The organism is Pseudomonas synxantha (genome assembly GCF_900105675.1).
Lineage (GTDB): Bacteria > Pseudomonadota > Gammaproteobacteria > Pseudomonadales > Pseudomonadaceae > Aquipseudomonas > Aquipseudomonas synxantha.
The window spans coordinates 1,810,027-1,925,369 of the sequence record NZ_LT629786.1; the positions used below are offsets into that span (position 1 = coordinate 1,810,027).

At 60.1% G+C, this 115,343-nt stretch carries 91 protein-coding genes and 1 pseudogene (1 of these 92 running past the window's edge); 44 read left to right on the top strand and 48 right to left on the bottom strand.

Annotated elements, in window-relative coordinates:
• Positions 1-91: 91 nt before the first annotated feature.
• The 11 genes from BLU48_RS08745 (at position 92) to BLU48_RS08795 (ending at position 15,097) form a co-directional block, all read left to right on the top strand.
• Complete coding sequence (locus tag BLU48_RS08745) at positions 92-1,090, top strand: alpha/beta fold hydrolase (protein WP_057025132.1); 999 nt, start codon at positions 92-94, stop codon at positions 1,088-1,090.
• A gap of 308 nt (positions 1,091-1,398) precedes the next feature.
• Positions 1,399-2,679 carry an alkane 1-monooxygenase gene (locus BLU48_RS08750; RefSeq protein ID WP_057025133.1) on the top strand — a complete coding sequence of 427 codons (1,281 nt, stop codon included), beginning with the start codon at positions 1,399-1,401 and terminating at the stop codon, positions 2,677-2,679.
• 124 nt (positions 2,680-2,803) lie between these two features.
• On the top strand, positions 2,804-3,298 hold the full coding sequence (gene praA / locus BLU48_RS08755; RefSeq protein WP_057025134.1) for an alkane oxidation protein activator PraA: 495 nt from the start codon (positions 2,804-2,806) through the stop codon (positions 3,296-3,298).
• 134 nt (positions 3,299-3,432) lie between these two features.
• Positions 3,433-3,927 (top strand): alkane oxidation protein activator PraB, encoded by a 495-nt coding sequence (praB, locus tag BLU48_RS08760; RefSeq protein ID WP_057025135.1) that lies wholly within the window; start codon positions 3,433-3,435, stop codon positions 3,925-3,927.
• Between the two features lie 134 nt (positions 3,928-4,061).
• Complete coding sequence (locus BLU48_RS08765; protein WP_057025136.1) at positions 4,062-5,519, top strand: outer membrane protein transport protein; 1,458 nt, start codon at positions 4,062-4,064, stop codon at positions 5,517-5,519.
• Between the two features lie 254 nt (positions 5,520-5,773).
• The gene (locus BLU48_RS08770) at positions 5,774-8,299 is read left to right on the top strand and encodes an acyl-CoA dehydrogenase (RefSeq protein ID WP_057025137.1); all 2,526 of its coding nucleotides are present in this window, start codon (positions 5,774-5,776) and stop codon (positions 8,297-8,299) included.
• A gap of 95 nt (positions 8,300-8,394) precedes the next feature.
• Complete coding sequence (locus BLU48_RS08775) at positions 8,395-9,738, top strand: 3-oxoacyl-ACP reductase (RefSeq protein WP_057025138.1); 1,344 nt, start codon at positions 8,395-8,397, stop codon at positions 9,736-9,738.
• A gap of 4 nt (positions 9,739-9,742) precedes the next feature.
• Positions 9,743-10,618: a MaoC/PaaZ C-terminal domain-containing protein gene (locus BLU48_RS08780; protein WP_057025139.1), complete on the top strand. Its 876-nt coding sequence runs from the start codon at positions 9,743-9,745 to the stop codon at positions 10,616-10,618.
• Positions 10,619-10,682: 64 nt separating this feature from the next.
• Complete coding sequence (locus tag BLU48_RS08785; RefSeq protein WP_082636749.1) at positions 10,683-12,014, top strand: IS4 family transposase; 1,332 nt, start codon at positions 10,683-10,685, stop codon at positions 12,012-12,014.
• Positions 12,015-12,062: 48 nt separating this feature from the next.
• The gene (locus BLU48_RS08790; protein WP_057025252.1) at positions 12,063-13,361 is read left to right on the top strand and encodes an acetyl-CoA C-acetyltransferase; all 1,299 of its coding nucleotides are present in this window, start codon (positions 12,063-12,065) and stop codon (positions 13,359-13,361) included.
• 32 nt (positions 13,362-13,393) lie between these two features.
• A complete protein-coding gene (locus tag BLU48_RS08795) occupies positions 13,394-15,097 on the top strand; it encodes an AMP-binding protein (protein ID WP_057025253.1) in 1,704 nt (567 codons plus the stop codon).
• 24 nt (positions 15,098-15,121) lie between these two features.
• Here the strand turns inward: BLU48_RS08795 and BLU48_RS08800 are convergent, their stop codons facing one another.
• Positions 15,122-17,215 (bottom strand): M10 family metallopeptidase C-terminal domain-containing protein, encoded by a 2,094-nt coding sequence (locus BLU48_RS08800; protein ID WP_231989025.1) that lies wholly within the window; start codon positions 17,213-17,215, stop codon positions 15,122-15,124.
• A gap of 383 nt (positions 17,216-17,598) precedes the next feature.
• Complete coding sequence (locus BLU48_RS08805; protein ID WP_057025255.1) at positions 17,599-18,714, bottom strand: Gfo/Idh/MocA family protein; 1,116 nt, start codon at positions 18,712-18,714, stop codon at positions 17,599-17,601.
• Between the two features lie 331 nt (positions 18,715-19,045).
• Between BLU48_RS08805 and BLU48_RS08810 the strand changes: the two genes are divergently transcribed.
• Positions 19,046-20,086 (top strand): WD40/YVTN/BNR-like repeat-containing protein, encoded by a 1,041-nt coding sequence (locus tag BLU48_RS08810; RefSeq protein WP_057025256.1) that lies wholly within the window; start codon positions 19,046-19,048, stop codon positions 20,084-20,086.
• Positions 20,087-20,102: 16 nt separating this feature from the next.
• Positions 20,103-22,478 carry an efflux RND transporter permease subunit gene (locus BLU48_RS08815; protein ID WP_057025257.1) on the top strand — a complete coding sequence of 792 codons (2,376 nt, stop codon included), beginning with the start codon at positions 20,103-20,105 and terminating at the stop codon, positions 22,476-22,478.
• A gap of 55 nt (positions 22,479-22,533) precedes the next feature.
• Here BLU48_RS08815 and BLU48_RS08820 read toward each other — a convergent pair whose 3' ends face one another.
• Positions 22,534-27,642 carry a dermonecrotic toxin domain-containing protein gene (locus BLU48_RS08820; RefSeq protein ID WP_231989026.1) on the bottom strand — a complete coding sequence of 1,703 codons (5,109 nt, stop codon included), beginning with the start codon at positions 27,640-27,642 and terminating at the stop codon, positions 22,534-22,536.
• A gap of 290 nt (positions 27,643-27,932) precedes the next feature.
• Between BLU48_RS08820 and BLU48_RS08825 the strand changes: the two genes are divergently transcribed.
• The 3 genes from BLU48_RS08825 to BLU48_RS08835 all read left to right on the top strand — a co-directional run bounded on the left by BLU48_RS08825 (position 27,933) and on the right by BLU48_RS08835 (position 29,727).
• Positions 27,933-28,229: a DUF5629 family protein gene (locus BLU48_RS08825; RefSeq protein WP_057025259.1), complete on the top strand. Its 297-nt coding sequence runs from the start codon at positions 27,933-27,935 to the stop codon at positions 28,227-28,229.
• Positions 28,216-29,391, top strand: a complete 1,176-nt coding sequence (locus BLU48_RS08830) for a lactonase family protein (RefSeq protein ID WP_057025260.1) — start codon at positions 28,216-28,218, stop codon at positions 29,389-29,391. Before BLU48_RS08825 ends, BLU48_RS08830 begins: the two co-directional genes overlap by 14 nt.
• 156 nt (positions 29,392-29,547) lie before the next feature.
• Complete coding sequence (locus BLU48_RS08835; protein WP_043050891.1) at positions 29,548-29,727, top strand: hypothetical protein; 180 nt, start codon at positions 29,548-29,550, stop codon at positions 29,725-29,727.
• 56 nt (positions 29,728-29,783) lie between these two features.
• Here the strand turns inward: BLU48_RS08835 and BLU48_RS08840 are convergent, their stop codons facing one another.
• From BLU48_RS08840 to BLU48_RS08890, 11 genes are all read right to left on the bottom strand, one after another.
• Positions 29,784-30,377, bottom strand: coding sequence for a glutathione S-transferase (locus BLU48_RS08840; protein ID WP_057025261.1), 594 nt, complete (start codon positions 30,375-30,377; stop codon positions 29,784-29,786).
• Positions 30,374-34,012, bottom strand: coding sequence for an AAA family ATPase (locus BLU48_RS08845; protein ID WP_057025262.1), 3,639 nt, complete (start codon positions 34,010-34,012; stop codon positions 30,374-30,376). The genes BLU48_RS08840 and BLU48_RS08845 overlap by 4 nt, the downstream gene beginning before the upstream one ends.
• Entirely contained in the window at positions 34,009-35,250 is a 1,242-nt protein-coding gene (locus BLU48_RS08850) for an exonuclease SbcCD subunit D C-terminal domain-containing protein (protein ID WP_057025263.1), read from the bottom strand. The genes BLU48_RS08845 and BLU48_RS08850 overlap by 4 nt, the downstream gene beginning before the upstream one ends.
• Positions 35,251-35,592: 342 nt before the next feature.
• A complete protein-coding gene (locus BLU48_RS08855) occupies positions 35,593-37,233 on the bottom strand; it encodes a BatD family protein (RefSeq protein WP_057025264.1) in 1,641 nt (546 codons plus the stop codon).
• Positions 37,230-38,969, bottom strand: coding sequence for a tetratricopeptide repeat protein (locus tag BLU48_RS08860; RefSeq protein ID WP_057025265.1), 1,740 nt, complete (start codon positions 38,967-38,969; stop codon positions 37,230-37,232). The genes BLU48_RS08855 and BLU48_RS08860 overlap by 4 nt, the downstream gene beginning before the upstream one ends.
• Positions 38,966-40,054, bottom strand: coding sequence for a vWA domain-containing protein (locus tag BLU48_RS08865; RefSeq protein WP_057025266.1), 1,089 nt, complete (start codon positions 40,052-40,054; stop codon positions 38,966-38,968). The genes BLU48_RS08860 and BLU48_RS08865 overlap by 4 nt, the downstream gene beginning before the upstream one ends.
• Positions 40,047-40,541: a DUF4381 domain-containing protein gene (locus BLU48_RS08870; protein ID WP_057025267.1), complete on the bottom strand. Its 495-nt coding sequence runs from the start codon at positions 40,539-40,541 to the stop codon at positions 40,047-40,049. The genes BLU48_RS08865 and BLU48_RS08870 overlap by 8 nt, the downstream gene beginning before the upstream one ends.
• Positions 40,541-41,470, bottom strand: a complete 930-nt coding sequence (locus BLU48_RS08875; protein WP_057014814.1) for a DUF58 domain-containing protein — start codon at positions 41,468-41,470, stop codon at positions 40,541-40,543. The genes BLU48_RS08870 and BLU48_RS08875 overlap by 1 nt, the downstream gene beginning before the upstream one ends.
• A 5-nt stretch (positions 41,471-41,475) precedes the next feature.
• Positions 41,476-42,435: an AAA family ATPase gene (locus BLU48_RS08880; RefSeq protein ID WP_046068397.1), complete on the bottom strand. Its 960-nt coding sequence runs from the start codon at positions 42,433-42,435 to the stop codon at positions 41,476-41,478.
• A 253-nt stretch (positions 42,436-42,688) separates the two neighbouring features.
• Positions 42,689-43,039 (bottom strand): hypothetical protein, encoded by a 351-nt coding sequence (locus BLU48_RS08885; protein WP_057025268.1) that lies wholly within the window; start codon positions 43,037-43,039, stop codon positions 42,689-42,691.
• 127 nt (positions 43,040-43,166) lie between these two features.
• The gene (locus BLU48_RS08890; RefSeq protein WP_057025269.1) at positions 43,167-44,858 is read right to left on the bottom strand and encodes a dermonecrotic toxin domain-containing protein; all 1,692 of its coding nucleotides are present in this window, start codon (positions 44,856-44,858) and stop codon (positions 43,167-43,169) included.
• A gap of 479 nt (positions 44,859-45,337) precedes the next feature.
• Here BLU48_RS08890 and BLU48_RS08895 point away from each other — a divergent pair, with 479 nt between their 5' ends.
• Positions 45,338-50,197 carry an NAD-glutamate dehydrogenase gene (locus tag BLU48_RS08895; RefSeq protein WP_057025270.1) on the top strand — a complete coding sequence of 1,620 codons (4,860 nt, stop codon included), beginning with the start codon at positions 45,338-45,340 and terminating at the stop codon, positions 50,195-50,197.
• Positions 50,198-50,297: 100 nt separating this feature from the next.
• Here BLU48_RS08895 and BLU48_RS08900 read toward each other — a convergent pair whose 3' ends face one another.
• The 4 genes from BLU48_RS08900 to BLU48_RS08915 all read right to left on the bottom strand — a co-directional run bounded on the left by BLU48_RS08900 (position 50,298) and on the right by BLU48_RS08915 (position 54,248).
• The gene (locus BLU48_RS08900; protein ID WP_057025271.1) at positions 50,298-51,344 is read right to left on the bottom strand and encodes an SEL1-like repeat protein; all 1,047 of its coding nucleotides are present in this window, start codon (positions 51,342-51,344) and stop codon (positions 50,298-50,300) included.
• A 102-nt stretch (positions 51,345-51,446) separates the two neighbouring features.
• Positions 51,447-52,139, bottom strand: a complete 693-nt coding sequence (locus BLU48_RS08905; RefSeq protein ID WP_057025272.1) for a GntR family transcriptional regulator — start codon at positions 52,137-52,139, stop codon at positions 51,447-51,449.
• 16 nt (positions 52,140-52,155) lie between these two features.
• Entirely contained in the window at positions 52,156-52,857 is a 702-nt protein-coding gene (locus BLU48_RS08910) for a FadR/GntR family transcriptional regulator (RefSeq protein ID WP_057025273.1), read from the bottom strand.
• 80 nt (positions 52,858-52,937) lie between these two features.
• A complete protein-coding gene (locus BLU48_RS08915; protein WP_043051317.1) occupies positions 52,938-54,248 on the bottom strand; it encodes a C4-dicarboxylate transporter DctA in 1,311 nt (436 codons plus the stop codon).
• Positions 54,249-54,480: 232 nt separating this feature from the next.
• Here BLU48_RS08915 and BLU48_RS08920 point away from each other — a divergent pair, with 232 nt between their 5' ends.
• Complete coding sequence (locus tag BLU48_RS08920) at positions 54,481-55,110, top strand: DNA-3-methyladenine glycosylase I (RefSeq protein WP_057025274.1); 630 nt, start codon at positions 54,481-54,483, stop codon at positions 55,108-55,110.
• A 533-nt stretch (positions 55,111-55,643) separates the two neighbouring features.
• Here the strand turns inward: BLU48_RS08920 and BLU48_RS08930 are convergent.
• The 7 genes from BLU48_RS08930 to BLU48_RS08960 form a co-directional block, all read right to left on the bottom strand.
• Positions 55,644-56,045, bottom strand: a complete 402-nt coding sequence (locus BLU48_RS08930; protein ID WP_057025275.1) for a cupin domain-containing protein — start codon at positions 56,043-56,045, stop codon at positions 55,644-55,646.
• An 84-nt stretch (positions 56,046-56,129) separates the two neighbouring features.
• Complete coding sequence (gene pdxR, locus BLU48_RS08935) at positions 56,130-57,563, bottom strand: MocR-like pyridoxine biosynthesis transcription factor PdxR (RefSeq protein WP_057025276.1); 1,434 nt, start codon at positions 57,561-57,563, stop codon at positions 56,130-56,132.
• A 70-nt stretch (positions 57,564-57,633) separates the two neighbouring features.
• Entirely contained in the window at positions 57,634-58,401 is a 768-nt protein-coding gene (locus tag BLU48_RS08940; RefSeq protein WP_043050946.1) for an SDR family oxidoreductase, read from the bottom strand.
• A gap of 21 nt (positions 58,402-58,422) precedes the next feature.
• The gene (locus BLU48_RS08945; RefSeq protein WP_057025277.1) at positions 58,423-59,490 is read right to left on the bottom strand and encodes a phosphotransferase family protein; all 1,068 of its coding nucleotides are present in this window, start codon (positions 59,488-59,490) and stop codon (positions 58,423-58,425) included.
• Between the two features lie 129 nt (positions 59,491-59,619).
• Positions 59,620-60,573 (bottom strand): 2-hydroxyacid dehydrogenase, encoded by a 954-nt coding sequence (locus BLU48_RS08950; RefSeq protein ID WP_057025278.1) that lies wholly within the window; start codon positions 60,571-60,573, stop codon positions 59,620-59,622.
• A 173-nt stretch (positions 60,574-60,746) separates the two neighbouring features.
• The gene (locus BLU48_RS08955; RefSeq protein ID WP_057025279.1) at positions 60,747-61,178 is read right to left on the bottom strand and encodes a hypothetical protein; all 432 of its coding nucleotides are present in this window, start codon (positions 61,176-61,178) and stop codon (positions 60,747-60,749) included.
• Between the two features lie 73 nt (positions 61,179-61,251).
• A complete protein-coding gene (locus BLU48_RS08960; RefSeq protein ID WP_057025280.1) occupies positions 61,252-61,770 on the bottom strand; it encodes a DUF4822 domain-containing protein in 519 nt (172 codons plus the stop codon).
• Positions 61,771-62,249: 479 nt separating this feature from the next.
• On the opposite strand from BLU48_RS08960, the gene BLU48_RS08965 reads away from it, so the two are divergent.
• Positions 62,250-63,527, top strand: coding sequence for a serine/threonine transporter (locus BLU48_RS08965; protein ID WP_057025281.1), 1,278 nt, complete (start codon positions 62,250-62,252; stop codon positions 63,525-63,527).
• Between the two features lie 1,887 nt (positions 63,528-65,414).
• Here BLU48_RS08965 and acnB read toward each other — a convergent pair.
• Entirely contained in the window at positions 65,415-68,024 is a 2,610-nt protein-coding gene (gene acnB, locus BLU48_RS08970; protein ID WP_057025282.1) for a bifunctional aconitate hydratase 2/2-methylisocitrate dehydratase, read from the bottom strand.
• Between the two features lie 396 nt (positions 68,025-68,420).
• Here acnB and BLU48_RS08975 point away from each other — a divergent pair, with 396 nt between their 5' ends.
• The gene (locus BLU48_RS08975) at positions 68,421-68,891 is read left to right on the top strand and encodes a DUF1289 domain-containing protein (RefSeq protein WP_057025283.1); all 471 of its coding nucleotides are present in this window, start codon (positions 68,421-68,423) and stop codon (positions 68,889-68,891) included.
• Positions 68,892-69,014: 123 nt separating this feature from the next.
• On the opposite strand, the gene BLU48_RS08980 is transcribed toward BLU48_RS08975, so the two are convergent.
• Positions 69,015-69,878, bottom strand: coding sequence for a universal stress protein (locus BLU48_RS08980; RefSeq protein ID WP_043050938.1), 864 nt, complete (start codon positions 69,876-69,878; stop codon positions 69,015-69,017).
• 147 nt (positions 69,879-70,025) lie between these two features.
• On the opposite strand from BLU48_RS08980, the gene BLU48_RS08985 reads away from it, so the two are divergent.
• On the top strand, positions 70,026-70,628 hold the full coding sequence (locus BLU48_RS08985) for a MiaE family protein (RefSeq protein WP_056846174.1): 603 nt from the start codon (positions 70,026-70,028) through the stop codon (positions 70,626-70,628).
• On the opposite strand, the gene BLU48_RS08990 is transcribed toward BLU48_RS08985, so the two are convergent.
• The gene (locus tag BLU48_RS08990; protein ID WP_057025284.1) at positions 70,584-71,783 is read right to left on the bottom strand and encodes an MFS transporter; all 1,200 of its coding nucleotides are present in this window, start codon (positions 71,781-71,783) and stop codon (positions 70,584-70,586) included. The genes BLU48_RS08985 and BLU48_RS08990 overlap by 45 nt on opposite strands.
• Before the next feature lie 157 nt (positions 71,784-71,940).
• On the opposite strand from BLU48_RS08990, the gene BLU48_RS08995 reads away from it, so the two are divergent.
• Positions 71,941-72,648 carry a response regulator gene (locus BLU48_RS08995; protein WP_043050936.1) on the top strand — a complete coding sequence of 236 codons (708 nt, stop codon included), beginning with the start codon at positions 71,941-71,943 and terminating at the stop codon, positions 72,646-72,648.
• Complete coding sequence (locus tag BLU48_RS09000; protein WP_057025285.1) at positions 72,649-73,926, top strand: ATP-binding protein; 1,278 nt, start codon at positions 72,649-72,651, stop codon at positions 73,924-73,926. It abuts the gene before it with no gap.
• Positions 73,927-74,005: 79 nt separating this feature from the next.
• On the opposite strand, the gene BLU48_RS09005 is transcribed toward BLU48_RS09000, so the two are convergent.
• The 4 genes from BLU48_RS09005 to BLU48_RS09020 form a co-directional block, all read right to left on the bottom strand.
• Positions 74,006-74,797, bottom strand: a complete 792-nt coding sequence (locus BLU48_RS09005; protein ID WP_057025286.1) for a MipA/OmpV family protein — start codon at positions 74,795-74,797, stop codon at positions 74,006-74,008.
• A gap of 16 nt (positions 74,798-74,813) precedes the next feature.
• On the bottom strand, positions 74,814-76,637 hold the full coding sequence (locus tag BLU48_RS09010; protein ID WP_057025287.1) for a serine hydrolase domain-containing protein: 1,824 nt from the start codon (positions 76,635-76,637) through the stop codon (positions 74,814-74,816).
• A 177-nt stretch (positions 76,638-76,814) separates the two neighbouring features.
• Positions 76,815-77,303, bottom strand: a complete 489-nt coding sequence (locus BLU48_RS09015; protein ID WP_046068376.1) for a GFA family protein — start codon at positions 77,301-77,303, stop codon at positions 76,815-76,817.
• Positions 77,304-77,336: 33 nt separating this feature from the next.
• On the bottom strand, positions 77,337-78,227 hold the full coding sequence (locus tag BLU48_RS09020) for a LysR family transcriptional regulator (protein ID WP_057025288.1): 891 nt from the start codon (positions 78,225-78,227) through the stop codon (positions 77,337-77,339).
• A gap of 213 nt (positions 78,228-78,440) precedes the next feature.
• Here BLU48_RS09020 and BLU48_RS09025 point away from each other — a divergent pair, with 213 nt between their 5' ends.
• The 8 genes from BLU48_RS09025 (at position 78,441) to dctM (ending at position 87,062) form a co-directional block, all read left to right on the top strand.
• Positions 78,441-79,259, top strand: coding sequence for an HTD2 family dehydratase (locus tag BLU48_RS09025; RefSeq protein ID WP_057025289.1), 819 nt, complete (start codon positions 78,441-78,443; stop codon positions 79,257-79,259).
• Positions 79,260-79,287: 28 nt separating this feature from the next.
• Entirely contained in the window at positions 79,288-80,451 is a 1,164-nt protein-coding gene (locus tag BLU48_RS09030) for an acyl-CoA dehydrogenase family protein (RefSeq protein ID WP_057025290.1), read from the top strand.
• A gap of 10 nt (positions 80,452-80,461) precedes the next feature.
• Positions 80,462-81,811 carry an MmgE/PrpD family protein gene (locus BLU48_RS09035; RefSeq protein WP_057025291.1) on the top strand — a complete coding sequence of 450 codons (1,350 nt, stop codon included), beginning with the start codon at positions 80,462-80,464 and terminating at the stop codon, positions 81,809-81,811.
• 10 nt (positions 81,812-81,821) lie between these two features.
• Positions 81,822-83,015 (top strand): CaiB/BaiF CoA transferase family protein, encoded by a 1,194-nt coding sequence (locus tag BLU48_RS09040; protein WP_057025292.1) that lies wholly within the window; start codon positions 81,822-81,824, stop codon positions 83,013-83,015.
• A gap of 15 nt (positions 83,016-83,030) precedes the next feature.
• Complete coding sequence (locus BLU48_RS09045) at positions 83,031-83,846, top strand: HpcH/HpaI aldolase/citrate lyase family protein (RefSeq protein ID WP_057025293.1); 816 nt, start codon at positions 83,031-83,033, stop codon at positions 83,844-83,846.
• 155 nt (positions 83,847-84,001) lie between these two features.
• Positions 84,002-84,985: a TRAP transporter substrate-binding protein gene (locus tag BLU48_RS09050; protein WP_056846166.1), complete on the top strand. Its 984-nt coding sequence runs from the start codon at positions 84,002-84,004 to the stop codon at positions 84,983-84,985.
• Positions 84,986-85,149: 164 nt separating this feature from the next.
• Entirely contained in the window at positions 85,150-85,782 is a 633-nt protein-coding gene (locus tag BLU48_RS09055) for a TRAP transporter small permease (RefSeq protein WP_057025294.1), read from the top strand.
• Complete coding sequence (gene dctM, locus BLU48_RS09060; protein WP_043051820.1) at positions 85,782-87,062, top strand: C4-dicarboxylate TRAP transporter large permease protein DctM; 1,281 nt, start codon at positions 85,782-85,784, stop codon at positions 87,060-87,062. The genes BLU48_RS09055 and dctM overlap by 1 nt, the downstream gene beginning before the upstream one ends.
• A gap of 122 nt (positions 87,063-87,184) precedes the next feature.
• On the opposite strand, the gene ampC is transcribed toward dctM, so the two are convergent.
• Positions 87,185-88,327, bottom strand: coding sequence for a class C beta-lactamase (gene ampC / locus BLU48_RS09065; protein WP_057025295.1), 1,143 nt, complete (start codon positions 88,325-88,327; stop codon positions 87,185-87,187).
• A 131-nt stretch (positions 88,328-88,458) separates the two neighbouring features.
• Between ampC and BLU48_RS09070 the strand changes: the two genes are divergently transcribed.
• Complete coding sequence (locus BLU48_RS09070; RefSeq protein WP_057025296.1) at positions 88,459-89,370, top strand: LysR family transcriptional regulator; 912 nt, start codon at positions 88,459-88,461, stop codon at positions 89,368-89,370.
• Positions 89,371-89,715: 345 nt separating this feature from the next.
• On the opposite strand, the gene BLU48_RS09080 is transcribed toward BLU48_RS09070, so the two are convergent.
• Together BLU48_RS09080 and BLU48_RS09085 are read right to left on the bottom strand one after the other, a co-directional pair.
• The gene (locus BLU48_RS09080) at positions 89,716-90,210 is read right to left on the bottom strand and encodes a PaaI family thioesterase (RefSeq protein ID WP_057025297.1); all 495 of its coding nucleotides are present in this window, start codon (positions 90,208-90,210) and stop codon (positions 89,716-89,718) included.
• Positions 90,211-90,261: 51 nt separating this feature from the next.
• A complete protein-coding gene (locus tag BLU48_RS09085; RefSeq protein WP_057025298.1) occupies positions 90,262-91,152 on the bottom strand; it encodes a DMT family transporter in 891 nt (296 codons plus the stop codon).
• An 89-nt stretch (positions 91,153-91,241) separates the two neighbouring features.
• On the opposite strand from BLU48_RS09085, the gene BLU48_RS09090 reads away from it, so the two are divergent.
• On the top strand, positions 91,242-92,567 hold the full coding sequence (locus BLU48_RS09090; RefSeq protein WP_057025299.1) for an aminotransferase-like domain-containing protein: 1,326 nt from the start codon (positions 91,242-91,244) through the stop codon (positions 92,565-92,567).
• A 7-nt stretch (positions 92,568-92,574) separates the two neighbouring features.
• On the opposite strand, the gene BLU48_RS09095 is transcribed toward BLU48_RS09090, so the two are convergent.
• Positions 92,575-93,006: a nuclear transport factor 2 family protein gene (locus tag BLU48_RS09095; protein WP_046068361.1), complete on the bottom strand. Its 432-nt coding sequence runs from the start codon at positions 93,004-93,006 to the stop codon at positions 92,575-92,577.
• 157 nt (positions 93,007-93,163) lie between these two features.
• Between BLU48_RS09095 and BLU48_RS09100 the strand changes: the two genes are divergently transcribed.
• Positions 93,164-93,379, top strand: coding sequence for a DUF6434 domain-containing protein (locus BLU48_RS09100; RefSeq protein ID WP_057025300.1), 216 nt, complete (start codon positions 93,164-93,166; stop codon positions 93,377-93,379).
• Between the two features lie 134 nt (positions 93,380-93,513).
• On the opposite strand, the gene BLU48_RS09105 is transcribed toward BLU48_RS09100, so the two are convergent.
• Complete coding sequence (locus tag BLU48_RS09105) at positions 93,514-95,223, bottom strand: amidase (protein WP_057025301.1); 1,710 nt, start codon at positions 95,221-95,223, stop codon at positions 93,514-93,516.
• Between the two features lie 192 nt (positions 95,224-95,415).
• Here BLU48_RS09105 and BLU48_RS09110 point away from each other — a divergent pair, with 192 nt between their 5' ends.
• Positions 95,416-95,730 (top strand): DUF2834 domain-containing protein, encoded by a 315-nt coding sequence (locus BLU48_RS09110; protein WP_057025302.1) that lies wholly within the window; start codon positions 95,416-95,418, stop codon positions 95,728-95,730.
• 229 nt (positions 95,731-95,959) lie between these two features.
• Here the strand turns inward: BLU48_RS09110 and BLU48_RS09115 are convergent, their stop codons facing one another.
• Positions 95,960-97,084, bottom strand: a complete 1,125-nt coding sequence (locus BLU48_RS09115; protein ID WP_057025743.1) for an IS481 family transposase — start codon at positions 97,082-97,084, stop codon at positions 95,960-95,962.
• Positions 97,085-97,501: 417 nt separating this feature from the next.
• Positions 97,502-98,713 (bottom strand): MFS transporter, encoded by a 1,212-nt coding sequence (locus tag BLU48_RS09125; RefSeq protein ID WP_057024093.1) that lies wholly within the window; start codon positions 98,711-98,713, stop codon positions 97,502-97,504.
• Positions 98,714-98,856: 143 nt separating this feature from the next.
• On the opposite strand from BLU48_RS09125, the gene BLU48_RS09130 reads away from it, so the two are divergent.
• Positions 98,857-99,630, top strand: coding sequence for an AraC family transcriptional regulator (locus tag BLU48_RS09130; protein ID WP_057024106.1), 774 nt, complete (start codon positions 98,857-98,859; stop codon positions 99,628-99,630).
• 514 nt (positions 99,631-100,144) lie between these two features.
• Positions 100,145-100,498, top strand: a complete 354-nt coding sequence (locus tag BLU48_RS09135) for a hypothetical protein (RefSeq protein WP_057024092.1) — start codon at positions 100,145-100,147, stop codon at positions 100,496-100,498.
• 186 nt (positions 100,499-100,684) lie between these two features.
• Here the strand turns inward: BLU48_RS09135 and BLU48_RS09140 are convergent, their stop codons facing one another.
• Entirely contained in the window at positions 100,685-101,188 is a 504-nt protein-coding gene (locus BLU48_RS09140) for a GAF domain-containing protein (RefSeq protein WP_057024091.1), read from the bottom strand.
• A 52-nt stretch (positions 101,189-101,240) separates the two neighbouring features.
• Positions 101,241-102,743, bottom strand: a complete 1,503-nt coding sequence (proP, locus tag BLU48_RS09145) for a glycine betaine/L-proline transporter ProP (protein WP_043051797.1) — start codon at positions 102,741-102,743, stop codon at positions 101,241-101,243.
• 384 nt (positions 102,744-103,127) lie between these two features.
• On the opposite strand from proP, the gene BLU48_RS09150 reads away from it, so the two are divergent.
• Both BLU48_RS09150 and BLU48_RS09155 read left to right on the top strand, forming a co-directional pair.
• Positions 103,128-103,658, top strand: coding sequence for a GNAT family N-acetyltransferase (locus BLU48_RS09150; protein ID WP_057024090.1), 531 nt, complete (start codon positions 103,128-103,130; stop codon positions 103,656-103,658).
• 143 nt (positions 103,659-103,801) lie between these two features.
• The gene (locus BLU48_RS09155) at positions 103,802-105,205 is read left to right on the top strand and encodes an MFS transporter (RefSeq protein ID WP_057024089.1); all 1,404 of its coding nucleotides are present in this window, start codon (positions 103,802-103,804) and stop codon (positions 105,203-105,205) included.
• On the opposite strand, the pseudogene BLU48_RS09160 reads toward BLU48_RS09155, so the two are convergent.
• Together BLU48_RS09160 and BLU48_RS09165 are read right to left on the bottom strand one after the other, a co-directional pair.
• Positions 105,192-105,515: pseudogene (locus BLU48_RS09160) on the bottom strand (alpha/beta fold hydrolase); the annotation flags it as partial. The gene BLU48_RS09155 and the pseudogene BLU48_RS09160 overlap by 14 nt on opposite strands.
• Before the next feature lie 58 nt (positions 105,516-105,573).
• Positions 105,574-106,560 (bottom strand): DMT family transporter, encoded by a 987-nt coding sequence (locus tag BLU48_RS09165; RefSeq protein WP_057024088.1) that lies wholly within the window; start codon positions 106,558-106,560, stop codon positions 105,574-105,576.
• Positions 106,561-106,652: 92 nt separating this feature from the next.
• On the opposite strand from BLU48_RS09165, the gene BLU48_RS09170 reads away from it, so the two are divergent.
• Positions 106,653-107,561: a LysR substrate-binding domain-containing protein gene (locus tag BLU48_RS09170; RefSeq protein ID WP_057024087.1), complete on the top strand. Its 909-nt coding sequence runs from the start codon at positions 106,653-106,655 to the stop codon at positions 107,559-107,561.
• A 30-nt stretch (positions 107,562-107,591) separates the two neighbouring features.
• On the opposite strand, the gene BLU48_RS09175 is transcribed toward BLU48_RS09170, so the two are convergent.
• The 3 genes from BLU48_RS09175 to BLU48_RS09185 form a co-directional block, all read right to left on the bottom strand.
• The gene (locus BLU48_RS09175; RefSeq protein ID WP_057024086.1) at positions 107,592-108,884 is read right to left on the bottom strand and encodes a PQQ-dependent sugar dehydrogenase; all 1,293 of its coding nucleotides are present in this window, start codon (positions 108,882-108,884) and stop codon (positions 107,592-107,594) included.
• Positions 108,881-109,306, bottom strand: a complete 426-nt coding sequence (locus BLU48_RS09180) for a DUF2231 domain-containing protein (protein ID WP_057012677.1) — start codon at positions 109,304-109,306, stop codon at positions 108,881-108,883. Before BLU48_RS09180 ends, BLU48_RS09175 begins: the two co-directional genes overlap by 4 nt.
• A gap of 87 nt (positions 109,307-109,393) precedes the next feature.
• Complete coding sequence (locus tag BLU48_RS09185) at positions 109,394-109,717, bottom strand: hypothetical protein (RefSeq protein WP_057024085.1); 324 nt, start codon at positions 109,715-109,717, stop codon at positions 109,394-109,396.
• 223 nt (positions 109,718-109,940) lie between these two features.
• Here BLU48_RS09185 and BLU48_RS09190 point away from each other — a divergent pair, with 223 nt between their 5' ends.
• Genes BLU48_RS09190 through BLU48_RS09200 form a run of 3 tightly spaced genes read left to right on the top strand, consistent with a single transcriptional unit; the run spans position 109,941 to position 111,656 of the window.
• Positions 109,941-110,420, top strand: a complete 480-nt coding sequence (locus BLU48_RS09190; RefSeq protein WP_057024084.1) for a P-loop nucleotide/nucleoside kinase family protein — start codon at positions 109,941-109,943, stop codon at positions 110,418-110,420.
• The gene (locus BLU48_RS09195) at positions 110,417-111,214 is read left to right on the top strand and encodes a nucleotidyltransferase domain-containing protein (protein ID WP_057024083.1); all 798 of its coding nucleotides are present in this window, start codon (positions 110,417-110,419) and stop codon (positions 111,212-111,214) included. Before BLU48_RS09190 ends, BLU48_RS09195 begins: the two co-directional genes overlap by 4 nt.
• A complete protein-coding gene (locus tag BLU48_RS09200; RefSeq protein WP_057024082.1) occupies positions 111,207-111,656 on the top strand; it encodes an NUDIX hydrolase in 450 nt (149 codons plus the stop codon). Before BLU48_RS09195 ends, BLU48_RS09200 begins: the two co-directional genes overlap by 8 nt.
• Here BLU48_RS09200 and BLU48_RS09205 read toward each other — a convergent pair.
• Together BLU48_RS09205 and BLU48_RS09210 are read right to left on the bottom strand one after the other, a co-directional pair.
• Positions 111,653-112,705 carry an NAD(P)/FAD-dependent oxidoreductase gene (locus BLU48_RS09205; RefSeq protein WP_057024081.1) on the bottom strand — a complete coding sequence of 351 codons (1,053 nt, stop codon included), beginning with the start codon at positions 112,703-112,705 and terminating at the stop codon, positions 111,653-111,655. The genes BLU48_RS09200 and BLU48_RS09205 overlap by 4 nt on opposite strands.
• A 13-nt stretch (positions 112,706-112,718) precedes the next feature.
• A complete protein-coding gene (locus BLU48_RS09210; RefSeq protein ID WP_057024080.1) occupies positions 112,719-113,279 on the bottom strand; it encodes a cysteine hydrolase family protein in 561 nt (186 codons plus the stop codon).
• Positions 113,280-113,654: 375 nt separating this feature from the next.
• Here BLU48_RS09210 and BLU48_RS09215 point away from each other — a divergent pair, with 375 nt between their 5' ends.
• Positions 113,655-115,343, top strand: the beginning of a protein-coding gene (locus BLU48_RS09215) for an AAA domain-containing protein (protein ID WP_057024079.1). Its footprint extends 1,815 nt past the window's final position; only the first 1,689 of its 3,504 coding nucleotides appear in the window; the start codon lies at positions 113,655-113,657; its stop codon lies beyond the right edge, outside the window.

Consider the following 115,343-nt stretch of genomic DNA (forward strand, 5'->3'; position numbering starts at 1 on the left):
CATTAAGTCTAGGTCCAGGGTGTGGACGATGGCTGAGGCCCTGATCAATTCCGGTCGGGTCGCCAGCCGCAGGGAAGCAGAGGACCGAGCTATGGCTGTCGAATGGGTAGTGGCTGCGGGTGTGCTGGTGGGCGCCAGCGCGGCGTTATGGGGCTTGAGTGCCTGGATGACGCGGCGCATTGAAGCGGCTGTTCCGATCAACGGGCGCTTCGTCGAGGTACAGGGCGAGCGCTTTCATTATGTCGAAGAGGGCAAGGGCCCGCCGCTGGTGATGATCCACGGGCTGATGGGCAGCAGTCGCAACCTGACGTATGCATTGTCCGGCCAACTGCGTGAACATTTTCGCGTGATCACCCTCGACCGGCCGGGTTCGGGCTATTCCACCCGGCGCCGTGGCACGGCGCCAGACCTGCCGGCCCAGGCCCGACAAATTGCCGCCTTTATCAACACGCTCGACTTGGGTAAGCCGCTGGTCCTGGGGCACTCGTTGGGCGGCGCGATTGCCTTGGCGCTGGCCCTGGACCATCCCCACGCAGTGTCCGGACTGGTGCTGGTGGCGCCCTTGACCCATCCCCAACGCATGCTGCCGCTGGTATTTCTGTCTCTGGCGATCCGTCCGGCCTGGTTGCGCCGCTGGATGGCCCACACCCTGACCATGCCCGTTGGCCTGCTGACCAAGGACGCGGTGGTCAAGGGTGTGTTCGCCCCCGATGCTGCGCCTTCGGACTTCGCCACCCGTGGCGGCGGGTTGCTGGGCATGCGCCCCGACAATTTCTACGCGGCCTCTACCGAGATCAACCGCGTCAACGATCACCTGCCGGACATGGTCAAGCGCTACCCGCAACTGACCCTGCCCATCGGGCTGATCTATGGCGCGCAAGACAAGGTGCTCGACTTCCAGAAACACGGCCAGGCCCTGGCGAGCAAGGTGCCAGGGTTGAAAATGCAGGTCGTGGAAGGCCGTGGACACATGTTGCCGATCACCGCGACGCAGCGAGTGGCGGCGCTGGTAGAGCAGGTTGCCAAGCGCGTTCGACCCGGCGAAAGCGTCACGCAGTTACATCCACCTGTGGCCCTGACGAGCAAATAAATGTGCGACCCGACTCGCGGTTCAACGGCGTTGATGCCTGCCCTAGACACCTGACCAGGCGGCTGAAAAGAGACTGTACGGTCACGGAAAAAAGGGCTGGAGAAACTAGTTGACGACCTAACGATTCCGCGCTATTTATTTAAAAAAATTATTTCAATGTGTAATTTGAAATTATTTTTGAAATGCCTAAGAGCGAATAAAATAATGAAAAAAACGCCTTTTATCGCATGGTCAATGCCTCGGAGCTGTCAGCGCTTCGAGAACCTCTCAGCTGCCCAAGCGTGCAGTGCATGTGTGTGGAGGTTGCCATGAATCAGACCCTGGCAACCTCGCAAGTCTGGACCGACGGCAAGCGCCACCTGTGGTGGCTGGGCATCATGCCCCTCGCAACTCCGTTACTTTCCGGCGCCCTGGCGATCGGCACCGGTGTGCAGCAACTCTGGTGGGTCGGCGTGCTGGTGATCTTCGGCTTGATCCCCTTGATCGACGGCCTGCTCGGCGAAGACGTCAGCAACCCGCCTGAATCGGCCGTCAGCAACCTCGAATCCCAAAGTTACTACCGCTGGATCGTCTACACCGGCGTGCTGTTTGTGATCGCCTCAGTGGTCATCACCGGCTGGCTGGCCGCTGGCGGCATCGACTGGATCATCAACGGCGGCCTGCTGCACGCTACTGCTGCGCTGGAACCGTCAAGCTGGCTTGCAAGGACCGCTGCATTTATCACCGCGCGCATCGAGTTGCACGGCGAAATCAGTGTGTTCACCTACCTGGGTATGGCGATGTCCACCGGCGCCGCCACCGGCATCGCAATCAACACCGCCCATGAACTGGGGCACAAGCCCAAGCCCCTGGAAGTGTTCCTGGCCAAGGTTACCCTGGCGCCGACGTTCTACGGGCACTTCTACACCGAACACAACCGCGGCCATCACGTCCGTGTGGCCACCCCGGAAGACCCCGCCAGCTCGCGGCTGGGCGAGAGTTTCTGGGCATTCCTGCCGCGCTCGGTATGGTTCAGCGCCATGTCGGCCTGGAACCTGGAACGCGAACGCCTGCGCAAACTCGGCCTGCCGGCCCTGCACTGGAAAAACGCCGTACTCAGCGCCTGGATGTACAGCGTGGTGTTGTGGGGCGCGATGATTGCCTGGCTGGGCGCGGCGGTGATTCCGTTCCTGATCATCCAGGGCATCTACGGGTTCTCGTTGCTGGAAGTGGTGAACTACGTCGAGCACTACGGCCTCAAGCGCCAGAAGTTGCCCAACGGTCGTTATGAGCGCTGCTCGCCGCGCCACTCGTGGAACAGTAATCGGATTGTAACCAATATCTTTCTGTTTCAACTTCAACGGCACTCCGATCACCATGCCAACCCGACGCGCAGTTATCAGTCGTTGCGCCACTTCGATGAATCACCGCAACTTCCCTATGGTTACGCGAGCATGATTGTCTGGGCCTATGTGCCGTACTTGTGGCGGCGGCGCATGGATCATCGTGTACTCAATCATTATGCCGGGGATATCACCTTGACCAATCTTCAACCGTCACAACGCTTGAAGTACCTGGAAAAATACAGCGGCAATGCCAAGCCGTTTTGATATGAATTAAACAGTATCGGCGTACTCGGGATCTGTGTATCGCGCAGGTTCTTATTGCCCAGGTATTTAGCGAAACAACGTGGTTTGACCCTACAACAATAATTTAAAGGGAAGGACGTACACCATGCAAAGCACTGCCAAGTTCACCACACATATCCTGTTGGCTGCGATAGGCCTGATTGTCTATCACCAGGCCCAGGCAGCCCGGATCGAACCCGCCGGCAGTGCCTTCACTGCCCAGGGGCCTATCAGTTTTTCCAAGGGCAAGCTGATCAGCGCCGACTGCACCATCAAGGTGGCCGGCAAGGTCGCGGCCGATGGTTCATCGGTGAATGTCGACAAAGTTGAATTCGACGGTGGCCTCAAGTGCAGCCGCGTTGAAGCAATCAACCTGCCCTGGGTGCTGGTCGCCAAAGATACCAAAAGTGGCTCGATGTCGAAGATCAGCGTGGACGTGCATGCCTTTGGCCTGGGCGGTAAGTGCGGGCCTTCGACGGCCGATGGTACTTGGGATAACGCCACCGGCAAGTTGGAAGCTGCCGATGTTCCTATTGGCGAAGACTGCAAGATCAAGACGGTGTCGATCAAGATGCCGGCCAACTTCAAAGTTGTCGAATAAAGCGTTTCGACTGTTGTAGCGGTAGATGCATTGAAATTTGGCTGGAAAGGGAAGTTCTGCAGTTTCACCGTGACCTCTCGATCATGGCCATTACCCCTGGCGAAATGAATCGCCATAACATGTGAGGAAAAACAATGAAAAGCTTGAAAACTCTCGTGTCGCTCTCTGCCTTGGCTGTTTGCATGGGTGCTGCTTCCATGGCCAATGCCTATAGCATCAGTCCGGTTAACTCGAGCTTCACTGCACCAGGCACCATTTCAGTCAAGTCTCCATCCTCCTTCCAGGCCACCGTTAACTGCGGCGCGACCTTTACCGGGAACGTCGATGCTAGCGGCGTGGCGCAAATCACCGGCGTATCGGTGACCGGCGGCGGTCTGTGCGCCTTGCCAAAAATCAGCGGCTTGCCATGGGCATTGAGTGCAACCGGCCCGGCCACAGGGTCGGTCACCAACGTCGGCTACAACATCGCTGCTTCGGTTCTGTACCCAGCCTCCAACTGCGGCCCTTCGACCATTGCGGTGGGCTACAGCGGCGGTGTACTGACGGCGACCAACCAGACCCTCAGCGGCAACTGCACCGTCGTGAGCCTGAGTGTGACCCCAAGCCCTACCTTCACCATCGTGCCTTGATGGCAGGTCGGAGCACCGCGTTGATCACCTGCTGAAAGACTGGCGCCTGTGTACCAGGCGCCAGTTCATGCAGTGCCAGGCAGCAAGACGAACTGGCGGGGCCGGTTCACAGGGATAACAAAAAGGAGTGCCGCATGAATAATAAGAAACCACATGTGCAGGTTTTGCTGGGGCTGGCGTTGATGGGGGGCATGACCGGCGTCATAGCGCCTGTGCAGGCTGGCGGTTTTTCTACCCCTACCTACGGTGCGCCCGGTTGGGGCCGGGCCTTTGCCGGTGGTTCGTTGTTCAAGAACGACCCGAGTTCGGCGTATAACAACCCGGCGGCCATGGCGTTTGTCGAACACAATGTCGCGCAATTCACCGTCGACTATGCGCGGATCAAGATCAAGTACAAGGGCAACGCCTCCGATTATGCAGGCAACCCGATTTCCAGTACGCCATTGGACGAGAATGGTTTTCCCGATGGTGCCGCGACCACTGTCAATAACAACGATGGTGGCCAGGGTGGCTTCACCGCCTGGCTACCGACCGGCTTCATGGTAATGCCATTGGGCGACCGGTTCGCCTTCGGCTTGAGCCAGGTGGTTCCCCAGGGCATGCGCTCCACCTGGGATGAAGACTCTAAAGTGCGCGACTTTGCCGTGGATACGAAAATCGAAACTGTCGGCTTGACGGGCTCGTTGTCTTTCAAAGTCAACGACCAGTTCTCCGTCGGTGGCGGCTTGATCGTGCAACACAGCAAAGGCTTCGTCAGCCAGAACGTTGACTTGCTGTCCGCGGCGGCGGTGTCCGATTCCGAACTGGGCGGTATCAATTTCCCATCCGATGTGGGGCACGCCTTGATGCGCGTCAAGGTCGACAATATTTCCACCGGCTGGTTTGCCGGCGTGGTGTGGAAGCCCACTGAACGAGACACCTTGGGCCTGAATTACCACGCCAAGATCAAAAACAAGATGACCGGTAAATACAACCTGTATGCCGATCAGTTTTCCTACAACCTCATGACGCAACCAAGCCCATTCGGCGGCAATGGTACGCTGGTCAACACGGCCTATCCTGGCCTGAATCTGGCCCCGGACGGCGCCCATGCCAGTGTTCAGCTGGACATTCCCGCCACCGCCGGCCTGGATTGGGTGCATCAGTTCAATGATCGTTTCACCATGGGCGCAAGCGTGACCTGGACCGAATGGTCATCGTTCAAGGACCTGACGCTCGATTCCGGAGACATGCGCATTGTCTCCATTCCCTACAACTACAAGAACACCTGGATGTACTCCCTCGGCGGTGATTACCGGGCGACCGATGAGCTGACCCTGCGTGCAGGTGTCGCGATTGACCAGACACCGACGCGCAACTCCACCCGCGATCCACGGATCCCGGACGGTGACCGCACGTTCCTTTCCCTGGGGGCTGGCTACGACGTGAAAGCGGTCAAGGGCTTGAGCCTGGATGTGGCCTATTCCCACCAGTTTGTGCAGAAGGTCAATCTCAAGACCAAGAACGTCGATCGCCTGGGCGGCGCGAGCCTGGATGGCAAGGCCGAGTCTTCAGGGGACGTGGTGAGTGTGTCGGCGACCTATGCGTTCTAACGAGGCATAGGGAGGAGGGTGGCAAGCGCATCTTGCTGCCTTCCCCAGATTCGTCCCGCAACAGTGCTGTGATTGATCTGACAGGTGAACGAACAGGCTGATTTAGTCAGCCGTTTTTTTCGCCTAGAGATTAAATAAAAATTTCAAAACAAAATTTGAATTTAGTCTTTCAAGTTTGTAGTGTGGCTTTACGCCGCAGCTCATTTCGACCTGCCTGTGTTTTGGCCACACCCGAATAAAGTAGAGGTATCCCCATGCTTATCTGGTTATTGGTGGGTTTCGCCGCAGCGATTGCCCTGGCGTATCGACAAGCCGCCGCCACCCTGTGGCTCGGAGCTGGGCTAATCTGGCTGGCGGTTGGCTACCTGTTCAATGCAGTGGCCGGCCTGGGCACTGCTGTTGCAGCCGTGCTGGTGGTGTTGCCGGCCTTGCTGTTGTCGATCAAGCCCCTGCGCCGCGCCCTGCTGACCAGCAGGGCACTGGGCCTGTTTCGTACAATCATGCCGGCGATGTCTGATACAGAGCGTGCGGCCATCGAGTCGGGCACTGTGTGGTGGGATGCCGAGCTGTTCAGCGGCAAGCCCAACTGGCAACGCCTGCTGCAAGCCGCCCCGGCCAGCCTGAGTGCCGAGGAGCAAGCCTTCCTCGACAACGAGGTGGAAAACCTGTGCGACATTGCCAATGACTGGGAAACCACCCAGGTCTGGCAAGACATGTCCCCTGAATGCTGGCAGTACACCAAGGATGCCGGGTTCCTTGGCATGATCATCCCCAAGCAGTACGGCGGTAAAGGTTTCTCCCACTACGCCCACTCCCAGGTGGTGATGAAGCTGTCGACCCGCTGCTCGGCGGCGGCGATTTCGGTAATGGTGCCCAACTCCCTGGGCCCGGCCGAGCTGTTGCTGCATTACGGCACCGACGCCCAGCGCAATTACTACCTGCCGCGCCTGGCCCGGGGCGAAGACATCCCGTGTTTTGCCCTCACCAGCCCGTATGCCGGCTCCGATGCGGGCGCGATCCCAGACCTGGGCATCGTCTGCAAAGGCTCGCACGAAGGCGAGCAAGTGCTGGGTTTCAAAGTGACCTGGGACAAGCGCTACATCACCCTCGGCCCGATTGCCACGGTGCTGGGCCTGGCGTTCCGCGCCGAAGACCCGGACGGCCTGCTCGGCGCGCCCGGTTCACTGGGCATTACCTGCGCGCTGATCCCCACGTCCCACCCAGGTGTGAACAGCGGTCGCCGCCACTGGCCGTTGAACGCGGTGTTCCAGAACGGTCCTACCACCGGCAAGGATGTTTTCATTCCGTTGGAATGGGTGATCGGCGGTCGCGAGCAAATTGGCAACGGCTGGCGCATGTTGATGGAATGCCTGGCGGCGGGACGGGCGATTTCCCTGCCATCGGCTAACGTCGGCCTGGGTAAAGTCGCGGTGCGTGGTACCACCGCCTATGCGGCGATGCGCAAGCAGTTCGGCTTGCCCATCGGCAAGTTCGAAGGGGTGCAGGCACCGTTGGCGCGCATGGCCGGGCATTTGTATGCCTGCGATGCGGTGCGCAAGGTGTCGGTGGCGTCCCTGGACGCCGGCGAGAAACCGTCGGTAATCTCGGCCATCGCCAAGTACCACGTCACTGAGCGTGCGCGGATCATCGTCAACGACGGTATGGATATCGTCGCCGGCAAAGGCATCTGCATGGGGCCCAATAACTTCCTTGCCCGTGCCTACCAGCAAAGCCCCATCGCCATTACAGTGGAAGGTGCAAACATCATGACCCGCTGCCTGATCATCTTTGGCCAGGGTCTGATTCGTTGCCATCCTTATGTGTTCCGCGAGATGGAAGCGGCGCGCAACCCGGATCGGCGCAAGGCGCTGGAAGACTTCGACAGCGCGATGTTCGGCCATGTGAGTTTTGTACTGGCCAACACGGTGCGCGCAGCGGTGCATGCCCTGACCGGCGGGCGGCTGATTTCGGCACCGGCCAAGACCGACCCGGCGCTGGCGTCCTACTACCGTCAGGCCAATCGGCTGTCGGTGGTGCTGGCGTTGATCTCGGACATTTCCATGGGCGTGTTGGGCGGTGCCCTCAAGCGTAAGGAAAGTATCACCGGGCGCCTGGGAGATATCCTCTCGCAGCTGTACATCCTGTCCTGCGTGCTCAAGCGTTTCGAGGACGATGGCCAGCCCCAGGCCGACTTGCCGCTGGTGCATTGGGCGGCCCAGGATGCATTGCTGCGCGCCCATGAAGCCTTGGCCGAAGTGCTCGATAACTACCCTTCAAAACCCGCTGCGGCGGTGATGCGGGGCTTGAGTTTCCCGTTGGGCATTCCACTGCGCAAACCCTCGGATCGGCTGTTGGCCCAGGTGGCGGATGTGGTGCAGACCCCAGGGGAAACCCGCGATCGTTTGCTGGCCAATTCCTACATCCCGCGCCCGGAAATCGACAAGCTGGCCTATGGCGAACTGGGTTTCCGTCTGTTGCCCCAAGTGGAATTGATCGAGGCTCGGCTCAAGCCCGCCATCAAGCAAGGCCTGCTCGAGCCGCTGCCGATCTCGGCCATGGCTTTCACCGTCTGGCGCGTCAAGGCGCGGGCACTGGACTTGATCAGCGATGACGAAGACACCTTGCTGGCGCGCTATGTGGAGTACGCCGACCACGGCATCCAGGTGGACGACTTCCCCCAGGACTTTGGCTTGTTGGAGGCCTTGCAGCAGCGTAAGCAGGCGTTGGAGCCGACCGCCAAGCGTCGCAGCAACCAAAGCGAAAACGCCCCGGTCAACTAAGAAAAACGCGGTGCAAATGTGGGAGGGGGCTTGCCCCCTCCCACATGTTTGACCGGGTTTACAAGGCAGGATTTGTGTTGTGAGTGGAACCCTCTATGAGTGACAACTACCTTTCATTCGTCAATTCACCTTGGGGCCGTCGCCTGGCCCAGGCTGTCGGCCTGCCGCAGCCTTTGCCGCTGCAACGCCATCGCAGTGGCCAGGCCGGGCTGGCCAACCCGGTGATCATTGCCGGGGCAGGGCGCCTGGTGGCATCGGTGCAGCGCATCTTCAGCGCCACCGACACCGTTGCCGCCACCCCGGCGACCCTCAAGGCGCCGTCCACCGTCAAGGTGCAAGGCGCGGTGTTCGATGCCAGTGGCATCGCCGATCTGCAGCAGCTGGACGAGCTCTACGTGTTCTTCCATGCCAACGCCAAGCGCCTCGGCCAACATGGCCGGGTGGTGGTGCTCGGCACCGCGCCGGAACACTGCAAGGACTTGCCCCAGGCCGTCGCCCAGCGGGCCCTCGAGGGCTTGGTGCGCTCGCTGGCCAAGGAACTGCGCCGGGCGATCACCGTGCAGTTGCTCTATGTGGCGCCAGGTGCCGAGGAGGCATTGGACAGCAGCCTGCGCTTCTTCCTGTCGCGCCGTTCGGCCTATGTATCGGGGCAGGTGGTGCGCCTGCAAACACCGGTCGATGGCAACACTGCCGTCAATTGGGACAAACCCTTCGCCGGTCGACGTGCCTTGGTCACCGGCGCCTCCCGGGGCATTGGCCTGGCCATCGCCCAAGTGCTGGCGCGGGACGGCGCCCATGTGGTGTGCGTGGATGTGCCCCAGGCCCAGGATGCGTTGCAGCAGGCCGCCGCCAGTGTCGCAGGTTCGGCCTTGCCCCTGGACATCACTGCCGCCGACACCGCTGCGCTGTTGCAAGCCCACGTCAGCCAGTACGGTGCCTTCGATGTGGTGGTACACAATGCCGGTATCACCCGTGACAAGACCATCGCCAAGATGACCGAAGCCGCTTGGCGCAGTGTATTGGCAGTCAATCTCGAGGCACCGTTGCAGCTCAGTGAGGCCTTGCTCGACAGCCAGGGCCTGAACCCGGGTGGGCGCATCGTGTGCGTGTCGTCGATTTCCGGTATCGCCGGCAACCTCGGGCAAAGCAACTACGCCACCTCCAAGGCCGGGGTGATCGGCCTGGTGCAGGGCCTGGCGCCGCGTGCAGCGGCTCGCCAGGTCACGGTGAATGCGGTGGCCCCCGGGTTTATCGAAACCCAGATGACCGCAAAAATCCCGCTGATGATCCGCGAAGCGGGGCGACGCATGAACTCGTTGTCCCAGGGCGGGCAGCCGATTGACGTGGCCGAGACCATCGCCTGGCTGGCCCATCCCGCGTCCGGCGGGGTCAATGGCCAGGTTGTGCGGGTGTGTGGCCAAAGCCTGTTGGGAGCCTGAGTCGATGGATTACGTCACGCAGATTATCGACCCAGCGCCCTCGCGCACCCAGTTGTTGCTCGATGGCATGCGCGCCTTGCGCAAGCCCAAGCTCGACGGCGCACCGCCGTTGCCTACGGCGCGACTTGTGCGCTCGGCGGTGGAGCTGTCGCCCGCAGGCATCGCCGCTTACGCCCGAGCCTGTGGCTTTCGGCGTGAACAGGGCGTGCCAATGTCCTACCCCCATGTGTTGGCATTCCCACTGCATTTGATGCTGCTGACCCGGCCAAGCTTCCCGTACCCGGCCAGCGGCATGGTGCACCTGGCCAATCGCATTCGCCAGCACCAACGCCTGCACGAGGGCCAGGCGCTGCGCCTGGAGGTGTATTGCGAGCGTTGGGTCGCCCATCCAAAGGGGCAGGCGCTGAGTATCGCCACCCGCGCCTACGGTGCTGAGGCCCTGGTGTGGGAAAGCGACAGCCTGTACCTGCGTCGTGACGTCGACAACCCCGTGGGTGAACCCTGGAGTGACCCTTTGCCCCTTCAGGAAGATGGTTTGTTGCGCACCCAGCGCTGGGTATTGCCGGCTGATCTGGGGCGACGCTTTGCCAAGGTCTCGGGGGACTTCAATCCGATTCACACCTCGGTCATCGGCGCCAGGCTCTTCGGTTTCCGGCGTGCCATCGCCCATGGCATGTGGACCCTCGGGCGCGCATTGGCGGCGCAACAACCACCCGGTGGCCTGGACCAGGCCCAGGCCCATTGCGACTTCAAGTTGCCGATCTTCCTGCCCGGCCAGGTCGCCCTGTGGAACCACCCGGTGACCGGCCCACGGCGTGAGTTCGAAGTGCGCAATTTTGCTGGGGACAAACCCCATATGCGCGTAATGCTGTTCACTTAAGCATTTGAGCTCACGCTGGGCTTCCTAGAAAATCCGATGCCAGACTCCTGGCATCGGATTTTTTATGTCTGTTCAACAAGAACTGCTCGACCTTGGCGATCTTTTTAACTTCTCAGACCTGAGCACCTTCACCCAGAACATCCCCGTCGAGTGGGTCGCATCGGCACTCGGGCTCTCCTCCCAAGCCACCATCCGTAGGCGCCGCTTGCCAGCCGATCAGGTGCTTTGGCTCGTTCTGGGCATGGCGTTGTTTCGTGACGAACCCGTTCATGAAGTGGCTAGACGTTTGAATATTTGTGCTCAGGGGCTTGCTAGCGATCATTTGCTGGCCAGAAGCGGCGTGACTGAAGCTCGCAAACGATTAGGCTCTGATCCAGTCGAATGGCTGTTCCGCAAGACCGGTAGTCAATGGGGCGGCGAGCGTTACAACGGAGATACCTGGCAGGATTTACAAGTGTTTGCAGTAGACGGAGCGCTTCTGCGAACTCCCGATAATCAGGAGCTACGAGATCATTTTGGCTCAGGAAACACCGGCACTGATCGTCAGACACCGTTTCCAATGCTGCGTCTTGTCGCCTTGATGAATGTGCGTTCGCACCTGCTTCTGGATGCTCAGCTGAGTCCCTATCGGCGCAGTGAAATGCGCTTGGCTGACGAGTTTCTTCAACAAATCCCTGACCACTCAGTGACGCTGTTCGACAAGGGTTTCTGGAGCGCGAATTTGTTACTGAGCTTGAGCGGTGCCGGCATCAATCGCCACTGGCTGATCCCGGAGCGCAAAGGGGTGGTAAGCGAAGAGGTTGCTCGTTACGGCAAGCACGACCGATTGTTACGCATGAAAGTGTCCCAACAAGCTAGAAAGCAAAACCCCAATTTACCCCGTCACTGGGAGGTGCGCGCGGTCAGCTATGAAGTCCAAGGGAAGCTCAAAACGGTGATGACTTCACTGCCCGTCGAAACTTATAGCGCCAAGATGATTGCCAAGTTGTATCAGGAGCGATGGGAGATAGAGCTGGGCTTCAGAGACATCAAAAGCTCAATGCAGCAGAACGCAGTGACTCTGCGTAGCAAGAAGATCGACCTGATATACCAAGAAGTATGGGGGCTTTTACTGGCTTACAACGTGATCCGGCGGGAGGCCAGTCTAGCTGCCGTAGCGTTCGGTCGCACACCATCAGATATTCGTTTCAAGCCGGCGTGCCAATACATTGCGGTGCAATTGATTGTGATGGCTGCGGCTAATCCTATTTCGGCGACAGGAAGGCGCTTGTCAGAACTGAGGGCGGGAGTCGGAGGGCTGTTTTTGGATCACCGCCCAAGGCCATCAAGACCAAGGACGGTGAAGATCTCAAAAACCAGGTTTCCAGTAAACCGTAAGGCTGCTCCGCTTAAGTGAACAGCATTACCATATGCGCGGGCTATTCATTTGGAAAGAGAGCCAGGCATGAGTGACTACAGCTTCAACCCGGCCCCGACCCGCCGCGTGGCGATCATCGGCGGCAACCGCATCCCGTTTGCGCGCTCCAACACGGTGTACGCCCACGACAGCAACCAAGATCTTTTGGTCGCCGCCCTGCAAGGTCTGGTAGACCGCTACAACCTGCACGGCCAGCGCCTGGGCGAGTTTGCCGCCGGGGCGGTGGTCAAGCATTCACGGGATTTCAACCTGGCCCGTGAGTCTTTATTGTCCACCACGCTGTCGCCACAGACCCCGGCCTATGATGTACAACAAGCCTGCGGCACCGGGCTTGAAGCCGCGCTGTTGGTGGCGAATAAAATCGCCCTCGGCCAGATCGAGGTCGGCATTGCCGGCGGCGCCGACACCACCTCCGATGCGCCCATAGGTATCAACGAAACGTTGCGCCACACTTTGCTCGCCGCCAATCGGGCCAAGGGCATGGGCGACAAGCTCAAGACCTTGCTGAAAGTGCGTCCGTCGATGTTCTTCAAACCATTATTGCCGCGCAATGGCGAGCCGCGCACCGGGCTGTCCATGGGCGAGCACTGCGAAGCAATGGCCAAGCGCTGGCAGATCAAGCGCCTGGCCCAGGACGAACTGACCCTCACCAGCCACCAGCGCCTGGATGCGGCCTATAACCGCGGCTTCTTCGACGACCTGATCAGCCCCCATCGCGGCCTGGCCCGGGACAACAACCTGCGCGCCGATATCAGCCTTGAAAGACTCGCAGGTCTATCGCCGGCATTCGACCGGCAGGACGGCACGCTCACTGCCGGTAATTCCACGCCGCTGACCGACGGCGCCTCGGTGGTGCTGCTCGCCAGTGAAGAATGGGCCAGCGCCAACGGCTGGCCGGTGCTGGCTTATTTGCGCACGGGTGAGACGGCGGCGGTGAATTTTGTCGACGGCACCGAGGGCCTGCTGATGGCGCCAGCGTACGCCGTACCGCGCATGCTTGAGCGCGAGGGCTTGAGTTTTGCCGACTTCGATTTGTTCGAGATCCACGAAGCCTTTGCCGCCCAGGTGCTGTGTACGCTCAAGGCCTGGGAAGACCCCGAGTATTGCCGCGAGCGCCTGGGCTTGGACGCGCCCTTGGGGGCCATTGACCGCAGCAAGATGAATGTCAACGGCGGCTCACTGGGCTGTGGCCACCCCTTTGCCGCCACCGGTGGCCGGCAACTGGCGGCACTGGCCAAGGCGATCCATGAACGCGGTGGTGGTCGCGGCCTGATCTCGATCTGTGCAGCGGGCGGGTTGGGCATCACCGCCATCGTCGAAAAATAATGCTGTCAAAAAACAACAATAAGGACACTGCCATGAACGCTATCAGCCTGGAACACAGCGAACGTATCTGGTTGAACGCTTACCTGCCCGGCGTTCCGGCCGACATCGATGCCGGGATCGAGGACTACCCGTCATTGCGCGAAGTGTTCCTGGAACACCTGGAAAAATTCCGCGAGCGGGTCGCCTACGTCAGCATCGGCACCGAAATGACTTACGCCGACTGGCAGGTCCAGGGCATTGCGTTTGCGGCCTGGCTGCAGGGCCAGGGTGTGAAGAAGGGCGACCGCGTGGCGCTGATGATGCCCAACTGCTTGCAGTACCCGATCTGCCTGTTGGGTACGATCCTGGCCGGGGCAGTGGTGGTCAACGTCAACCCGTTGTACACCGCCCATGAACTCAAGCATTTGCTCAAGGACAGCGGCGCAGAGACCGTGGTGATCTTCGAGAATTTTGCCCGCACCCTGGAAAAAGCCATGGCAGGCAGCAGCGTCAAGCGCGTGATAGTCGCGGCGATCGGTGATTTGTTGGGCACCTTCAAGGGCGCGGCGATGAACTTCATCCTGCGCCGTGTGCAGAAGCAGGTACCAGCCTTCAAGCTGCCCGGCGCGCTGCGTTTCAATCAGGTGATGAAACAGGGCAGGGCGCTGAATCATCTGCCGGTCACCCTGGATCGCGACGAACTCGCCTTTTTGCAATATACCGGCGGCACCACCGGCGATGCCAAGGGAGTGATGCTCAGCCATCGCAATATCATCGCCAACCTATTGCAAGCCAAGGCCTGGGTCGGCGACCAACTGGACCAGCACAAGCAGGAAACCAACGTGACCCTGTTGCCGCTGTATCACATCTTTTCCCTGACGGTGAACTGCCTGATGTTCATGTGCCTGGGCGGGCGCAATATCCTGATCGCCAACCCGCGGGACGTGAAGCGCGTGCAGATGATCCTGCGCAAAGAGCGCTTCAACGGGATTGCCGGGGTGAACACGTTGTTCAACGGCTTGCTGGAGAACAAGGAGTTCTGCGCAAGGGACTTTTCTGACCTGCGCCTGGTGATCGCCGGTGGCATGGCCACCCACACCGCCGTGGCCAAGCGCTGGAAAGAAGTCACTGGGCTGCCGATCGTCGAAGGTTACGGGCTGACCGAATGTTCGCCGGTGGTGAGCATCAGCCCCATCGATATTTCCCGCATGCGCGAGATGGAATTCACCGGCAGCATTGGCGTGCCGTTGCCATCGACCTGGGTGCGCTTTGTTCGCGAAGATGGCGAGCTGGCGGATATCGGCGAGCAAGGCGAACTGCAAGTACGCGGCCCGCAAGTGATGCAGGGCTACTGGCAGCGCCCTAAGGAAACCGCCGAGGTGCTGGACGCCGAGGGCTGGCTGTCCACCGGTGATATCGGGGTGATGGACGCCCGCGGCTATATCCGCCTGGTGGACCGCAAGAAGGACATGATCCTGGTCTCGGGTTTCAACGTGTACCCCAATGAAATCGAGGATGTGGTGGCGATGCACCCGGGTGTCGGTGAAGTGGCGGCCATTGGTGTGGAAGATGCGGTGACGGGGGAGAAGGTCAAGATCATCGTGGTGCGCAAGGACCCGGACCTGACCCAGGAGCAGATCCTCGCGCATTGCCGGGAATACCTGACGGGGTACAAGGTGCCGCGGTATGTAGAGTTTCGCAGTACCGAACTGCCCAAGACGACGGTCGGCAAGGTACTGCGGCGGGCGTTGCGCTGACACTCTGGACGTTGTCAGCAACGGTCAGAGGTAACCATCATCCTGAATGTTGAGGCCAATGACATCCTCGCTGTAGATCGGCCGAGTGCTTTTGATCAGAAAGTCAGTCTTGCGATCACCCGTCAGATCAACGGCGAGGAAGTACCGCTGGGTGTTCGGGTTGAAGGTCAGGAGGGTATCGCCCGGTCGTCCGCTGTATTGACTGACGTGGTTGAGCGTGACCTGTGTGTTTCTACTCAGGCTGCTCAAGTCGATCTTGTCCTGGCCTGTGGTGAAGTCCGTGAGCAAGTCCGGGTTGTTGCGCGTGGAGTCACTGGCGGCCTGGTAGGTGAACGTGTTGAAGCCACCATTACCGGCCAGGTGGTCGGCTCCGCCCCCGCCGGTCAACACGTTATCGCCGCTGTTTCCGACAATACGGTCGTTGCCTTGGCCGCCGACGGCATTTTCGATGAGGGTGTCGGGTGCGATGTACACGTTGTCAGCCAAACCACCGACGCTGGAGCGCGAATTCGGCGCCAGGTTGATTCGCTGGGCTTGCGCGAAACCGGAAAAGTCCAGCGTGTCATTACCCTTTAGGTCATGCACGCTGAAACCGGGTTTGTCAGTGGGAGACGAAAGGCTCGTTTCACGCTGGCCGGTATTGGCATTGAAACCGTAGACGGTGTCGGTCGCATCGCATTCTGAGCGTGCAGGCGTGACCGGAAGCGGCGGAGCGGGGGCCGGCTTGGGTACGGGAATGGGCGTACGTTCTGGTTCTGGTTCTGGTTCTGGTTCTGGATTTGGTTTTGGCGGCACGACAGGTGTAACCGGCACATCTGGCACATCTGGCGTAACGGGTGTGTCAGGCGTAGCCCCCGTCAAGATATCTCCAGGTTTTATCGGGCCTTTGCTCAGGATCACCAGCGCGGATGCAGGGTCGCCATTCACATTCAGGACCAGCCTGTGCAGTTTGATGTTTGCATCGTAGTCCAGCGTCAGTTCACCTTTGCGCCCCGTGTGTTGATCAACGAATTCGAGATTCTGGAGGCCCGCCTCTTTCAATAGTCCAGATAGATCGATCTTGTCGATACCGCTCGTGAAGTCCGCGAGCGTATCCGGGTTTTTAGCCGGTGAGTCGCTGGCCCGGTTATAGACAAAGGTATCTGCGCCTGCACCCCCGGTCAGCGTGTCGCCTCCTGCCCCTCCCGTCATGCGGTTGTTGACGTGATTGCCAATCAACACATCGTGCCCGGAGCCGCCGATAGCATTTTCCATGACAACGCCCTTGGCGATGGATACGTTGCCCATGCGGCCGCCCACATCCGAGAGTGTCTCGGCACCCAGGTTGATCTTTTGATTCTGCCTGAAGCCGGAAAAATCCAAGGTGTCTTCGCCGCCGCCGTCCCAGACACAAAAGTTGGTCAACTCGTCGGCGGAAGTCAACGTATAGTGGTCACGCTCAGTATTGGAGTTGAAACCATAAGTTGTATTACCTTTTCGAGTTTCGTAATTGGGTTCGTATAAAAGGTGGGCGGCTGCGATATCGTGCATGGCCGGGGTCAAGTTGCTATCCGAAACACTCACGCCGCGCTCATCGGCTGGGCGCCACCACTTGTTGTTGTAACTCATGGCTGTATGCGTGTGGCTGTTTTCCGGATAGTTCCCGTTTGGATGTTGTAATCCCAAGCTATGGCCAAGTTCATGAATCATCGATGAATGGGGTGGGAAATTCTTGTCACCCACGCCGATGCCTATATTGGCTTCTCCCTGATCATTGGGCATGACTGCATACCCGCCGACCCCATTGTTGGCATGAAGTACAAAAAATGCGTCTGCATGCTTGGCGTTTTCGGTGAACTTGACCTTGACCACATCCTCCCAAGCCTTGATTGCGCTTCTGAACGCTTTCTTTCTGGCCTGGCTGAATTCAAGCGCACCACCGCCCTTGAGCCAGGCTGTGTCCGGGTCCGCGGGATTGAAGAACTTGTAAGAAACCGATACTTGGCCATCGCCATTCTTATCCTTTAGTTTCAAGTTTTCGCGAGTAAGTTGCTGGGCGACTTTGTCCGATAGAGAGGAGGAAGCGGCGGGTGATGGCGTGTCGACAGTGGGGGATTGGATTTGCTGGCGCAGGTGCATTGGCGCGTGAGTTCCAGTACTTAGCATGATTGTATTCCGCAAATGTTGATTTTTATGAGGCGCAAAGATATTTGAGTGTCTGGCGTGCGTAAGGTGGCTTGTTTTTTAACAGAAGGGTAGTGGGGTATTTATGTCGGTGTGTGATAACAAGTTGGAAGTGCTTTAAAGTGTTGCGTATTTGCGTAGCGGTGTATGAAGTGTGTTTTTTTCAGAGCGCAGATATAGCGATTTTAAGTTAGGAAAAGTTACTCGTTGCAGTGCGATCAAACATTTTTTTACTGAGTTGAATGATGGTTACATACTGATGGATAAGCAGGACGGTGCACGCCGACCCCGTAGGCAAGGGCGGCGTTGGACCGTCTGATCGGATAGACCTGTGTGCTCTATAGTTCGCTGACCTTGACCCAGCGTTCTTCGCGAGCCGCCACGCGAATCGCCGCCGCTAACCGCTCAACTTCCCACGCGGCCTCGAAGTCCGTTCCATCGGCGCCCTGGCCGGCCAGGGCCATGATCAACTCCTGCACCTCCAGCGTCTTCAGCTCGTTGTAGCCCAACTGGTGCCCCGCCGCCGGGCTGAATGCGGCATAGCCGGGCAGGGCGGGGCCTGCCAGTACGCGTTGAAAACCATCCTGGCCGATGCGATACAGGCGCAGTTCATTCAAACGTTCCTGGTCGAACGCCAAGGTTCCCTGGGTCCCGCTGATCTCAAAGCCCAGGTGATTTTTGTAGCCGTGCTTGAGCCAGCTGCTGCTTATCGTGCCGCTGGCACCGTTGGCAAAGCGCAGCAGGGCATGCACCTGGTCATCCACGGCAATCGGTTTCAAAGCGCTGCTGCCCTGGGTGACGGGCCGTTGAGCGTGGACGGTCTGGGTATCGGCACACACACTGACTACATCACCGACCAAATAGCGCGCCATTGACAGCAGATGACTACCCAGGTCGGCCAGGGCACCACCGGCGTGTTCGACTTCACAACGCCACGACCAGGGGGAGCTCGGGTCGGCCATGAAGTCCTCGCTGAATTCACCCTGGAAGCTGATGATCTCGCCGAGGTCGCCGTTGGCAATCATCTGCTTTGCCAGCACGATCATCGGGTTGTGCTGGTAGTTGTAGCCGACCCGTGTCACCACCCCGGCAGCACTGGCGGCGCGGCGCATGGCGTCGGCCTGCTCGAGGCTGACGGCCAGGGGTTTCTCGCAATACACCGCCTTGCCTGCCGCGATTGCGGCCATGGCCATGGGATAGTGCAGATGATTGGGCGTCGTGATGGCAACAACGTCGACCTTGGGGTCGTCGATCAGTGTTTGCCAGTTGCCATGAGCCTGGGCAAAGCCCCAAGTCGAGGCACAGCGCTGGGCGCGCTCGGTGTCGGCATCGGCCAAGGCGGCCAGCTTGAGGTGCACCGGCAGTTCAAACACCGCCCGCGCGTTATTGAACGCCAGCGCGTGGGCGCGGCCCATGAAGCCTGTGCCGATCAAGCCGATTCCGAGTTCACGCATAGCCGTGGTCCTTTGGATTATTGTTTTCAGGAAGGCTATTAATGGAATAAATATTCGTTTAATTCAATAGGTGGAATAAAAATTCATTGCTCTTCAGCAAGTGCGCTACGCGCCATAGGCTCATCATTTCTGCTGATAAAGCCATATTCACCCCTGGCCAAATGCCGCCAGTTAACAAAAGATAACGCAGCGCCGATTGTCAGACGATTCCAAAGCCCGATAGGATGGCCCCTGCTTACTCCAGGCGCTCTAGATTGCAGGTTTCACGGCCCTGGAAGATGAGACGACCTAACAATAATAAATGGGAGAAAGGTCTATGAGTGAGCCTGTCATGGGTTGGGTTGTTTGCCGCCCACGTGCCGCACGCAGGGTTGCGTTGCTGGCCACAGCGCTCTCGCTGCTTGCCGGGGCCGTGTTGTCGACGCCGGTACTGGCTGCCAGCGATTCCACCGCCGCCGCGGTGTTTGCGATTGAATCGCCCAAGGCTGCCAAAGGCCTGATGATCGATGTAGTCCACGCAGGCAAGCGCCTGGTGGCGGTCGGCGATCGCGGGCATATCCTCTATTCCGATGATCAGGGCAACACCTGGACCCAAGCCAAGGTACCTACCCGGCAACTGCTCACGGCGGTGTTTTTCGCCGATGACAAGCACGGTTGGGCCGTCGGCCATGATGCGCAAATCCTTGCCAGTGCCGATGGCGGCGCTACCTGGACCCAGCAATATCAAGACCTCAAGCGCGAAGCCCCGTTGCTCGATGTATGGTTCAACGATGCCAACCATGGCCTCGCCGTGGGCGCCTATGGTGCGCTGATCGAAACCACCGACGGCGGCACGTCCTGGAACGACGTCAGCGACCGCCTCGACAATGAAGACCAGTTCCACCTCAACGCCATCGCCTCGATCAAGGGCGCCGGCCTGTTTATCGTCGGTGAGCAAGGCAGCATGTTCCGCTCCAGCGACGACGGCCAGAGCTGGGAAAAACTCGAAGGCCCCTATGAAGGCTCGCTGTTTGGCGTGATCAGCACGGCGCAGCCGCAGACCCTGTTGGCCTACGGTTTGCGCGGCAACCTGTATCGCTCCACCGATTTTGGCAGCACCTGGGATCAGGTCGAGCTCAATGCCACACGCGGTGCGTTGGAGTTCGGCTTGTCTGGGGCGACGTTGCTCGATGATGGCTCCATCGTCGTCGTCGGCAATGGCGGCAGCGTGGTGGTCAGTCATGACGACGGCCAGACGTTCAGCGTATTCAATCGCCCGGACCGGATTTCACTCTCGGCGGTCACGGCCGCAGGCAATGGCAACTTGATTCTGGTCGGGCAGGGCGGCGTTCGTGTCGCCACGCCCGCTGGCGCCGAACTCGTAAAACAATAATAAGGGCGGGGAAAGCATGAGCAGTCATCACAACGATAAAGCGACCTTTCTTGAGCGCCTGATCTTCAACAATCGCCCGGCGGTGATCATCATCTGCCTGCTGGTGAGCGTGTTCCTGTTCTGGCAGGCGACCTTGATTCGCCCGTCCACCAGCTTTGAAAAGATGATCCCCCTCAAGCACCCCTTCATCGAAAAGATGATGGAGCACCGCAACGACCTGGCCAACCTGGGCAATACCGTGCGTATCTCGGTGGAGGCCAAGGACGGCGACATCTTCACGAAGGAGTACATGGAGACCCTGCGGCAGATCAACGACGAGGTGTTCTACATCTCCGGCGTCGATCGCTCGGGCCTCAAATCATTGTGGAGCCCCAGCGTACGCTGGACCGAAGTGACCGAAGAAGGCTTTGCCGGTGGCGAAGTCATCCCGCAGAGCTACAACGGCTCGCCGCAAAGCCTCGACCAGCTGCGTAACAACGTGCTCAAGTCCGGCCAGGTCGGGCGTCTGGTGGCCAATGACTTCAAGTCGAGTATCGTCGATATCCCGCTGCTGGAGTCCTATCCAGACCCGCAGGACCAGGGCAAATTGCTGGCCTTGGACTACCAGAAGTTTTCCCATGAACTTGAGGACAAGATCCGCAACAAGTTCGAGGCGCAAAACCCTAATGTGAAAATCCACATCGTCGGTTTCGCCAAGAAAGTCGGCGACCTGATCGATGGCTTGATCATGGTGGTACTGTTCTTTGGCATCGCCTTCATGATCACCCTGGTGCTGCTCTACTGGTTCACTTGGTGCATCCGCAGCACCATCGCCGTATTGATCACCACCCTGGTGGCGGTGGTCTGGCAGTTGGGCTTGATGCACGCGGTCGGCTTCGGGTTGGACCCATACTCAATGCTGGTGCCGTTCCTGATCTTCGCCATCGGTATTTCCCATGGCGTACAGAAGATCAACGGCATCGCCCTGCAATCCAGTGACGCCGATAACGCCCTGACCGCCGCACGGCGTACCTTCCGCCAGTTGTTCCTGCCGGGGATGATCGCGATCCTCGCCGACGCGGTGGGTTTTATCACGCTGCTGATCATCGACATCGGCGTGATCCGCGAGCTGGCCATCGGTGCTTCCATCGGTGTGGCAGTGATCGTGTTTACCAACCTGATCCTGCTGCCGGTGGCGATCTCCTACGTGGGTATCAGCAAGCGCGCGATTGAGCGCAGTAAAAAGGATGCGCATCGCGAACACCGTTTCTGGCGGCTGCTGTCCAAATTTGCCAGTCCGAAGGTCGCGCCGGTTTCGATTTTCCTGGCGCTGATCGCCTTTGGCGGCGGTCTCTGGTACAGCCAGAACCTGAAGATCGGCGACCTTGACCAAGGCGCCCCGGAACTACGCCCGGACTCGCGCTACAACAAAGACAACAACTTCATCATCAGCAATTATTCCACCAGTTCCGACGTACTGGTGGTGATGGTCAAGACCAAGTCCGAAGGCTGCTCGCGCTACGAAGCCATGGCGCCTATCGACCAGTTGATGTGGAAGATGCAGAACACCGAGGGCGTGCAGTCGGCAATCTCGTTGGTGACCGTGTCCAAGCAGATGATCAAGGGCATGAACGAAGGCAACCTGAAGTGGGAAACCCTGTCACGTAACCCGGACGTGCTCAATAACTCCATCGCCCGCGCCGATGGTCTGTACAACAACAATTGCTCCCTGGCGCCGGTGCTGGTGTTCCTCAACGATCACAAGGCCGAAACCCTCGACCGCGCCGTGCATGCGGTGCAGGACTTCGCCAAGGAGAACAACAAGGACGGCCTTGAATTCATCCTCGCCGCCGGCAATGCCGGGATCGAAGCGGCCACCAATGAGGTGATCAAGGAGTCGGAGCTGATCATCCTGATCCTGGTGTACCTGTGCGTAGCGACCATGTGCATGATCACCTTCCGTTCCTGGGCGGCGACCCTGTGCATCGTGCTGCCGCTGGTATTGACCTCGGTACTGGGCAACGCACTGATGGCGTTCATGGGGATCGGCGTCAAGGTTGCGACCTTGCCGGTAGTGGCCCTGGGCGTGGGGATTGGCGTGGACTACGGCATCTACATCTACAGCCGCCTGGAAAGCTTCCTGCGCGCCGGCCTGCCGCTGCAGGAGGCGTACTACCAGACGTTGAAATCCACCGGCAAGGCCGTGCTGTTCACCGGCCTGTGCCTGGCCATCGGCGTGTGCACCTGGATCTTCTCGGCCATCAAGTTCCAGGCCGACATGGGCCTGATGCTGACCTTTATGTTGCTGTGGAACATGTTTGGCGCACTGTGGCTGCTGCCGGCCCTGGCGCGGTTCCTGATCAAGCCGGAGAAGCTGGCGGGGCAGAAGGGTAATTCGTTGTTTGCCCACTGAGCCAACGAAAAAAGCCGCACTGAGTGCGGCTTTTTACTGCGCCTAAGGCTTAGGCTCACAATCTCAGGAACAACTTCTCATCCAGAGGCGCTGTGATCCTGGCTCTGATTATTTTCTCCACGGTGCCATTTTTTCCTGCTTCGCGAATCAAGTCCTTTTGGGTTTTGAGCTGCTGGGATGCGATTTTCAGATGCGCAGCTGTGTAATCGGCGTGTGGCCAGTTTGCCTTTGGGTAGTGAAAGTGGGCATACCATATCGGTTTTTCTTGGCCTTTTTGGCGAACGGAGTATTCGGTGAAGAAATCACCACTCTCTGTAGGCGTGTCCCGCTTCACCAAGTTGATATCGACAAAACCATTGCGCCACAAGAAGTCTACATTTTCCGCAGTCGGCGGCTGAACCAGATAGCCGTCCGCCGCATGTTGGCGGGCTTTGTGCAGCAACTCTTCAGCGGTGGCTCGCCATCGTGCAACCAATTCGGCCGTTTCAGGCTTGGCGTGATGGCTGGCTTCGGCTTGCTCCGCCATTACCTTGAGTTGGCTGGCCGGTGCCTGCAGCATGTCGTACCAATCCTTGGGGGAAAGGTTGTCGCGTCGCAGCGGATCGGCAAGCTTCGTCTTCTGGAAGCGAATTGAACGTTCGATATTGACTGTGCCATCTATCAGCGCTTGTACCTCTCTCTTGTAGCTCGCCAAGGACTTCGTGGGGGAAGACTCATGGGTCGTTTGTACGGGCTCAGCAGGGATGATTCTTACCCATCCACGACCATCCACATCCGAGTGGTCGCTGTAGCTCGCCACGGGTTGGCCGCTTTGTGGGTCGAGCACATCGACAATATCAAAAGTCTGACCGGGTTCCGGGGCGCGTAGGGTGCCGAGCAAGGTCTCCTTGTGTTCGGTCTTGAACACGCGTTGATTACGCGGTCTGGTCTGTTGGTCGCTGCGTGCGGGCGCTGCTGGAATCAGAAACTGCTCTTCTTCGACGACCTGGACCAACTCGGCCTCCGCTTCGGCGATGAGCTCATTGAGCACCTCGGTGAAACGCTGGTGGTATTGCGCCCGAAAGAGCTCCGGATACTCCTCCTGCATAAGAACGCTATCGCTTAATACCTGTTTGTATTTAGTGATAATGGTAGTCAGTGTGGCATTGCGCTCGCTTAAGGTGTAGCCGGTGTATTGGCGCAGATCGTTAAAAGCGGCCATTTCGCTTTTCAGGGATTCTGTCAGGAAACGTTTCATTTGCAGGCGATTGGTTGCCTCTGCGCTGCGGGCTGGCCATGTTGTGGTCATTAGCTTGAGGAACGACATCCTGTTCAGTTTTGATGTCAGTATTCTGGCGGCGGGAGGGGCGGTGTAGCGCTCTTTGATGTACTCCTCGGCCTTTTTATTACCAAAGGGGGAGTCTTTCTTCCACTGATCAAATGCATCACTGACCGCCTGCCTCGACGCCAATAGATTCTCAGTAGCGTGATAGGCCACTTCGGACACCTCCATTGACTCATCGTAAGCGATCCTGGAGCCGTTATTGGACTGCTGCATCAACTCCTCCAGCGAGGCGCCGTCCACTCCAATGTAGCGGGCGTCGTTGAACAGAGCCGTGTAAATATTATCTATTTCAATCAGGGCGTGCAGGATGCCTTGGTATATGGCAGAGCGGTCCTGTTTGAATTGGGACGAGTCGTCGATCCCGCCGATTTTTTTTGGCGCAATAATTTCAATGGTTTTTTCGCTGGCCGCCTTGAGGGCTTGTGTCAGCGGCTTGAGCGCCTGGAGTTGCTGGTCCAGATTACTCTTGAGCGCCTTGGTGACCTGGCACTGTTCCAGATAGGGCGCAAGAAATCGCTGTGCTGCATCCTCACTACTGGATAGGTTGCGAAGCGTCTTGAGCTTTTTTCGAGCGGTCTCGTACTCGGAGAGGCTGGTTTTGATCTTATCGATTTTGGTTGCATGGGACTCTGCCAATTTGGTCGCTTCCCGGAAGCTGCGCTTGTAGGTCGTTTTTACTTGTTTCTGCGCTTGCAGGTCTGCTATGACCGTCTCCTGCGGGCTCTTGTTTTTCAGCATTCCGCCCTTGAGCTTGGGGGCGACGTCAAAATACCAACGACCCTGGGCATCGCGTTGTATGGGCGGCGCCGTACGTGCCTTGTTCTGTTCATCAATAACGAAAGGGCCGTCCAGGTCGATCGCTACGCGATACCAGTGATTGTCGATATTGGCGTACAACTTGTCGTTCACTTGGTACAGGCCTTTCTTGATACCTTCGGCGATGGGCGAGCCAGGGGCGGTCGGTGCCGTTACTTTGAACGAGTCGATGTGCGCAAGCAGGCTTGGCGTCAAGCCTCGCGGGCTGGATAAGCGGATATCGATGGCCGTACCGTCGCCGCCAAAATTGCCGGAGGAGGGAGGCGTTGGGTCCTGATGGATCACAGCCTGGCGTGTTATTGGCTGATTGCTGTCGCGAGGGCGCGGACCGAGGCTGTCGGAATGGGCGTCCTGCTTGAAGTGTTCAAAGGACCGCGCTGGCTTGCCAGGCTCGCCGGTCGGAGCATGGGTCAGCGTCATGCCCAAATTGATCAGCAGGTCGATCACCGCTGAAGTCGGGTCCGGGTCGTTTGGTGTGGAGAGCCGCTTGATGTCTTCTTCGCTGTTGGCCAATTGCAATAACCAACCTGCCATCGCCCCGGGCCCACGCAATACCGGCAGCAATGTGTTGAACAACAGCCAGCCGAGTTCCTTGTGCGAGGCCCAGCGGCTTTCAGCGTCGGAGGAAGATTGGCCTTCTGCCAGGGTGATCAGGCTATTCGCGTTGGAGTGGAACCAATGCTTCATCAGGTCGCCGTTGAGCAGGTCTTGGCGTAGCGCGGTGGCGCCCGCATAACCGTCGACCGCAAGGGTCGTGGGCTTGGGCGTGGTGGGCGGGTCGAACTCATTGAATACGGAGTAGCGTGAAATATTCGGCGTGCGAAAACCGCCATTGCCATAGACCGCTCGGACCCGGTCATCCTTCAACCAGGCCAGAACGCTTTCTTGCAACGGGCCAGGCTTGCGGATGGCCTCCAGCAGTGCCTCGCGGCTGGCAAATTCGAGCAAGGCAGGCTTCATCTGCGGACGATAGAGCAGATGCGGGCCGCTGGTGGCGTTCAGCGGTTCGATCAAAAACATATTGTCGACCTGGTCCGGTGTGGCCCCCTGCTTGCGTACAAATGCCAGGGGGCGCACGGTGATCTCTTGTCCGTCTACCTGTTTGCTGCCCGCGCCAGGCTGGATGATCGCTTCAATAAAACGATAACCCTGGGTGCTGATGCCGGCCTCGCCCTTGAGTTTGAGTTCCAGCGCCTGCATGGCGAGCTGGATCGGCACCTGTTCGACAAAACGCGCGGTCCGATCCCGAGATAGCTCGGTGTCGCTGAGAAGTTCGCGCTTCAACAGTTGTGGGTAGTGCTGACCGATATCAACGCGGTTGATCAGGTTCTTGAGCATTTGCGGCATTTGCGGGTCGCTGACCGGTTGCCCTCGCAGATGAACCTCCATCTGCCCTTTGGGCAAGCCTGCTAGGTTTTCCAGGGCCATGTCGACCAGGCTCATCTTCACCCGTTCGATGTAGCCGCTGCCCAGGTTACCTACGGCAACCTTGAACACCACTTCCACATCCTTCGCCGTGTAGCCCTTGCCGGACAATTGCTCGTCCAGCTGTTGCTCGGTATAGCTGCGGATATCGGGGATACCGTCGAGGAATGTACGGCCGTCGTTGCGCTTGACGCTACTGGCCAGTGCCAGTGAATGATGCCGATAGGTGTCGCGCTCCGCTTCGTTGGCGTTTTTGAGCCAGGCTGGCAAATTATCAAGCAGTCGCCCAACCTCGGCAGCATTCGCAGCATAGGCGCCGGTAAACCAGGGGCTCGGGTCGCTTGCCTGGGAAAATGCCTGTTCCAGCTGATCAAGCGTACCCGACGTCGGAAGATCAATGGACGCCACGTTTTCCACCATGGCATTGAGGATGAGTGCCGCTTGTGTATCAAAAATGTTCGCGTCGGGCTCCTGGCGCTTCCAGTCAAGGCTATCGAAGACAAATGCTTTCTCCTGGTTTCGCCCCCAGGCTTGGCCGAATGCCTGTAATGAGTCATACGGTGTCACGACCCCAGCAGGGGTTGTATGCAACACCTGCGTACGACCGGCGACCTCTCGTGTGATTAACAGGTCAGGGCTGAACTGAGCGTATTGAGTGGCGCCGTGGCTTATGGTGGTATCGAGGATAAACACCTTGGCCGCAGCGTTTCCATGTGCAGCTTGGCGTTGCGCACGATCCGGGTAGGTTGCGACCTGATCGAGGGTTTGGCGTTGCAATTCAGTGAGCCCTGGCTGTTTCAACGCAGCGGTTCTGAGGGTGTCCCTGAGTGTGTCACTGAGCCATAGCCAACGGCTTGTCTCAGCGCCGAGGGTGTTTTGGGCGGAATACGCGTTGCCGGTGAAATGGCGAACCAGCGCTTGTTCGAACCCGCTCTTGAGCGTAGTTCGCAGGCTGCGGATGATCAGTTCAACGGCCTGCATATCGATGCCTGGCACCAGCGCTCCCGCCAAGGGCCCCGGCTTGAGCGTATGGCCCGTGGCTTGATCAATCAGCGTGCAAGCCAGTGAGTGTCTATCGGTAAAGTCCAGCTCGCCGTCGCGGGTCAGGTATTCCAGGGCCAGGTCCAGCAAAGGGGTCAAGCAGTATTGGGGGGGGTTGTTGGAAATGGGTTCGGCCAGCGCTGTGTATTCAGGGTCAAACGCCAAGGTGGGGTACAGGTTTGTGATGGCGTCGCTGAGTAAGTTCGACACCACTGAGCGAAGCGTGGGCCGGCCAGCGAATTGGTGTGCGACCGTGTTGGCAGTGACGTCGGTAGCGGGCTGCGGTGTTGAAATCGTAACGGCAGGCGACGGGTTCAGCGGCACAAAGGTCAAGCCGGACCTGAGCGATGACGACCCCGCCGATACATCGTAATGAACGGTGGTATCGCGCCGGCGTCTGCGCAGTGATTGGTCGTGGCCTGTTTGGGGTGAGGCGTCGGAGTGGCTGCCAAGGGTTGTTTCGGACACTTCACCCGGCTTACGGGTAACGGGCGCAAGCGGTAAAGGGCTCAAGGTGTGGTCAAAAAGGCGGTTAGGGTGATTTCCATGGATCATCATATAGCTTCCTTGTCGTTGAGATCGTGCTCGGCGTAGCGATTTAACCCTGGGCGCATTGAGGCAACAGGTGAGCGGAAACTACCGACCAGCGCTTAACCATGAAATGGACAGCGGATAATCAACTGTTTCCGAAAGTGATGTATCGCCGGCAAATGCCGATGCTGCGCGGGCTCAAGCGGGGTGCGGCAATTATCGCAGCATGTAAATGGCCTGAAGGGTTGAAAGCAGGGTTTTAGGTTGATGCAACAATTTGACCTATCATGAGGTCTTTCCTCTGAACGACTGATGTTATGACTGCCGAAACTGCGACCCTCACGACCGTCCTTGCCACCTGCGACATGCTTGAAATCGATGGCCTGCACGCCTTTGACTTCACGCTTGACGCCGCAAAGCTGCTGATCACCGCCATGGACGGCCGTGCTGAAAAACGCTGGGCATTCAACCTGGCCCAGGTCCAGGCGGCCAGGTTTGACGACACCCTGCAAAGCTGGACCCTGACCGGTGATTCAGGCGAGCACCGCCTGATCTGCATGAGCGCCTTCACCGGCAACAATAACGATGAGGATCAAGCCGATGTTGATGCGTAAATTCTGGCCCCTGTTGATGGCGGGCAGCGTCGGTGCCATGTCGGTGCAGGCTGCACCGGCTGACACCTATGAACTGTTGGTGGGCAGCTACACCGCCGGTACCAGCGAAGGGATCTACCGGCTGCAGTTTGACAGCCGAACCGGCCAGTTCAGCGGCCAGCCCGTACTGGCTGCCAAGACGGCCAACCCCTCGTGGTTGACGGTTTCCCAGGACCAGAAGTACCTGTTTGTGGTCAACGAGAACGGCCCGGGCCAGAAAGACCCGGTCGGCCGTGTCAGCAGCTACCGCATCGACCCAAAGAACTATCAGCTCACCCTGATCAACCAGGTTCAGAGCCTGGGCAATGAGCCTACCCATTCCAGCGTCGCCGCCGATGGCCGCCACCTGTTCGTCGCCAATTATTCGGTGCTGGAAGACCCGGGCGGCAGCCTGGCGATCCTGCCGGTAGACGGCGAGGGCAAGCTCTCGGCCCCGGTGCAGTTGAGCGGGCACCCGGCCAGCCGGGTGAACCCTGAGCGCCAGGCCTCCAACCATGTGCATTCGGTGGTGTCGTCGCCGGATGGCAAGTATGTATTCGTACAGGACCTGGGGGCGGACAAGGTGTTTGTCTACCAATACGACCCCAAGGCCAATCACGAACTGCCGCTGACCCCCGCGAACCCGCCTTCGGTGCAGTTGCCGCCGGGCAGTGGCCCGCGCCACTTGCTGTTCAGCGCTGACGGCAAACACGCCTGGTTGACTACCGAGATGAGCGCCCAAGTCGCCGTGTTCGACTATAACGACGGCAAGCTGACGCAAACCCAGTTGCTGGACTATGCCGCCGGCCAACCGGTATCCGACAAGGCCGGTGCTGCGTTGCATGCTTCAAGCGATGGCAAGTTCCTCTATGTAAGCAACCGTGGCACGGCCAATCAGTTGCTGGTGTTCAGCATCGATCCGGCCACCGCGCACCTCAAGGAAGTCCAGCGCCGCTCCGTCGAAGGTGATCACCCACGCGAGTTCAGCCTCGACCCCAGCGGCAAGTTCCTGCTGACCGCCAACCAGAAAAGCAATGAAATCGTGGTGATAGAACGCGACCCCAAGACTGGCCTGCTGGGTAAAACCGTGCAGAAGTTGCCGATCGATGCGCCCAGCGACATCAAGTTCCTGGTGCGTCAATAAGCCACAGGCCCCGCATTGCGGGGCCTGAGCCTTTGTATTAATTGCATTGATAGCAGCTACTGTTTCAAAGCATTTCTAAGGTCAAACCCTCGGGCGTAAGTTGAGTTCCAAGGCCTCCACCGGCCACTCAACCAAACGAACACAAGGGTTACCGCCATGAACTTGAATCTCTTCTCCATCATCGCTGCTTCCGCTGTTTCCGCCACCGTAGCATTGCCAGCCGCTGCCAGCGTGGAAGTCACCGGCAAAAAATCCAGCGTTACCGCCTATACCCAGAAATACCTGCAACAGAGCGCCAACTTCTACGCGGCGCTGGATCATAAAACCCAGGCTTAATGAAGATCAAACTGTGGGAGGGGTAAGCCCCCTCCCACAGTTTGATTGTGTTGGTTTTAAGATTTTGCCATTACTGCAACAAATAGCGGCGACTCAAGAAACCGCTGCAACCAAGCCTGCAATCGCCGATAGGGCGTAGCCGCAAACCACTCTCGATCCACATGAGCAAACTGCCGTACAAATGGCGCCAGCGCCACATCCGCCAGGCTCAGGTGATCGGCGAGCAAATACTCCCGACTCGCCAGCAAATCCTCCAGCTTCTGCAAGAACACCTCGCCCTCGGCCCGATAATGTTCCATCGGCTGCCCCGGGTAGCGCTCGGCATACTTGTATCGATTCAATTGATGTTTGAACGCCTGATCATTCTCGGCTATCAGCGCCAATACCGCAGGGTTGCCCTTGAGCGCCCAATCATCAGGATCGTGCTGCGCCAGGGCCCATTGCATGATGTCCAGGCTTTCTTCGAGCACTCGACCCTGCACGCTCAACACTGGCACCGTACCCTTGGGCGACAGCGCCAGCATCTCGGCCGGCTTGGCTTTCAGGCTGACTTCGACAATGCGCACCGCCACGCCTGAATAACGCAACGCCAGGCGTGCCCGCATCGCATAGGGGCAACGCCGGAACGAATACAGCAGCGCCTCGCTCACTTGACCTCCAAAGTACTCAAGCCATTACCCTGGCGCTTGACCTGGATCTGCACCGGGATGCGTTCGTGCATTTCCTGCACGTGGGAGATCACCGCGACCTTGCGGCCCTGGGCCTGCAAGCCGTCCAGGGCGTCCATGGCCAATTGCAGCGACTCGGGGTCGAGGCTGCCGAAACCTTCGTCGATAAACAGCGATTCGATCTTCAAGGTACTCGACGCCATGGACGCCAGGCCCAGGGCCAGCGCCAACGACACCAGGAAGGTTTCGCCACCCGAGAGCGAGTGCACCGAGCGCAGTTCGTCGCCCATCTCGGTGTCCATCACGAGCAGGCCGAGCATGCTGCCGCCACGTTTAAGCCGGTAGCGGCGCACCAGTTGGCGCAGTTGTACGTTGGCGTGGTGCACCAGCAAATCGAGGTTATAGGCCTGGGCGATCTTGCGGAAGGTATCGCCGGTGGCCGAGCCGATCAGCGCATTCAGGCGCGCCCAGCGTTGCCACTCTTCGTAAGCCTTGGTGATCTGTTCGGTGAGGGCCCGGTTGGCGTCCTGGCGGCGCTGGTCTTCAGATTGACGTGCGCGCAGTTCCGCGCAGTGTTTCTCGCCGTCGGCCAGTTGCTGATTCAGCGTCGCCAGGCTGTTGTCCAATTGCTCGGCGTCCAGATTGCCGTTGTGCAATGCCTGGTGTTCGGCCAGGCGTTGTTCACGCTCTTGCAGCAATACCTTGGCCTGCTCGACGGCTTTTTCGCTGTTGTGCAGCTGCTGGCGCAGTTGCGTGACCTGGGCTTCATCGAAGGCCAGCAAGCGTGTCAGGCCGTCGTCATCCAGTTCAGGGTGCAGGGCGCGCCACTCGGTGACGCGCGTGGCCAGGTTGTGTTGCTCAGCTTGCAGTGCTTGCTGGCGTTCCTGCAGGGCCTTGAGGTCCGCCGCCACCTGCACCAGGGCCGTGTGCATGGCGTGCAGTTGCTGGTTGGCATCGTTCTCTGCCTGGCGTGACTGCTCGATGCTCTGCTCCAGCTGTTGCTGCCAGTGTTCGGCGCTGGGGTGGTCACCTAGTAAGGCGCTGAGTTTTTCCTGGATCACCTGTTGCTGCGCCGCCAACTCGTTGACCTGCAGATTCAGGGTGTCGAGTTGCTGCTGACGGTGTTGCTGGTGGGTCTGTTGTTTCTCGATGGCTTGTTGGCGCTCTTGCTGCTCGGCCAGTTCATCACGCTGATGGCTCAACTGTTCCAGGCGCTGGCTGACCTGTTGGTCGAGGCGCATGAAGGTCGTCGCGGGGTCGCTGCGCAAGCCTTCCAGGGTATCGGCGGGCAACAGGCCGGCGAAGGCGTTGAGTTCTGCGCCGAGGCGTTCGCGGTCATTGGCCAGTTCGCGCTGCTGGTCCAGCAGCAATTGCCGGGCTTGCTGGCTGGCGTCCTGGGCCGCTTGCAGTTGTTGCTGCAAGCGACCGGCATTTTGTTGCAGGTTGAGCAGGGCGCTTTGGCGCTGTTCGTCCTGGCTGATGCTTTGGGTCAGCTGTGCCAATTGTTGGGCCAGCCAGGTGCTGCGTTGGGCGACGTCCTGATTGAACAGCGAAGCGGACAGCGAATGGGCTTGCAGACTTAGTGCCAGGCCCTGTTGCTGTGTAGCCAGCTGTTCCTGTTGGCGCAGGAATTCCTTTTGTTCGGCGATCAGGCCGCCGACCTCACCGCGCAACTCGGTGAGTTTTTCCTTGAGGCTGTCGACGGCCTTCTGTGCCGTGGCTTCTTCGTTTTCATCGTGGCGACCGAGGCTTTGCAGCAGGGCTTCGGGCTGGTGAAACGGATGCTCGTGGCTGCCGCATACCGGGCAGGGTTGGTCATCCTGCAACTGCCCGCGTAGTTCCTCGACGCTGGCACTGCGGGCCAGGCGCTGGCGCTCCAACAGTTGCTTGGTCACCGACAAGGCTTGCTCGGCAACACTGAGTTCGGCCTTGGTTTGCAGGCCAGCCTGGTTCAGCTGCTCACGTCGTTGCGCAGCGTCGGTCAGTTTCTGCGTCAGCGTGGCGGCCTGTTGATCCAGCTGTTGCTGGCTGTCCCACAAGCGTGCCAGGTCTTCGAAGGCGCGCTGTTGCTTGCGATTGTCCTGCAGCAGGCTGGCCAGCAACTGGATCTGTTCGGCCACCGCATGGGGTTCAGCACCGGCTTCCTGGTAGAGCAGGTCCAGGGTTTCACGTTGTTGGGTGAACTGTGCGTCGGCGGTGTTGGCACGCTGTTCGAGCTGCGGCAGTTCGGTCTGGCCTTTGTTGAGGCGATTGCCGACCAACATCAGCTGTTGCAGGCGGTCGCGGTAGGCGTTCCAGGCCTCACTCAAGGGGGCGAGGGCGGCGCTGTGCTCAAGCTCGGTGGCCAGGCGTTGCAGGCGCTCGGCGACTTGGGCCTGCTTGTCTTGCAAACCATCGAGCAGGGCCTGGCCTTCGGTGCAGGCGTTTGCGTGCTGCTGTTTTTCCTCGGTGCGCTTGGCCAGTTCCCTGGTCAAGTGGGCGAGGGTGTTTTGTTCTTCCACGGCCTGGCGCAGCAAGGGCGCGGCGTCGGCCTGGTTTTTCAGGGCCTCGGCCAATGCCGCGTGGGCGGCCAGTTGCTGCTGTTGCGCCTGTTCCTGGCGGCTATGCAGGGCGACTTGCTGATCGAGGTGCTGCTGAATCTGCGCGGCGAGCGGCGTCAGCAAGGTGCCCAGTTCTGCCTGGCGCAGGAATTGATGGCGTTGCGGCGCCAGCTGGTCGAGGCGACTCAGGTCCTGGCGTTGCGGGCCTTGGCTGTCCCAGTGCTGTTGGGCTTGTTGCAACTGTTCGACGGCGCTGAGCTGGCGCTCCTGCCATTCACGCAGCTCCTTGAGCCAGGTGTGCTGCAACTCCAGTTGCTTGAGCTGGGCCTGGCGGGTCTTGAGCTGTTGCTGGGCTTCGTTCAGCTGTTGATCCAGCTCGGCACGGGCTTCGGCGGCCAGGGGCACTACGCCGGTGGCCTGGTCTTGCAACTGTTTGTGGGCGTCCTTGGCGTCCTTGGCCTTGTCGAAGGCACGGCGGCCAAGCTGGGTGTACAGCGCGGTGTCGGTGAGCTTTTCCAGCAGTTCGCTGCGCTCATTGTCATTGGCCTTGAGAAAGGCGCTGAACTCGCTTTGCGCCAGCAACACCGCACGGGTGAACTGCTCGAAGTTCAGGCCCAAGGCCAGTTCCAGCTGGGTCTTGTATTCGGTTTTCTGACTGGCCAGCAGTTGCTCGCTGTCCAGGTCGATCAGGCTTTGCCGGCTGTTCTGCAACTTGCCGCTGGCTTTGTCGCGGGCTCGGTTGGCTTCCCAGCGCGCGCGATAGCGACGGCCGCTGACGCCGACGAAATCCACCTCGGCGTAGCCGCCACCGGTACCGCGGCGAATCAGGGTGCGCGGGTCACCGATGGAGATATCAGTGTCGGCATCCGGCATCTTCGCCTGGCCGGTATCGCCCAGACGCGGCACCGCGCCAAACAGCGCCAGGCACAATGCATCGAGCAGGGTACTTTTACCGGCCCCGGTCGGCCCCGTGATGGCAAACAGGCCCGCACTGGCCAGGGGCTCGGCGGTAAAGTCGATTTCGAACGGGCCGGCCAGGGAGGCAAGGTTTTTCAGGCGGATGGCAAGGATCTTCATGGTTGTTCACCCGCTTGTTGTACTTCCTGGAGCAGCACGGCGAAGTCTTTCAAGGTCTGTTCATCCACTTCACTGCCATAGCTGTCCTGCCAGGCGCGGCTGAACAGTTCCTGGGGCGTGAGCTGGTCGAGTTCGATCAAGCGCTCGTCGTCGGTTTCGGTGTTGCCGCGCTGGCCGGCGTATTCGGCGGCGATGCGCACCAGGCGCACGGCCTTGCCTTGCAGGGCGGTTTCGATCTGCTGGCGCAGGTCGGGTTGCGGCTCGTCGAGGCGCACGCGCACTTCCAGCCAGGGGTGGCGCTGGGTTTCGGCCAGCAGGTCGATGTCCGGCAGCGCGGCCAGTTGCGTGAGAATCTCGGCCAGGGGCGCGGCTTCCAGGCGTTGCAGGTTGACCGAGCGTGGAATCAGCAACGGTTCGACGCTGACCAGCCGTTCGCCCTGGAACATCACGTCGAGTACCTGGTGCTTGTAGCCGATTTCGGAAAACGACAGCGGAATCGGCGAGCCGCTATAGCGAATGCGCTCTTCACCATTGACCTTTTGCGGCTTGTGCAAATGGCCGAGGGCAACATAGCCGACGCTTTTATCGAAAAGGCTGGCCGGCAGCGCCTCGGCGTTGCCGATGATCAGGCTGCGCTCGGAGTCTTCCGACACCGAACCGCCGGCCATATGCGCATGGCTGATGGCTATCAGCGCCTGGCCTTTCTTGCGTTTGGCGTTGGCGGCGGTGATCAGCCATTCATGCACCTGGCCGATACCGCGCAGGTAGTCATCACCCAGCTGTGCACCGGTGACTTCCGCCGGGCGCAGGAAGGGCAATGCCAGGCACCAGGCGGCAATCTTGCCTTTGGCATCGGGCAGTGGAATCAGCAGGCGTTCGGCATCCAGTTGGCCGTCGTCCAGCCACAACACCCGGCCCAGGGCATGGGTGCGCAGGCGGCGCATCAGCGGTGCGGGCAATTCGATACGCGAACCGGAGTCGTGGTTACCGGCGATCATCACGATGGTCAGTTTCGGGTTTTGTTCGTGGGCGCTGATGATGAAGTCATACAGACGCTCCTGGGCCTTGAGCGGCGGGTTGACCGTGTCGAAGATATCCCCGGCGATCAACAGCACATCCGGGCGCTGGGCGTTGAGTTGGCCCAGCAGCCACTCAAGGAAACAGGCGTGTTCGAAGTCGCGTTCCTGGCCGTGGAGGTTTTGGCCCAGGTGCCAGTCGGAGGTGTGGAACAGACGCAAGGCGAACTCCGTGGAGAAGATGAAAAGGAGGGGAGTTTACCTGTAAATGCACACGGGATGCCTGCGAGTGACCCAGATCTGATGTGAGAGGTCACTCAGCTTACCGGTCGCTGACACCGCCATCGGGGGCAAGCCCCCTCCCACAGGGGTTATGGGGTGTTAGTGGATTTGGATACAGACAATCCAGCGCGCGGTGAGACCATATCGATCAGGCGACGCAGGGCAAATGTGGGAGGGGGCTTGCTCCCGATGACGGTGGGGCAGTGACGGATAGTCTGGCTGATCCACCGTCATCGGGGGGCCCCTCCCACAGTTGATTTGAGTAGTGTCAGGGACCTTGGATTATTTCGGATAAAGCGGCGGCAAGCTGGTGGTGTCGGTCGCCGGGTCTTGGTCGCGCTCGGCCACGGGGATGGCCTTGATCGCCCGCCACAGGTCGTCACCCAGCCAGTACTGGCCGCTTTCGCTGTACAGCGCACCATTTAAGCCATCCAGTGCATCTGACAATGGTACAAACCGCGCCGCCATGTCGGCCAGGGTTTCTGGCTGTTGCCTGGCCCAGGCGTCTAGAGCCTGGCGGGTGGCGTGGGGGTCGTTGGCCTGGGTGGCACGCTTGAGGTCGTCGAGCAAGGTGCGTGGGCTCGGGCCGGTTTGCGCGGCGCGCTGCACGGCTGGTTGCCGGCGGGCACGCCACCAGAGACCGAAGCCCAGCAGGGTGGTGCAGGCCAGGAGCAGCGTGCTCAGTTGCCACTGCCACAGGCGCTCATCGTCGGGGGCGGTGATGATGGTCGGTGTGGCAGGTGTATCCACCAACAGGCTTGGGTTAACCGCCACTTGCACGGTGCGCGCCGGCAGGGTGGTGTGCTCCAGGTGGTCTTCGTGGGTGTTCCACCACACCACTTCAACCGGCGGCAGTTCCAGGGCGCCGGCGCGGGTTGGGACCAGGGCTTCGCGGTCTTCACGGCTGCCGGTCAGGCCGCGGTCGCTGGTCTGGTTACCGAGTACCGGTTGATCGGGATAGCGGCGCAGGCCATTGACTTCAGTGCTGGGCAGCGCCGGCAACTGCGCGCTGGACAGGCCTTCGGCCTCGACGGTGAGGCTGCGTGTCAGTGAGTCGCCGACTTGTACATGGTCCGGCGTGGGGTTCCAGCCTTCGCTCAGGGTCAGATTGCGTGCCGGCAGCCAAGGCGCGTCGGCGGGGTAGAGGTCCGGCTTGGGCTTGATGGTCAAGGGCAGGGCCGCGGAGCTGACGTGAATCATCTTGCCCGGCTTGGTGCCCTGCAGCGTGTTTTCCTGGGCCGGGCGCGACTCCACCAGCGTGGCGCTGAAGGTCTGCGCCGGAATCATCACGGTGCCGCTGTGTTGCGGGTAGAGGGCGTAGCGGGTCTCGATCACGCCATGGCGGATGCTGTTGATGACCTTTTCATAGGTGCGCGACTCGCCCAGTTGCTCGACACGGGCATCGGGAATCTGCAATGGCGTCAGGCTGCTGTCGTCATACAGCGATACCGAGTGGTATACGCGCACGGTCAACAGCGCCTGGGCCTGGACGTACACGCTGGTCTGGTCGAGGTTGGCTTCGATAAACACCGGGGCCAGTTCGGCGCTGGTGTTCTGGCTGGCGGTTTCCACCACTTGCAGGGTGATCGGCTGGGTCTTGAGTGCGCCGACTTGCAGCGGCGGAATGATCACCGTGCCGTTTTCCTTGGGCAGCAGGGTGATGATCCAGCGGGTGGTGGCGTGGTTATCGCCGCCCAGGGTGGTGAGCTGGTTGATCTGGCGAGTGCCGCTGACTTCGAACTGCGCATCCAGGGGCGAAAGGTCCGGCTTGCCGAACTGGGTCACGTCACTGGATTCCACCGTCAGCTCCACCGTTTCCCCGGAGTTGAGGCGGCTGCGGTCAACACTGGCGACCAGGTTCGCGGCCTGGGCGTGGCCTGTCGACATCGCGAGCAGAAGCAGAAGGGTGGTGCGGCGGCTCATCGAGTCGTGTCCTGATGTTGTTGCTGTTCGTACCAGAATTTGCGCCGCAGCAGCTCGCCGGGGTTGTCCGGGATCTCTTGCAGCCATTGCTCCAGGGCCTGGCGGCGCTCGCCTTCAAGGCGGGTATCGGCTGGGCGCAGGGGCGGCGTGGTGGTGCGCTCGTCGCCCAGTTCGCTGCGCGGCACTTCATTACCGCCTGGCTGTGGAGTGGCGCCGGCCTGGGTCTCACCAGTGCCGGCTTCGCCCTGGCCTTGGGACGACTGTTCGCCGCCCTGGGCCGTTTGCCCGCTGGCGCCCGGTTGCGCAGTTTGGCCGGGTTGGGCGGTTTCGTCATCTGCGTTTTTTGTCGGCTGGTCCGGCTCGGGCTGCGCTTGCGCCTGCATCAGCGTTTCAACCAGGGCTTTGTTTTTCAGCGCCGGTTGCAGGTCGGGCTGGGCTTCCAGGGCCTGTTCATAAGCGTCAATGGCGGCTTCCAGTTCACCGGCCTTGGCCAGGGCATTGCCACGATTGTAGTGGGAATAGGCGTCGCTGTCCTGGGCAAAACGTTTAATGGCCTCGGCGTAGTTGCCCGCTTCGTACAGCGCCACGCCTTGCCATTGCGGGTCCTGGAAGCGTTCGGCGGCTTCGGCCGGGCGCTTGTGCTTGAGCAGGTACTGGCCTTGCTGGTCGGGGCGCAGCCACAGGTCTTGCAGTTCAAAGGCATAGCTGGGCTGCGGGGCGCCCAACAGCAGTAACGGCAAGCAGAACAGCCAGCCGCGCCGCCCGGCGCAGGCCGCCAGCAGCAGCAGCGGCAGGAGCAGCCAGTAACCCTGGTCGGCCCAGGTATCCAGGAGCAGCAACTGGCCATCGTTGCGCAGGGCCTGTGCGTTGTCGAGCAGGCCGAGCTGGCGCAGGTCCTTGTCATCCAGGCGCGCCGCCCGGTAGCGGCCACCCATTTCACTGGCGAAGGCCTTGAGGGTCGGGCTGTCGAGGCGCGGCACCAGGATCGCGCCCTGGTCGTCCTTGAGGAACTCGCCGCTTTCCTGGGTCACTGGCGTGCCTTCGCGGCTGCCGATGCCGAGGATCGACAAGGGCGGTGCCTGGGCACTTTGCAGTTGCAGGCGGATGCCTTGGCGTTCCTGTTTCGACAGCGAGGAGCCGACGAGCAGCAGGCGCCCCTGGCCCAGGCCGCCTTGCTTGAGCAGGCCCATGGCCTTTTCAACCGCCAGGTCGGCACGGTGGCCGGGCTCGGGCATGATCGAGGGGCGCAGGGCTTCGAGCAGGTTGCGGCTGGTGGCCAGGTCATCCGAGAGCGGCACCAGGGTGTGGGCGCTGCCGGCATATACGACGATCGCGGTTTGCGCATCGCTGCGCGCTTGCAACAAGTCATACAGCTTGCGCCGCGCCTGCTCCAGGCGGTTGGGCGGGCTGTCGGTGGCGAGCATTTCCGGGGTCAGTTCCAGCAGTACCACCAACGGATCGGAGGGTTTCTGGCTGGACTGTTCCACCCGTTGCCAGCTAGGGCCAAGCAGCGCCAGTACGGCCAACAGCCAGGCTATGCCGAGCACCACCCAGGGCGATTTGCTCTCGCGACCGTTGCCACCACTGAGCAATACGGCATGGAAGGCCGGCGGCAGGATCATCTGCCAGCGCCCGGCGCGTTTTTGCCGGTGCCACAACTGCCACAGTAACCAGCCAAGCAGCGGCAACAGCAACAGCCACCACGGGCGCAACCAATGCGGCCACAGGACGATCATCGGCGCCTCCGCAAACGCAGGCGCTGAAGGCGCTGGCGCCATTCAGGATGTTGTTGCAGAAAAATCCCCTTGCTCGACAGCTTGTTGAACCAGCGTTGTAAAACGTTGTTCGGCCAACGCTCCTGGATCACCAGCAACAGGCTCAAGATCAGCGCCAGGGCCAACGGGGCGCTGTACAACGCGTGGGCCGGGCGCGCTTGGGTCGGTTGTTGTTCGACGGGCTCCAGGGTGTCGAGCGTCTCCTTGACTTGCTGCAGCTCCTCGCCGTCATGGGCGCGGAAATATTGACCGCCAGTGGCTTCGGCCAAGGCTTTGAGCGCCGGCTCGTCGAGGTCCAGACTCGGGTTCACGCCGAGGATGCCCAATGAACCGGTTTGCTCGGGGTCGGCACCGATGCCGATCGGGTAGATTTTTACCCCTTCTTCGGCCGCCAGGCGCGCCGCCGTCAACGGATCGATCTGCCCGGCGTTATTGGCGCCATCAGTGATCAGGATCAGCACACGACTTTGCGCCGGACGCTGGCGCAGACGCTTGAGGGCCAGGCCGATGGCATCGCCGATAGCGGTGTTCTTGCCGGCAATGCCGATGCGCGCTTCGTCCAGCCAGGTGCGCACCGTGCGCCGGTCGAAGGTCAGCGGTGCTTGCAGATAGGCTTGGCTGCCGAAGAGGATCAGGCCCACGCGGTCACCTTCACGCTCCTGCAGAAAGTCCCCGAGCAGGTGCTTGACCAGGGACAAGCGACTCACGTCTTCGCCCTGCCAGTGCATGTCGGGGAAGTCCATCGAGCCGGACACGTCGACCGCCACCAGCAGATCCCGGCCACTGGCAGCAATTGGCAAGGGTTCGCCAAGCCATTGCGGGCGGGCGGCGGCGGTCAGCAGCAACAGCCACAGCACCACGAAAGGGGCTTGCTGGCGCCAGCCGGGCAGGTTGGCGCGGGCGCGACGGCGGGCCAGGCCTTCGAGGTCGCTGAGGTAACTGACTTTCAACGCCGGCTCGCCGCTGTCGGCCACCGGCAGCACCAGGCGCATCAACCAGGGCAAAGGCAACAGGGCGAAGATCCACGGCCAGGCGAACTCAAACATGTTTGCGGATCCAGGTGTCGACGGCCTGGGTCAGGCCGGCGATGGCTTTGTCATCGAGTTTGCATTCGGGTTTGTAGGCGCCTTCCACCAGCACCATCCAGCGCGTCAGGCCGGCCGCGGGGCAGCGGTTATCCAGGAAGGCCAGCCATTTGCGCCCGTTGAGGGTGTGGCTCTGGCTGTAAGGGTAGTCGTTGCGACACAGGCGCTTGAGCAGGCCGTTGAGTTGTTGCAGCCAAGCGCCGGCGGGGGCGCCGTCGTAAGGCTTGGGCATCAGCGCCAACTCGGCCAGGGCGGCGATGCGCAACGGGTCCAGCGGTTGTTCGGCGCGGGCCACGGGGTGGCGGGTCGGCAGCAAGTGACGCAACGACCACAGGCCCCAACCGAGCAGTGGGATCACCAGCAGCAACAGCCACCAGCCCGGCGCAGGTGGCCAGAAACCAATGGTTGGCGGGGCAATCAGCGGTTGCAATTGGTCCAGGCTGCTCATTATTTTTTAACCGGGCGTTGCGGGTTGAGGTATTCGCGCAGTTGCTCGACCATTTCACTCTGGGTGCTCAAGGGCATCAGCAGCACGCGCAATTTCTGCGCGAGCCGCTCCCAGCGGGCGATACGCGCCTCGGCCTGGGCCTTGTAGGCTTGGCGCAAGTCGATGTTCAGCGTGTCCAGCTCCAATTGCGCGCCACGTTCGGCAAAACGCAGCAGCCCGGCGGCGGGCAGGGCGTGGTCCAGTGGGTCGGAGATCGGCAGCAGCAGCAAGTCGCAATGGCGCGACAGCAGGCTCAGCTGTTGCTCGGCGCCTTCGGTCAATGCGCGTTCATCGCAGATCACAATCCCCAGGCTGCCCGGGCGCAACACCTCGCGACCACGGCGCAGGGCCATGCCCAGGGCGTCGGCCTCCGGGCGGCTTTCGGTGTTCAGGCTCTGGTTGACCCGCACCAGGCGGTTGAGTAGCTGCAGCAGGCTTTGCTTGCTGCGCCGCGGCTTGATCTCGTAGTGCTCGCTGTCACCGAATACCAGGCCGCCGACCCGATCGTTGTGCCCCAGCGCCGCCCAGCCGATCAGGCTGGCGGCCTGGGCGGCGAGCACCGACTTGAACATCTGCCCCGAGCCGAAAAACAGCCGGCAGCTCTGTTCGACCATGATGAAGATCGGCCGCTCGCGTTCTTCATGGAACAACTTGGTGTGCGGCTCCTGGGTGCGCGCCGTGACGCGCCAGTCGATGGTGCGCACGTCGTCGCCGGCCTGGTACACGCGTACCTGGTCGAAGTCGACACCGCGCCCGCGCAGCTTGGAATGATGCAGGCCGATCAATGGGCTGCGCTGGCCCGGCGTAGAAAACAACTGCACTTCACGCACGTGGTGGCGCATCTCAATCAGTTCACTGAGGGTTACGCGGATACCATCGCCTGCGTTCATCGACTTCAAGCGACGGCAACAACGTCAAGAATGCGTTGCACCACGCGATCCTGGTCCACCCCGGCGGCTTCGGCCTCGAACGATAGGATGATGCGGTGGCGCAGTACGTCGAACAACACCGCCTGGATATCTTCCGGGCTCACGAAGTCGCGACCGGCCAGCCAGGCATGGGCGCGGGCGCAGCGGTCCAGGGCGATGGAACCACGTGGGCTGGCGCCGTAGGCGATCCACTCGGCCATTTCCGCGTCGAACTTGGCCGGGGTGCGCGTGGCCATCACCAGTTGCACCAGGTATTCCTCCACCGCATCGGCCATGTACAGGCCGAGGATTTCCTTGCGCGCGGCGAAGATCGCCTGCTGGCTGACGCGGCGCTCGGGCTTGGTTTCGCCATTCAGCGCTTCGCCACGGGCCTGTTGCAGGATGCGCCGCTCCACGGCGGCGTCCGGAAAGCCAATCTTGACGTGCATCAGGAAGCGGTCGAGCTGGGCTTCGGGCAGTGGGTAAGTGCCTTCCTGCTCGATGGGGTTCTGGGTGGCCATCACCAGGAACAGCGGCGACAGCTCATAGGTGCTGCGGCCCACGCTGACCTGGCGTTCGGCCATGGCTTCGAGCAAGGCCGACTGGACCTTGGCCGGGGCGCGGTTGATTTCGTCGGCCAATACTAGGTTGTGGAAGATCGGCCCTTGTTGAAATACGAAACTGCCGGTTTCCGGGCGATAGATCTCGGTGCCGGTGATGTCGGCCGGCAACAGGTCGGGGGTGAACTGGATACGATGGAACTGCGCTTCGATGCCTTCGGCCAACTCCTTGATCGCCTTGGTCTTGGCCAGCCCGGGTGCGCCTTCGACCAGCATGTGGCCATCGGCGAGCAGGGCGATCAGCAGGCGATCGATGAGTTTTTCCTGGCCGAGAATCTGCGTAGAAAGAAAGGTTCGCAGCGCAAGCAGCGCTTCACGATGTTCCATCGATGACGGTTCCTGGAAAGATGAGCCTGGGGGTGTAAAACATGCCAAGGCCCTGGGGCGTCTACTTTAATGCATCGAAAGGGTGGCGACTAACGACGTAACGAGTATTTTTGGCAAAAATTGTAGGAAGAATATCAATGGGGGAGGGGGCTTGCCCTAATGCCGGGTCAGCCAGCATCAATGTTTACTGGGCCGACGCCTTCGCGCGCAAGCCCCCTCCCACATTTGATCAGCAGTGCAACGGGTATTCTGCTCAGATCCGGCTGAAAGTGCCGGTGTTTTTGAGGATGTTCTGCAGAGTCTCTTGCACGTCGGCCATATCAGCCGCCGCAGTGGTGTGAATGATCTCCAACTGATCCTTGCCCCCCAGCGCATCGGCATCACCGGCAGCCAGTTCAATAAGCAGGGTTTTATCACTCAAGGTGACTTTCAGCCCATCCAGCGTAGACGGCTCGTAATCCCAGGTCAGTTCCACTTCATCTTCGTCTGGATAGCGGGTCAGCATGAACATTTCGCCGTTCCTGCCATGGCAGCAAAGCATGGCCATGTTGTCTTCTTCGTCGTCACAGGGGTTGACGAGCAGGCGCTCGGTGGTCAATTGCATGGGCGGTCCTCTAGAAACAGCACGCGTGGGTGCTAAAACCTCGATTTTGCCAGTCCGTTGGTGATTATGCCGAATTTAAGTTGCCGGATCTGTCTGGGTCTCAATGAAAGATCAGCCCGGCCGGGGGTCATGAATTCAAGACCATCTGTTTCAAAAGTGGGATGGCGGGTGCGACAACTGGCTTTATGGCATTACCCAGCCCTGCTGTAACTACAGGTTTGATGGCATTGAACACACCGTAGGTTATTCGGTTATCGGCGTCTGGGCGGTTGTGGACTTTGTCATCTATACCGACGCCTAGCTTCAGTACGCCCGAGGCAATGTTCAGGCCAGTGAGCAATATGCCGACGGGAGGGAGCGCAATCCCCAGAGGGGTCGCGAATAAGAGCATGATGTCTAGGTACTTGCCGGCCTTGAGAATCTGGTTTTTTGTGCGGTCGCTATTAAGAACGAATTGCTGGCTGGTACTCTCTTTCATCGCGGATTCTGTATTTCGCTGAAGCTCCTTGAAAGGGTCCCCCTCAATTTTATCACCGCCGAATATTTCGCCCTCCTTCCAGTCTCCACGTTGTTTGTGAAAGGCCACATGGCCTGGTTGCTGTAGTCGCTGGTGAAATAACTCAAGGCTCTTTTCGAATCCGGCTTTGAATAAAGACGAACCCTGAATCGACTGCGAGAAATGCTTCTTGAATGCCTCGGCTTTTTCCTTGTCTTTTAACTGTTCACCCAGCCATTCATTCATCGCTGCGGGCGAGTCAAAAGCATGAAGGGGGGAGGAATTTCCCGGAATATACAAGAGCGTTTTGTTGGTTTTAGTGTCTCGGGTATAGAAAATGTCGATGGACTTGAAGCCATTAAACGTCAGGACCTTTGTTTCCAGGTCAGGATCGGGTACATAAGGTTTATTCAATGTCTGGGCAGAGGCGTCCATATACGTTTCATTTTTAGGTATGCCGCCCAGGCGCATAGCGATTTTCCGGCTCTCTTCATCCAGCGACTGTTCGTGATGCTGCTTATGTGCTGCTTTGAGGAAGGAGATTTTACTAAGTGTTGTGTAAGCGTCGCGTGTATTGTTATGTGACCAGTAGAAGTCCAAATAATTGTCGTAAGGCTTTTTGTACGAATGATCCCATACCATTTGCTGGAAGTCGGCAGCCGGAATCGGAACATGATTGTCAGCGCTGTATTTATTGGCAGACTCGGATGAAGGCTCGGTGTAAATCCCTTGATAGTGCGTTCGGTAGCCCTTCTCAGGGGGTAATGGGAAGGTGCCATCGGCGCCTGGGGGTTCGTTGTGACGCGAAATCGGTTCTATCTCAATAGAGGGAGGAGCTGCGCCTTCGGGAAGCTTGGGCACCTTCATGCTCATTGGGTTGCCTTGAACGTTTGAACGCGCAGCGTCGGCCAATGATATTTTTTGTACGATGGAACCTTTGTAAGGTTTTTGGGAGTTGTCATAGGCAATGGTCACTAAGTAGGTCTTTTCCGGGTCGAGGTCAATTCCCCATTTATGTTTGATCTGACCTTTAATGTGTACGGCAGTATGTTGGTTGGGAGACTTAATGGGTTTGTAGTTGTCTTGTGCCGCACTGTCGAGCGCGTTATTTCTTGGCAGTGGTTCGTTGAAGTATTCTGGCGTAGCGCCTTCGGGCGTCAGCTTTTTTTTGTATTGCCTCACCTTTTCATCGAACGTAAAGCCCGGAAAATGCCACCGCCTATAGCCTTCGGGTACAGGCGGGCTGTTTTCAGCTGGCGCATTGTTCTCAGGTATCTGCGCTGAGGTTATCGGAGGGGCGGAAGCTGTGGGGGAAATTGCCATGGACGAGTCTCGATCTTATATATTAAGCGGTTGCGCCAGGGTAATCATCCATCGATGTTGTAACTGGGCACAGTTATGTATTGATTGGTGAGTCAGCCCCTTGAGACGCCATTGAAAATAGACATTGGCGCAATAGGCATGGACTATCGAAGGTGCGTAGTGGGCATATTCAATCCCGGTCCTGGCATACCGGCTCTTGACCGAATATGTCGCCGTGCGGCAAGCAGGGGTCTCGCCACACTCGTTAAGCTGCGCACAGGATGTGCCCTGTGCCGGGAGCCCGACCTGCCTGTCATACCGTCGCCCCGGCCAGGTGTGTGCCTTATGGAAGTTGTATGTGACCTGACTGTCTTGTCCAGCTTCACCCACCTGTCGCCCTGATTCGTTTATCGTGACCCACGAACAGAGCCGACGGTCTCCCCGCAAGGGGGTAACACGCGACGCTTCCATCAATAACAAGCCCAAGCGGAGTACCACAGATGGCGTTTTTCACCGCAGCCAGCAAGGCCGACTTCCAGCACCAACTGCAAGCGGCACTGGCCCAGCACATCAGTGAACAGGCACTGCCACAAGTGGCGCTGTTCGCTGAGCAATTCTTCGGCATCATTTCCCTGGATGAACTGACCCAGCGTCGCCTTTCCGACCTGGCCGGTTGCACCCTGTCTGCCTGGCGCCTGCTTGAGCGCTTTGATCACACCCAACCGCAAGTGCGGGTCTACAACCCCGATTACGAACGTCATGGCTGGCAATCGACCCACACCGCGGTCGAAGTGCTGCACCATGACCTGCCTTTTTTGGTGGACTCGGTACGCACCGAGCTGAACCGCCGCGGCTACAGTATCCACACCCTGCAAACCACCGTGCTCAGCGTGCGTCGTGGCAGCAAGGGCGAGCTGCTGGAAGTCCTGCCAAAGGGCACCCAGGGCGACGGCATCCTGCAAGAATCGCTGATGTACCTGGAAATCGACCGTTGCGCCAACGCCGCCGAATTGAACGTGCTGAGCAAAGAGCTTGAGCAGGTGCTGGGCGAAGTGCGCGTGGCCGTTGCCGATTTCGAGCCGATGAAAGCCAAGGTCCAGGACCTGCTGGCTGGTATCGATGCCAGCCCATTTGCCATCGACGGCGAAGAAAAAGCCGAGATCAAGAACTTCCTCGAATGGCTGGTGGGCAACCACTTCACCTTCCTCGGCTACGAAGAGTTCGTGGTACGTGACGAGGCGGACGGCGGTCATATCGAATATGACGCCAGCTCCTTCCTCGGTCTGACCAAACTGCTGCGCGCCGGCCTCACCGCCGAAGATCTGCGCATCGAAGACTACGCGGTAGCCTATCTGCGCGAACCGACCGTGCTGTCGTTCGCCAAGGCTGCACACCCAAGCCGCGTGCACCGCCCGGCTTACCCGGACTATGTGTCGATCCGTGAAATCAGCGCCGACGGCAAGGTTATCAAGGAACACCGCTTCATGGGCCTGTATACCTCTTCGGTGTATGGCGAAAGCGTGCGGGTGATTCCTTACATCCGCCGCAAGGTCGCTGAGATCGAACGTCGTTCGGGCTTCCAGGCCAAGGCGCACCTGGGCAAGGAACTGGCCCAGGTGGTTGAAGTGCTGCCCCGTGACGACCTGTTCCAGACCCCGGTGGACGAGCTGTTCAGCACAGTGATGTCAATCGTGCAGATCCAGGAACGCAACAAGATCCGCGTGTTCCTGCGCAAAGACCCGTACGGTCGGTTCTGCTACTGCCTGGCCTACGTACCGCGCGACATCTACTCCACCGAAGTGCGCCAGAAGATCCAGCAAGTGCTGATGGATCGCCTGAAAGCGTCGGACTGCGAGTTCTGGACCTTCTTCTCCGAGTCGGTACTGGCCCGTGTGCAACTGATCCTGCGGGTCGACCCAAAGAACCGCCTGGACATCGACCCGCTGCAACTGGAAAAAGAAGTGGTGCAAGCCTGCCGCAGCTGGCAGGACGACTACGCCAGCCTGGTGGTGGAAAGCTTCGGCGAAGCCCATGGCACCAACGTGCTGGCGGACTTCCCGAAAGGCTTCCCGGCCGGCTACCGCGAGCGTTTTGCCGCGCATTCGGCCGTGGTCGACATGCAGCACCTAAACAGCCTCACCGAAGCCAACCCGCTGGTGATGAGCTTCTATCAGCCCCTGGGCCAGGTTTCCGGCCAGCGTGAGCTGCATTGCAAGCTTTACCACGCCGATACCCCGCTGGCACTGTCCGACGTGCTGCCGATCCTGGAAAACCTCGGCCTGCGCGTGCTGGGTGAGTTCCCGTATCGCCTGCGCCACGCCAATGGCCGTGAATTCTGGATCCATGACTTTGCGTTCATCGCCGCCGAAGGCGTGAACCTGGATATCCAGCAGCTCAACGACACCCTGCAGGACGCGTTCGTGCATATCGTCCACGGCGATGCCGAGAACGATGCATTCAACCGTCTGGTACTGACCGCTGGCCTGCCTTGGCGCGACGTTGCGCTGCTGCGTGCTTATGCTCGCTACCTCAAGCAGATCCGCCTGGGCTTCGACCTGGGTTACATCGCCAGCACCCTGAACAACCACACCGACATCGCCCGCGAGTTGACCCGGCTGTTCAAGACCCGCTTCTACCTGGCGCGCAAGCTCACCGCCGACGACCTGGAAGACAAGCAGCAGCGCCTGGAACAAGCGATTCTCACTGCCCTGGACGACGTCCAGGTGCTCAACGAAGATCGCATCCTGCGTCGCTACCTGGACCTGATCAAGGCCACGCTGCGTACCAACTTCTACCAGACCGACGCCAACGGCCAGAACAAGTCGTACTTCAGCTTCAAGTTCAATCCGCATGCGATTCCTGAGCTGCCAAAGCCGGTACCGAAGTTCGAAATCTTCGTGTACTCGCCGCGTGTCGAAGGTGTGCACCTGCGCTTTGGTAATGTCGCCCGTGGCGGCCTGCGCTGGTCCGACCGTGAAGAAGACTTCCGTACCGAAGTATTGGGCCTGGTAAAAGCCCAGCAGGTGAAGAACTCGGTGATCGTGCCGGTGGGTGCCAAGGGCGGCTTCCTGCCGCGTCGCCTGCCATTGGGTGGCAGCCGTGACGAGATCGCGGCCGAGGGTATCGCCTGCTACCGCATCTTCATTTCCGGCCTGCTGGACATTACCGACAACCTGAAGGATGGCGCCCTGGTGCCACCGGCCAACGTCGTGCGTCATGACAATGATGACCCGTACCTGGTGGTGGCGGCGGACAAGGGTACTGCGACCTTCTCCGACATCGCCAACGGCATTGCCATCGACTACGGCTTCTGGCTGGGTGATGCATTTGCTTCCGGCGGTTCGGCCGGTTACGACCACAAGAAAATGGGCATCACCGCCAAGGGCGCGTGGGTCGGTGTGCAGCGTCATTTCCGTGAGCGCGGCATCAACGTGCAGGAAGACAGCATCACTGTGGTGGGCGTCGGCGATATGGCCGGTGACGTGTTCGGTAACGGCTTGCTGATGTCCGACAAGCTGCAATTGGTTGCAGCCTTCAACCACATGCACATCTTCATCGACCCGAACCCTAACCCGGCCACCAGCTTCGTCGAGCGCAAGCGTTTGTTCGAGCTGCCGCGTTCGTCGTGGACCGACTACGACACCAGCATCATGTCCGAAGGCGGCGGTATCTTCTCGCGCAGCGCCAAGAGCATCGCCATCTCGCCACAGATGAAGGAACGCTTCGACATCCAGGCCGACAAGCTGACCCCGACCGAACTGCTCAACGCCTTGCTCAAGGCGCCGGTGGACCTGTTGTGGAACGGCGGCATCGGCACCTACGTCAAGGCCAGCACCGAGAGCCATGCCGACGTGGGCGACAAGGCCAACGACGCGCTGCGCGTCAACGGCAACGAGCTGCGCTGCAAGGTGGTGGGCGAGGGCGGCAACCTCGGCATGACCCAGCTGGGTCGTGTGGAATTCGGCCTCAATGGCGGCGGTTCCAACACCGACTTCATCGATAACGCCGGTGGTGTGGATTGCTCCGACCACGAAGTGAACATCAAGATCCTGCTCAACGAAGTGGTGCAGGCCGGTGACATGACCGACAAGCAACGCAACCAGTTGCTGGCGAGCATGACCGACGAAGTCGGCCACCTGGTGTTGGGCAACAACTACAAGCAGACCCAGGCCCTGTCCCTGGCGGCGCGCCGTGCCTACGAGCGCGCCGCCGAGTACAAGCGTCTGATGAGCGACCTGGAAGGCCGTGGCAAGCTGGATCGCGCCATTGAGTACTTGCCCACCGAAGAGCAGCTCAGCGAGCGCGCTTCTGCCGGCAAGGGCCTGACCCGTCCGGAGCTGTCGGTGCTGATCTCGTACAGCAAGATCGACCTCAAGGAAGCGCTGCTCAAGTCGCTGGTGCCGGATGACGAGTACCTGACCCGTGACATGGAGACCGCGTTCCCGCCGAGCCTGGTGGCCAAGTTCGGTGAGGCCATGCGTCGTCACCGTCTCAAGCGCGAGATCGTCAGCACCCAGATCGCCAACGACCTGGTCAACCACATGGGCATCACCTTCGTGCAGCGCCTCAAGGAGTCGACCGGCATGAGCCCGGCGAACGTGGCCGGCGCCTATGTGATCGTGCGCGACATCTTCCACCTCCCGCACTGGTTCCGTCAGATTGAGGCCTTGGACCACCAGGTCTCTGCCGACGTGCAACTGGAACTGATGGACGAGCTGATGCGCCTGGGCCGTCGCGCTACGCGCTGGTTCCTGCGCAGCCGTCGCAACGAGCAGGACGCCGGGCGTGACACCGCGCACTTCGGACCACACCTGGCCGCGTTGGGTCTCAAGCTCGACGAGTTGCTGGAAGGTCCGACCCGCGAAGGTTGGCAGACCCGCTACCAGGCCTACACCGAAGCTGGTGTGCCGGAGTTGCTGGCGCGCATGGTGGCCGGTACGACTCACCTGTACACCTTGCTGCCGATCATCGAAGCTGCCGACGTGACCGGGCATGACGCCGCCGAAGTGGCCAAGGCCTACTTTGCGGTTGGCAGCGCCCTGGACCTGCCGTGGTACCTGCAGCAGATCAGCGATCTGCCGGTAGCCAACAACTGGCAGGCCCAGGCCCGCGAAGCCTTCCGCGACGATGTGGACTGGCAGCAACGGGCGATCACCATCGCGGTCCTGCAAATGGCCGACGCGCCCCAAGACATGGAAGCCCGCGTGGCCCTGTGGCTTGAGCAACACCAGGACATGGCTGATCGCTGGCGCGCGATGATGGTGGAAATCCGTGCTGCCGTGGGCACGGACTACGCCATGTATGCAGTGGCCAACCGTGAGTTGCTGGACCTGGCGTTGAGCGGTCAGTCGGTGCTGTAACGACGCGACTGAACGTTAGCGCTTAAAAAGTCCCCGGATCGAAAGATTCGGGGATTTTTATTGGGCGCAAGATCAATCGGCCAATACGGCAGGTGGGTCGTTATTTCGCGGTGCCGGGGATAATCAACTCCTCCAGGCGAGCGAACAGGTTTGGAGTGTTGTTTTCAACGGCGGTCAACGCCAGTTTCGCCTGTTCGTGATCTTCCAGGCTCATGCGCATTTCGATCATATGGACGTCCGCTGGAAGCCTTGGTGGGATAGGGGCCGGCATGCTTTTCTGGACATACTTCAACAGGGCGTAGGCGAGGGGGATGTTTTTTGCCAACCCGTATGGGTTTGTAAAGGGCGGTGCGCTACCGTCCTCGTTCGGCGCGAAACGCTCACGGTAGGGCATGTTGGCGAGTGCATATCCATATTCCATCATCGCCTCCACGTGGCCCATGTTAGCCAGCCGAGCAAGCCGAGTGCGCTTTTCCGCCACGCTGGCGGTGGAGTCCTCGAAGAAGACCCGTGCGTACAACGCCAATGGCAGGCCTGCGTCGGCAGATTCTTGATACAGTTCTTCGATTCGCGCCAGGCGCAGCGCGTCGTTAGCAATCAATTTCGGATTGCGTTGATACTGTTCGGCGAGTTTGAACTGGGCCAGGCTGAAGCCTGCGGCGGCGGATTTTTCCAGCCAGCTGAAGTCATCGGTGATGAGGTACTGGTAGTACATACCTTCGGGCTCTTTATGCGCGGGGAACTTGCTCACCAGTGTCTTGGCTGTTTCCAGCGACTCGGTATCCCCCAACTGTATAAGTGCCGGAATGTAGTTCAGCGCTGCGGCGAGTTTCAGCCATTTCTTGGTTTCTTCACTGGCGTGAGAGGACAGTTTTCCTTGCTCGCTGTGCCAGATGCCGTCTCGGTAAACGTTACACGTGGCCATGCCGAACTGACACTCGGGAAACTGGGCGGCCGAGGCTATGGTCAGAAAATGCTCGGCCTCTTCTATTTTATTGAGCCCGAGCATCTTCATTCCGGCCTGCGCCGCACTTTGGTTCAGCTCATCCAGTGCTGTTGTCATCGGCAGTGACAAAGTCTCTTTTTGAGCATTCAGTTGGGACAGCACATTGAACAGTGCGGGCCTCACATTTGATTCGGCGGACATGATCTATACCTGTAATAAGCACTGAAATTGTGCGAATTCAGGTTATGGAACCGCGGTCCCTCACTGTCGCTACATATCTATCATTGGTCATGGCAGGCCGTATCAATGCTGCAAGTGACGCGCCAAATGATGCTCCAGGTGCTTCAAGTGCCGAGCCATCAGCGCCTGCGCGTGAGCAATGTCATTGCGCGCCAGAGCGTCGACAATGCCCAAGTGTTCTTCCCATGCACACCCGTTGCGCGGCTGCGTTTCACAGTGCGCAATCATCAGTGAGGTCAACGGCACCAGGCTGTTGAGGAATTGCTCCAATGGCTTGTTGCCCGCGATGACCGCCAACCGCAGATGAAACTCGCCGGACAGCCGAATGGCTGCCGCGTGTTGGTCGCGTGCAAGGCTTTCCTGTTCCCGCAGGATGAGTTCGCGCAACTGGCGCAGGTGTTCCAGGGTGGCGTTGGCGCAGGCCAGTTGCACCACGGTCATTTCTGTCAGGCGCCGGGCTTCCAGGATCTGCTGCGCTTGTTGTCTGTCCGGTACCGCGACCTCGGCCCGCTTGTTGGGACGCAGGATGATCACGCGCTGCAGGGAGAGCCTGGCCAACACGCGGCGAATAACGCTGCGACTCACACCGAAGGTCTCGCCCAGGCCTTCTTCGGTAAAGCGGCTGGACGGGACGATGCGTTGCTCGAGGATGGCGTCGAATAGCTGTGGATAGATGTCGTCCACCGACGGTTTTTCACCGGCGACCAGGCGAAGGGCAGGGAGTATAGGGTTGTATTGCAGGGCGTGAGCGTTCATGGCCAGTCTCCAAAAATCAGCTGCCCAGATGGTCGTCCGGGATATTCAGGCGAATGCCCATGCGCAAGCCTTCCTGAAGGATATGCCGACGCATTTCGGCACTGGCCAGGGCGCTGTTCTTGTTGCGGATGGCGCGCACCACGGCTTCGTTTTCCTGCAGGCGCTCAGCCAGGTGTTCAGGCGAGTTGCGCAGCACTTGTGCGCTTTGCTTGAGTGCGTTGCTGGTTTGCTGCACCACATTCTGGAAAATCGGGTTGGAGGTGAGGGCGAACAGTTCTTCGTGGAAATCGATATAGGCGTTCATGCCGGCTTCGGCATCACCAGCATCCAGGGCTTCGCGCATGTCCATCAGGGTAAGGCGCAATTGGCCGACTTCCTTGCTGCTGATGGATTGGGCCACCAGGCCGACGATAAAAGGTTCGAGGGTGTAGCGCAGTTGCAGGATGTCTTCGAGGCTGGCATCGGCCACGGCGTCGCTCGATTGCGGCTCGCTGACGCTGGTTTCCAGCACAACGACGCCTTTGCCGGGCATGGAACGCACCAGGCCGAGTGTTTCCAGCACGATCACGGCTTCACGCAGGCTCGGGCGGCTGATGCCCAACTGTTCAGCCAATTCACGCTGGCCGGGCAGCATTTCCCCGCGCCGCCACTGGCCGCGCTTAAGTGCGGCGCGCAGTTTCTCTACAACTGAATTGACGACGGTTGAAGTGCTGATCACGTCGTGTGCTCCTTGAAGTTGCAAATACGAGGTTCAAACTGTTGAAGATCAAAGTGTGAGAGGGGCAAGCCCCTCCCACATTAAAATTCCTGATGCGCCGGCAGTACCGGTTTCTTGGCCTGGAAGGCATACCCTTGCTGGCCGTCCAGCACCTTGTTGGCGCGTTGGATATCAATGTCTTTCTCCCAGCGCGCAATCGCCACGGTAGCCACGCAGTTGCCGATCAGGTTAGTCAATGCACGGCCAATGCCCATGAACCAGTCCACCGCCAGCACCAACACCAGGCCGACCACCGGAATGGCCGGGATCGCCGTGAGCGTCGCCGCCAGGATTACCAGCGCCGAACCCGGAATACCATGGGCACCTTTGGAGGTGATCAACGATACCAGCAGGATCGTCAGCAAGTCGGTCATCGACAAGGGTGTGCCGGTGGCATTGGCGATAAACACGATGGCGAGGGTCAGGTAGATGGAAAAACCGTCGAGGTTGAACGAATACCCTGTCGGAATCACCAGGCCCACGGTGGAACTGCCAATACCCAGGTGTTCCAGCTTACGCATGATCTGCGGCAGCACTGCATCAGAGGAGGCGGTGCCCATCACGATCAGCAGCTCTTCACGCAGGTACTTGAGCAGGGGCAGCATGCGCAGGCCCGACAGGCGCATCACCAGGCCGAGGATCAGCGCGACGAAAGCAAAGCAGGTCAGGTAGAACAGCCCCACCAGGCTGCCAAGGTGTTGCAGGGAGTCCAGGCCATAAGTGCTGGTGGTGAACGCGATCGCGCCGAATACACCAATTGGCGCCAGGCGCACGATCATGCCCATGATGCGGAAGATCACATGGCTCAGCTCGTTGATCAGCCGGGAGATGCCGCTGGCCGCTTCGCCCACCAGGTTCAGCGCACTACCGAACAGCACCGAGAACAGCAGCACTTGCAGCACGTTGTTGTCGGCGAATGCGCCGATCACCGAGTTGGGGATCAGGTCCATCAGGAACTGGCTGGTGCCCTTGATGTGCTGGCCCTTGTCGGCCAATTCGTTCAAGCCAGCAGACGACAGTTGCTCCAAGTGAATATTGGCGCCGCTACCAATGCCGGTGCTGAACGCCATGATCAGCCCGAGCACCAGGGCGACGGTGGTGAGTACTTCAAAGTAGATCACCGACTTGAGGCCGATGCGTCCGACTTTCTTCAAATCGCCGGCGCCGGAAATACCGCTGACCACCACGCAGAAGACGATCAGGCCAATCAGCATTTTGATCAGCTTGATAAAGCCGTCGCCCAGGGGTTTGAGTTGCGAGGAGAATTCGGGAAGGGCCAGGCCGCAGACTATGCCCAGGATCAGGCCAATCACGACTTGCAGGAAAATCGAACGCGAGCACCATCTGAGCATGGGAAGGATCTCTATTCGGGTGCCCTGGTGGGTCCAGGGCTTAATTGTTGTGGTCTTACCGGTAAGTCCAGTGCGCGGCCAGTCTACGCTTGGCTTTTTTCAAATCACAAGTAAATATTCGACGGTCGGCGGGTCCCGGTCTGACCAGTGGGTCGGTAAGTCCGGTGCTTGAGCGGTTGGCGGGGTTTGAATTTTTTTGCGTATCATCCGCCCTCGGCACACGAGGTGATGGATGGACCAATCAGGGCTGACCACCGACGCAGCAGGGCTTCGCCATTGCACCTGGCGCAACGCCGCCCCCGAATACCCGCATTACCACGACCACGAGTGGGGCGTGCCGGTGGCCGATGACATCCAGTTGTACGAGAAGATCTGCCTGGAGGGCTTTCAGGCGGGGATGGCGTGGATCACCATCCTGCGCAAGCGTGAAAGCTTTCGGCAGGCGTTCGAGGGCTTTGATTTTCGCCGGGTGGCGCAGTATGGCGAGGCGGATGTCGAGCGCTTGATGCGTGACCCGGGCATCGTGCGCAATCGGGCCAAGATTATTTCCGCAATCAATAATGCGCGGCGGGCCTGTGAGTTGGTGGATGAGACTGGATCATTGGCACGTTGGCTGTGGGCATTTGAGCCTGCCGAAGATGAGCGCCCGACGCGGGTAGATATGGCTTACTGGGCCGCCAATCCGACCTCGCCGGCGTCGGTGCGCTTGTCCAAGGCCCTGAAGAAGCGCGGCTGGACCTTTGTCGGTCCGACCACCATGTACGCGCTGATGCAGGCGATGGGGATGGTCAATGATCATCTGGAAGGCTGCGTTTGCCGCCCGCGCATCGAAGCGCTACGGTGCACGTTCAAGCGCCCTTGAATCGGCGTGTAAAGGGGCGGTGCGACGATCCGACTTGCTCCCGTTTGCTGCCTGACAGCTTATAGCTATCTGACTGATGCGCCGCGATCCAAATGTGGGAGGGGGCTTGCCCCCGATGGTGGCCTTGGGGCCGACCAGGATGTTGGATCAGATCGAGTACATATCCATTGCTGCGGTAACGGCCACTTAGGGGTCCGCTCTGACAGCGGCTCACTTTTGGAAGGACCGGAATGCCGGCCCAGCCAAAAGTAAGCAAAAGGTCCTCGCCCCACCACTCGGCACCTCGCTTAGGCTCGGTGTACCCGTAATCCGCCAGGGATTTGGGCGGCTAAACCGGCATCCCTGCCGGTTTACCCCCCAAATCCCTGTCGAATTCCGGCCAGCGTGGTTTAACGGGGCGCCTAAGATCAAAAGCAGATCAAGATCAAGAGCGACTCGCTGCGCATCGTGGTTACGGTCGGCTGCTACAAAGTTGTGTAGATACCCGTGCTCATCGGCGGCGAGCCCCTACATTGGTTCAGTGGTGCGGCGGCTTACTGTGGCAGGGGTGTGAGCACTTCAGCCTTGTCATCCATCACCATCACCACCAGCAGTTTCGCCGGTTGGGTCTGGCTGGCATTGCTCGACTCAAAGTGCCGTGAGCCCGCCGGTTCGTAGAACGATTCCCCGGCTTTGTAGGTGATCGCCTTTTCCTCGTTGACCCGCGACGTGATCTGGCCTTCAAGCACATAGGCTACGGCAGTACCGGTGTGGCTGTGAGGTACGGTGGCCTGGCCGGGGGCGTAATCCACGGTCAGCATGAGGACTTTCTTGCCGGGTACGTTGCTCAAGGCATGCTCGTGCAACACCTTGAGCGTTTCTTTGTTATAGACCGGGTCGTGGGCGTGGGCGCTGAGGGACGCGAGCATCAGCGTAGTGACGAGCAGTCGTTTCATGGTGAGGGTTCCAGGTAGTTCGAGACCTCTTCACCCTACGCCGTAGCCTACACGCCACCAATGACCAATGCGCCGGAAAAAACCTTAGCCAATCTGCTCGAGGATGTCGCGGACCTTGTCCAGCGCCAGGTCGATGTCCAGGGTTTCAATGGCACCGAAACCGATGATCAGGCCCGGGCGAGCAGGTGCGTCGTGGTAGAACACGTCCAGCGGATACAAGCCCACTCCAGCCTGGCGTGCCATTTCTATCAGCAGCGTGATATCCACCGGCACTTTGCACAACGCTGCCATATGAAAGCCGGCCACCGTGGGTACTGCTTCAAACCAGGGTGACAGATCACCGGCCAGGCGCTGCAGGATGCGTTCGCGGCGCCCAGCATAGACGCTATGACAACGGCGGATATGCTTGAGCAAATAGCCCTCGCTGATGAACTTGGCCAGTGCCCATTGCGGCAGGGTCGAACAGTGCTGGTCGGTCAGTTGCTTGGCCTTGAGCACCGCGGCATAAATCGCCGGCGGCAGCACCGCGTAGCCCAGGCGCAACTGCGGCAGCAAGGTTTTCGAGAAGGTCCCGACATAGGCCACCACGCCACGGGTGTCCATGCTTTGCAGGGAGTCGGTGGGGCGGCCTGCGTAGCGAAACTCGCTGTCGTAGTCGTCTTCGATGATGATCGCGCCAAGCTCGATGGCCCGTTCCAGCAGGGCTTCGCGGCGTGGCTGGCTCATGGGCATGCCGAGGGGGAACTGGTGGGACGGGGTCACGTAGATGAGCCGGGTTCCCTCGGGAATGTCCTTGACCCGGATGCCCTGGTCGTCCACCGGCACACTGGCGACGCTCGCGCCCATGGCCATGAACAGTTGGCGTGCGGGGCTGTAGCCTGGGTCTTCCATGGCCACGATACTGCCCGGCTCCAGCACCACACGGGCGATCAGGTCGAGGGCCTGCTGGGCGCCATTGGTGACCACGATGTCGTGGTCGAGGCATTTGACCCCGCGGGAAAACGCGATGTGCCCGGCGATGGCACTGCGCAGGGCGGGCAGGCCCTCGGGCTGGCTGTAGAAACCGCTGTGCTGGGCGATACGGCGCAGGGCATGCTGGGTGCAGCGCCGCCATTCCTCCTGGGGGAATTGATTGCGCGTGGTGGCGCCGCCGATAAATTCGTAGCGCAGGATATCGTCGTCGGTGGGATGGCGCATGGGCGAGGGCAGTGCCGCCCACTTGCTCAGGTTGGCGGCGCAGGCCAGGTCGGTGGCGCTCTGCACGCGGTCGGGCTGTGGCGCCCACGCATTGACGAAGGTGCCCCGGCCAATCTTGCCGACCAGCAGGCCTTCGTAAGTCAAGGTGGCGTAGGTGTCGGAGACAGTTTTGCGCGATATGCCCAGTTGCTCGGCGAGCAGCCGGCTGGGAGGCAGTTGTGCACCGGCCGAGAGTCGCCCGGTGGCGATGGCTTCGCGCAACTGCTGGTAAAGCTGGGCAGCCAGGTCCTTGCGGCCGGTGATGACGAGGTGCAGTTCCATGTTTCATCCTGGGACAGATCGATCTGCGCCAAGGTTACGCGCAAACCGATCCGAAGAAACCCAGGCGATGTCAGGACAGGAAGCCGCCATCCACATTCAGCGACACGCCGGTGGTGTAGCTCGACGCATCACTGGCCAGGTACAACACCGCGCCGGCCATTTCGCTGGGGGCGGCCACGCGCTTGAGCGGGATCTGGGCCAGGGCAGTTTTCAGGATCGAGTCGTTCTTGACCAGCGCCGAGGCGAACTTGGTGTCGGTCAGGCCCGGCAGCAGTGCGTTACAACGGATGCCGAACGCCGCACATTCCTTGGCAAACACCTTGGTCATGTTGATCACGGCGGCCTTCGTCACCGAATAGATGCCCTGGAACACACCCGGCGAGATGCCGTTGATCGAAGCCACGTTGATGATGCTGCCGCCGCCGTTTTCGCGCATCAGCTTGCCGGCCTCCACCGACATGAAGAAGTAGCCGCGAATGTTGACGTCAACGGTCTTCTGGAATGCACCGAGGTCCGTGTCCAGCACGTTGCAGAACTGTGGGTTGGTCGCGGCATTGTTGACCAGGATATCCAGGCGCCCGAACTGCTCGCGGATGCCGGCAAACACCTGGGCGATCTGCTCCATTTCCCCAATGTGGCAGGCAATGGCGGTGGCCTTGCCGCCGTCGGCGATGATTGCATCGGCCACGTGCTGGCAACCTTCCAGTTTGCGGCTGGAAACAATCACATGGGCGCCTTGCTGGGCCAGCAACTTGGCGATGGCTTCGCCGATGCCACGGCTGGCGCCGGAAACGAAAGCAATCTTGCCGTCAAGGTCGAACAGGTTGGTCTTGGACATGAGGGTTCCTTGTGGTTGCAATCAGAGCGCGGATTTGCCGATGACATTCAGGCTCATCTGCTCAAGCAATGTGTTCATATGGATGAACTGCGCAAAGCGTTTGTCCTGGGTCTGGCCGTGGAAGAAGCGGTAGTAAATCTGCTGCACGATGCCGGCCAGGCGGAACAGGCCGTAGGTGTAATAGAAATCGAAATTATCGATCTGGATGCCGGAGCGTTCGGCGTAGTAGTCGACGAACTGGCGGCGGGTGAGCATGCCCGGGGCGTTGCTCGGCTGGCGTCGCATCAGTTGCACCGGCGCCGGGTCGGCGGCTTCGATCCAGTAGGCGAGGGTATTGCCCAGGTCCATCAGCGGGTCGCCCAGGGTGGTCAGTTCCCAGTCCAGCACGCCGATGATCTGCATCGGGTTGTGTGGGTCGAGGATCACGTTATCGAAGCGGTAGTCGTTGTGCACGATGCTGGAGGTCGGGTGGTCGGCGGGCATTTTGTCATTGAGCCAGGTGCGCACTGCTTCCCATTTTGGCGCGTCGGGGGTCAGGGCCTTTTCGTAGCGGTCGCTCCAACCGCGAATCTGCCTTGCCACGTAGCCTTCGGGCTTGCCCAGGTCGGCCAGGCCGCAGGCCGCATAGTCGACCTGATGCAACTCGACGAACTTGTCGATGAAGCTTTTGCACAAGGCTTCAGTCTTGGTCGCGTCCAGCCCCAGTTCGGTCGGCAGGTCGGAACGCAGGATGATGCCGTTGACCCGTTCCATCACATAGAACTCGGCGCCGATTACTGACTCATCGGTGCAGTGCACGTAGGCCTTGGGGCAGTACGGGAAGCCATCCTTGAGTTGATTGAGAATGCGGTATTCGCGGCCCATGTCGTGGGCGGACTTGGCCTTGTGGCCAAACGGTGGGCGGCGTAGCACGAACTCCTGGCCCGGGTATTCCAGCAGGTAAGTCAGGTTCGAGGCGCCACCGGGGAATTGGCTGATCTTGAGCGTTCCCTGCAAGCCTGGGATATGAGCCTTGAGGTAGGGATCAATCAGGCTGGCATCAAGCTCTTCGCCGGGGCGAATCTGGGTCGATTGGTCGTTCAGCGCCATGCTTATCCCTTCTGCTTATTCTAAAGGCCTTGGACTATTTCCTAATCTAATGCGCACCACCGCCCAGCGACAAGGTCGGGGCGGTTTAATAGGTTAGCGTGTTGAAGGGTGATCAGCGTGCCTGATTGGTCATTTTGCGGGCGCTGGCAACGTGACCGGGGTCAGTACGGGACGGCCGGCAAAGTATTCCACCAGGTTGTCCGCCACCCGTTGCACCGTATCGTGGGTAGCTTCCGGTGACAGGCCGGCCACGTGGGAGGTGAGCACGGTATTGTTCAGGCGCTTGAGGGCGTCCGGCACCTTGGGCTCATCGTCGAATACATCCAGCGCGGCGCCGCCGATACGCCGTTGTTCCAGCGCGGCCACCAGGTCGGCGGTCACCACCACGCTGCCACGGCCGATATTCACCAGGAAGCCGTGCGGTCCCAGTGCGTCCAAGGCATGGCGGTCGATCAGGTGCCGGGTGCTGGCGCCGCCGGGTGTCGCCAACACCAGGAAGTCGGAGTTGCGGGCCAGCTCCACGGCGGTTGCACAGTAGGTGTACTCCACGTCATCGCGGGGTTGGCGGTTGTGGTAACTGACCTCCATGCCGAAGCCGAGGGCGGCACGCTTGGCGATCTCCATGCCCACGGCGCCAAGCCCGAGAATCCCCAATTGCTTGCCCGCGAGGGAAGGGCGCATGACCTTCGGCCATTCGTTGCGCCGCACGGCCGCATCGGTTTGGGGAATGCCGCGCACCAGTGACAGCAGCAATGCCATGGCGTGGTCGGCCACCGAGGGCGCGTTCACCCCGGCGCCGTTGGTCACCACGATCCCACGGTTACTCGCCGCCTGCAGGTCTACATGCTCGTAGCCGGCACCGATCACGCAGATGATCTCCAGCAACGGCAACGCGGCGATTTCCTCAGCGTATAGCCCCAGCGGCCCGCGGGTCAGCACGGCCTTGATCTGCCCTGCGTGGGCCTTGATCGCCTGGGCCCGCTCTGCGGGCGTCGGCGCCAGGATCACGTGAAAGTCGTTGCTCTCGATGATTTGCAGGTATTCGTTGATGGTTTCAACCAGGACCAGGACAGTGTTGGGCATGGGGCAGCTCTTACTGTGGGGTTCGATCCTGGGATTATGCGGGATTTTTGTGGCACTAAAACCGGGGGGCCAAAAGAATGTTTGCCTGGTTGAATGGGGGGCGTGCCGCTGACGCTGAGCCGGCTGGCAGCACAGGGTAATAGCGCCTCGGTGCCCAGGAGACGCTGACAGGGTTATTTGCTTTCTCGAGCCTTCTGTTGTGCCGCCTGGAAGATTTCCCGGTAATCATAGCTAGGAAAGAATTCCGTTTTGTAAGGACCCCAGGCGGTATTTTCCAGCGCCAGGTTTACAGCCGCCAACCGCGATGCCGGCAAGCGCAGAACGATAACGTGGCCGATACCCATGGTGATATTCCAGCTGACGATCTCTACGCCTGCTGGAGGAAATGTCTTGAAAAAATCCTGCTTTTCGAGTTGGGCCCTTAGTTCACCCAGTGGGCGTGATTGATCATGTTTCAGGAATACAGTCAGCATCAATGCATCGTCGGGAGTGGCAACAGACTCTTTAACAGCAGCAGGTGCCTTGGCTTGTGCAACAACACTGGTTGAAATTAAAGCTGATGCAACGACTGTGGATATCAGCAACGATTTGAGTGGGTTTTTCATGGGGACGTATCTTCTTGTTAGTGGTTTATAAAGGGCGAACGTTAATGATTGGCGCGGGACAACGTCGATTGCTTTAATAATGCGGATGTAGCGAGTGGGTCGTGGTGGTTTTTATCGGCCCTTTGTAAGGTGCGTGAACGACATAGATACGTACGTTTTCGTTGGTCTCGACCATGTCGCGAGGTACTTCCCGGGAATAAGTGAATTCCTCGGTGTTGAGTGCTTCCAGGCGTCTGACGATGGACCTGTGCGGGCCTTTATCAGGCACGAGGATATGGGTTTTCCTGTCGCCTGTGACCAGGAAGTACCCACCACCGCCCTGTTCATATTTTGATCGCCCGGTGTCGGTATAAAAGAATTCATAACGGTTGCGTTCGGGATCCCACATCGAGATGCCGACCACACCCGGGTACTTGTCCTTGACGTCTACATCAGGGGCGCCTTCTATATAAACTTTTGTGGTCAGCCATTGGGGCGATGTGCCCAGTGCGTGGCTGTCAGCATGTTCGGTTGTTTGTCGTGCCTGACTCACGAGTGGATTAAGGAGTCCGGCGAAAAGTACAACAGTGAAGAGCAATCTGCGCTTTTGCATATCAATAGACCTTGCGAAATATGGATATTGTGGTGTTGGTGGCTTGTTGGTTTGCAATATAAGCGTGATAACTTGGCCGCTCAATGCTCGCGAAAATCCTTGTAACAAAAGCTGCGGTTAATAATGAAAACCACATTAAAAAATATTATTTCAAAGCGCTGTAAGTAGGTTTTTTCTTACAGGTTTTTATATCTGATTAAAGCTTAACTATTTTTTCTGTAACTTCGCGTCGATCAGAATCTGGTTAATAGAGTCAACCAGGCCAATGTCTGTGCTGGCAGCTGCTCAATTGCGGCTAATGGTCGCTGTCGAGGGCACTGCGCATCTGTCCCATGCGCGCGGGCAGCCTGACCATTGCTCAGCTAAGTCTTTGCTTATTCAAGAGAATCCCGGACAATCCGGGCCTTGTTATGGTCAGGGCGCTGCCTGTCAGGTTTTTCTGACTCGTCCTGGCCGTGTGAATGCGGAGATCCGACCGGATGAATGATCAGGCCAATAGCGTCGACGAACGCTATGCAACGACACCTGCAACCCTCACAAGCTGGAGCCGCCAGGACACGACCTGGATGCTTGGGCTGTTCGGTACCGCCATTGGCGCCGGTACTTTGTTCTTGCCGATCAACGCGGGCCTGGGGGGCTTCTGGCCACTGGTGATCCTGGCGCTGCTGGCCTTCCCGATGACATTCTTTGCCCACCGTGGGTTGACCCGTTTCGTGCTGTCGGGCCGTGAAGGCTCCGATATCACCGATGTGGTCGAAGAGCATTTCGGCATCAAGGCCGGTGCGCTGATCACGTTGCTGTACTTCTTCGCGATCTTCCCGATCCTGCTGATCTACAGCGTGGCCCTGACCAATACCGTCAGCAGTTTCATGGAGTATCAGCTGCACATCATGCCGCCACCCCGGGCGGTCCTGGCGTTCGTGCTGATCCTCGGCTTGCTGGCCGTGGTGCGTTGCGGCGAGCAGGTGATCGTCAAGGCCATGAGCCTGATGGTGTATCCGTTTATCGTCGCCTTGCTGTTCCTGGCCGTGTACCTGGTGCCGCACTGGAACGGTGGCATTCTCAGCACCGCCAGCGAAGTGCCGGCTCCGTCGGCATTGCTTAACACGCTGTGGCTCGCGATTCCGGTGATGGTGTTCTCGTTCAACCACTCGCCGATCATCTCGGCCTTTGCGGTGGACCAGAAGCGCCAGTACGGCGCACATGCCGAGGAGCGCAGCTCGCAGATCCTGTCCCGCGCGCACCTGTTGATGGTGGCGATGGTGCTGTTCTTCGTGTTCAGTTGCGTGCTGACCCTGTCGCCCGCGCAGTTGGCCGAGGCGAAGGCGCAGAACTTGTCGATCCTGTCGTACCTGGCCAACCACTTTGACAACCCGACTATCGCCTTCGCTGCGCCATTGATTGCGTTCGTGGCGATTGCCAAGTCGTTCCTGGGCCACTACATCGGTGCCAGCGAGGGCCTCAAGGGCCTGGTGGTCAAGACCGGTCGCCGCCCGGCACCGAAGACCCTGGACCGCATGACCGCCGCCTTCATGCTGGTGGTGTGCTGGATCGTCGCCACGCTCAACCCGAGTATCCTCGGCATGATCGAGACCCTGGGTGGGCCGGTGATTGCGTCGATCCTGTTCCTGATGCCGATGTACGCGATCCGCAAGGTGCCGGCCATGGCCAAGTATCGCGGGCAGGCTTCGAATGTGTTTGTTACGGCAGTCGGCTTGATTGCCATTACGGCATTGGTCTATTCGCTGATTGCCTAAGGCCTGACACAGCCTGCAAGGACTACACAGATTCAAATGTGGGAGGGGGCTTGCCCCCGATAGCGGTGTATCAGTCGCCCATCAATTGACTGAGCCACTGCTATCGGGAGCAAGCCCCCTCCCACAGTTGTTTGGTGGTGGTGTTGACGCCGAAGTACAGCCTGGTTGGTGTTTCCGCTGCTTGCTCAAGGCCTGACACAGCCTGCAAGGACTACACAGATCCAAATGTGGGAGGGGGCTTACCCCCCGATAGCGGTGTATCAGTCGCCCATCAATTGACTGAGCCACTGCTATCGGGAGCAAGCCCCCTCCCACAGTTGTTTGGTGGTGGTGTTGACGCCGAAGTACAGCCTGGTTGGTGTATTCGCTGATTACTCAAGGCCTGACATAGCCTGCAAGGGCTAAGCAGATCCAATGTGGGAGGGGGCTTGCCCCCGATAGCGGTGTATCAGTCGCCCATCAATTGACTGAGCCACTGCTATCGGGAGCAAGCCCCCTCCCACAGTTGTTTGGTGGTGTTGCTGATGCCGAATTACAGCCTGGTTGGTGTATTCGCTGATTGCTCAAGGCCTGACATAGCCTGCAAGGGCTAAGCAGATCCAATGTGGGAGGGGGCTTGCTCCCGATAGCGGTATATCAGTCACCCATCAATTGACTGAGCCACTGCCATCGGGAGCAAGCCCCCTCCCACAGTTGTTTGGTGGTGTTGCTGATGCCGAATTACAGCCTGGTTGGTGTATTCGCTGATTGCTCAAGGCCTGACACAGCCTGCAAGGACTACACAGATCCAAATGTGGGAGGAGCTTGCCCCCGATAGCGGTGTATCAGTCACCCATCAATTGACTGAGCCACTGCTATCGGGAGCAAGCCCCCTCCCACAGTTGTTTGGTGGTGTTGCTGATGCCGAATTACAGCCTGGTTGGTGTATTCGCTGATTGCTCAAGGTCTGACACAGCCTGCAGGGACTACACAGATCCAAATGTGGGAGGGGGCTTGCTCCCGATAGCGGTATATCAGTCACCCATCAATTGACTGAGCCACTGCCATCGGGAGCAAGCCCCTTCCCACAGTTGTTTGGTGGTGTTGCTGATGCCGAATTACAGCCTGGTTGGTGTATTCGCTGATTGCTCAAGGCCTGACATAGCCTGCAAGGGCTAAGCAGATCCAATGTGGGAGGGGGCTCGCCCCCGATAGCGGTGTATCAGTCACCCATCAATTGACTGAGCCACTGCTATCGGGAGCAAGCCCCCTCCCACAGTTGTTTGGTGGTGGTGTTGACGCCGAAGTACAGCCTGGTTGGTGTATTCGCTGATTGCTCAAGGCCTGACACAGCCTGCAAGGACTACACAGATCCAAATGTGGGAGGGGGCTTGCCCCCGATAGCGGTGTATCAGTCACCCATCAATTGACTGAGCCACTGCTATCGGGGGCAAGCCCCCTCCCACAGTTGTTTGGTGGTGTTGATGATGCCGAATTACAGCCTGGTTGGTGTATTCGCTGATTACTCAAGGCCTGACATAGCCTGCAAGGGTTAAGCAGATCCAATGTGGGAGGGGGCTTGCCCCCGATAGCGGTATATCAGTCGCCCATCAATTGACTGAGCCACTGCTATCGGGAGCAAGCCCCCTCCCACAGTTGTTTGGTGGTGTTGCTGATGCCGAATTACAGCCTGGTTGGTGTATTCGCTGATTGCTCAAGGCCTGACACAGCCTGCAAGGACTACACAGATCCAAATGTGGGAGGGGCTTGCCCCCGATAGCGGTGTATCAGTCACCCATCAATTGACTGAGCCACTGCCATCGGGGGCAAGCCTCCTCCCACAGTATTACGGGCATAAAAAACGCCGCGTATCTTGCGATACGCGGCGTCTTTCACATCAACACACCGTTAAGCTTGGATCACCGGGATGTTGGCGCTTGCTGCGATCTTGCGGAACTCAGCGATCTGGTCGAAGTTCAGGTAGCGATAGACGTCGCTGGCCATGGTGTCCAGTTTCGCTGCGTAGCCCATGTACTCTTCGACGGTCGGCAGGCGACCCAGAGTGGAAGCGACTGCCGCCAACTCAGCCGAAGCCAGGTAGACGTTGGCACCATCACCCAGGCGATTCGGGAAGTTACGGGTCGAGGTCGACACCACGGTCGAATTCGGCTCTACCCGTGCCTGGTTACCCATGCACAGCGAGCAGCCCGGCATTTCCATGCGTGCGCCAGCCTTGCCGTAGATGCCGTAGTAGCCTTCTTCGGTCAGCTGATGCGCGTCCATCTTGGTCGGTGGCGACAGCCACAGGCGGGTTGGCAGCTGGCCCTTGACCTGTTCCAGCAGCTTACCGGCAGCGCGGAAGTGACCGATGTTGGTCATGCACGAACCGATGAACACTTCGTCGATCTTCTCGCCGGCAACGCTGGACAGCAGACGGGCGTCGTCCGGGTCGTTTGGCGCGCAGAGGATCGGCTCGTTGATCTCGGCCAGGTCGATCTCGATGATTTCGGCGTATTCGGCGTCGGCATCGGCTTCCATCAGTTCCGGGTTGGCAACCCAGGCTTCCATCGCCTGGGCGCGGCGTTCCAGGGTACGCGCATCACCGTAGCCTTCACCGATCATCCAGCGCAGCAGGGTGATGTTGGAGTTCAGGTACTCGGTGACGGAGTCCTTGGACAGCTTGATGGTGCAGCCGGCAGCCGAACGTTCGGCCGAGGCGTCGGACAGCTCGAAAGCCTGTTCCAGCGTCAGGTCGTTCAGGCCTTCGATTTCCAGGATGCGCCCGGAGAAGGCGTTCTTCTTGCCTTTCTTCTCTACGGTCAGCAGGCCAGCCTGGATCGCGTAGTAAGGAATGGCATGCACCAGATCACGCAAGGTGATGCCAGGCTTCATCTTGCCTTTGAAGCGCACCAGGATCGATTCCGGCATGTCCAGTGGCATCACGCCAGTGGCTGCGGCAAACGCGACCAGGCCGGAACCTGCGGGGAACGAGATGCCCATCGGGAAACGAGTGTGGGAGTCGCCACCGGTACCGACGGTGTCCGGCAGCAGCATGCGGTTCAGCCAGCTGTGGATGATGCCGTCGCCTGGACGCAGCGATACACCGCCACGGGTCATGATGAAGTCAGGCAGGGTGTGGTGGGTGGTCACGTCGATCGGCTTTGGATAGGCCGCGGTGTGGCAGAAGGACTGCATCACCAGGTCGGTCGAGAAGCCCAGGCACGCCAGGTCCTTGAGTTCATCACGGGTCATCGGACCTGTGGTGTCCTGGGAGCCCACGGTGGTCATCTTCGGCTCGCAGTAGGTGCCAGGACGAACGCCTTTGCCTTCTGGCAGGCCGCAGGCCTTGCCGACCATTTTCTGTGCCAGGGTGAAGCCCTTGCCGGTGTCGACAGGCGCTTCAGGCAGCTTGAACAGGTCGGTAGGGCCCAAGCCCAGTTCGGCACGGGCCTTGTCGGTCAGGCCACGACCGATGATCAGCGGGATACGGCCGCCGGCGCGAACTTCGTCCAACAGCACCGGGGTCTTCATTTCGAAGGTGGTCAGGACTTCATCGGTGCCGTGCTTGCAGACTTTGCCAGCATAAGGGTACAGGTCGATCACGTCGCCCATGTTCATGTTGGTCACGTCGAATTCGATCGGCAGTGCGCCCGCATCTTCCATGGTGTTGTAGAAGATCGGAGCGATCTTGCTGCCGAAGCAGAAACCGCCGGCACGCTTGTTCGGCACGTAAGGCACGTCGTCGCCGAAGAACCACAGTACCGAGTTGGTTGCCGACTTACGCGACGAACCGGTACCGACCACGTCACCGACGTAGGCGATCGGGAAGCCTTGGCCGCGCATCTCTTCGATCTGCTTCATCGGGCCGGTCTTGCCTTGCTCGTCCGGCACGATGCCTTCGCGAGCCATTTTCAGCATAGCCAGGGCGTGCAGCGGGATGTCAGGGCGGGACCAGGCGTCAGGCGCAGGGGACAGGTCGTCGGTGTTGGTCTCGCCGGTGACCTTGAACACGCGCAGGCTGATCTTGTCGGCCAGGGTAGGGCGGTTACGGAACCACTCGCCGTCAGCCCAGGACTGGATCACGCCTTTGGCATGCTCGTTGCCATTGCGGGCTTTTTCAGCCACGTCGTGGAACGCATCGAACATCAGCAGGGTGTGCTTGAGCTGGGCGGCCGCGACGGGCGCCAGGGTGGCGTCGTCCAGCAGCTCGACCAACGTCACGATGTTGTAGCCGCCTTGCATGGTGCCGAGCAGTTCAACAGCGCGTTTCTTGTCAATCAGGGGGGAAGTGGCTTCGCCCTTGGCCAGGGCAGACAGGAAGCCGGCCTTGACGTAGGCAGCTTCGTCAACGCCCGGTGGAATGCGGTTGGTGATCAGGTCAACGAGGAATTCTTCTTCGCCAGCCGGAGGATTTTTCAGCAGCTCGACCAGGCCTGCGGTTTGTTCGGCGTTAAGCGGCTGGGGAACGATACCCAGGGCGGCACGCTCTTCGATATGTTTGCGGTAGGCTTCAAGCACAGTTATTACCCTCATCAGTGGTCCCACGGGACGCTCATCCAGGCATGAACGGCACGCATGCGCTCGGGGGCTTTTTGAGCCGCAAAGCCAGCGCTGCCGTCATTCCTTTACAGAAGCTGCTTTCAAAGTTTTACGCCTGCAGAACGGAGCTGATGAGGGTTGGCGCGGGTTCTGACCTACCGGGTCGAGCCCACGCCAACACCGTTCTGAAGGAACGACTGTGCTCGTGACGCTTTGAAAACAGCTTCCAGCGGATTATTGGCGCCTTACAAGGCCGGGTGATTCTACGGCAAAAAAAATCTAAAGGTAAGTTGCCTGTCCAAGTTTGCTGGGTGATCAACCTTAGACAAAGGGCTAACATGGCGCACTGTTTCGCTGATTTGCGTGTTGTTGACCATGCCCAACCAAACCATCAAGACCCCCTGCGTCGGCCTGTGCTCCACGGTCTACGGCGATCTCGTGTGCCGCGGCTGCAAGCGCTTCCACCACGAAGTGATCCAGTGGAACGGCTATAACGAAGAGGAAAAACGCGCAGTCTGGCGCAGGCTTGAGCAACTGCTGGTGCAGGTCATGGCCGGCAAAGTGGAGGTCTTCGACCCCAAGACCCTGCGCGGGCAGTTGGAGCAACGCAAGATTCGCTTTGTGCCGCACCAATCCGAGTACTGCTGGGCCTACCAACTGATTGCGCGCGGGGCGCGGGTGATCAACAACCTGGAGGCGTATGGAATGGTGCTGTTGCCGGAGTTTCGCGATTGGCCCTTGCCGGACCTGCGCGATGCCATTGATCGGGAGTTCTTTATCTTGTCCGAGGCGCATTACCAGCGCTATATCGCGCCGGGGTTCCTGAGAGATGCGCTGTCTACCTGACAGCATGCATCCAAATGTGGGAGGGGGCTTGCTCCCGATAGCAGTGTGTCAGTCAGCCCATCCTTCACTGACCCACTGCAATCGGGAGCAAGTCCCCTCCCACATTTTGCCCTCTATTGTTCTTCAGGGCTTGGTTGCCAGTTCTTGCAGATGATCCATCAACTCCTGCGGCTTGAGCACCAGCACATCGCTTTGCACCGCATCCAGCACCACCTCCGCCGTATTGCCAATCAACGCCCCGGAAATCCCGGTGCGCGCCACGGTGCCGATGATGGTCACTGCCGCTTGCAACTGATGGGCGATGTGCGGGATCAGCACATCGGCCGGGCCTTCCTTGATATGCAGGTGCCTTTCGTCCACGTCGAACTCAGCCTGGAACGCCCGGCACTGCTCGCGATAGCGCGCCTCGATGGTTTCCTTGAGCTGGAAGGTAGGATCCGCCGCCGACAGCATTGGCGACGGGTGGGCGCTGATCACATGCAGCTGCGCCTTGGCCAGGCTGGCGATATCAAACCCGTGGTCGATGATCGAATTGTGCAGCGAGCGGTGTTCGCCGTCGGTGTTGCCCACATCGATGGCCGCCAGAATCACCCCGCCGGCCCATGGCGTGGCGGTCTTGACCAGCAGCACCGGCGTCGGGCAATAGCGCAGCAGTTTCCAGTCCGCCGGCGTCAGCAGGGCCTTTTTCAGCGGGCTGTCGGGAAAGTGTTGCTTGATCACCAGGCCGCAGCCCTCGGCTTGCTGCACATCGATGATGGTTTCATGCAGGCTGTCGTTCCACGCCTGTTCGGTGGAGACGCTGTAGCCGTCATTCCTTAAACCTTCCTTGAGCACGCTCAACAGCGCCGAATGCTCATGGTTCTTGTCGCAGACCAGCAGGTGCAGGTGTGCGTCGGTCACCCCGGCGATCAGCTTGGCGCGCTTGAGGGCCAGGCTTTCCGAATGCTCGGGCTCGATGACCACCAGAATGCTGCGGATGGCTTGCATGATCAGAATCTCCAGGAAGGGGCATGCAACAACTATAGTTGCTGCCCGCCAGACGTCATGTTGATACACATCAAGGCCGGTGGCTGGTGGTCTTTGACGGGGTCGGTATAATCGGCGGCCTTTTGTGATCCTTTACCCGTGAGCCCGATGAACCTGCCCGAAATCCATGAATTCCTCGGCTGCCGCACCCCTGACGCCTGGGTGCAGGCTGCCCTGGCCGATCAGGACACCCTGCTGATCGACCACAAGAACTGCGAATTCAAAGCGGCCAGCACCGCCCTGAGCCTGATGGCCAAGTATCACGCCCACGTTGACCTGATCAACATGATGTCGCGCCTGGCCCGCGAAGAGCTGGTGCACCATGAGCAAGTCATGCGCCTGATGAAAAAGCGCAAGGTCGAGCTGCGCCAACTGCACGCCGGCCGTTATGCCTCGGGCTTGCGCAAGGTGGTGCGCAGCCATGAGCCGGTCAAGCTGGTGGACACCCTGGTGGTCGGCGCTTTTATCGAAGCACGCAGTTGCGAGCGTTTCGAAGCGTTGGTGCCGCACCTGGACGAAGAACTCGGCAAGTTCTACTTCGGCCTGTTGAAAAGCGAGGCGCGGCACTTCCAGGGCTACTTGAAGCTGGCGTACCAGTATGGCGACGCCAAGGACATCGCCCAGGTGATCGAGCGGGTGAGGGCGGCCGAGCAGGAACTGATCGAATCACCCGACATCGAGTTCCGCTTTCACAGTGGCGTGCCAGCCTGAGGCCACGACCACACCGAGCAAGGCGGTGATGCCGGCCAGCAGCAGGATCACCGTTCGCATGCCCAGGGGCGCTGCCAGCACGGCAATCATCAGGCCCGCCAATGGCTGGGCCAGGTTGTTGAGCAAGGTGATCACACCCACCGTCTTGCCGAAATCCTGTACTGGAATGACCCGTTGGCGGGTGCTGCGCAGGTATACGTTGAACATCTTGTCGAAGCCGGTCACCAGCAGGAAACCCACGGCGTAGGTCCACACGCCGGGGCTGATCGCAGTGATCAGCGCGCCGACGGCAATCATCGAATACGACAGCCCGCCCATCACCTTCAGCGGCAACGCTGAGCGCGCCAGATAAAACAGAATCACGATGGTGACCAGCGCGCCGGCGGCTTGCAGCAGGGCGTAGGCATCCTTGTCGGCGGCGTAATGGCCGGTGACCATCGCGGCCGAAGTGGCCAGCGTCACCCCGACAATCAGATTCACGCCGACCGCCAGGGTGATGATGCGTTTCAACTCCACCCGGCTGCGGATGTGGCCGAACGCGGTGCGCAGGGGTTGCAGCCAGATACCCGGGTGCTGCTCATGGATCTGCAGGTTCGCCGTGGTGTTGCGCTGCCAGGTCAGCATTGCCAGGTCTGCCAGCACGAACAGTGCGGCGACACCGAGCACTACCCAGGGCCACGCCCAGACTTCCAGCATCAGCGCTGCCAGCAACGGCCCGAGCACCAGGCCGCTTTGATCGGCGATCTGTGAGTAGGACAAGGTCTTGGCGTAGGTGTAATGCTGGAAGATATGCGGCATCACCACTTCCCGCGCCATGATGCCCTGGGTGGTCAATACTCCGCACAACGCGGACAGGATCACCAGCCAATAGATACCCTCGAACAGCCCGTAAAGCGCCACCGCCACCACACAGGCCAATGCCCGGTACACCTGGCTGATATGCAGGATGCGCACCGGTGAAAACCTGTCGCAGAGCGCTCCGCACACCGGAAACGCCAGGTAGCGCGGCAGTGACTCGACAAAGAACGCCAGGCCCGCCCATGACACGCTCTTGGTGGTCTGGAACACGATCAGCGGCACGATGAACAGCAGGATCTGGTCGGCCAGCCGAGACAGGAACAGCGAAACGAAGAACGCCAGGTAATCCTTGCGCATGGAACTCCCTGTGAATGGCGTAAAAGATTGCAGGTTATTTGTTAAAAACTCTTAAAAGCATGAAGCTTCGTCGGCACGTACTGGCCAGCGGCTTCTGTTGGCCAGCTTGCCACCTATAATGCCCACACTTCAATCCGCCTATCCACACTGAGAACTTATGGAAAACCTGGGTCTGGGCAAGGTCCTGCTCGTTGAGGACGATGAGAAGCTGGCAGGGCTGATCGCACATTTTCTATCGCAACATGGTTTTGAGGTACGGGTGGTCCACCGGGGCGATAAAGCCTTGGCGGCGTTCATTGAGTTCAAGCCGAAGATTGTCGTGCTCGACTTGATGCTGCCGGGCCAGAGCGGGTTGCATGTATGCCGCGAGATTCGCAATGTGTCGGATACGCCCATCGTGATCCTCACCGCCAAGGAAGATGACCTGGACCATATCCTCGGCCTTGAGTCCGGCGCTGACGATTACGTGATCAAGCCGATCAAGCCACCGGTACTGCTGGCTCGCCTGCGCGCCTTGCAACGCCGTCAAGTGCCCGAACCCACGGTGCGCGGTGCCCTGGAGTTCGGCCGCTTGTCGATCGATCGCAGTTGCCGGGTGGTCAGCCTGGGTGGCGAGAACATTGACCTCACCACCATGGAGTTCGAGCTGCTGTGGTTGCTGGCCAGCAGCTCGGGCAAGATTCTTTCGCGCGATGACATCCTCAATCGCATGCGCGGCATTGCCTTCGACGGCCTCAATCGCAGCGTCGACGTCTATATCAGCAAATTGCGCGGCAAGCTCAACGACAACCCCCGCGAGCCGGTGTGCATCAAGACCATCTGGGGCAAGGGTTACCTGTTCAATCCGTTCGCGTGGGAGGCCTAGATGCTGAGATTGTATCTGCGCCTCTACGTCATCCTCGCGCTCGGCCTGGCTGGCTCGATCTGGCTGGTCAACTACGGCTTGGACGCGTACATGCCCGAGTCCAACGAGACCTATAACCGTGAAGCCCTGCGCGGCCCGGCCTGGGCTTTGGTGGAGCAACTGCGGCCGGTGCGGGGTGAAGCGCGCCAGGCACGCCTGGATGAGCTGCAACCGCATTATGGCTTGCGCCTGCAACTGGTGCCGCGCGACGCACAGCACCTGAGCGAGCGCGAACAGAAGCTCCTGGCCAATGACCAAGTGGTGGTGCGCGAGGACTTCATGAAGTTCCTGGCACCTATCGACGACGGCCCGCAATTGCTTGAGATCCAACTGCCGGAAGAGCCCAAATGGCTGTACTTGTGGGCCTATGGCTTTCTGGGCGTGAGCCTGGCCGTTGTCCTGTATTTCTGGGTGCGCCCGCACTGGCGCGACCTGGAGCACATCCGCCTGGCCGCGCAACGCTTTGGTGACAACGACCTCGGTTCGCGCATCCTGCTGCCGCGTCGTTCCACCGTGCGCGAACTGGCGGGGCACTTCAACCAGATGGCCGAGCGCATCGAAAGCCTGATCGCCAACCAGCGCGAACTGACTAATGCCGTGTCCCATGAATTGCGCACACCCATTGCGCGTTTGTCGTTCGAGCTCGATCAGCTCAGGCAACAAAGTGATCCACGCCAGAGCCGTGAGCTGATCAGCGATATGTATTCCGACCTGGGCGAGCTGGAGGAAATGGTCTCCGAGCTGTTGACCTATGCCAGCCTGGAGCGCGGCGCCACCCAGGTGACCCGCGAGAATATCGAGGCCCACAGCTGGCTCGACAGCGTCATCGGCAGCGTGGCGCTGGAGGCCGAGGCGGAAGGGGTGCAGTTGTCACTGCGCACCTGTGAGGTCGACTTTATCCGGATCGAGCCACGCTTTATGGCGCGCGCAGTGATCAACCTGTTGCGCAACGCCATTCGTTATGCCGACCGCCGTGTCGAAGTGTCGCTGGTCAAGTTCGGCAGCGGTTACGAAGTGCGGGTCAATGACGACGGCCCAGGCGTACCGCTGGAGGGCCGCACCAAGATCTTCGAACCCTTCCTGCGCCTCGACACCAGCCGCGACCGCCGCACCGGCGGCTTTGGCCTGGGGCTGGCGCTGGTCAAGCGCGTAAGCCAATGGCATGGCGGGCAGGTGCAAGTGCTGGACTCGGAGTGGGGCGGGGCGTCATTCCGGATGACCTGGGCGTATGCCGAGTAACACCTTTTGAATACTGCGCGGCTCAAATGTGGGAGGGAGCAAGCCCCCTCCCACATTTTGATTGGGTTACCAACTTGAATCAGAAGGTGTATTCCACCATCCCCATCACCGACGTCTGCAAGCGCCGCTCCACAATCGGGCTCTTGCCCGCTTTATCCGCCAGGTACTGCACATCCAGCAAGGTGGAGAACTGAGTGTGCTCGTTGATCGGCAAGCTCCACACCAGGTTCATGCCATTGCTGATATTGCCGCCTGCGGCCTTATATTCCTTGAAGCGGCTGCGGGCGGCCTGGCCGGTGGTCACGCCGTACCAGGTCTGCAGGTAGTCGCGGTCGCCGAAGTGGCTGTTGAGGCTGGCATCGACGGAACCGAAGCGGCCTTCATACAGGTTGGTGCCCAGGCTCAGCTCCAGGTGGGTGTAGGCCTTGCCGGTGTCTTTGTGGTCGTCTTCCTTGAGCGCGTGTTCCAGGGTGGCGCCGATAATCACGCCACCGAGGTTGTAGGCTGCGTTCATGCCCAGTTGCGGGCGTGATTTGATTTCGCCCATGCCTTTGAGGCGTTTGGAGCCGGCATGCATGCTTTGGTTTTTATCTTTGCGAGAATCGCTTGCGCCGACGTAGGCGCTGAGGCTCAAGGCATTGCCTTCATAGGCCCAGCCCAGCCCCGTGTCGGTGTCGAGGAAGATGCCCCAGGGGCTGATGATTTTGCCGCCCAGCACGGGGGCTGTCATGCGTTCGTCGCTGCCGCTGTAGCGCGGCGCATTGCCCACGCCGGCCTTGAGGCTGTATTGCCAGTCTTCGGCCAGGGCCGTGCCGGCAGTGGCCAGCAGGCACAAGGAGGTGAATGACAGGCACAGGTTCTTAGGGTACATCAGGGGTTGCTCCTGGTTAGAAATTCAGGGGGGGGTGGGGAGGATGCGTACGTTTGAAGGAGTAGCCCGAAGCACTCAGGCCGTTGATCTGGCGGCTGACGGTGTCTCCCAGGCCGTAGCCGCTGCCGGCCAACACCGCATGGGCGTTGTCCACGGGTAGCAGGATGTAGTCGGTCAGCGGCTCGTCATGCAATTGGCCGCGAATCACCAGGAAGCCCTCTTCCAGGCGCACGCTGATGCCGCTCAATGGCGCGTCGGGTTCATGGGTGTTAAGCACCTGGTAGGTGCCGATAGTGTCGGCCCAGGCCGTGGGCAAGGGCGGTGCCTCGATGCGCTCGCCAATGGCGATGCGCTGGCCGTGACTGCGCGCAGTGAGTATCTGCCGGCCTTGTACTCTCATTACATCAAGCTGGATGCGGCCCAGGTCGCCCAGGTCCTTGAGCCAGAAACCGAGGACCTTTTTCTGCGCGCGCAACCAGCCTTGGTCATCGCGCAATAACTCGAAGTCATAGCCGGCCAGTTCACCGGCCAGGCGTTCATGGTCATCCTTAATGCGGAACACGCCCCAGGCGGTCGCGTAGAATCCGGCCAGGCGCTTGCGATCAATGGCTGCCGGTACATGACGCAGCTTGAGGCCGTGGCTGGGGGCCTGGCAGTCGTCGGCGCAGACGGGTTTGCCGGTCTGGGCCTCAAGCATCAGGCGCAGGCTGTCGGTGGACAGCGACACCACCATCTCTTCGGCATTGCTGTCGTTGGCCATGATGATCACGGCCAGTTGCTGGTCCGGCAGCAGGGTCAATTGCGCGGCGAAATCGTCACCGCCACCACTGTGCTGATAGGTGCGCACGCCCGGACCAATCGGCTCGTCACCGCAGGGCGCCAGGAACCAGCCCAGGCCCATCTGGCAGTCGAAGTCCAGGGCGTTGCCGGTGTTTTGCTGGATGAACATCGCGTCAATCGATGTGCTGTCCAGCACCTGGTTGCCTTTGTAGCGGCCTTTGGCGAACAGCATCTGCACATAGTGGCTGAGGTCCTTGGGGCTGGCCCACAGGCCGCCGGCGGCGAGGTCGCGCACCTGCGCGTCGGTGCTCGCGTTGCCGTCCTCATAGCCCAGGGCGCGAAAGCTCAAGTGCGCGCCGGTGCCGAGGAAACTGGACTGATTCATCTGCAAGGGTTTGAACAGGCTGCTTTGCAATTGCGCTTCGAAACTTTTGCCGCTGCTGCGTTCGATGGCGGCGCCCACCAGTGAATAACCGAGGTTGGAATAAGCCACCTGGGAACCTGGCAGGCTGCTCAGCCACACGCCCGATACGCGCATCGGCATCTGCCCCATGGCGTAGGTGCTGTGCAGGTCGCGCAGGTGTTCGCTGGGTAAACCGGATTGATGGCTGAGCAAACGCCGCAAAGTGATCGCACGATCAGCCTCGGCCTGGTCGCTATGAAAACGTGAGCGTACGTAGAATTCGCGCAGGGTTTGCTGGATCGGCGCCTCCAGTGCCAGGCGTTGTTGCTCTACCAGTTGCAACGCCGCGGCGGCGGTGATCAGTTTGGAGATGCCGCCGGCACGAAACGCCGTATTGGCAGTGACCGGTACCCCTTGGGCCTTATCGGCCAAGCCAAAGCCACGGGCCCAGATCAGTTCCTGGCCGTTGACCAGGGCAATCGACAAGCCCGCTACATTTTCCCTCGCCATGTCCTTGGGAATGCGGGCTTGCAGGTAACGGATGATCGCGCCGTAATCGCCTTTTTGAATCGCCGGCGGGGCAGGCGGCTGCGAGTGGCAACCGATACTGCCCAACAGGCAACCCAACAGCGGAATACCGCGCAATCTGCGAAACATGGAAGAGCACCCGATTGGTATTTGGATGCTCGAATGCTAGGGCTGCGGGGGCCAACAATCTTTGAGTGCTTTGTCGAGAAACTGTCAAAGACTGTTAACGGCTACCGCTCCACACTACTTAAGTACGGCGCAACACTGTGGGAGGGGGCAAGCCCCCTCCCACCTTTCAAGCCTCTGTTAACCCACAAGTCCCAAACGCTCATGCCAATCGGCAATCGATTCCTCAGGGTATTCATCGAACCGCAAGTCACCCTTGCGCACACTGACCTCCACCCACGGCGCCTTGGAGCCCAGCATCAGGTGCGTGTGTTCCGGCGGCACCGGCAGCGGCGTGTCGATGGCCGAGGCAAACGGGTGGATCAGCTCCGGCCACTGCGGGCTGAACAGCCACAGGCCGCTGCCGCACCGGGAGCAGAAATGCCGCTCGGCGCTGCTCGCATGGGCACGGCTGGCGCCCTCGGGCTTGAGCTTGGCGTGGTAGATGGAAATCTGCTTGCGCCCGCGTACCTTCAAGCTCTTGGCATCACCACCAAGGTTGATCGCATAACCGCCGCCGCCCTGGGTCTTGCGGCAGATCGAGCAGTAGCAGCGCTGGTAAGGGTAGGGGTGGGCGCTGGTCAGGCTGAATGTCACAGCGCCACAATGGCAGGATCCTTCGAGTTGCATGGGGCATCTCCTCTGGCAAGGTGACGTTCAAGCTTAGGCGTTTTCCGGCATCAAGGTAGCGATCAGTGCGCGAATGGTCCCCGGCAGCGCCTCCAATTCGCGCACCAGGATGCTGCGCTCGCGAATCGCCCAGGGCTCGTCCAGCTTCACGGTCACCAACTGCATGGTGCGGCTGTGGCGCAGGGCAGCGGACTCGGGAATGATGCCAATGCCCACCCCGGCCTCGACCATCCGGCAGATCGCTTCGAAGCTCGAGACCTGGATGCGCAGCGACAACTGCTTGCCCAGGCGCTCAACGTGTTCACGCAAAAAACTCAACAGCGTGCTGCCTTCATGCAGGCCGATATGCTGGTACGCCAGGGTCTGCTCCAGGCTGACCGACGGCTGGTCTGCCAGGGGATGCCCGACCGGCACCATCAGCACCAGTTCATCGGTGCTGAAATGCAGCACTTGCAAACCCGATGCTTCTACGGGACCGGCAATGATACCCATGTCACTGGTGCCATCGAGCACGCCGCGCACGATATCCCGGGACAGGCGCTCCTGCAGGTCAACGGTCACCCCCGGCCGCTGGGACAAAAAGCCCGCCAGCACTTCCGGCAAGAACTCGGTGACCGCCGTGGTGTTGGCGAAGATGCGGATATGCCCGGCCGAGTCCACGCCGTATTGGGTGAACTCGCTTTTCAGGTAATCCACCTGGCGCATGATCAACCGCGCATGGTGCAGCAGGCGCTCGCCTGCCGGTGTGATCTCCACCCCACGGCTGTCGCGGTACAACAGGCGGGTGTCGAGCTGGCCTTCCAGGGCCTTGATTCGCGCACTGGCGGCGGCCGGCGAGAGGAACGCCCGCTTGGCGCCCTGGGTCAGGCTGGGGGATTCGGCGATATGGATAAACAGGCGCAGGTCGGCGAGATCAAAATGCATAAAAAACTCCCGATAGCAGTGGGTCAGTACCCAATGTGCTAGCTGATACACCGCCATCGGGAGCAAGCCCCTCCCACATTGGAGATGCGGCGTTTTTTTGTAAGTTGGCGTTCAGCATAACCGAACGCTGGTTTATTGAAATGCAAATTCTCAGAACGGCCAGGCCCTTGCATGATCGGCAGCAGACACCCACTGCCTGAGGATCTGCACCCGATGAGTGCCACTGATTGGATCGGCCGAAGTGAAACCGCCCCCGACCACCTGAGCCATAACCTGCTCAAGCGTATCGCCGCTACGTTCGGAGAAACTGTGCCCGCCGAGGGCGAAGCCGTTGCGCCACTGTGGCAATGGTGCTTTTTCCAGGACGCGCTGCCGGAATCGGCCTTGGGTAGCGACGGTCACCCCGCCCGCGGCGGCTTCCTGCCGCCGGCCGATAATCGCAATCGCATGTGGGCCGGTGGGCGTATCGAATTCCTGCAGCCACTGCGTGCCGGCGAGGCGGCCACCCGTATGTCGACCATCACCCAGGTCGAAGAAAAGGCCGGGCGCACCGGCTCGTTGCTGTTTGTCACTGTGCGCCATGACTACTCCCAGGACGGCCGCCTGGCGATCCGCGAGGAACAGGACATTGTTTACCGCGAACCGACACCGCCCAAGCCCGGCAGCGGCGATGCCCTGGCCCAGGGCGAATGGACGGAGACGGTCGAGCCGACGCCCACCTTGTTGTTCCGCTACAGCGCCGTGACCTTCAACGGCCACCGCATCCACTACGACTACCCCTATGTCACCGGTACCGAAGGTTATGCCGGCCTGGTGGTGCATGGCCCGCTGATCGCCACCTTGAACCTGCGGGCGTTCTGCCGGGCGCATCCCGACGCGACGCTGCGTCGTTTCAGCTATCGCGGCATACGCCCGTTGATTGCGCCGCAGCCATTTGAGGTGGGCGGGCGCCTCACCGCAACCGGGGTCGCAGAACTCTGGGCCGGCAATGCCGAAGGCCTGGCGCAGACCGCCCAGGTGCATTTCGAATAATCCAAGAACAATAGGCGGAGAGCCGTTAATGAACCCCAATGACAACGAAGAACTCACTGCCATCCGCGAAGGCGTGCGTGCCTTGTGCGCGCAGTTCGATGCCGCCTATTGGCGCAGCATCGATGAACAAAAGGGCTTCCCCGAAGCCTTCGTCAAGGCGCTGACCGACGCCGGTTGGCTGTCGGCGATGATTCCCGAGGCGTACGGCGGCTCCGGCCTGGGGCTGGCCGAAGCCTCGGTGATCCTCGAGGAAGTCAACCGCTGCGGCGGCAACTCCGGCACCGTGCACGGCCAGATGTACAACATGTTCACGCTGTTGCGTCACGGCAGTGAGGCGCAGAAACGCTTCTACCTGCCCAAGCTGGCCAGCGGTGAGCTGCGCCTGCAATCGATGGGCGTCACCGAGCCGACCACCGGCACCGACACCACCAAGATCAAGACCACCGCGATCAAGCGTGGCGACAAGTACGTGATCAACGGTCAGAAAGTCTGGATCTCGCGGGTGCAGCATTCCGACCTGATGATCCTGCTGGCGCGCACCACGCCCTTGGCCGAGGTGAAGAAAAAGTCCGAAGGCATGTCGATCTTCCTGGTTGACCTGCGTGACGCCATCGGTAACGGCCTGACCGTGCAACCCATCGCCAATATGGTCAACCACGAGACCAACGAGCTGTTCTTCGACAACCTCGAGTTGCCCGCTGACAGTCTGATTGGCGAGGAGGGCAAGGGCTTCAAGTACATTCTCGATGGCCTGAATGCCGAGCGCACCCTGATCGCCGCCGAATGCATCGGTGATGGTCGCTGGTTTATTGAAAAGGCCAGCGCCTACGCGCGCGACCGCGTGGTGTTTGGCCGGCCCATCGGGCAGAACCAGGGCGTGCAATTCCCGATTGCCGAGGCCCATATCGAGATCGAAGCGGCCGACCTGATGCGCTGGCGCGCCTGTGAGGAATACGACAGCGGCAAGCACGCCGGGGCCAGCGCCAACATGGCCAAGTACCTGGCGGCCAAGGCGTCCTGGGAAGCGGCCAACGCCTGTCTGCAAACCCACGGCGGTTTTGGCTTTGCCTGCGAATACGACGTGGAGCGCAAATTCCGCGAGACCCGCCTGTACCAGGTGGCGCCGATCTCCACCAACCTGATCCTGTCCTACGTGGCCGAGCATTTGCTCGAACTGCCACGTAGCTTCTGAGGGCCTGAGCATGCGTGATACCCAGGCCCTGTGCCGTTTCCTCGCCGATCTGACGTACCAACAGGTGCCCGAGCCGGTACTGGCGCGCATCGAAGAGCTGTATCTGGATTGGCTCGCTTCGGCGTTGGCCAGCCGGGGCGCACACCCGATTCCACTGTTCGAACGCTATGCGCAGAAGATGGGCCCGAGCAGCGGCCCGGCCCAGGTGATCGTCAACGGCACCGGCACCAGCGCGTATTTTGCCGCGCTGGTCAACGCGGCCTCATCCCATCTGGTGGAGCAGGATGACCTGCACAACAGCTCGGTGCTGCACCCGGCCACGGTGGTGTTTCCTGCCGCTTTGGCCGCTGCCCAGGACCTCAATAAGTCTGGCCGTGAGTTGTTGTTGGCCTCGGTGGCCGGTTATGAGGCTGGGATTCGCATCGGTGAATTCATGGGTCGCTCCCACTATCGCATCTTCCACACCACGGCCACGGTCGGCACCCTGGCGGCGGCGGTCGCAGTGGGCAAGTTGCTCGATTTCAATCAGGAACAGTTCATCAACCTGCTCGGCAGCGCCGGCACCCAGGCGGCCGGGCTGTGGGAGTTCTTGCGCGATGCCGCCGACTCCAAGCAACTGCATACGGCCAAGGCGGCGGCGGACGGCTTGCTGGCGGCCTATCTCACCGCCGATGGCTTGACCGGCGCACGCAATATCCTGGAAGGCGACCAGGGGCTGGCGGCGGGCATGTCTACTGATGCCGAGCCAGGCAAATTATCCGCCGGCCTGGGCAGCCGTTGGGCGCTGGTGGAAACCTCGTTCAAATTCCACGCTTCCTGTCGCCACACCCATCCAGCCGCCGATGCGCTGCTGGCGGTGATGCAGCGCGAAGGTTTGAGCGCGGTACAGATTGCTCGGGTACAGACCCGCGTGCATCAAGGCGCCATCGATGTGCTCGGTCGAGTGACGGTGCCGACCACGGTGCACCAGGCCAAATTCTCCATGGGCACCGTGCTCGGCCTGATCGCCGTGCATGGCAAGGCTGGGCTGCCTGAATTCCATGAACTGGCGTTGAGCGATCCTGCTGTCGCGGCCTTTCGCGACAAGGTCAGCATGACTCTCGACCCCGAGGTCGATGCTGCCTACCCGCAGCGCTGGCTGGGCCGCGTCACCGTCACCACCACCGATGGCCGCACGTTGCACGGCGCCATCGACGAGCCCAAGGGCGACCCGGGCAACACCCTGAGTCGCGCCGAACTGGCGGATAAGTTCCAGCGCCTGACCCACTTCAGCGCTGCCCGCACACCGGCCCAGGCCACCGACCTGATCGAGCAGGTGTGGAACCTGCGTCACACCGCGTCCATGGCCCATTGGCTTTGAGGGATTTGTCATGAGTAATCAACGACCGCTGGACGGCATTACCGTCGTCAGCCTGGAACACGCGATTGCCGCGCCATTCTGTACGCGCCAACTGGCCGATCTCGGCGCCCGGGTGATCAAGGTCGAGCGCCCCGTTGCCGGTGACTTTGCCCGGGGCTATGACGAGCGCGTGCGTGGCCTGGCGTCGCACTTTGTCTGGACCAACCGTTCCAAGGAGAGCCTGACCCTGGACCTCAAGCAGGACGAGGCGGGCGCCATTCTCGAGGCGCTGCTCGCCGATGCCGATGTGCTGGTGCAGAACCTGGCCCCGGGTGCGGCGGCGCGCATGGGCTTGTCGTTCGAGGCGCTGCATGAGCGTTTCCCGCGGCTGATCGTCTGTGATATTTCCGGCTACGGCGAAGGCGGGCCCTACGAGAACAAGAAAGCCTACGACCTACTGATCCAGAGTGAAGGCGGCTTTCTCTCGGTGACCGGTGGCCCGGGTGACGAGCAAATGGCCAAGGCCGGTTGCTCCATCGCCGATATCTCCGCTGGCATGTACGCCTACAGCGGCATCCTTTCGGCGCTGCTGCTGCGTGGCAAGACCGGCAAGGGCAGCCGCATCGACGTGAGCATGCTCGAAAGCCTGGTGGAGTGGATGGGTTACCCGATGTACTACGCCTTCGACGGCGCGCCACCGCCACCGCGTGCCGGCGCGGCGCATTCGACAATTTACCCGTATGGGCCGTTTCCCACCGGTGACGGCGGTACGGTGATGCTCGGGTTGCAGAACGAGCGTGAGTGGGCGGCGTTCTGCGACAAGGTATTGCTCACCCCAGCGCTGGCGACGGACGAACGTTTCAGCGCCAATTTCAAGCGTTCGGCCAATCGCGACGCGCTGCGCCAGATCATTGTCGCAAGCTTTGCCCAGTTGGACGCCGAGGCGGTGATCCAGCGCCTGGAGGACGCGCAGATCGCCAGCGCTCGGGTCAACGATATGCAAGGCGTGTGGGACCACCCGCAACTCAAGGCCCGTGACAGCTGGCGCGAAGTCGATAGCCCGGCCGGGCCGTTGCCGTCGCTGTTACCACCGGCACGCAATGCCGCGTTTACCCCGCGCATGGATGGCGTGCCGGCCTTGGGACAACACAGCCAGGGTATCCTCGACCAGCTGGGTTATTGCGCCGACACCATCGACAGCCTGCGTGCACGCGGCGTTATCTAACCAGGAATTTCAGCGATGCCAAAGCCCTTAGTACGTTCAGCGTTATTTGTGCCGGGCAGCCGCCCGGAGCGGTTTGCCAAAGCCCTGGCCAGTGGCGCCGACGCGGTAATCGTGGATTTTGAAGACGCAGTGGAAGAACCGCTCAAGCGCCAGGCCCGGGACAACCTGGGGGAGTTCTTGCACGCCCATCCCAGGGCCCAGGTGTGGGTGCGTATCAATGCGCCGGAGCACGCCGAGCATTTTGAGGATGTGGCGTTCTGCAAGGCCCATGCAAATGTCGCGGGTGTGCTGCTACCCAAGGTTGAGAGCGCAGCCCAGGTCGCCGTAGTAGCTGCCACCGGCAAACCCATCTGGCCGATCATCGAAAGCGCTCGCGGCTTGTTGGCGGTGGCCGACATTGCCCACGCTCCGCTGGTGGAGCGGCTGTCGTTCGGTGGCTTGGACCTGGCCCTGGACCTCAACCTGAGCAGCCATTCCCGCGCCGCTGAGTTTGCCCTTGACCAGGCGCGCCTGGCGCTGATCGTGCATTCGCGCGCCGCCGGGCTGGTCGCACCGCTGGACGGCGTACACCCCGCCATCGACGACCCCGAGGGCCTGCGCTGCTCGATCCGGCATGCGTATGAAATGGGCTTTGCCGGGGCGTTGTGTATCCATCCCAAGCAGGTTCCGGTGATTCACCAGGCGCTGGCGCCCAGCGCCGAAGACCTGGCCTGGGCCAAGCGCGTGGTGGAGGCCGGAGCCCATGGGGCAGGGGCGTATCAGATTGATGGGCAGATGGTGGATGCGCCGGTGCTGTTACGGGCACAAAGACTGCTGGCTGCCCAACTTTGACTGGATAACCCGGAGCAAGCCCCCACAGGGTTCTCCATTGTTCTTGAGATTGGTGTTCGGCCAGGCCGAACGCAGGTATCTAGATTTCGAAATTCTCAACACGCGTCACATCAGGCACCTTGCCTTACAACACAACAATAAGAAGGTGATTTCCCATGCTCAAGTTTTCTCGGGCGCTGCTGTGCGCCGCCACCTTGTTTGCCGCAGGCCTGGCCCAGGCGGCCGACCCGATTGTGATCAAGTTTGCCCACGTGGTCGCCGAAAACACCCCCAAGGGCCAGGGCGCGTTGCTGTTCAAGAAACTCGCCGAAGAACGCCTGCCCGGCAAGGTCAAGGTCGAGGTGTACCCGAACTCGTCGCTGTTCGGCGATGGCAAGGAAATGGAAGCGCTGTTGCTGGGCGATGTGCAGATGCTGGCGCCGTCCCTGGCCAAGTTCGAGCAGTACACCAAGCAAGTGCAGATCTACGACCTGCCGTTCCTGTTCAACGACTTGGCCGCCGTCGACCGTTTCCAGGCCGCCGAGGGCAAGCAGCTGCTGACCTCGATGCAGGACAAGAACATCCTCGGCCTGGCCTATTGGCACAACGGCCTCAAGCAGCTCTCCGCCAACAAGGCCCTGCATGAACCCAAGGACGCCCGTGGCCTGAAGTTCCGCGTGCAAGCCTCCAGCGTGCTCGAAGAACAGTTCAAGGCGATCCGTGCCAACCCGCGCAAGATGAGCTTCGCCGAGGTCTATCAAGGGCTGCAGACCGGCACCGTGAATGGTACCGAGAACACCTGGTCGAACTATGAAAGCCAGAAGGTCAACGAGGTGCAGAAGTACTTCACCGAATCCAACCATGGCTTGATTGACTACATGGTGATCACCAACGCCAAGTTCTGGAATGGCCTGCCACCGGATACCCGCAGTACCCTTGAGCAGATCATGGCCGAGGTCACCGTCGAGGTGAACAAACAGGCCGAAGCGCTGAACCAGTCGGCCAAGCAGAAGATCATCGACGCCAAGACCAGCGAAATCATCGAACTGACTCCTGAGCAACGCACGCTCTGGCGCGAAGCCATGCGCCCGGTGTGGCAGAAGTTTGAAGGTGCGATCGGGGCTGACCTGATCAAGGCGGCGGACGCCTCCAACCAGTAATCCCCCAGGGTGTACTGAGATCCAATGTGAGAGGGGGCTTGCTCCCGATAGCGGTGGATCAGAGACAGATCTGCAAGCTGACACACTGCTATCGGGAGCAAGCCCCCTCCCACATTTCGGGCAAGTTCCACCCTGGTATTTCATTTGCCTCGCGAGGTTTTGCCATGCAAACGCTAAGGCGCGTCTGGGAGCATCTGGAGGAAGGTTTCATCGCCTTCCTGCTCGCCGCCATGACTCTGGTGACATTCGTCTACGTCATGCTCAACAACATCTACACCCTGTTCTTCGCCCTGGCGGATAAATGGGCGTGGAGCAGCAATTTCTTCACCGTCCTGGGCGACGGCACCATGACCTGGGCCCAGGACATGACCTGGAGCGTGGCGCTGACCAAGGCCATGTTCGGCTGGCTGATTTTCTTCGGTATTTCCTACGGTGTACGCACCGCCGGCCACCTCGGCGTGGACGCGTTGGTCAGACTGACCAAGCGCCCGGTGCAACGCCTGCTCGGCATGCTCGCTTGCTTGTGCTGCCTGGCCTATGCCGGGTTGTTCATGGTGGCCAGCTACAAGTGGGTGAGTGCAGTGATGACCGCACATATCGGCGCCGAAGACCTCGACCAGTTCGGCGTCGATGTGGGCGACATCGTGGTGATCGTGCCCATCGGCTTTGCCTTGGTATTCATCCGCTACCTGGAAATTTTCTACCGCATCTTTACCCACCGCCAAGTGGGGTTGGGGCTGGCCGACGAGGCCGGTGAGGCCAGCAAGTTGGCCGGCAGCCATGAGGAGCGTCACTGATGGCCGTGCTCTGTCTGTTTCTGCTGTTGTTTGTGTTCATGTTCCTCGGCGTGCCGATTGCGATTTCCCTGGGGCTGTCCGGTGCGGTGTCGATCCTGATGTTCAGCCAGGACTCGGTGAGTTCCCTGGCGATCAAGCTGTTTGAAACCTCCGACGCCTACACCTTCCTGGCGATTCCGTTCTTCCTGCTGTCCGGCGCGTTCATGACCACCGGCGGCGTAGCCCAGCGGCTGATCGACTTTGCCAATGCCTGTGTGGGCCACATTCGTGGCGGCCTGGCGATTGCGGCGGTGCTGGCCTGCATGTTGTTTGCGGCGCTGTCCGGCTCGTCACCAGCCACGGTGGCGGCGGTGGGCTCGATTGCCGTGGCAGGCATGGTGCGTTCCGGTTATCCGAAGGAGTTTGGTGCGGGGATCATCTGCAACGCCGGGACCTTGGGTATCCTGATTCCGCCGTCGATCGTGATGGTGGTGTATTCGGCGGCGACCGAAACCTCGGTGGGCAAGCTGTTCATGGCCGGGGTGATCCCCGGACTGTTGCTGGGCCTGATGCTGATGATCGCGATCTATATCGTCGCACGCATCAAGAAATTGCCGGCGCAACCACGGGCGACGTTCCGCGAGTGGCTCAGTTGCGCACGCCGGGCTTTCTGGGGCCTGTTGTTGTTGGTGATCATCCTCGGCGGCATCTACAGCGGCATGTTCACCCCCACCGAAGCGGCGGCGGTGGCGGCGGTGTATTCGGCGTTTGTCGCGCTGTTCATCTACAAGGACATGAAGCTGCGCGATTGCCCCAAGGTGCTGCTGGAATCCGGGCGGCTGTCGATCATGCTGATGTTCATCATTGCCAACGCCATGCTGTTTGCCCATGTGCTGACCACTGAGCAGATCCCCCAGGAAATCACTGCGTGGGTAATCTCCGAAGGGCTGACGCCGATTGGTTTCCTGATCATGGTCAACGTGGTGCTGCTGATTGCCGGCAGCTTCATGGAACCGTCGGCCATCGTGCTGATCCTGGCGCCGATCTTCTTCCCGATTGCGATGAAGCTGGGCATTGATCCGATTCACCTGGGCATCGTGATGGTGGTGAATATGGAAATCGGCCTGGTGCATCCACCTGTGGGGTTGAACCTGTTCGTGACCTCGGCGGTGACCGGGTTGACGCTGGGGCAAACCATCCGCGCGGCGATGCCGTGGTTGATGATTCTGTTGGTGTTCCTGATCATGGTCACTTATTTACCGTTCATTTCCCTCGCACTGCCGCAGTGGCTCGGAATGTAAACGCAGTCAAAAATGTGGGAGGGGGCTTGCTCCCGATGGCGGTGGGTCAGTTACAGATGCATTACTGACACGCCCTCATCGGGGGCAAGCCCCCTCCCACATTTTATGTACTGTGTTCGGCCTTATTGGCCCAACGCACTCAAGATCGCGTGCGCCACCTTCACCCGCTCGGCATTCGGGTAGTTGCGGTTCGCCAGGATCACCACGCCCATGTCCTTGCTCGGCACATACGCCACATACGCACCAAAGCCGCCAGTGGAGCCGGTCTTGTTGTACAGCACGTTGGCAGGTTGCGCCTGGGCCGGGCTCAGCCAGTTGACCTTATGCGGCTCCATCGCCATCGGCGTGGAGTTGCCGTCGATCAAGGCTTTCAGGGTGATGGGGTAGGGGTAGCGTTCCCAGCCCAGGCCCTGGGTCATGCCGTTGACGGTGTAGTAGCCGGCGTGAGTGGCGGCAATGGCCTGTTGTAACGGATGTTCCAGAGTCTGCGGGTGCATGTTGGCGATCACGTAGCGGGCCAGGTCCTGGCTGCTGGTCTTGATGCCGTAGGCTTCGCTGTCCAGGGCGCCGGGGCTCACGCGTACGGGATTTTGCTGCTTGTCATAGCCTTGGGCATATAGGCCGGCTTTGTCGGTGCGCACGCTGATGTAGGTGTTGTGCAAGCCCAGCTTGGGCAGCAGGGTTTCCTCCATAGCCAGGTTGAACGGCTGGCCCAGACTTTGCGCCGCCAGGTAGCCGAACAGGCCGATGCTGGGGTTGGAGTACAGGCGTTGTTCGCCCGGCGCATAAGTGGGCTTCCAGTGTTGGAAGTAGCCGAGCATGGTGTTGGCACTGTCGGCTTTTTTCGGGAACTGCAGGGGCAGGCCGCCTGGTGTATAGGTCGCCAATTGCAGCAGGCTGATGTAATCGAACGCGCTGCCGGCCAGGGCGGGCAGGTGTTGACTGGCCATGTCCGACAGCTTGAGCTTGCCGATGGCCTGGGCATACCCGCCGAGGGTGGCGGTGAAGGTTTTACTCACCGAGCCGATTTCGAACAGGGTGTCTTCGGTGACTGGGGCCTGGGTGTCCTTGGCAGCGACGCCGTAGTTAAAGTATTGCACCTTGCCTTGGTTGACGACGGCCACCGACAAGCCCGGGATAGCTTGCTGCTGCATCAAGGCTTTGACGTTGCTGTCCACGACCTGGCGTATATCGGCGGCGGCCATGCAACTGCCAGACCCCAGTAATAACGCGGAAACCAGCAGTGTTTGTAAGTTGCGCTTCATGGTGACTCGCTTCCATGTAAAAGAGTGATGACGATCAGAACCTGCGCAGGCGTGGCAAATCTAGGTGGATTTCAGGACGCGGGCAAACGATGATATCTCGCATCAGCCATTAGAAAAATTTGGGGTAAGCCTTGCTGCGTTCCCACCTGCCGCTCAATGCCCTGCGTGCCTTCGAAGCCTCGGCGCGCCATTTGAGCTTTACCCGTGCGGCCATTGAGCTGTGCGTGACCCAGGCGGCCGTCAGCCACCAGGTCAAAAGCCTCGAAGCCCAACTCAATGTTACGTTGTTCAAGCGCTTGCCTCGGGGCCTGATGCTCACCAGCGAAGGCGAAACCCTGCTGCCGGTGCTGCGTGATGCCTTTGATCGCATTGCCCTGACGTTGGGCCAGTTCGAGGGCGGGCATTACCGTGAAGTGCTGACGGTGGGGGCGGTCGGCACCTTTGCGGTGGGCTGGCTGTTGCCACGTCTGGCGGATTTCCATAGTCGCTTTCCGTTTATTGATTTGCGCCTGTCCACCCACAACAACCGCGTGGATGTGGCCGCTGAAGGCTTGGATTATGCGATCCGCTTTGGCGCCGGTGCCTGGCACGGCACCGACGCCTGCCCATTGCTGGAGGCGCCGTTGACGGTGTTGTGCGTACCGCAGATTGCCGAGCAACTGCACAGTCCGGCGGACGTGTTGAAGCACACCTTGCTGCGCTCCTACCGTGTCGATGAGTGGAGCCTCTGGTTTCAGGCCGCCGGCTTGCCCTTTGACACGCGGGTGCCGCGCAGTATCGTGTTCGACTCCTCGCTGGCGATGATGGAAGCCGCCCTGCAAGGCAGCGGCGTGGCGCTGGCGCCGGCGCTGATGTTTTCGCGACAGTTGGAGAGCGATGTGTTCCGCCAGCCGTTCGCGGTGGGGATCACCACCGGCAGGTATTGGTTGACGCGTTTGCAGTCGCGCAATGAGACACCGGCGATGTTGGCGTTCAAGGGGTGGTTGCGTGAAGAGGCGAGTGTGCGGTCACTGGGTAGGGGCGGTCACAGGGGACTTTTTTGAAGCTGCCCGCAACGGGTGCGAGCATTTCATAGCTGTGTTCGTCATGTTGCACGCACAGCCAGTAATCACCATAAGCATCGACGTGGTCGATTTTCCATACCAGGCCGCTCTCGAAGAGGAACCAATAGAAACACTGTTCCTGCAGGCTGATCTCGGCGTAAGGCACGCTGGTGATCTGGAGGCCGAAGTTCAGCCAGGTCAGGTTATGACCCTCGGAAAATTGCTCATTGAGCCCCAGACAAATCTCACATGTCATCTCTAAATGCTCTTCAATGCAGGGTGTCAGATCATGGCTGTGCCCGCAGCAAAAGCAAGTAGGGCATTTCTGATCAACTCAGTCCTGGATCACACCTCGCGACCATGGGCGGCCGCGGCCAGTTGGCCGGTGTCGACGCGCACGAACACCGAGTCACCGATGGCGGTGAGTACGTCGCCGGCATACACCTCGCAGACTACGCGGCTTTTGCGTCCGACCTCGCCTTCGACCCGCGCACGCAGGGTCAGGGGCACACCCATGGGGGTGGGCTTGATGAACTTGATACCGAGGTTACCGGTGACGCAGTCAATGCGTGGCAGGCTGCCGGGTTCACGTTGCTCGGCACGGTAGTGGTAGGCCATGGCGGTCCAGTTGGAATGGCAGTCCACCAGCATGGCGATCAGGCCACCGTAGACCAAGTCCGGCCAGCCGCTGTATTTAGCCTCGGGCTGATGCTCGGCGATGACGTGCACGCCATCGTCGGCCCAGCGGCTCTTGATGTGCAGGCCGTGGGGGTTGCTGCTGCCGCAGCCGTAGCAGATGCCTTCAGGCGCGGTCGTGTCCTGCAGAGATGCGCTGTGCATGTAGAGTCCTTGTTGTTATTGGGGCGACGCCTCTGTTTAGCAGGCTGCGCGTCAGCGAGCAAACTTCTTCGCCCCGGCCACGCAGCCGATCACTGCCACCGTCACCAGCACCATGTCCAGGCTGACCTGTTCGTGCAGCAGGCCCGCCGCCAGCGCCAGGCCGAAGAACGGCTGCAGCAACTGCAACTGGCCGACTGCAGCAATACCGCCCTGGGCCAGGCCGCGATACCAGAACACAAAGCCGATCAACATGCTGAACAGTGACACGTACCCCAGGCTCAGCCACGCCGGCAGGCTGATGCCGTGGAAGGACGAAGGCGCCAGCAGCAGGCTCAGTGGCACCACCACCGGCAGCGACACCGCCAACGCCCAGCAGATCACCTGCCAGCCGCCGAGGCTGCGCGACAGTTTGGCGCCTTCGGCATAACCCAGGCCGCATACCAGCACTGCCAACAGCATCAATAAGTCGCCCGCAGGAGCGGCGCTCAAGCCTTGGGCCAAGGCATAACCCATCACCAACAGGCTACCCAGGGTCGAAAACAACCAGAACACCGGCCTGGGCCGCTCACCGCCGCGCAGCACGCCGAACACCGCCGTGGCCAGTGGCAGCAGGCCGATGAAGACGATGGAGTGGGCCGAGGTCACGTATTGCAGGGCCAGGGCAGTCAGCAGTGGGAAGCCGATCACTACGCCGAGGGCGACGATGATCAGCGGTGCCCATTGCTGGCGGGCAGGGCGTTTCTCCTTGAACAGCCACAACAGGCCTATGCCCAGCAAGGCGGCGAGGGTCGCGCGGATCATGGTCAGGAATACCGGGTCGAATTCCATCACCGCCAGGCGCGTGGCCGGCAGCGAGCCGCTGAAAATCACCACGCCGATAAAACCGTTGATCCAGCCCTGGGTACTGCTGTCCAGGGTGCCGAGGGGGGAGGTACGTTCCATGAGGGCCTGTCCAAAAAAGGGAGGTTGCGTGTCGGCTATCCTAGGGTCGAAGATTAGGGCAATCAAAAAATTGTCATGGATACAGCCCTATGCCCCGTGCCCGCTACAAGTCGCTGGTCGATACCTTCGCCGAGGCCATTCGCAGCGGCCAGATGCCACCCGGTACGCGCCTGCCCACCCATCGGCAATTGGCCGCCGAGCATGGCTTGGCGCTGGTCACTGCCAGCCGGGTGTACAGCGAGTTGGAAGCCATGGGCCTGGTCAGTGGCGAGACCGGGCGCGGCACCTTCGTGCGCGAGATTGCGTTGCCGCCGGGGCAGGGCAGTGGGCAGATGACGGTGGCGGCGGGCCTGCTGGATCTGAACTTCAACTACCCGTCCTTGCCGGGCCAGGCCGAACTGTTGCGCACGGCGTTGCGTCAACTGGCGCTGTCCGGCGACCTGGAGGCGCTGCTGCGTTACCAGCCCCATGCCGGGCGTGTGCATGAGCGCGCCGCTGTGGCGCGACACTTGTTGAACCGAGGGCTGACGGTGGATGCCGAGCAAGTACTGGTGGTCAGCGGCGCCCAGCATGGTCTGGCGGTGACCCTGATGGCGTTGCTCAAGCCTGGGGATGTGATCGCGGTGGATGCGCTGACCTACTCAGGCTTCAAGGTGCTGGCTGAAACCCTGCACCTGGAAATCGTCGCCATCCCGGTCACGGCCAGCGGCCCGGACCTGGACCACCTGCACAACCTGTGTCGCAGGCGCCCGGTACGTGCGGTGTACAGCATGCCGACCCTGCATAACCCGCTGGGCTGGGTGCTGAGCCTGGAACAGCGCGAGCGCTTGGTGGCGATTGCCCGGCAGCACAACGTGATGATCATCGAAGATGGCGCCTATGCGTTTCTCGCCGACGAAGCGCCCGCGCCGTTGGCGACGCTGGCCCCGGAGCGCACGGTGTATATCGGCGGGTTGTCCAAGAGCGTCGCCACCGGTTTGCGCGTGGGTTTTATCGCTGCGCCGTCGGCTTGGGTGAACACGTTGGAACGCGTGATCATGGCCACCACCTGGAACGTACCGGGGGTGATGAGTGCGATTGCGGTGGCCTGGCTCGAAGACGGTACGGTGGCGCAACTGGAAGCGCAAAAGCGCAAGGATGCCCAGGCCCGCCAGGTGTTGGCGGCGCAGGTGCTGGCGGGGGTGAGGTATATCACCCATCCGTCATCGTATTTTTTGTGGTTGCCACTGGCGGAGGATGCGCGCGCCGATCAAGTCGCCATGACCTTGCAGCGCGACGGCGTTTGCGTCTCCACCGCCGAGCCTTTCGCGGTCTCGGCCCAGGTGCCCCACGCACTGCGCCTGGCCCTGGGCTCGGTGACAATGGCGCAGTTGCGTGAAGCCCTGATGAAGGTGCGCAAGGTGGTGGCGTGGTGAGCAGTCCTCAGTATTTGTAAGCCTGGCGCCCGATCAGCAGCCATTTTCCATGTTGCTTCTGCCAGACCTGGAAGTTATCGATATCGGTTGGCGTGTCCACACCGCTGTTCACCGCCAGGGCATGGAAGTGGTTGCGCACCAGGGCGGTATCGCCATTGAGAGTGATGGTCTGGTTCTGCATTTCCAGGGTTTTGAAGGCGCTGGTGTGTGTTTCCAGGTCGGCGATGAATTGCGCCTTGTTCTGCACCTTGCCGCTGGAGTGGCCGTAGGTGAGCTTGTCGGACGTCAATGCGTGAAGCTGTTTGAGGTCCAGGTGCAGCATGGCTTGGGTCAATTGATCGACTGCCTGGGCCACATCCTTTTCTGCGGTAGCAGGCGCGGCGGCGACATAGCCGCAGAACAGGCACAGAAAACCGATCAGCACTTTGAGCTTGGGCATGGGTGTTTCCTTGTTTTTGTTGGGGTGGATACGACGAGGTATGTCGTCGTACAACCATGCAATAGTTTCGGCGTGGAAGGAAAGTGAAATTTTGCAGCGGTGTGAAGTGATTAGAGGTTAGGGTGGGTAAACCCCCCTCCATAAGCCAAGGTGCAAAATGGATTTTGACTGGCACAGCGACCGTCTCACCCGCGCTACACCCGTGACTGCGAACTACAAAAACACACAGAACGTCCGCCGCTTCATGCTTGAACAGTGCGGCCCGACATTCAAGTTCAACCGTCCATTCATGGCGTGGATACGCAATGGCGACCCCAAGACTATGGGCGATGTAGTGGACGAGTGGCGGCGTCGCGAGGCTCCGCGCTCCTGAGCCAGGGTGCTTGATGTGAAAATACGCTCAAAATGTGGGAGGGGGCTTGCTCCCGATAGCGGTGTGTCAGTACCCGATGTGCTGACTGAACTGCCGCTATCGGGAGCAAGCCCCCTCCCACAGTTGAATTGCGTTTAGCTGGCTGCCAATGGTGGCGTACGCGGCGGGATCATCCGTTTACTGCCGGTGGCTTCGAACGCCGAGGCAAAGCGCAGCAGCGCCGAATCGTCATAGGCACGCCCGGCAAACGTCAGCCCCACCGGCATGCCGATATCCGCCATCACGCCCATCGGCACGGTGACGGTGGGCACGCCCAGGTGGCGAATCGCGAGGTTGCCGTTGGCTACCCAGACGCCGTTGCTCCAGGCGATGTCGGCAGACGCTTCGTTCACATCGGCATCCGCCGGGCCCACATCGGCCACGGTCGGGAACAGCACGGCGTCGAGGCCGAGGTTGTCCATCCAGTCTTCCAGGTCGATACGCCGGGTTTGCTCAAGGCCACGCAGGCCATCGGGCAGGGTGCCGATCTGGTCCCATGGAGTGATGCCGCGTTGGGCCATGCGCACGTATTCGTCCATGCCGGCGGCCAGGTCGTCTTCGCGGTTGGGCAGGGTGCCAGGGTCGTGGGGGAAGATCTTCGGCCCATCCACGTCGGCCAGGCGATTCAGGCTCGGGTCGCCGTTAGCGCGCAGGAAGTCGTCGAACGCCCACGCGGACAGCTCCCACAACTCATCGTGGAGAAACTCCTTGGACACCAGGCCACGGGTGAACACCGTCGGCGCGCCGGGACGGTCGCCTTCGCAGTTGGATACCAGCGGGAAGTCCACCTCGATCACTTCGGCCCCGGCAGCTTCCAGGGCCTGGCGCGCGGCTTGCCACAACTCGATCACCGTGGCACGGGTATGGATCCTTTGCCCGGTCGGCCCGCCGATCCCGGGTTTTTCGCTGGTGCCGGCTTCAGGGTCGGCATTGATGTACATGCGCGGCACGCCAAAGCGTTTGCCGGCCAGGCTTGCGCTGCCGGCCGCCAGGGCGGCGTACGACGCCGGGCGCACCGACGTGACGCTGGGGATCGGCACCCAGGGCTGCAGGCGCCACAGGTCGCCACGCTTGTCGGGGTCTTCGGCCACCACCACATCGAGCACTTCGAGCAGGTCAGCCATGGTGCGCGCATAGGGCACCACGACGTCCATAGTCGGGGTCAACGGCCAATTGCCGCGTACCGAAATCACGCCACGGGAAGGCGTGTAGGCACACAGGCCATTGTTGGAGGCCGGACCGCGACCGCTCGACCAGGTTTCTTCAGCCAGGCCAAACGCCGCAAAGCTGGCGGCAGTGGCTGTGCCGGCACCGTTGGAGGAGCCGGAGGCAAACGGCGCGGTGAGGTAGTCGGCGTTATAGGGGCTTTCGGCACGGCCATACACGCCACGCTGCATGCCGCCATTGGCCATCGGCGGCATATTGGTTTTGCCCAGGCAGATGGCGCCGCCCGCACGCAGGCGTTCAATGGTGAAGGCGTCACGCTGGGCAACCAGCTTGGCAAACGCGGGACTGCCGGATGCAGCGGTCAGGCCCTTGACCAGGTAACTGTCCTTGGCGGTGTAGGGGATGCCATCCAGCGGCCCCAGGGTCTGGCCCTTGGCACGGCGCGCGTCAGAGGCTTCGGCTTCCTTGAGGGCGTCGGGGTTGCGTACCACCACGGCATTCAATGCGGTGGCGGTGTGCGGGCCATCGTAGGCATCGATCCGCGCCAGGTAGGCCTGGACCAGTTCAACTGCCGTGGTCTGACCGGCTTCCAGCGCAGCGCGCAATTGGGCAATGGAGACTTCAGTAACTTGCATCAGGTTTTTTTCGCCGCCTTCAAGTGGGGGTATGGCGGCAGTCTACGTACAGATATTTCACAAAACCAGCGTGGCATGCACTGGGTAGGCGGCGTGCATGATCGGCCAGATGAACACGTCAACGCGATTGCGAGCGGTAGAGCTTTGTCGCTAATGTGGCCGCGATGACGACCATTGCACTTCAAGGAAGAGACCATGCACAGACCCTATATCGCCCTGGCTGCCTTGCTGGGATTTACCCTCTACACGGTGGGGACGATGCTCACGGCCGAGCAATCGCTGTTGGCGTTTGGACGGGAACTGATGTCGCGGCCCGATACGGCGCAGGTGGTGATCGACCTGTATTTGATGGCGGTGCTGGCGTGTGTGTGGATGTACCGCGATGCGCGTGGGCGAGGGCGGTCGCTGGCGTCGGTGTTGCCGTACTTTTTGTTGACGGCGGTGTTTGTGTCGGTGGGGCCGCTGCTTTACATCGTGGTCAATGGGTTTTCCCGTCGAGCACGTAACTGAGCTGATGTGGTGGTTCGTTATGACCCTGTGGTGGGGACGTATTATGTGGGAGGGGGCTTGCCCCCGATGGCGGCCTGACAGCCGACCAGGATGTTGGGCTTTGATCGAGTACATATCCGTTATTTGGGCAACGGCCCCTTATGGTTCCGCTCTTACAGCGGCTCACTTTTGAAAAGCCTGTACGGACCGGACACATGGTTGACACCTGTGCGGGGACATAGTGGACACATTATGCCCCGTAGTCAGGGTTGTTTACGTCGAAGGTCCGTAGAAATTGATGGCAGAAATAGACGTCAAACAAGCCATCTCTTTCAGCGTTAGGGCGTATTGCTATGTGTTGCCCACGCAGGCCTTTGGCGATGCTGAAGTAGCGTTTCTGAAAGCGAAATCGACTGTCATAAACCTTTGCCAATACATCATCTGGGCCATATTCAAAGTCCGACAGTTGCTGTGGATATGCCCAGGGGCTACTCCGATAGCGGTCCATCGGCACCTTGTAGCCCAGCGCCTGATGAGGGCGCTGCAGGTTATAAACCTCACGCCATTGATCAAAAGCCGATTGAGCGTCCATCAGTGTGGAAAAGTACCGTCCATCAAGTACTTCTGCTTTGAGCGAGCGGTGGAAACGTTCGATCTTTCCATTGGTTTGAGGGTGGCGAGGACGGCTGAAGCTGATCCGGATTCCCAGGCGAATCAGCCAGATACTCAACTCTGAAACCTCACCTGGATTGCGTGGCGAGCCCCAGGGAGCACCGTTATCAACGTTGATCCGAACCGGCAAGCCATAGCGCTGGAAAACCTCAATCATCTTCTCCTTCACCGTGGCTCCCCGTTCGTTATCACAGGCCTCAATGGCTAGGCTGAACCGGGAGTGGTCGTCCAACAGAGTCAGGGGGTGGCATCGACCTTGCTGCAGTGCGAAATGCCCTTTGAAATCCATCTGCCAAAGATCATTAGGCGCGTCGTGTTCAAATCGCAGCGTCGCCGAATGCTCCTTCAGAGACGGTTGAATCAGGTCATGCCGGTGCAAGATATTGGTGACGGTGCTGGGGGCGATGCGCTTTTCCAACAGGCTACTAATTGTGCGTCCGCCCCATGCTGGATGGGCCTGTCTAAGTGTGATGACTTGTGCTTCCAAGGCCGTCTGGGTCAGTTTGGGACTGCTCGCTGGTCTGCGGGATTTCTCTTGCAGACCAGGCTGACCCAGCGCCTCGTAGCGTTTGAGCCACTTGTACGCTGTTTGTGGGCTGATACCGAATCGTCGACACAGCTCACGTTTGTTGCTGCCGGGTTGCCGTGCTAAGGCAACGAACTCTTCTTTCAGGCTCATGGTGTCTCTCGTAGTCCAAGGCATGATGGCTTCCCGGCGAAGTTAGTTCGCCGCAAAGTGTCCACCATGTCCCCGCACACCCGTCAACCATGTGTCCGGTCCGTACAAAAAGCCCAAAAGTAAGCAAAAGGCTCTTGCCCCACCACTCGGCACCTCGCCCAGGCTCGGTGTGCCCTCACTCCGGTTTGAATCCGTGGGCCGCCGTCATGGGCCATCCCTGGCCCAGGACGGCTAACCCGGCGTCCTGCCGGGTTACCCCACGGCTTCAAGCCTGCGTTCGGCCAGCGTGGTTTAACGGGGCGCCTAAGATCAAAAGCAGATCAAGATCAAGAGCGGCTCGATGCGCATCGTGGTTACCGTTGACTGCTGAAAAGTTGTGTAGATACCCATGCTCTTCGGGGGCAAGCCCTCTCCCACATTTGGATTGGGTGCACCCAGCAATCAAACCCCCTTGGTCGACGGCAGCAATATTGTCAGGATGCCCACCAACGGCAGGAAAGAGCACAATTTGTAGACGTACTCGATGCCATGATGGTCGGCGAGCATGCCGAGCAGCGCCGCACCGATCCCGCTGAAACCGAACATCAGGCCGAAGAATATCCCGGCGATCATGCCCACATTGCCTGGCACCAGCTCCTGGGCAAATACCACGATGGCCGAGAACGCCGAAGCGATGATGAAGCCGATGACCACGCTGAGTACGGCGGTCCAGAACAGGTCGACGTAGGGCAGGGCGAGGGTGAACGGCGCGGCGCCGAGGATCGAGAACCAGATGACTTTCTTGCGGCCGATCTTGTCGCCGATCGGGCCACCGGCGAAGGTGCCGACTGCCACGGCGCCGAGGAACAGGAACAGGTACATCTGCGAGCTGGAAACCGACAGCTGGAACTTCTCAATCAGGTAGAAGGTGAAGTAGCTGGTCAGGCTGGTCATGTACCAGTATTTGGAGAACACCAGCACGGCCAGGACCACCAGGGCAAAGGTCACGCGGCCCTTGGACAGGCCATGGGTTGCCTGGCTGCCTTGCTTGAGCTTGAACAGGTTGAGGTGGTGGCGGTACCAGCGACTCAGGCCGTACAGCACCAGGATCGCGAACACCGCGAACAGGCCGAACCAGGCGATATGGCTTTGGCCGTAGGGAATGATGATGGCCGCCGCCAGCAACGGGCCGAAGGCGCTGCCGGTGTTGCCGCCGACCTGGAAGGTCGATTGCGCCAGGCCATAGCGGCCACCGGAGGCCAGGCGGGCGACGCGGGAGGTTTCTGGGTGGAAGGTCGACGAGCCAACGCCCACCAACCCCGCCGCGAGCAGAATCGCCGGGAAGCTGCCGACAAACGCCAGCATCAAAATACCGACCAAGGTGCACACCATGCCCGCTGGCAGCAGCCAAGGCTTGGGATGACGGTCGGTGTGATAGCCGATCCAGGGTTGCAGCAAGGAGGCGGTCAACTGGAAGGTCAGGGTGATCAGGCCGACCTGGGTGAAGCTCAAGCCGTAGTTGGCCTTGAGCATCGGGTAGACCGACGGCAGCACGGCCTGGATCAGGTCATTGATCATATGCGCCAGGGCGCAGGCGCCGAGGACGCGCATCACCAGGGGGCTTATCTGGGGCGTGGTTGTGGCAGCGGCGGGTGTCGCGGTGAGACTCGACATGCGGGCATTCCATACAAGGCAGCAAACAGGGGCAGACAGGACTTAGCTGGCAACCATTTCTAATTGTTTCGAAAGCTATGCTAGATTCGAAGGAAAAGCCTGTCTCGCGCAATTCGGGCGGAAACCATCGCAAAAAGGGCAAAATGATCAGATCACTGGATAAATTTCTTCGGGATATCGATGAGGGCGACTGGGCTGTCATCAGCTCGGCTACCGATTATCCGGAAAACTGGGTGATCCCTGAGCACAGCCACAACAAACATCAACTGCTGTACGCCATCGGTGGCGTCATGGTGGTGTATTCGGCCCTGCGGCAATGGACGGTACCGCCCAATCGTGGCTTTTGGATGCCCTGTGGTCAAGTTCACTCATTGCGCTGCGTAGGCACGTTGAAGATGCGCAGTGTGTTCGTGCGCCCGGACAGCTTCCCGAACCTGCCGGCCGAGCCGAAAACGGTGACGGTTTCCCCATTGTTGAGCGAGCTGATCAAGGCCTCGGTCAGCCTGAAACCGCCCTATGCCGAGGACTCACGCGATGCCCGGATCATGCACCTGATCCTCGACGAGCTGGCCAACCTACCCGCCTTGCCACTGTCCCTGCCACAGCCTGTCGACCCGCGCCTGAGCCAGATCTGCCTGGTGTTGCAGAACGAACCGGGAGATGCCTCCACCGTCGCGCACTGGAGTGCGCGCCTGGGGCTGGACCAAACCACCATCCAGCGCCTGTTCCGCAAGGAAACCGGCATGACCTTCGGCCAATGGCGCCAGCAGGCGCGGCTGCTGCTGGCGCTGGAGCGCATTGCGGTGGGGGAGAAGATTATCGATGTGGCGTTTGAACTGGGGTATGAAAGCCCGAGTGCGTTTACCAGTATGTTCAAGAAGCAGTTTGGGCGCACGCCGAGTCAGTTTTTCAGGTAGCGCTAACCTGAAATTGCATCTCCATTATTCCAAAAATGTCTAGAGAACTGTGAATGTTGACAGGTGCCAAATACTAAGGATATGCATAAACTTTGGATAGCCGATATTTCGCATGAAGTGCAGCTGTTAGCTAAGGGTATGCGTAAAAAGATTTGACGATCAATGAGAAAGTCGAAATGCAATATTTGGGTAAGCATCATAAAAAAGATACTTCAATCACGGCGACACGATTTCCTGATGTCATTAATGTTTAAAGTTTGTGCTTGATAGTACGCAGATTAAATCTGCTTATAGAGCTGTTATTCAACTTGGTTGATCCGCAGTCTGTAATGTTGACTTGTACGCTATCGGCGAATGCCCCTGTGTGCTTAAGGTCCTTGAAGAATGGCAGCCCCGACGGACTCGCATTTGTCAGGTTGCAAAGCTTTTGATCAAAAAGAGAAAGATCGATTAAATATTATCTATTCATGGTTTTTTGCTGTAAGTGAAAGTAAAGAATGAAAGGAGATTTTTTATGTCTATAATAAACCTGAAATTCACTTTCAATACCTCTGAAGCTTTGGAGCTTTTTTATGAGGATTTGGGAAATGTTGTGAAACTTGTGACATTTTCAGGCCGGACGGTAGATTATTCCATCTGGCGTGAAGTAGAGCATGGGCCCAATGGGCAATACTTGGTGATGAAGGGGTGTTTCGTTGATCTGAAAGAGGCCCAGAAGGTAACGATTTTGAACTTGAGTGGTTTTGAGCTCAACATCAGGGGGGCAGAGACTAAAGTTTTAGGTAGGGATGAGGCGATGGATTTGACGTTCAGTCCCCCTGGTGCGCAGTACCATATCGAAGCGACCAGTGAAAATAAACGCGAGTAATAGCTTTTGAATTCCACCGGTTGAATGGCTTGTCGAATTCGTTTGATCTCGATTGCAAAGAGGCTGCTGAGCGACATTTTTCTTGCAGCCTTTTCTTTTCAAAAAACCATAGGCCAAGCGTTGAGACTCAGTCAGGCTGATGTTCTGCAAAACCGGTGAGCTGATTGTTACGAAGCCAATGGGGCGTTACTGATCTGCCGGGTTCAAGTTAGCATAGAAAATGCAGCCGATAAGCCGCGCAAACAGGCTCAGGGTCTCGGGCAGATTGGGGTCGTCGAACAGCATCGCCCGCGAATCCAGCGCACATAGCGCTCCAAACAGACGCCCATCGGGCAGAAAGATCGGCGCGCCGGCATAGCTTTCGATGGCGTATTGCTTGACCACCGGGCGCGCCGCAAAGCGGCCGTTCTGGCTGATCTGCGGGATGAACAAGACTTGAGGGTCGATGCAGAACTCACTGCACAGGGTGGTTTCCAGGTCGAGCACGTCGTCGACGTTGATGCCCATTTGCAGAGGGTCGTAGGCCGAACACACCACCCATTCCAGGTCGGTAAATTTGGCGATGCCGGCGAATCTCATGCCGGTCAAGCGTGTGACCAGCTTGAGAATGTTGGTTGTGGCTTCGATTTCGGCGATAGCAGCGCGTTCATCTGCGCTGAGTAACGATTGTGCAGTGACGCTTGGAATCATGCTGAACACTCCAGTGGCATGGCCGCTCGCAGCGGCCATGCACAGTCAGGTCTTAGTTAATCCGTGGATGCTGCTGCACCAGGTTTTCACGCTTGGCTTGCAGCGCGGCAATCTCGGCATCGATGTCTTCGATTTTCTGCTCGATATTGTCGTGATGTTCCTGCAGCAGCTCCTTGGCTTCTGCCATGTCGGACGCCGCAGGGGCCGCACCGCGTAGGGGCTTGTTGGCGGTTTCCTTCATGGTCAGGCCAGTGACCAGGCCGACTACGGCGAACACCATCAGGTAGTAGGCGGGCATGTACAGGTCGTTGGTGCTTTCCACCAGCCAGGCGACGACGGTTGGCGTGACGCCGGCGATCAGCACCGAGACGTTGAATGCACTGGCCAGGGCGCTGTAGCGCAGGTGAGTAGGGAACATCGCCGGTAAGGTGGAGGCCATCACGCCGATAAAGAAGTTCAGGACAATGGCCAGGATCAACAGGCCGCTGAAAATCAGCCCGGTCTTGCCGCTGGTGATCAGCATGAACGCCGGGATCGACAGGAACAGCAGGCCAATGCTGCCGGCGATGATGAACGGCTTGCGGCCGATTTTGTCGCTGACAAAGCCAATGAACGGCTGCACGAACAACATGCCGACCATGATTGCGATGATGATCAACACGCCGCTGTTTTCGGCGTAGTGCAGGTTGTGGGACAGGTAGCTCGGCATGTAGGTGAGCAGCATGTAGTAGGTCACGTTGGTGGCCGCGACGATACCGATGCAGGTCAACAGGCTGCGCCAGTGCTTGGTGGCGATCTCCTTGAACGACACTCGAGGGCCGTGGGTCAGGCCTTCGCGGTCGCCCTGTTCGAGCTTGTCGACGTGTTGCTGGAACGCCGGGGTCTCTTCCAGCGCATGGCGCAGGTACAGGCCGATCATGCCCAGGGGCAGGGCGAGGAAGAACGGCAGGCGCCAGCCCCAGGATTCGAATTCCGCTTCGCCGAGCACGGTGGAGATCAATACCACCACACCAGCGCCAAGCACGAAACCGGCAATCGAACCAAAGTCCAGCCAACTGCCGAGGAAACCGCGCTTGCGGTCCGGAGCGTACTCGGCGACGAAGATCGACGCGCCGGTGTACTCGCCACCCACCGAGAAGCCTTGGGCCATTTTGCACAACAGCAGCAAAATCGGCGCCCAGATGCCGATGGAGGCATAGCCGGGAATCAAGCCAATGGCGAAGGTGCTCAAGGACATGATCACGATGGTGGCGGCGAGGACTTTTTGCCGCCCATACTTATCGCCCAGAGCGCCAAAGAACAGGCCACCCAGTGGGCGAATCAGGAAGGGCACGGAGAAGGTGCCCAGTGCAGCGATCATTTGCACGCTGGGAGACGCGTCGGGGAAGAATACCTTGCCCAGCACGTAGGCGACAAAGCCATACACACCAAAGTCGAACCATTCCATGGCATTGCCCAGTGCGGCAGCAGTGATTGCTTTGCGCATCTTGCTGTCGTCGACAATGGTGATGTCTTTCAATCCGATGGGTTTGACGCGTTTTTTCCGTAATTTCATGCGGGCCACTCTTAAAGCTGAACAGGGGAGGTGCCATCGCTACGATGGCACCACTCTGTCAGTTCAGATACAAGAGGACACGAAATAATTCACCCCGTCGGGTACTTTTTCTCGCGTTTGCGAAAATATCGTTATCAGTGCCCTCGCGCCGGCGTGCGAATCCACGGCTTAACCAAATTTAAATGTGGGAGGGGGCTTGCCCCCGATGGCGGTGGGTCAGTTAACAAATAGGCGTCTGGCACACCGCTATCGAGGGCAAGCCCCCTCCCACATTGGGTCGTCGCTGTTTTGAGCATTTCGTTCGCTTAACTGACTGCGGCGACGATGGCGATATTGGCTAAACTCGGCTCGCAGGCCTATGCCGCAAACAGGAACGCCATTTGTATGCCAAACCGCCATTCACGCCTCATCTACCGCCAACCGCAGCCCGCTGATGTTCAGCGATTGCTCGAGATCTTCGGCGACCCGCAGACCAATTTGTTCAACCCGGCCGGGCCCATGCCGGATCTCGCGGCGGCCCAGCGCTTGCTGGCCCATTGGATGGAACAATGGGCCACTCATGGCTACGGCTGGTGGGCGATTGCCCGCAAAGAAGCGCCCGGACACATCATCGGGTTTGGCGGCATTGCGCAGCTCAACTATCTGACACAACGACGCGTCAACCTCGGCTATCGCTTTGCCGTCGAAGCCTGGGGGCAGGGCTACGCCACCGAGGTGGGGCGTGATGCGTTGGTGCTGGCGTTTGAAACCTTCGGTCTGCCGGAAGTCTTCGGCCTGGTACGACCCGACCATGTTGCGTCGATCCGTGTGCTGGAAAAGATCGGCATGCAACCTTTCGGCCTGTTGGACGACGTGCCAGGCCAGGCACCTAGCTTGGTGATGCGGGTTTGTCATCCTACAACTGCACAAAGCTGACTTTTTTCATATCGCTCTAACTCCTCGATAAGCGGCACTCTTTCCGATTGACACTGCGTGGGCGTCCCGATATAAAAGTCGCAGTTGTACGACGACATATGACGTTACATATGTCCTACCTAACAAAAATAAAAAGTGATGCCATGAATCTGAACGAGCCCATCAGTGCCCATCGTGTCGGCCAGGCAGTCGGCAGCTATCGCTGGACGATCTGCGCGATGCTGTTTTTCGCCACCACGGTCAACTACCTCGACCGCCAGGTGCTCAGCCTGTTGGCACCGCAACTCTCGACACAATTTGGCTGGAGCAACACCGATTACGCCAACATCGCGGCGGTGTTCCAGTTTGTCTATGCCATCTCCATGCTGTTTGCCGGGCGCTTCGTCGACAAGATCGGCACCAAGGCCGCGTATGTAGTGGCGATTGGGATCTGGTCCACCGGGGCGATCATGCATGCGTTTTCGGTGCCGATGGGCGAGGGCATCGCCGCGATCAGCGGGGCAATCGGCCTGGCGGTGATCCCGGTGTCGATTGCCGGTTTCATGCTGTCCCGCGCTGTATTGGCGATTGGCGAAGCAGGCAACTTTCCCATTGCGATCAAGGCGACTGCCGAATATTTCCCCAAGAAAGAACGCTCACTGGCCACCGGCATTTTCAACTCCGGTGCCAACGTCGGTGCGATCCTGGCACCGATCTGCGTGCCACTGCTTGCCGGCCTTTGGGGCTGGGAAGCGGCCTTCATGGTCATCGGCATGCTGGGGTTCTTGTGGGTCGCGGTATGGGCCGCGGTATACGAAAAACCGGAACAGCAAAAACGCCTGTCAGCCGAAGAACTGGCCTATATCCGCAGCGACCAGACCGTACAACCTTTCACCCCAGCGCCTACAGGCACCACCTCAAAGAAAATCTCCTGGTTCAAGCTGCTGACCTACCGCCAGACCTGGGCGTTCGCCTTTGGCAAGTTCATGACCGATGGCGTGTGGTGGTTCTTTCTGTTCTGGCTGCCCACCTACCTGTCGGCACAGTACGGCATGAAAGGCGCCGATATCGTCATGCCGCTGGCGGTGCTGTACAGCATGACCATGGTCGGCAGCATCGGTGGCGGCTGGTTCCCCAGCTATTTCATGGCGCGTGGCGATGCACCCTATGACGGACGCATGAAAGCCATGCTGGTGATTGCGCTGTTCCCGCTGGTGGTGTTGCTGGCGCAGCCGTTGGGCTACCTGAGCTTCTGGGTGCCAGTGCTGCTCATCGGCGTGGGCGCCTCGGCGCACCAGGCATGGTCGTGCAATATCTTCACCACCGTGTCCGACATGTTCCCGCAGAAAACCGTGGCCTCGGTGGTCGGCATCGGTGGCATGGCCGGTGGCCTGGGCGGTGTAGTCATGACCAAGATCGGCGGCTGGGTGTTCGACTACTACAAGTCGATCAACGACATCCACACCGGCTACATGATCATGTTTGCCATCTGCGCCCTGGCCTATCTGGTGGCCTGGAGCGTGATGAAGGCATTGGTGCCGCGCCACAAGGAAATCACTGATCTCTAGTGACCACTGCGGGCAAGTGTAGAAACGCCATCAGCGCGGCAACTATGGACTCTGGAGCATCTTCTTGCACCAGATGCCCGGCATGGGGGACACGCAGGTAGCGTGCCCCAGCCAATCTGCCAGCCAGTGCATCGCCTTGCGCCACCGGGATCTACTGATCCTCCTCACCCCGGAGCAGCTGCACCGGGCAGCGGATACTGGCAAGCTGCACTTCAATGGCGTCGGTATAACGCTGATCCATTTGTGCAATCTGACGGTAAAAGGCTGCCTGGCCACTCTCGCCTGTCCATGGCGTGACATAGGCGTGCAGCACCTCGGCGTGGCCATGAAAATCAAAGGTTTCGGGCAGTGCCAGGGCGTCACTTGAGTCAGTCATGTTGGAATTCCCCCAAGGTTGGGTGGGTTGCCGCAGGTTTTGCCTGCGCCAGGATGATACGCACCGCCATCACCACGCCAATCAGCACGGCGGCCAGGCCCGCGACTTCCAGGGGCGTCGGCCAGCGCTGGTGAAACCAAAGGCCGAGCAGGGTGGCGAACAAGGATTCAAGGGCAATCAATTGACCGCTCAGCACCATGGGCAGGCGCCGCGTCGCTGCGTTCCAGGCCCACGCGCCGACGACGGTGGACATCACCGCGATCACCAGGCTCCAGGCATACAACGGCCATGCCTGGCTCCAGCCAGCGCCAAGGGTTGGCAACTGCAATAAGCCTAGCGCGTATATCCAGGGCAGCAGGCACAGCGCCGCGACGCCTGCACCCACCAGCATCAGGGCGGTCCACAGGCCGGTCGCGCAGGCCGGCAAGCGCGCCAGCTGCTTTTGGTTGATCACGCTGAACCCCAGCCATAAAGCCACCGCACCCAACGAGAAGCACAGCCCGGCCAGCCAGGAACCAGCACCCAGCGAGGGCTGGTGCAGGCTGCTGATGTTGGCCAGCAACAGCCCCACCGTGAGGCAAGACAGCGGCATCACCAACTGGCGCCAACGCAGGGTCTTATGGCTGGCGTTGCCTACCAGCGCCAGTAAGACCGGGACCATTGCTACACAGGCTGGCGTCAATACCGGGCCGCCGAATATCACGCCGGCGGCAATACAGACGCCATAGCCCAGGCAACCCAATGCGCCCAGTACCGCCGCGAACACACGCTGGCCTGGGCTTAGCACAGGCAGTTGCGCCCGGCACAGGATCATCCAGACGACACCGAGCCCACCGGCTATCAAGAAGCGCACGGCCATCAGGTCGTAGAGGCTGTAAGCCCCGGTGACGTAGGGCGCAATAAAATTCAGCGCCCAGCCGAGGGTGGCGACCACCGCGAATATCACGCCGATAGAAACTGAGGTTGGGGAAGTGCTCATCAGGCTGATCCATGAAGTAATGCATCCATGGTGCCCAGCCACATGGGTGTGCTACAAACGAGTTCTCGGTCTTGAATGCATAACTTCAGATTATGAACCTACTCGGCAAAACCCTACCGCCCCTTGCCAGTTTGTTGCCGTTTGAAGCGGCGGCGCGCCTGGAGAGTTTCTCCAGGGCGGCCGATGAGCTGCACATCACCCAGGCGGCTGTCAGCCGGCAAATTCGGGGGCTGGAAGACAACCTGGGGGTGAAGCTGTTCATCCGGCGCAACCGTGCGGTGTTCCTCACGCAAGAGGGGCGTGAGCTGGGGCGGGTGGTCAGCCTTGCGTTGCGAAGCATCAGTGATGGCGCGGCTAACCTGCGCGCCTCCCCGCAACGCAACCGGGTGGTGTTGTTGTGCCAGTTGTGCGAGGCGTTTTATTGGCTGATGCCGCGTTTGTCGACGTTTCACCAGCAATACCCGCAGATTGAAATCCAGGTAGTGACCTGCACGCGGCCTATCACCCAGTTCGATGGCCATTTCGATGTGGCCCTGCAAAGTACCCGGCGCGCCAGTGGCGCCCATAGGCTGATGTTCACCGCCTCCGACGAAGTGTTCCCCGTGTGCAGCCCCGCTTATCTTTGTCCGGAACAGCCGTTAGCGCTGACTGAATTACAACCCTGCACATTTTTGCACCATGGCTCCGAACCCCCGCACCTGATGGCATGGGATGAGTGGCTTCTGGTGTTTGGCCACGTGTTGGCCAGGGATGCGCGCAGCGCCACCTTCGACAGCTACCCGCTGATGTTGCAAGCCGCGGTGGAAGGGCACGGTGTCGCCATGGGCTGGCGTCGTACCGCAAGCCGGCTGATTGACAGTGGGGCGTTGGTCCGGCCCTGTGCTGAAAGCGTATTTTTGCCTGAGGCAATTTCGGTCTACAGGCAGCAAGGGGCGGGCAGTCGGGACGGGGTCGAAGCGCTGCTGGCGTGGCTGCAAGCGCAATTGCACAGTGACGGCTGACAGGGGCGTCGCCACCCCTGTCATATCCGATTAACGGTTACGGGTGACTCGCCAAACCGTATTGGCCAAGTCATCGGCAATGATCAGCGCACCTTTGGGGTCCACCGTCACGCCCACCGGGCGCCCACGGGTCTTGCCATCGTCACCGCGAAATCCGGTGGCGAAGTCGATGGGTTCGCCAGCAGGCTTGCCATTGCTGAACGGCACGAAGATCACCTTGTAGCCCACCGGATTGTCGCGGTTCCAGCTGCCGTGTTCGCCGACAAACACGCCAGCGGCAAATTTTTCACCCATGGCCGGGATGGAAAAATCCACGCCCAATGCAGCCACATGGGAGCCCAGGCTGTAATCGGGCTTGATCGCCGCGGCCACCTTGGCCGGGTTCTGCGGTTGCGCGCGTGGGTCGACGTTCTGGCCCCAGTAGCTGTACGGCCAGCCGTAGAAGGCGCCTTCCTGCACCGACGTCAGGTAGTCCGGCACCAGGTCGGGGCCGAGTTCATCGCGTTCGTTGACCACCGTCCACAGTTGCCCGGAGCCAGGTTGAATGGTCAGCGCCGTGGGGTTGCGCAAGCCGGTTGCGTAGGGCCTGTGGGCCCCGGTAGCCGCGTCGATCTGCCAGACCATGGCGCGGTCAATCTCCACTTCCATGCCGCGCTCGGTGATGTTGCTGTTAGAGCCAATCCCGACATACAGCTGGCGTCCGTCATCACTCACGGCCAATGACTTGGTCCAGTGGTGGTTGATCTGCGCTGGCAGGTCGGTGACTTTGACCGGCGGGGCGCTGGCCTTGGTCTGGCCGTCGGCATAGTCGAAGCGCACCAGTGCGTCCTGGTTGGCTACATAGAGTTTGCCGTCGGCGAACGCCAGCCCATAGGGCGCGTTGAGGTTATCGGCGAACACCGTCTTGAGCTCATAGGTGCCGTCACCGTCGGCGTCGCGCAGCAGGGTAATGCGGTTGCCGCCCTTGACCTTGGTATTGCCCTGGGCCTTGATCACGCTGGCGATCACATCCTTGGGCTTGAGCTTGGCCGCACTGCCGCCACGGCCTTCGGCCACCAGGATGTCACCGTTGGGCAGCACCAGGGTCTGGCGCGGGATCGCCAGGTCGGTGGCGATGGCGGTCACGCTGTAGCCTTCGGGCACCTTGGGCTTTTGCTCGCCCCACGGGGTGGGCTGCGCAATCTTCATGCTCGGCAACAGGCTGCTTTGTTGTTCAGGCAGTTTAGGGTCAGGGCCGCGGGCCTGGGTCTTGTCGCCTTCGCCACCACAGGCACTGAGCAGCAGGGCTGCGCTGAGTAAGGTCAGTGTATTGAGTGGTTTCATCGGGCAGCTCCTGAGCGCAGGTTGGTCAAGCCGATCCAGGTCGCGATGATCGCCAGCACCGTGACAATCGCTGACAGTATCAAGCCGGTGGGCATCATGGCGTAGGCGTCCTTGGCATGCTGGAACGCATTGACCAGCCCAAGCACCCAGGTGCCCAGCAACAGCAGGAAGTAAGCCACAGGGCGCCCGCCCTTGTGCTCGGCACGCACCAGGTTGACCAGCGCAAACAGCAGGGCGAGACCGCAGAACACCAGCGCCCCGGCGATCAGCCAAGAGGCGAAGTTGGCCCATTGGATCTGGTAAGTCTGGCCGTAGGCGATATCACTGAGCAAAGCCCCGAGGAACAGTGGCACGGTGCCTGCCAGCAAGGTCCCATGCAATGGGCCAGGTCTGACGACGGGGTAAGTGGGGAGGGTAGTCATGGGGGTGGCGGCTCCTTATCGTTCTGCACCCTGGGGTCAGGGCGCCTGACTTCGCATAGGAAAGGAGCGTGGCATTTGTAAGAAAGTTCACTGAGAGGTCGTGTCGAGATGTTTTTCGAACCATGCCGCATAAGGGGTATTGCTGACTTTGCAACGGTTGTAATCCGGAGCGCCATCGTGCCACCACGCCGGCCCACGCTCGCCCAATGCGACCTTGGCATGCTGCACCTGCTGCCGAGCGGCTTTCAATGCCTGGGCGTCAGCGGCGCCCTTGGCCGCCTTGACCGCCCGGCGTGCATCCATCAGTGCATTGACCCAATGTAGCCGGGTTGCCTCATCCAAGGCCGGATTGGTACAGCGCCACAGTTGCCCCTTGACCACAAAATAGCGGCCATCCGGTGTGCTAAGCATGATGCCGGTGCAGCACCCGCAGCACGCCCCACAGCATCGACATTACAATTGCCATCCAACCGGCAAACAGGCTGAAAAGTGTCATTGCAAGGTTCATAAAGGTCTTCCATTGCGTTGTCGTCTCTTTATAGGTGACCTCGCTTGCAAACCAGGATTCAACTGGATGTGTTTACGGCCGCGGCTGCATGATTCATCCTGCCGGGCCGACAAGAGGAAACGCCTTATGCCAACCCTGCATCTACTGTGCGGCAAGATCGCCTCCGGCAAGTCCACGCTCGCCAAGACCCTGGGCGCCGAGCACCGAGCCATTGTGCTCAGCGAAGACCACTGGCTGGCCAGTCTTTACCCCGGTGAAATCCAGGCCATCGCCGACTACCTGCGCTGTGCCCAGCGGGTGCGCGGTGTACTTGGGCCGCTGGTGGTCAATCTGTTGGAATCCGGCGTGAATGTGGTTCTGGATTTCCCGGCCAACACCCTGGCCAACCGTGAGTGGTTGCTCGGCCTGGCCCAAACGGCCAAAGTGCCTCACCGCCTGCATTATCTGGAACTGGACGATGCGACCTGCCGTGCCCGCCTGCATGCGCGCAACGCCCAGGGCGAGCATGACTTTGCTGCGACTGACGCCGAATTTGACCTGATCACTCGCCACTTTAGTGTGCCGAGTGAAGAGGAAGGCCTGGTGATTGAGGTGCATCGCCCGTGACCCTCCTGCAAACCACGGGCGTCGATGCCGACGGGTTTATCCTCACCGTCGCCGATGTTCCGGTACAAATCGAGTTCCAGCCCGTGCTGGCGGATGTCTGCGCAACCCTGTCCCAGGCGGCGTTCGGGCTGCATGGGATTTATATGTATGGCAGCGTCGCACGAGGCCAGGCCGAGGTCGGGGTTTCTGATCTCGACCTCTCGTTGATACTCAACGATCCCCCGGATGCCTCGGTGCTCGAGCAAATTGAAACGACCCGAATTGCCTTGGAACAACGGCATCCGCAAGTGACCAAGATCGACTTCGATATCGGTCATCACGCTCAAGTGTTGGCGCCGGAAAATCGCAACAGTTGGGGCTTCTGGCTCAAGCATCATTGCCGCTGTGTATGGGGCGAAGACCTTGCACGGCACTTCGACCCGTTTTGCCCGTCCCGCGCCATCGCCATGGCGGTCAATGGTGACTTCGAGCAAGCGCTCACGGCGTATCTCGTGCGTATCGAACAGGCCCGCACTGAACACGCACGTCATCGCCTGCAGCGTGAAGCATCGCGAGCCTTGATCCGGGCCACTCACACCTTGCGCGCAGACGATGCGCACATGTGGCCGCATACCCTGGAAGAGTACGTCGCGCTGTTTGTTCAGCAGTACCCCTCGATGCGCGTGCAAATCGCGTACTTCCTGTTTGAAGCGCGTAACCCCAGCGCTGAGTGCGAGGTGTTTTCCACGCGGCTACGGGCGTTTTTGAGTTGGATGGTTTCGGCGCTCAGGGAAAGGAATCAATCAAATGCGTGAACGCAAAGCCGCACGACTATTGGTGATAAGCCCTGCAAAGCAGGTGCTGCTGTTCCGCTTCGTGCATAAAGACGGCGCATTGGCCGGCAGGAATTACTGGGCTACGCCGGGCGGTGGCGTCGAAGCCGGGGAAACCTATCACAGCGCCGCAATCCGTGAACTGCGCGAAGAGACCGGCATCACTGTCAGCAGCGTTGGCGAATCCGTGGCAGAACGCAGTTTCCCATTGATGCTGCCCAGCGGCGAAACCGTGCTGGCGGTCGAGCGCTACTTCGTGGTGCAGGCGCCCAGCGAGGCGCTGTCCAGGGCCGAGTGGACGGCGCAAGAGACCCAGGTGATGGCGGATCATCGTTGGTGGTCGGCAGAGGAGCTGCGCACTACGACGGACACGGTGTGGCCGCAGGGGCTGGTGGAAATGCTCGAGGACGTCGGCGCCTTCTAACCGTTTTCAGCTTGGAAGAACCGCTCGGGCCGGCAAGGCGCCAGGGCAGGGCAGACCCTATCCTCCATGATCTCTTCGCTGGCAAGACTCCCCACGATGGCTGCCAGTGTCACGCCAGGATGCATCGCGCAGACGTACACACCGCTGATGCCTGGCAATTGGCCAATGATCGGAATGCCATCGGCCGGGATGGGCCGCAGCCCGACGCAGGCCAATTGTGGTTCGATGAACGTGACCCCTTCGAGTTCACCCGCAATAGCCTGGGCGGTGCGCCGAGCGATGGCGGCCGCCTGGTTTTCCGGGGCGTCGTCCAGATAGTCTTCGGCTGCCAGCCAGGTCCCCTCAGCACTTTCGCGCACCTCCATTGCAGGGTTGGAAATAAGCGTGCGCACGATGCCGGGTGAGGCGTTGTAGCGGATAAAGATCGCGGGGGAGGCATCAATCGGCAAGGGCACACACAACAGCTTCGTCAGCGCGGGGATTCCGGTGCCGGCTGCGAGCACCACCACGTCGGCATCGATGACGCCCAGGCTGGTTTCAACGCCGGTGACCTGTGAGCCGTGCATCCTGAAACCCAACACCTGGGTGTGTGTCAGCAGCGTGGTACCGTGGGCCTGGGCTCCGGCAATTAACGCATGGGTGGTTTGCACCGCGTCGAGCGCACCTTCTTCGGCCTTGAATTGGGCATGCTCAGGCGGGTTTCTCAAACGCGGCTCAAGTGCCTGGATACGCTGGCGAGTGATCCGTGAATCCGCCCCAGGCTGAATGTCTGCGCCGTAACACAGGGCGCCTGTCCAGCGTATCTCCACGGCGGGCAGTTCATGCTCCAGGCGGTGATACGAGTCAATCGCTGCACTGCGCAAAGCGGCAATGGGGTCGGGTGCGTCGTGGGTCGTGTTGAGCCAGGCAAATGAGGTGGCCGTGACCCCGGACGCGACTTCGCCGGCCTCGACCACCGTCACATTCGCGCCCTTGCCGGCCAGGTGATAGGCCAGTGAAGCCCCCACGATACCGGCGCCAATCACCACAATGCGCTTACCTTGATGCATATCCGCTTCCTTGTTAATGACCCGCCAGGATCTCGCTGGTCTGGAACACCCTGGCATAGTCCATCGCCAGGTTACTGAGCGACAACGCATGCACATCTTCAGCCGGCCACAGGCGTCCCGACAGGTCGGTTTGATCGAAAGTAAAACAGGCATCCGCCGCCACGATCACATAAAACCCCAGGTTGCCGCCTGAACGCACAGTGGCCTCCACGGAGTTGTTGGTAATAACCCCGACGATCACCAATTGCTTGATCGAGCGCATATGCAGCCAGCGCTCAAGGCCCGTGGCGATGAAGGCATCCGGTACGTTTTTCTCCACCACATGCTCCTGGGCCAGGGGGTGCAGTGCGTCCTGGAATTCACAGCCGGGCTGGCCTGGCCAGAACACCGAGCCGGGAGAACGGGAGATATGCCGCACATGGACGACCGGGCGTTGAGCATAGCGCCAGGCGTTGAGCAGTTGCTGTATGCGTAGCTCGGCGTCTGGGTTGTTGCGACGGCCAAGGGCGGGGTCGGCCATGCCTTTCTGCATATCGATGATCACCAGTGCAGCGTTCGTCGCTAACGGTTCCATGGCCTGTCCTTTTGCGGGTGAGACGCGAAACATATCAGCCGATGCGGGGCTTATATAGAGGCCTGTTCGAAAACATGATGGGCCAATGGCAGCTTGACGCTTGACCGTTACTCAACTGGTTTGGCGCAATCCAAATGTGGGAGGGGGCTTGCTCCCGATAGCGGTGTGTCAGTGAGCTTATTTGTCACTGATCGACCGCTATCGGGAGCAAGCCCCCTCCCACAGAAGATCGCCCTGACCCTCGGCGCTTGCTGAGCGCCAGGCAATCAGCGAACGGCTCTGGATTGGCCTTCTGGCTGCTGAAACGCTACCCTCGTTCTCAATTCCCCAACCACCGGCTGTGACAGTGAGTCACGGTCTACATGAATCAGGACGATGAACGATTACTCTCTGAAGCTCGCGAACTACTGGCGAAACTCCCTGGCCGATGCCGAAAACGGCAATGGCGCTTTATTCAACAGCCATGTCAAAACCTATACGGTCTTGCCCATGGCCGCCTTGGCCGCGGGCTGTTTGCCGGCTGAGCAGGTGGAGCTGCTATTTGCCGGCGAACCTGCGCAGTTGCTGCACGTCGACGTGACCTTGCGACCGTTTGTCTATGCCTCGCGCCCGGAACACCGCAAGGCGCGCAATGGGTTGCCGGCGTTCATCACACCGATTCTTTGTCGTGTGTCGGTCACCCGCGACGGGCGCATCTACGCGACCGGGCCGGCATTGGTGCCCCGTGACATCCTCGAGCCGTTGGATCACGACAATTTCACCCTCGGTGCGCAGTACGACCTGGACCGTTTTCTGGCCGCCCAAGAGGCGCCCCGGTTCGAACCGCCTGCTTCCGGTACCGACGTGGACCCAGAGCAGTATCGCGAAAAGTGGATCAGCTACCTGCGCTACTGCAAGAACATGTTCCACACGGTGTGCAACGCTTGGGACGGGGCGGAAGACGGCTTCGACCCAGTCAACTACTGGTACCTGTTCAAGGAGCAGAAGGCTGACGGTTTCAGCTTCAACATCGTTGCGCTATACGATCATCTGCGTGCCAGCAAGCCCGATGTGCCATTGTTCGAGCGATTTGCACAGCGTGGGCCCACCGCCGATGAGCCGTGCCTTGCGGCCAACAGCCTGTTCGCCAGCCGATGCGGGCATGCCGGTGACGAATACGCGCTGGCGCCTGCCCAACGCGACAGCCTGGCGCACCTTTTGGCCGGGGACGCCGGAGATATACTGGCGGTCAACGGGCCCCCGGGCACCGGGAAAACCACCTTGGTCCTGTCCGTGGTGGCCTCGCTCTGGGCCAAGGCTGCCGCAGAAGGCGGCGAACCGCCGGTGATTGTCGCCAGCTCGACGAACAATCAAGCGGTCACCAATATCATCAAGGCGTTCGGTAAAGACTTCGCCGCGGGCACCGGGCCCTTCGCCGGGCGCTGGTTGCCCGACATCAATAGCTTCGGCGCTTACTTTCCCAAAGCCTCGGCGGAAGCGGAGATGGCGCGCACTTACCAGACCAAGAGCTTTTTCCTTGAGCTTGAGTCGCACGCCTATCTCGACAGGGCCCAGCAGGCTTACCTGGGCCGCGCGGCCATGGCTTTTGCTGGCGACCCGCAACCCACGCTGAAAAATACCGTGGACAAACTCCAGGCGGAAATTCGTCTGCGCCAGCAGCAACTCGCCGCGATCGAGCAAACTTGGCCACGGCTGGTGGCTGCCCGCAAAGCTATTCAGGATCTGCTCGGCGATGACCCACGAGCGGCCATCAGCCGTCTTGAAACCCAGCTGCGGCTGCAGACTGAACAGCTGGCGAGCACCCAGGCTCGCTTGAAAGACTTCAAGCACTACCTGGCCCATGAATCGTTGATCTACACGCTGTTTGGCTGGTTCGGCCCGATTGCCGCCAAGCGCCTGCGCCTGGCCAAGCTTCACGTCGATGAGGCAGACACTGAGCTGCAAAGCGCCGTCGATGTGCATGACATGGAGCGCCGCCTGACCGCCGCCGTGAGCCACGCCGCGCAAAGCCTGAGCACACTCCAAGCTCAGCGGGAGCGGGTGGACGAGTTGCTGCGCGGCGAG

Coding starts and splice junctions, on each gene's coding strand:
- BLU48_RS08990 (WP_057025284.1), bottom strand. CDS start 71,783: ATGCGCAAGGATTACCTGGCGTTCTTCGTTTCGCTGTTCCTGTCTCGG.
- BLU48_RS09135 (WP_057024092.1), top strand. CDS start 100,145: ATGTCTATAATAAACCTGAAATTCACTTTCAATACCTCTGAAGCTTTG.
- BLU48_RS09175 (WP_057024086.1), bottom strand. CDS start 108,884: ATGAAACCACTCAATACACTGACCTTACTCAGCGCAGCCCTGCTGCTC.
- BLU48_RS08955 (WP_057025279.1), bottom strand. CDS start 61,178: ATGAAAAACCCACTCAAATCGTTGCTGATATCCACAGTCGTTGCATCA.
- BLU48_RS08785 (WP_082636749.1), top strand. CDS start 10,683: ATGTCTGTTCAACAAGAACTGCTCGACCTTGGCGATCTTTTTAACTTC.
- BLU48_RS08920 (WP_057025274.1), top strand. CDS start 54,481: ATGGACCAATCAGGGCTGACCACCGACGCAGCAGGGCTTCGCCATTGC.
- BLU48_RS09025 (WP_057025289.1), top strand. CDS start 78,441: ATGAGTGCCACTGATTGGATCGGCCGAAGTGAAACCGCCCCCGACCAC.
- BLU48_RS09140 (WP_057024091.1), bottom strand. CDS start 101,188: ATGATTCCAAGCGTCACTGCACAATCGTTACTCAGCGCAGATGAACGC.
- BLU48_RS09205 (WP_057024081.1), bottom strand. CDS start 112,705: ATGCATCAAGGTAAGCGCATTGTGGTGATTGGCGCCGGTATCGTGGGG.
- praA (WP_057025134.1), top strand. CDS start 2,804: ATGCAAAGCACTGCCAAGTTCACCACACATATCCTGTTGGCTGCGATA.
- BLU48_RS08780 (WP_057025139.1), top strand. CDS start 9,743: ATGGATTACGTCACGCAGATTATCGACCCAGCGCCCTCGCGCACCCAG.
- BLU48_RS08815 (WP_057025257.1), top strand. CDS start 20,103: ATGAGCAGTCATCACAACGATAAAGCGACCTTTCTTGAGCGCCTGATC.
- BLU48_RS09050 (WP_056846166.1), top strand. CDS start 84,002: ATGCTCAAGTTTTCTCGGGCGCTGCTGTGCGCCGCCACCTTGTTTGCC.
- BLU48_RS08915 (WP_043051317.1), bottom strand. CDS start 54,248: ATGCTCAGATGGTGCTCGCGTTCGATTTTCCTGCAAGTCGTGATTGGC.
- BLU48_RS08965 (WP_057025281.1), top strand. CDS start 62,250: ATGAATGATCAGGCCAATAGCGTCGACGAACGCTATGCAACGACACCT.
- BLU48_RS09125 (WP_057024093.1), bottom strand. CDS start 98,713: ATGTCGAGTCTCACCGCGACACCCGCCGCTGCCACAACCACGCCCCAG.
- BLU48_RS08975 (WP_057025283.1), top strand. CDS start 68,421: ATGCCCAACCAAACCATCAAGACCCCCTGCGTCGGCCTGTGCTCCACG.
- BLU48_RS08980 (WP_043050938.1), bottom strand. CDS start 69,878: ATGCAAGCCATCCGCAGCATTCTGGTGGTCATCGAGCCCGAGCATTCG.
- BLU48_RS08930 (WP_057025275.1), bottom strand. CDS start 56,045: ATGAAACGACTGCTCGTCACTACGCTGATGCTCGCGTCCCTCAGCGCC.
- BLU48_RS09155 (WP_057024089.1), top strand. CDS start 103,802: ATGAATCTGAACGAGCCCATCAGTGCCCATCGTGTCGGCCAGGCAGTC.
- BLU48_RS08945 (WP_057025277.1), bottom strand. CDS start 59,490: ATGGCGCTGAACGACCAATCGACCCAGATTCGCCCCGGCGAAGAGCTT.
- BLU48_RS08800 (WP_231989025.1), bottom strand. CDS start 17,215: ATGCACCTGCGCCAGCAAATCCAATCCCCCACTGTCGACACGCCATCA.
- BLU48_RS08795 (WP_057025253.1), top strand. CDS start 13,394: ATGAACGCTATCAGCCTGGAACACAGCGAACGTATCTGGTTGAACGCT.
- BLU48_RS09085 (WP_057025298.1), bottom strand. CDS start 91,152: ATGGAACGTACCTCCCCCCTCGGCACCCTGGACAGCAGTACCCAGGGC.
- proP (WP_043051797.1), bottom strand. CDS start 102,743: ATGAAATTACGGAAAAAACGCGTCAAACCCATCGGATTGAAAGACATC.
- BLU48_RS09190 (WP_057024084.1), top strand. CDS start 109,941: ATGCCAACCCTGCATCTACTGTGCGGCAAGATCGCCTCCGGCAAGTCC.
- BLU48_RS08950 (WP_057025278.1), bottom strand. CDS start 60,573: ATGCCCAACACTGTCCTGGTCCTGGTTGAAACCATCAACGAATACCTG.
- BLU48_RS08960 (WP_057025280.1), bottom strand. CDS start 61,770: ATGCAAAAGCGCAGATTGCTCTTCACTGTTGTACTTTTCGCCGGACTC.
- BLU48_RS08940 (WP_043050946.1), bottom strand. CDS start 58,401: ATGTCCAAGACCAACCTGTTCGACCTTGACGGCAAGATTGCTTTCGTT.
- BLU48_RS09130 (WP_057024106.1), top strand. CDS start 98,857: ATGATCAGATCACTGGATAAATTTCTTCGGGATATCGATGAGGGCGAC.
- BLU48_RS08745 (WP_057025132.1), top strand. CDS start 92: ATGGCTGTCGAATGGGTAGTGGCTGCGGGTGTGCTGGTGGGCGCCAGC.
- BLU48_RS09020 (WP_057025288.1), bottom strand. CDS start 78,227: ATGCATTTTGATCTCGCCGACCTGCGCCTGTTTATCCATATCGCCGAA.
- BLU48_RS08790 (WP_057025252.1), top strand. CDS start 12,063: ATGAGTGACTACAGCTTCAACCCGGCCCCGACCCGCCGCGTGGCGATC.
- BLU48_RS08750 (WP_057025133.1), top strand. CDS start 1,399: ATGAATCAGACCCTGGCAACCTCGCAAGTCTGGACCGACGGCAAGCGC.
- BLU48_RS08765 (WP_057025136.1), top strand. CDS start 4,062: ATGAATAATAAGAAACCACATGTGCAGGTTTTGCTGGGGCTGGCGTTG.
- BLU48_RS08900 (WP_057025271.1), bottom strand. CDS start 51,344: ATGTCCGCCGAATCAAATGTGAGGCCCGCACTGTTCAATGTGCTGTCC.
- BLU48_RS08770 (WP_057025137.1), top strand. CDS start 5,774: ATGCTTATCTGGTTATTGGTGGGTTTCGCCGCAGCGATTGCCCTGGCG.
- BLU48_RS08905 (WP_057025272.1), bottom strand. CDS start 52,139: ATGAACGCTCACGCCCTGCAATACAACCCTATACTCCCTGCCCTTCGC.
- praB (WP_057025135.1), top strand. CDS start 3,433: ATGAAAAGCTTGAAAACTCTCGTGTCGCTCTCTGCCTTGGCTGTTTGC.
- BLU48_RS08855 (WP_057025264.1), bottom strand. CDS start 37,233: ATGAGCCGCCGCACCACCCTTCTGCTTCTGCTCGCGATGTCGACAGGC.
- BLU48_RS09210 (WP_057024080.1), bottom strand. CDS start 113,279: ATGGAACCGTTAGCGACGAACGCTGCACTGGTGATCATCGATATGCAG.
- BLU48_RS09150 (WP_057024090.1), top strand. CDS start 103,128: ATGCCAAACCGCCATTCACGCCTCATCTACCGCCAACCGCAGCCCGCT.
- BLU48_RS09000 (WP_057025285.1), top strand. CDS start 72,649: ATGCTGAGATTGTATCTGCGCCTCTACGTCATCCTCGCGCTCGGCCTG.
- BLU48_RS09100 (WP_057025300.1), top strand. CDS start 93,164: ATGGATTTTGACTGGCACAGCGACCGTCTCACCCGCGCTACACCCGTG.
- pdxR (WP_057025276.1), bottom strand. CDS start 57,563: ATGGAACTGCACCTCGTCATCACCGGCCGCAAGGACCTGGCTGCCCAG.
- BLU48_RS09080 (WP_057025297.1), bottom strand. CDS start 90,210: ATGCACAGCGCATCTCTGCAGGACACGACCGCGCCTGAAGGCATCTGC.
- BLU48_RS09045 (WP_057025293.1), top strand. CDS start 83,031: ATGCCAAAGCCCTTAGTACGTTCAGCGTTATTTGTGCCGGGCAGCCGC.
- BLU48_RS09005 (WP_057025286.1), bottom strand. CDS start 74,797: ATGTACCCTAAGAACCTGTGCCTGTCATTCACCTCCTTGTGCCTGCTG.
- BLU48_RS08890 (WP_057025269.1), bottom strand. CDS start 44,858: ATGGCAATTTCCCCCACAGCTTCCGCCCCTCCGATAACCTCAGCGCAG.
- BLU48_RS09165 (WP_057024088.1), bottom strand. CDS start 106,560: ATGAGCACTTCCCCAACCTCAGTTTCTATCGGCGTGATATTCGCGGTG.
- BLU48_RS08805 (WP_057025255.1), bottom strand. CDS start 18,714: ATGCGTGAACTCGGAATCGGCTTGATCGGCACAGGCTTCATGGGCCGC.
- BLU48_RS09170 (WP_057024087.1), top strand. CDS start 106,653: ATGAACCTACTCGGCAAAACCCTACCGCCCCTTGCCAGTTTGTTGCCG.
- BLU48_RS08775 (WP_057025138.1), top strand. CDS start 8,395: ATGAGTGACAACTACCTTTCATTCGTCAATTCACCTTGGGGCCGTCGC.
- BLU48_RS09110 (WP_057025302.1), top strand. CDS start 95,416: ATGCACAGACCCTATATCGCCCTGGCTGCCTTGCTGGGATTTACCCTC.
- BLU48_RS09030 (WP_057025290.1), top strand. CDS start 79,288: ATGAACCCCAATGACAACGAAGAACTCACTGCCATCCGCGAAGGCGTG.
- BLU48_RS08885 (WP_057025268.1), bottom strand. CDS start 43,039: ATGCAATTGACCACCGAGCGCCTGCTCGTCAACCCCTGTGACGACGAA.
- BLU48_RS09010 (WP_057025287.1), bottom strand. CDS start 76,637: ATGTTTCGCAGATTGCGCGGTATTCCGCTGTTGGGTTGCCTGTTGGGC.
- BLU48_RS08830 (WP_057025260.1), top strand. CDS start 28,216: ATGTTGATGCGTAAATTCTGGCCCCTGTTGATGGCGGGCAGCGTCGGT.
- BLU48_RS09180 (WP_057012677.1), bottom strand. CDS start 109,306: ATGACTACCCTCCCCACTTACCCCGTCGTCAGACCTGGCCCATTGCAT.
- BLU48_RS08880 (WP_046068397.1), bottom strand. CDS start 42,435: ATGGAACATCGTGAAGCGCTGCTTGCGCTGCGAACCTTTCTTTCTACG.
- BLU48_RS08875 (WP_057014814.1), bottom strand. CDS start 41,470: ATGAACGCAGGCGATGGTATCCGCGTAACCCTCAGTGAACTGATTGAG.
- BLU48_RS08845 (WP_057025262.1), bottom strand. CDS start 34,012: ATGAAGATCCTTGCCATCCGCCTGAAAAACCTTGCCTCCCTGGCCGGC.
- BLU48_RS09055 (WP_057025294.1), top strand. CDS start 85,150: ATGCAAACGCTAAGGCGCGTCTGGGAGCATCTGGAGGAAGGTTTCATC.
- BLU48_RS08995 (WP_043050936.1), top strand. CDS start 71,941: ATGGAAAACCTGGGTCTGGGCAAGGTCCTGCTCGTTGAGGACGATGAG.
- BLU48_RS08835 (WP_043050891.1), top strand. CDS start 29,548: ATGAACTTGAATCTCTTCTCCATCATCGCTGCTTCCGCTGTTTCCGCC.
- BLU48_RS08985 (WP_056846174.1), top strand. CDS start 70,026: ATGAACCTGCCCGAAATCCATGAATTCCTCGGCTGCCGCACCCCTGAC.
- BLU48_RS09035 (WP_057025291.1), top strand. CDS start 80,462: ATGCGTGATACCCAGGCCCTGTGCCGTTTCCTCGCCGATCTGACGTAC.
- BLU48_RS09200 (WP_057024082.1), top strand. CDS start 111,207: ATGCGTGAACGCAAAGCCGCACGACTATTGGTGATAAGCCCTGCAAAG.
- ampC (WP_057025295.1), bottom strand. CDS start 88,327: ATGAAGCGCAACTTACAAACACTGCTGGTTTCCGCGTTATTACTGGGG.
- BLU48_RS09015 (WP_046068376.1), bottom strand. CDS start 77,303: ATGCAACTCGAAGGATCCTGCCATTGTGGCGCTGTGACATTCAGCCTG.
- BLU48_RS08860 (WP_057025265.1), bottom strand. CDS start 38,969: ATGATCGTCCTGTGGCCGCATTGGTTGCGCCCGTGGTGGCTGTTGCTG.
- BLU48_RS08810 (WP_057025256.1), top strand. CDS start 19,046: ATGGGTTGGGTTGTTTGCCGCCCACGTGCCGCACGCAGGGTTGCGTTG.
- dctM (WP_043051820.1), top strand. CDS start 85,782: ATGGCCGTGCTCTGTCTGTTTCTGCTGTTGTTTGTGTTCATGTTCCTC.
- BLU48_RS09115 (WP_057025743.1), bottom strand. CDS start 97,084: ATGCCTTGGACTACGAGAGACACCATGAGCCTGAAAGAAGAGTTCGTT.
- BLU48_RS08825 (WP_057025259.1), top strand. CDS start 27,933: ATGACTGCCGAAACTGCGACCCTCACGACCGTCCTTGCCACCTGCGAC.
- BLU48_RS09090 (WP_057025299.1), top strand. CDS start 91,242: ATGCCCCGTGCCCGCTACAAGTCGCTGGTCGATACCTTCGCCGAGGCC.
- BLU48_RS08895 (WP_057025270.1), top strand. CDS start 45,338: ATGGCGTTTTTCACCGCAGCCAGCAAGGCCGACTTCCAGCACCAACTG.
- BLU48_RS08865 (WP_057025266.1), bottom strand. CDS start 40,054: ATGTTTGAGTTCGCCTGGCCGTGGATCTTCGCCCTGTTGCCTTTGCCC.
- BLU48_RS09095 (WP_046068361.1), bottom strand. CDS start 93,006: ATGCCCAAGCTCAAAGTGCTGATCGGTTTTCTGTGCCTGTTCTGCGGC.
- BLU48_RS08870 (WP_057025267.1), bottom strand. CDS start 40,541: ATGAGCAGCCTGGACCAATTGCAACCGCTGATTGCCCCGCCAACCATT.
- BLU48_RS09040 (WP_057025292.1), top strand. CDS start 81,822: ATGAGTAATCAACGACCGCTGGACGGCATTACCGTCGTCAGCCTGGAA.
- BLU48_RS08820 (WP_231989026.1), bottom strand. CDS start 27,642: ATGATGATCCATGGAAATCACCCTAACCGCCTTTTTGACCACACCTTG.
- BLU48_RS09185 (WP_057024085.1), bottom strand. CDS start 109,717: ATGCTTAGCACACCGGATGGCCGCTATTTTGTGGTCAAGGGGCAACTG.